Below are 115,343 nucleotides of genomic sequence, written 5' to 3'. Positions count from 1 at the left end.
CCCCTGAAGGAATGTCTTATCGGCGAACCGCATTTTTACAGAAAAGTGGCAATGGTAGTATTGCCAATGATCATACAGAATACATTATCTAACGTGGTGGGTCTGCTTGATAACATTATGGTAGGTCAGGTAGGAACACTGGCTATGTCAGCTGTCGCAATTGTCAATCAGCTGATGTTCGTTTTTATGTTATGTGTCTGGGGCGCGCTTGCGGGTGCCGGGATATTCGGAACACAATTTTTTGGAAAAAGAGATTATGATGGAGTGAGGATCACCATGCGTTTTAAACTGATAGTTGCGCTGGTGATTTCTGTTTCTGCAGTAATTATTTTCAGTATTGCAGGAAAAAGCCTCATTGAACTATATATAGCTGCGGATACACCTGCTAAGGAAGCAGAGGAGACGCTGAGACTTGCTAAGAATTATCTTGATATTATGCTGATTTCGCTGGTTCCCTTTGGATTGACTCAGGTTTATTCCGGAACAATACGAGAATCAGGAAAAACTACGCTGCCTATGGTTGCAAGTATGACCGCGATGGTAATTAACTTTGTATTTAATTTCATCCTTATTTTCGGTCATTTCGGATTTTCCAAGATGGGTGTGGCCGGAGCAGCAATTGCAACTGTTATTTCAAGATTCGTAGAAGTGGGAATAGTAATAATACGAGGCCATTTATGTTCAGATGAATATCCGTTCCTGGTTGGAGTTTATAAGAACTTCCATGTACCGACTAATATGATATGGCCAATAATGTCCAAGAGCTTACCGCTTCTTGCCAATGAGTTTTTATGGAGTCTTGGCCAGGCAGTACTTCTGCAGAGCTACTCCATACGTGGAATAGAAGTAATAGCAGCAATGAATATTGCTAATACCATAGCGCAGATATTCAACGAAGTGTTTATATCTCTTGGTAACTCTACGTCGATAGTTGTAGGACAGGAGCTTGGTGCAGAGCATTTTGTGCAGGCAAGAGTATATGCATGGAGAATGGCTGCACTTAGCATAACAAGCTGCTTTGTGATGGGTGCGCTTCTGTATTCAGTATCGCCTGTTATCCCTCAAATATACAATACAGAGCCTGAAATCAGGAATCTTGCTATGGAATTTATCAGAGTAGTAGCAGTGGTAATGCCGGTAAATGCCTTCGCAAATGTAGCATATTTCACGCTAAGATCCGGCGGAAAGACCCTTGTGACCTTCCTGTTTGACAGCTGCTTTACATGGGCTGTGAGCGTTCCTGTTTCAAGAATACTTGCAGGATATGTGATAATGCCTGTTGTGATGGTTTATTTCTGCGTTTGCTCACTTGAGCTTATAAAGAGTACAATAGGATTTATACTGGTGAAAAAGGGCGTCTGGGTTCGTAATATAGTTAACAGACAATAAAATAATAAAGATTTAATAAAAGGATACCTCACAAAGATTCATTGATGTGGTATCCTTTTTTTATACCGCAACGATAAAGTCTTTTGTTGGCAACCCTTAAATGGAGAGAGCTATGGATTCAGAAAAACCATCATGGATCCTTAATGAAAAGATTTTTTCAGAGGATCACATGTTTACACGTCTAATGGGATATGCGTTAGAGGAGAATCTTTCAGAGACATATCAGGCATTGTATTATGCCAGGGATAAGCATGAAGGACAGGAGAGAAAGAAGAATCCGATCACGCAGGATGATATTCCATACATAACACATCCTTTGATGATGGCGTGTCATGCGCATGCTATGGGAATAAAGGATGATCAGGTTCTGGCTACGATTTTACTGCATGATGTATGCGAGGATTGTGGTGTAAAACCGGAAAAATTGCCGTTTTCAGTGCCGGTAAAGCGTGCAGTGGCATTATTGACCAAGCCGGACGATTTTTCTGATACTGAGGAAGCAAGGAAGCGATATTTTGACGGTATTGCTACCAACAGCACAGCATCGATAGTAAAAGCTCTCGACAGATGCAACAATGTATGTCTGATGTCACTGGCTTTTTCCAAAGAAAAAATCATAGAATATGTTGAGGAGACTCAGGACTATGTATATCCGCTTCTGGAAAAGATGAAATATGATAATCCGGAATACAATGATGCGGTTTTCCTGATCAAATATCAGCTTAGAAGTGCAATAGAGACAATAAAGGCATTTATATTAAAAGAATAACATGTGTTACAAATGAAAACCCACAGACCGTCTGGCCTGTGGGTTTTTTTGGAGGTTTGAAAAATAGAAAGTATATTAGCCCATGATTGCTTCAACGTTGTATTCAGAAACTGAAGGATCGTGAGGTATAACGGTTCCTTCGATTTCCTTACCGTTTACTATGAGCTTTTTAATACCTTTTTCTGTTCCGTTTGTCTTTACAGAGATATTGTATGTTGCGCCTCTGTACTTTCTTGTGAGCTCGAAATCACCGAAATCAGCAGGAACGCAAGGATCTACTGATAAGCCCTTGTGTGTAGGATAGATTCCGAGGATATACTGTGAAATATTAACAAATGTCCAAGCTGCTGTACCTGTGAGCCAGCTGTTCTTACCCTGACCGTGGAACTTAGCATCTCTTCCTGCAACCATCTGTGAATATACATAAGGCTCTGTGCAGTGGATATCACTGATCTCCTCTACATAAGCAGGGCATGTCTTCTGATAGATCTCAAATGCTCTGTTGCCATGTCCGAGAACTGTCTCTGCGATGGAAACCCAAGGGTTATTGTGGCAGAAGATACCAGCATTTTCTTTGTATCCCGGAGGATATGAGCTAACCTCACCAAGCTCGAGGTGATACTCTGTATAAGCGGGCTGAAGGATCATTACACCATACTTTGTATCAAGGCGCTCTTTTACGCTCTTAAGAGCCTTCTCTGCGAGACCTTCCTTAACACCGATACCTGCAAGTACGCAGAAGCCCTGGGGCTCGATGTAGATCTGACCTTCCTTACACTCGTGTGAACCAACCTTGTTGGAGTGTGCATCATAAGCACGAACGAACCATTCGCCGTCCCAACCAGCTGTGCAAACAGCGTCATACATCTTCTTAACTTCAGCACGAGCTCTCTCAGCTTCAGCGTTGTCGCCCTTAAGCTCGCATAACTGAGCGTATTCTTCACCATATTTAACGAACATACCTGCGATAAATACTGACTCAGCAACAGGGCCTTCGCTGGGACCAAAGGTCTGGAAGGATTCACCGGGATGAGCTGAGAAGCAGTTGAGGTTCAGGCAGTCATTCCAGTCTGCACGTCCGATAAGAGGCAGATCATGAGGACCCTTGTGGTTAACGATGTAATCGAAGCTTCTCTTTAAGTGGTTCATAAGAGGTGTAGCAACGGTCATATCGTTATCAAAAGGTACAGACTCATCAAGGATTGACATATCACCTGTTTCTCTAATATATGCGCTGGTACCTGCGATCAGCCACAGCGGATCATCATTAAATCCTGAACCGATGTCTGAGTTACCCTTCTTTGTAAGGGGCTGGTACTGGTGGTATGCGCTACCATCCTGGAACTGAGTAGAAGCGATATCGATGATACGCTCTCTTGCTCTGTCGGGAATGAGATGAACGAAACCAAGAAGATCCTGACAAGAATCTCTAAAGCCCATTCCACGGCCGATTCCGGACTCATAGTAGGAAGCAGAACGTGACATGTTGAAGGTAACCATGCACTGATACTGGTTCCAGATATTAACCATACGGTCAACCTTTTCATTACCTGACTTGATGTGGTAGATGGAAAGGAGGTTATCCCAATAGCTGTTGAGCTCAGCAAGAGCCTTCTCAACATCAGCATCTGACTGATACTTTGCAAGGAGCTCATTAGCAGGCTTCTTATTGATAATTCCGTGTGATTCCCACTTCTGATCTTCAGGATTCTCAACATAGCCGAGAACGAAGTTGAAGGTCTTGGTCTCACCGGGAGCAAGTGTTACATCGATCTGGTGAGCTGCGATGGGTGACCAGCCGCTTGCTACAGAGTTTGTAAGCTTTCCTGCAAATACAGCGTCCGGATGATCAGGACCATTATATAAACCGAGGAATGCATCACGGCTTGTGTCGATGGCATCAACCTTAGTATTTACTGAATATACAGCGTAGTGGTTTCTTCTCTCACGATACTCTGTCTTATGGAAAATAGTAGAATCTACTATCTCAACTTCACCGGTACTTAAGTTACGCTGGAAGTTCTTCATATCGTCATCTGCGTTCCACAGACACCACTCAACATAAGAGAAAAGCTGAATCTTCTTCTCTGAAGAGCCGTTATTTGTAAGCTCTACATGAGATACTTCGCAGGTATCATTCATGGGAACGAAGGAAAGAACAGAAGCCTTAACACTGTTCTTCTCAGATGTAAACTTACTATATCCTAAACCATGACGGCACTCGTAGGAATCAAGCTCAGTCTTAACAGGCTGCCAGCCGGGATTCCAAACTGTCTCGCCATCCTTAATATAGAAGTATTTACCATTGTTATCATAAGGTACGTTGTTATAACGATATCTTGTAAGACGAAGAAGCTTTGCATCCTTATAAAAAGAATAGCCACCACATGTATTAGAAATAAGCGAAAAGAAATCCTTATTGCCAAGGTAGTTAATCCAGGGCAGGGGAGTCTTTGGTGTAGTGATGACATATTCACGATTCTTGTCATCGAAAAATCCGTATTTCATCGATATTCCTCCTAAAAAAATCTTAAACGATTAAGAATTGTTTGCTAAAGTGATTATATAGTGTAAACTCCTACATTTCAAGACATTTTTAAATGTAGCAAGGAAGCTTAAAAACGGGAAAATTTTCGCTGCGTTTAAGGAAATAAGCGGTGTTAACCCAAAATTTATGAAAAATATAAAATTATTTAAGTTTAAATTTGTAAATTAATCACAAAAAGATACAATATGCACAACAAAATCAAAATAATATATTGATTTCATGGAAAATGTGATGTATATTCAAGTTACGAAAACGTTTTAGGAAAATTAAGGGGGACAGATGTCAGCACGTAAAAGAGTTTCATTGAAAGATATTGCAGCCGCGTGCAAGGTATCTGTCGCAACAGTTTCAAAAGCATTAAATGACCAAGCCGACATCGGCCAGGAAACAAAAGATCTTGTTCGCGAAACAGCAGAGGCAATGGGATATTTTCCCAATTTTGCAGCTAAAGCGTTAAAAACTAATCGTACATATAATATAGGACTTTTGTTCATGGATGACTCACAGAGCGGATTGACACATAACTATTTCGCCAGAGTGATCGAAAGCTTCAAAAAGAAGATTGAGGAGAAAGGTTACGACCTTACCTTTATAAGTAATAACAGAAGTTCTCAGGGGTATATGTCATATCTTGCACATGCGAGATACAGAAACTTCGACGGCGTGGCAATAGCCTGCGTTGACTTCTACAAGCCTGAAGTTGAGGAGCTTGTAAGAGGAAACATACCGGTTGTTACCATTGACCATGTGTTCAATGACAGATCCGCTATTATATCGGATAACGTCATGGGCATTAAGGATCTGCTTACATATATCTATGGAATGGGACATAGGAAAATCGCCTATATCCATGGTTCGGATTCAGCAGTTACTCAGAGCCGTATAAAGAGCTTTTACAAAACCGCGATGGACTTTGGCCTGGAGATTCCGGATGAGTATGTACTTGAGGTTGAATATCGCGACACTGTAGGTGCTCAGAGGGCAACAGAGAAACTTTTGGAATTAAGTGACAGACCAACTTGCATATTATATCCCGATGATTTTGCCACCTTTGGAGGCATAAATGCTATTAAACAGAAGGGATTAAGAATACCAGATGATATTTCAATTGCCGGATATGACGGAATTGATATAGCAATGAAGTACAGTCCACAATTTACAACAATTGTTCAGGATACAGATCTTATTGGTAGGAAAGCAGCTGAGAAGCTTATTGATTCCATAGAGAATCCACGAACGACTCTCAGTGAACAGGTTATTGTTCCTGGTCACCTCAATGAGGGCGAAACAGTCAAAAGACTTATTTCATAACGGTTTAAGACAGCAGAAGCTGTTTTAAATATACAACTAATCATTTTCATTATTAAATGAAACGGGAGGTACAATTTCATGAAAAGAAAGTTACTTGGTGTATTACTTTCAACAACAATGGTAGCTGGCGTGATCGCTGGTTGTGGCGGAAACAATGCTGCACCTGCAACAGAAGCACCCGCTGAGGAAGCATCAACAGAAGATGCTGCTGAGGCTCCTGCTGAGACAACAGAGGATGCTGCTGAGACAACAGAAGAGGCAACAGAGGATGCTGCTGAGTCAACAGAAGAGGCAACAGAGGATGCTGCTGAGTCAACTGAGGAAGCTACAGCAGAGGTTGCAGCTGACGAGGGTAAGGTTCTTAACATCTATGCTTGGAACGAAGAGTTCAAGTCAAGACTTACAGACCACTATAAGGGATATGAAGAGGTTGACGCTACTCACGGTAAGATCGGTGATGTTGATGTAGTTTGGAACATCACTCCCAGTGAGAACAATGCTTATCAGAACAACCTTGATGAGACACTTCTTAAGCAGGATAGCGCAGCTGCAGATGACAAGATCGATCTTTTCCTTGTTGAGGCTGACTACGCTCTTAAATATGTAGATACAGATTACACAATGCCTATGGCTGATCTTGGTATCACAGATGCTGACCTTGCTGATCAGTATTCTTACACACAGGCAATTGTTACAGATAGCAACGGTAAGCTTAAGGGCTCATCATGGCAGGCTTGCTCAGCAGGTCTTATCTACAACCGTGATGCTGCTAAGGATGTTCTTGGAACAGACGATCCTGATGAAGTACAGGCTGCTGTAGCAGATTGGGATAAGTATGTAGAGACAGCTAAGGCTGCTGAGGAAAAAGGCTACACAATGTGTTCTGTAAACGACACATATCGTACATATTCAAACAACGTATCCGGTAAGTGGGTACAGGATGGCAAGCTTACTATCGATGATAACCTTATGAACTGGATCAACGATTCTAAGGAACTTGTAGACGCTAAGGCTGAGAACACATATGACCTTTGGGGCGATGACTGGGCAAAGGGTAAGACTCCCGATGGAAAGATCTTCTGCTACTTTGGACCCGCTTGGTTCTTCAACTTCTGCCTTGACGCTGATCAGGACGGCACAATCGCTAACAACGGTGGTTGGGGATACTGTGTAGGACCGCAGTCATACTACTGGGGCGGCACATGGATCTGCGCAGCAACAGGTACAGACAACGCTGGTCTTGTTAAGGATATCATCCTTACAATGACAACTGACAAGGACGTTCTTAAAGAGATCGCACAGAAGGATGCTGACTGTGTAAACAGCAAGTCAGTTCTTGCAGAGCTCGCTTCTGATGATTCAGGTAACCTTGCACTTCTTGGTGGACAGAACCCTTACAAGCAGCTTGCAGAAGGTGCTGAGAAGGTTGATCTTTCAAACCTTTCCGCATACGATCAGGGATGTAACGAAGAGTTCCAGAAGGCTGCAAAGAACTACTTCGAAGGCAATGCTACTCTTGACGAGGCGCTTGATATGTTCAAGAAGGCTGTAGTTGAGAAGTATCCTGAGGTTACAGCTGACTGATTTAATAACTAAAAAATATAGGCTAAAGCCTGTAGGTTAGATTATTAGGGGAATTTAAGCAGGGCGCATGGAATTATCCACTGCGCCCTGTATAATGAAGAATTTTAACTATTTAAAGACTAAACACCCAATTTTTTGGAAAAGATAGAAAGAGGATGCTTATGAAAAAAAAGAGTAAAGTAGTAAGCTACAATAAGTGGGGATACATTTTTCTTATACCTTTTGTTGTTGTTTACCTTGTTTTCCAGATGATACCGCTTGTATCAACAATCTATAATTCATTTTTTGAAAATTACCGTTCAGGTCTTACACAGGTTGGACCTAACTTCGTAGGATTACAGAACTATTTAACAATTATCACAAACGGCGATCTGCCGACTTACACAGTCAATACACTCATTATGTGGGTTATGGGCTTTGTACCTCAGATCATTCTTTCACTTCTTCTTGGTGCATGGTTCACAGATCCTTCACTGAGACTTAAGGCACAGGGATTTTTCAAAACAGTTATTTATATGCCTAACCTTATCATGGCATCAGCATTCTCAATGCTGTTCTTCACACTGTTTGCAAACACTGGCCCGATCAACTCACTTCTTTTACAGCTTGGAGTAATTAAAGAAGCATATCAGTTCATGTCACACGTATGGTCAGTTCGTTCACTTGTAGCATTCATGAACTGTGTTATGTGGTTTGGAAATACGACGATTCTTCTGATGGCAGGAATGATGGGTATCGACCCTTCACTCTTCGAGGCAGCTCAGGTTGACGGAGCTACAGCTACTCAGATTTTCTATAAAATTACATTACCGCTGCTCAAGCCTATTCTTATCTTTGTTATGATTACATCACTTATCGGTGGACTTCAGATGTTCGATGTTCCTCAGATTCTTACAAACGGAACCGGAGATCCGATGCGTTCATCAATGACACTGATTATGTATCTGAATAAGCATCTGTTCAGCAAGAACTATGGTCTTGGTGGCGCGCTTTCAGTATTCATGTTCATCATAACAGGTATACTCAGCCTTATAGTATTTAAGTTTACAGCTTCACCTGAAAAGAAATAAGACTGATACAGATTAACAACATCTGTTATCGTTAGTATAAGAAAGGATTATAATATGTCAGCATCTACAACAGCAGTAATGGCGAATACAAGCTTAATGGCAGGACAGAAGGAAAATGGTGCTTCTGTCCGTGTCAGAAGAATAATTGCATATATCGTGCTGGGCCTTGTAACTTTCCTCTGCCTGTTCTGGTTTTATGTTCTTTTTATCAATGCAACCAGATCTCATCAGGAGCTTAGTGGAGGATTTACAGCGATACCCAGTACTCATCTTATTGAAAACTGGACTAACCTTAAAAATGGTACATTACCTATATTTAATGGTATTTTTAACTCACTTTTGATTGCAGTTGTTACTGCAGTACTTTCAACATATTTCTCAACTATGACAGCTTATGCAATCCATGCATACGACTTCAAGTTTAAGAAATTTATGTTCACCTTCATTCTTATGGTCATGATGATTCCTGCACAGGTTACTGCGCTTGGTTTCCTTCAGTTGATCGGCAAGATGGGACTTGATGATTCATTTATCCCGCTTACAATTCCTGCAATTGCAGCACCTTCTGTATTCTTCTATATGAAGCAGTACATGGATTCAACACTTCCTCTTTCACTTATCGAGGCAGCAAGAATTGATGGATCAGGTGAGTTCAGAACCTTTAACAGCATTGTAGTACCGCTTATGAAACCCGCTATCGCTGTTCAGGCTATCTTCACATTTGTAAGCAGCTGGAATAACTACTTCACACCTGCACTTGTACTTCACACAGATACAAAGAAGACACTTCCTATTCTGATCGCACAGCTTCGTGCAGCAGACTGGTTGAAGTTCGATATGGGACAGGTTTATGTAATGATCGCATTCTCAATCTTCCCTGTAATTGTTGTATATCTTCTCCTTTCAAGATACATCGTTGGTGGTGTTACACTTGGTGGTGTAAAGGGTTGATATAGTATAGGTTATACTTACTCTTTTTAAATAAGCGTTAGTAAGAGAATACCCGCGGCATTCCCCAATGCCGCGGGTTTTTTATTTAAAATAAGATTCCGACCCACTAAATGCGGGCCGGAATTTATATTAGTGTATAAACTCAAAGCTCTTAAGGGAGCAGCTTCCGCTTCCTACGAAGGTGAGATAAAGGGCATTTACGCCTGTTATCGGGGCAAAGCTGCAGGTACCCTCTGTCCAGATGTTCTGAGAATTAACATCAATTTCTCCGAGAACCTCGCCGTCCCACTTAGTCTTAACCTGAACCTTACCGTTGAAATATCCTCTGGTCTTGATCTTAAGACCACTGACAGCCTTCATATCGAAGTATTTATAGCCTGCTGTTGAGTTATTTCCAAGCTGTCTGATATATCCGATCTCACGATCACCATCACCGCCATCCTGAACAACTCTGGGGCCTTCCTTACCTACATATATCTCATGTGCCTCTGTAAACAGGTTACAAGCGATGTATGAAGGATATTCACCTATATCTGTTAAAGGACCGTTATTTAGGCCACAAGAGGTGATTTCAGCCTGTATTATGCTTCCGTCAGGTCTGAATTCAAGCTTCTCTGCACAGCCCTGTCTGCTATACCAGGTGTTATTTGTATGTCTGTGATAGAAGATATACCAGGAATCGCCTATCTGAACCATACTTCCGTGGTTATTTGCGCCGCAGGCCATGGACATTGAAGCATCCTTATAGGAATCAATGTGAAGGTCACAGTTACTTACGATAACTCCGCCATAGGAGAAGGGACCTTCCGGGCTGTCGGAGGTAGCATAGCAGAGCTCGTGCATAACCTCTGAGGAGTAGATAAAGAAGTATCTTCCGTCCTTTTTGCGGATGGAAGGAGCTTCAAAGAAGGCATGTCCTTCATATTCTGTGCCCTTGCTGTAGCAGCTGCCGGGAGCAACAATCACAGGAGCTTTTTCAACTGTGAGCATATCGGGACCAAGCACAGTCAGCATAGTGCCGTGTCTTGAGGTATCGCCCTGTCCGCAGAAACCCGTGAACAGATAAGTCTTATCGCCCTCTGTGAGAACACCGGGATCAAACTGAGGCTCATCACCCTCTTTTTCACCAAGCTTTGTTCCGTCCGGATAGTGAACGTATCCAAGGAACTCGTATCTTCCTGCAGGAGTATCGCATACTGCAACGGAAACGATTGATATTTTATCGAGTACATAATAAAGATAATATCTGCCATCCGGACCTACTGTGACGTCAGGTGCATAGAGGCACATATGACCGTCCTTGTTAAGCGGATCTGCTGTCTTGGGATAAATAACGCCCTCATAATGCCAGTCTCCAAGACTGTTTAAAGGAGCGGACCAGCATACATAGTCGCCAAGGCAGAAGGTTTCGCCGTTGTAAAGGTCGTGTGAACCGTATACATAAACTCTGTCACCGAATACATAGGGCTCTCCGTCCGGAATGTATTCCCAGGAAGGGAGATAGGGGTTAAGAGCCTGCTTTTTACCTGTGATTCCAAGTCTTATGCCGCCTTCCTTCTGAGGAACAGCGCCTCTACCGTCAAATACCATCTCGGCGCGGTTTTTGTCTGTATAGGGTTCCCAAACGGGAAGATCTTCGCCGTCCCAGCCTTTTCCGTTAGGATCGCCTGTTTTAATGAAGTTGGCGAACATATCGCACATCTGCCTTGCAAGCTTGAAATGGCGGCCTTCCATAGGTCTCCAGCACTTACCAAGTGTCTCAAAGAAGAACCAGAGGTCAACTGAATGGAAGGTTCCGGGTGTATCCTCGCCCGGGATATCGGGATCGAATCTATAATAGTAGTGGTTCTGATTTCTGCCGTTCTTTTCAGCGTCAAGAAAAACAGTCTTAACTGAGGATTCAACGCTGCTTTCACCATCAATCTGGAATTCATCGGAAGTATTTCCCGAGATAACAGGAACAGGTGCATTTCGTCCTTCAAGGAATTTGACTGCAGGATCCTCCTTGCAGAATACACCATCCTGGAAGGGGAACATTCTGCGATGATTCTGGGCAAATTCACCATATTTCTCTCTAAGTGTAAATACATCAATGCTTCTTGCTTCTTCAAGAGATTTTACACCGATAAATTCAAAGAATTCCTCGCCAAGCTTCTCAGCCTCAGTTAAATTCAGGGGTCTAAAAATATCTTCTGTCATTTTTGGATTGTGGATCATACCGCTTATAACAACAGCACCCTTGATCTTATCAAAGTTATCATCGCATGCAAGCTGATGCATTGTGCTGCCGCCACCTGCGGACTGTCCTGAAATAGTGATCTGGTCGGGATTTCCGCCAAATGCTGCTATATTTCTGTAAACCCATTCAAGACCGGCCTTCTGGTCAAGGAGACCGAAGTTTCCGGGTGCCTGGGGTGCTTCCTTGGTAATTTCTGGATGAGCTAAGAAGCCCAGGTGATTTAAGCGGTAATTTACGCTTACAACGACGATTCCGCGTCTTGCGAGCTTTTCACCGTCAAATTCCATCTCTGCTGTGTACCCCCACTGGAATCCGCCACCAAAGTACCATACAAGTACGGGAAGCTTCTCGTCGGTTTTCTTTGCAGGTGTCCATACATTGAGGTAGAGGCAGTCCTCATCCATGGGAATCTCAGGATCTACGTGCCATTCCTTGCAGTAAATATCGGTTCCGAGACCGGGAGTATCCTGCACGGAAATAGGTCCAAATTCATAGGCTTCTAACACGCCGTCCCAGTTTTCACAGGGCTGGGGTGCACGCCATCTGTTTTTGCCTACAGGCGGAGCTGCAAAGGGAATACCTTTATATACGGTAATTCTAGGGTCTGAGCCGGGAAGGCCTCTGACCTCGCCGTTCTCTACTTTTGTCTGTCTTAACATACCTTGTATCCTCCATATAGAAAAAGTTTCTTAATATACCTAATCTCTACTCTGATTTTAGCTACATAGGTTTTTGAAGGTCTATGCGAATCTTGCTATTTAGCTTCTAAAGATTGCTATGTACTACGCAATTAATGCAAAAAAATCAGCAATTACTTTGTGGAAAGATGTTCCCTATAACAATAAAATTACATTAAATTGGGATAAACATAGGGCTTTGCGTCATTCGCAAGATTCGGGAGGTAATAATGCAAGTTTTAGAAGTAAGTACAATGGAAGAAATGTTTAAGGGCGTAAAGCTCAGCCCTGCTTATAAAAAGTATTCAGATCACAATCCTGTAATGACACAGAGATATGGTGCAGACCCATATGTTCTTGTATATGATGGCAGGGTTTATCTTTATATGACCGGTGATGATCCGATGTATGACGAGAATGGTGAGCTTAAGGAGAATACCTACGGAAATATCAATAAGATCAACGTAGTATCCTCAGCAGATCTCGTTAACTGGACAGATCACGGAACAATCTACGCTGCATCAGAAACAGGCGCTGCAAAGTGGGGAGCTAATTCATGGGCTCCAGCTGCAGCTTATAAGAATATTGATGGAAAGGACAAGTTTTTCCTCTATTTTGCCAATAATGGTAACGGAATAGCTGTTTTGACAGCTGACAGCCCGGTAGGGCCTTTCACAGATCCTATTAACGGACCTCTTATTTCAAGAGAGACTCCTAACTGCGCTGAGGTTACATGGCTTTTCGATCCGGCAGTTCTTATGGATGATGATGGAAGTGCATATCTGTATGTTGGTGGCGGCGTTCCCTGCCCGGAAAAGGCTTCAAATCCCGGCACAGCCAGAGTTGTAAAGCTTGGAGCGGACATGATAAGCCTTGATGGCGATCCGCAGCCTATAGAGAATGTTGCTTATCTGTTTGAGGATTCAGGCATCAATAAGATGGGCGGAAAGTATTACTATTCATATTGCTCAAACTTCAGCATGACTCCTGAAGCAGAGAAAGAGCGCGGATTTGAGCAGGGCGAAATAATAACGCTTGTTTCAGATTCGCCCATGGGACCTTTTAAGCACTATAAGCCTGTACTTAAGAATCCTGAGTTCTTCTTTGGTCTAGGCGGTAACAATCATCACTGCATGTTTGAGTTCAAGAATCAGTGGTACATTACATACCATTCCAGAATTCTTGAGGAAGCTAAGGGCAAGCTCGGGGGATATAGAAGCACTAATATAGATGTTCTGCAGATAGAGGACAATGCGCCTTCTGTTTCAAAGGGAACAAAAGCAGGCGTAAAGCAGCTATCATACCTGAATCCCTATGAAGAGGTTAAGGCTGTAACAATGTCCAACTGCTCAGGAATTGATACTGTTCAGTATGGCGATACAGCTGAGGAGTGCGGATCCGGAGATATGATCGTGACCGGAATAGAGGATGGAAGCTGGCTTAGCGTTACAGGCGCAGATTTCGGTAACGGCGGAGCCTTCGAGGTCAGCCTCGAATATAAGGGCAGAGGTACCGGAGCAGTGAGAGTCAGCCTTGATTCACCTGAGGGACCGGTTCTTGCATACGTTCCGGTTGAAGATACAGATGGCGAGGTTGAGAATACCTTCGTCTCACTTGAGATGAATCCTGACGGAGTGCATGATCTTTTCTTCACCTTTGTAGGAAAAGATTACGATATGATTTCTTGGAGATTTATAAAATGATTAAAGAAAAAGTTTCTATGGGGACAATTAATCCGATAATTCCATCGGATTATCCGGATCCAGACGTGATCCGTGTGGGGGATGTGTACTATCTTGCTTCAACAACCATGCATTTTTTTCCGGGATGTGAGATCTTAAGGTCTTACGATCTTCTCCATTGGGAGCATGCTGCCTATGTGTATGATAAACTCGATAGCACAGAGGGACAATGTCTTACCGATGGGGTAGGCATTTACGGAAAAGGTATGTGGGCGCCGTGTCTTAGATACCATAACAACTGCTTTTATTTGATGTTTGTGGCTAATGACACACAAAAAACGTATTTATATAAAGCCGATTCAATTACAGGACCTTGGAAAAAACAGTATATTGAGGGCTTTTATCATGATGGCAGCATTCTGTTCGATGAGGACAGGGTATTTGTTGCCTTTGGCAATACCGAGATTAAGCTTGTGGAGCTGGACAGCGACCTGAAGGGTCCTAAGGAGGGCGGACTTCAGAGAACGCTTGTGAAGGACGTGGGCAATAAACGTCTTGGCTATGAGGGTTGCCATTTTTACAAGATAAATGATAAGTACTATCTGTTCCTTATTCATTCTTTGCCGGACAGATGGATGCGAACACAGAACTATTTCGTTGCTTCTTCTTTGGAAGGTGAATTCCATGGCGGCGAGATTTTCTGTGATGATATGGGATATTTCGGACAGGGCGTTGCTCAGGGCGGTATCGTGGATACACCCGACGGGCACTGGTTTACCATGCTCTTCCAGGATAGAGGCGGAGTTGGAAGAACACCATTTTTACTTCCTCTTAGATGGAAGGGAGCTATTCCTTATATAGATGAGAATGGTAAGCTTCCTGCAGAGATTGAAATCTGCAATACGAATCCGGATCATGAGTATATTCCTCTTGCTGGAAGTGATGACTTCAGTGAGGGAGCTAAGATTTCTGATGTGGCTGAGGGCAGAAAAACCGATAATGCCGAGTTTGACAGCTTCGGAATGAGGAGCTTCTGGCAGTTCAATCATCAGCCGGAGGTATCTCTTGTTAAGCAGGACACTAAAAAGAAGAGATTGCTCATTAAAACAGACAGACTTTGCGATAAGTTCGATCAGGTCATAAACACGCTAACCCAGCGTATGACGCTGCCTAGAAGCAGAGCGAGTGTTATTGTAAATGTTGAAGATCTGAAGGTTGGTGATAGAGCAGGCCTTGGGATTTTATTTGAAGAGTACTGTTATCTGGCTATTGAGAAGACTGTTGATGGGAATGACCTTATTCTTATTTCCAATGAAGAGGGAAAAGAGGTTGAGAAATTCAGACAGTCGCTTGGAAATGAGAAGGCATATGCGTTAAGATTTGATGCGAATACATTTGCGCCTGTAGGAAATGCAACAGTATTCTACAGGAAGCTTTCTGAAAAGGAGTTCAATCCGGTTCCGTTTTCAAAGAGTTTAAAATTTACACTGGCTCATTTTGTTGGCTGCCGTTTTGCATTGTTTATGTTTAGTACGAAGGAATCCGGTGGCGAAGCAGCATTTTCTGAATTTAAATATGAAATTTATTAAAGCTTCGTATGCAACTACACAAGTAAGAAATCGAATTAAAATTTTTACCTGAATTTTTAACACCGTTTTAGCAATCGCCGAGACGGTGTTTTTTATTTCCGCAACGATACATTTTACGTTTTAATGACTAAAAAACGTCATAGGAAGAGAAACGCGTGTTATCGAATTGAAAAAGCCCGGAAAACACCAGGTTTTCCGGGCTTGTGATATTTTAAATGATTCTTGTAGCTACTGCATCCTCTTCTGATACAGCTCCATCAGCGGAACCTTCCTTGCCATGTCTGAACAGAGCTCGATATTCACCCGGGGTGCAGCCCTTCTTCGTCTTGAAGGTACGGTTGAAGGTTGAAATACTTGAAAAGCCTGCCTGCAGGGCTACGTCTGTTATTGACAGTTCGTGCTGTGAGAGCAGGATCTCGGAAGCCTTGATACGGCGGCCAATCAAATAATCATAGAAGGTACAGTTCATATATTCCTTGAACAGTCTTGTGAAGTGGAACTTGGAGAAACCACTGAAGTCCGCAACTTCATCAAGTGTAAGATCCTCAGTATAGTGCTCGTCGATGTACTCAAGAACGCCGTTAAGTCTTGTGAAGTAGTCTCTGCGCTTGTTAGGGCTGCTCTCTGTAAATAGATGGATCTGGTTGAGCTGACATCTGGTGAGCAGAGTAAACGCCTGCAGAAGGTTGGCATATATTGAGAACTCGTAGAACTCAGTATTCTGGAAATATTCATTCCAAATCTGTGTAAAGAGGTCGTAAATCTCGCTGTAAACAGGTGCATAGGTCTCAGGAGTGATGTGAATGCAGCTATTTTTAACAAAGAGCATACCTGTATAATCCTTTACCTGTGAAAAGAAGTCTACATTAAAAAGGCAGATAAAACGAGCGCCATTCTCAGGAGCATGCAGGTGATGCATCTTTCTGGGAGATATCATGAGGATCTCTCCGGGAAGCACATGATGAGGCTCGTTATCTATATCAACATCATAATAATTCTCTATAGGAATAATTACTTCCATAGCATCATGCCAATGGGGCAGATAATCGCTGGTCTGCACATTGTACCATATGCGGACAGAAGCATCCTTAGGGAAGATACTGTTCTCCTTCTCTGCAACCATAACTCTGTTACGGAAGTCAGTATTCTGCTGATAAAAATTCAGATTAAGGTTCTCTCTCTTGTTCTTCATGACATCCTCTTAAAATCTCAAAATCTGATAAACAGATATTTGCATTACCTATGCAATAATTGCGAAACGCAATCTTATATTTTCGTACTTTAGCATATATTGCGGGGGATAGTAAATAGAAAACGCCCTATTTTAGCAACTTTGTGAAATGCATACAAGAAATTGCTCAAATTTTCGTACCGCAAAGAGCAATAATTGAGAAGCATTTAGCAATAAAATGGAAGATTAATGTAGGAAATGGTGATTCTCAAATTTTGCGATTATGAATGAATTATGTATCATCTATAAAGTAATTATAAACAAAACTTGATAGCAGAAATACTGCGTTGTACAATATTCACAAATGGAGAGTGGATTTTTTGGAAAGTATATAGCAATAAGCGCGTATGGAAAAGCAAAATGTGATAAGCACAATATGCCGTAAACGTCTATGCTTTAGTAACAGCACAGCTTTAAAGACTTTTAGCAAATTTTGAGAAGTAGAAAGGAATATTTCATGAAGAAATATGATCTTATAAAGCGCCGGAAGATTGGCGCGGCGGTATTGCTGGCAACAGCAGCAATAATCGGCGCAGGATGCGGACAATCTTCAACAGGTGGTACTACTGAAACAAATATAGCGGATGAAAATACCGCAACATCTGAAGAGTCAGATAAAAAAGATGAATCTTTGGAAGAATTTGCTGAAAATGCCTCAAATATGGAAGAAGGCACGACAGAAGATGCAGATAATATAGAAGGCTCTGCAGAAACAGATAATAAAGAAGAAACTGAAGAGGCAGACACTGCCGATACAGAGGAAACTGATACAGAAAGCGAGGAAGACACCATTCCTGCACTAAAAGACAGCGTAGAAAAAACAATGGGTTGCAGATTTGGTTGTGCGATCACCGGACAGGAACCCTGGGACATTGAAAACTGGAATATAGTAACAAAGCATTTCAATTGCGTAACGCTTGGAAATGAATTAAAACCGGATTCACTTTTCGGATACAGCAATGCAAAGTGTCCGGGGACTGAAGAAGTAGAGCTTAACGGCGAGACAATAACAGTTCCGGTTCTGAGTTTTAAGAATCCGGAAAAGATCCTGGATAAAATCCTCAAATGGAATGAGACTCATCCGGATCAGTCATTACAGGTCAGAGGACATGTACTTCTGTGGCATTCACAGACACCTGAGTGGTTCTTCCATGAAGACTACGATAAGGAAAAGCCTTATGTAACTGCTGAGGTGATGGATAAGCGCCAGGAATGGTACATAAAGTCAGTACTTGAGCATTTTGTAGGTGAGGATAGCAAGTACAAGGATCTCTTCTATGGATGGGATGTTGTAAACGAAGCAATATCTGATTCAACAGGAACCTACAGAACAGATACTGAGAGACCTGATGAAGACCTTTCACAGGACACCCACGGAGGCAACTCAAGCTGGTGGCACGTATATCAGGATGAAAGCTTCATTATAAATGCATTTAAATATGCAAATAAATATGCACCTGAAAGCCTTGAGCTTTATTACAACGACTATAACGAGTGTGATACTAAAAAGCGAGGCGGAATCATAAAGCTTCTCGAAGCAGTAAAAGCTGAGGAGGGGGCTCCCGGAAAAGGAACCAGACTTACAGCGATGGGAATGCAGGGACACTACAGTGTAAGCGGTCCTTCAAGCACAGAGTTCGAGAATGCGATCAAGGCCTACGGTGAGGTCGCCCAGAACATACAGATTACAGAGTGGGATTTATCAGCAAGTGATCAGTATGACAGCTCGGATCCTGAATCTGTGGATGCTGAATATGAGAAGATGAGAAAACAGTACAATCTTCTATATTATGCACTTAAGTCAGCACAGAACTCCGGCGCAGCCAAGGTTACCGGAATGACCTTCTGGGGAACGATAGATAAGTATTCATGGCTTCAGTTCCGATCCAATGTGGGCGGCGGTAACAAAACGGGACAGTCACAGTGCCCGCTTCTATTTGACAGTAAATATGAACCCAAACCGTGTTTCTGGGTATTTGCAGAAACAGATGCGGAATAAAAGATTTTGGTGGATAACATGAAAAAGACTTCCAGAACATTATTAATAGTAGTTGGTGTGGTAGCAGCCATCGCAGTGATATGCGTGCTGTTATCCATGAGAGGGATAGAAACCTTCCATGATAAATACGAAGGTACAGATCTTACAAAAGATGTCGAGGGTATGGAGCGAACAGGTACTTATACCAATTACCTGAACGGACATGCTGATACAGACAGACCGAGCGAGTCAATCGACGTAGACGTTTTAGATGTCGAGAGCGAGGGAGAGGTTCACGAAGAGGGCAATCCTGAGGGAGATGTAGAAAAAGCTCTTTACACAGGAACAGGTTCTAAGGTGACTTGGAAAGTCAATGTTCCTAAAGCAGGAATGTATTACCTCTATATGAAGTACTATCTCCCCGAGTCAAGAGGTGTTGCAGCTGAGAGATCAGTTTTCATAAATGGTGAAGCTCCTTTTGAAGATGCAAAGAACATCACATTCACAAGAATCTGGGCAGATGGCGGAGATGTTAAGGTCGACAATCAGGGTAATGAGATAAGACCTACACAGAAAGAGGTATTTGACTGGCAGACAGCTTACTTCAGAGATGACATGGGATTCATCACAGATCCCTACCAGTTCTACTTCGAACAGGGTGAGAACATCCTTACATTTGAAGCTGAGAACGAGCCGATGCTTATCGCAGAGCTTCAGGTAAAGGCAATTGAGAAGGCTAAGACCTATGAAGAGTATTCTGCAGAGGTTGCCGGAAAAGAAGGCTCAGATGCAGCTAAGACTTACATTCAGACAATCCAGGGTGAAAATTCAACATTAAGATCAGAATCTTCACTTTATGCAAAATATGACAGATCTTCACCAACAACTGTTCCTAACAGTGTTACACACACAGTTCTGAACTACGTAGGAGGAGATACCTGGAGAAGTTCAGGGCAGTGGATTGAGTGGGATATGGAAGTTCCCGAAGATGGTCTTTATAACATAATGATCAAGGGACGCCAGAACTACTCACGAGGCGTTGTATCAAGTAGAAAGGTTCTTATCGACGGAGAGGTTCCTTTTGATGAACTTAATGAAGTATCCTTCCCGTTTGAAAACGATTGGAACTGCCTTGAACTTGCAGATGAAAACGGAACACCCTACAACATATATCTGACAAAGGGTACACACACATTAAGACTTGAAGCTACTCTTGGTGGTGTTGGTCATATCCTTCAGGAACTTGAGGATTCAACCTTCAGACTTAATCAGATATACAGAAGAATCCTGGTTTACACAGGTGTTAACCCGGATATCTACAGAGATTATCACATTGATAAAACCTATCCTGAGATCATGGAAGCTATGGATCTTGAATCAAAACGTCTTTACAGGATAGTTGATGAAATGACAGAGTTTACCGGTCAGAAAGCAGATCAGATTGCTTCTGCACAGACAGTAGCTCAGCAGCTTGAGAGATTTGTTGAAAAGCCTCAGAAAATAACAACTGAGTTCGTATCCTTCAAGGATAACATCACAGCTCTTGGTACAGCATCACTTAACATGAGTGATACAAAGCTTGATGTAGACTACCTGGTAGTAAGCGGAACAGGTGTTACACCTAAGAAGGATAAGGCTAACTTCTTTAGTAAAGCCGGACATGAGGTTGCATCTTTCGTTGCATCATTCTTCGTGGACTATAACTCAGTCGGTGACGTATATGATGCAAATGGTTCAGATAAGGTAGTAAAGGTTTGGATCCTTACAGGTCGTGACCAGGGTACAATCCTTAAGTCAATGGTAGATGATTCATTCACACCTGAGACCGGAGTTAAGGTTAACGTAGAAATCGTTGCTCCTGATGCACTTCTTAATGCAGTACTTGCAGGAAGAGGACCGAACGTAGTTCTTTCCGTAGGTGCAGATCAGCCTGTAAACTACGCGCTCCGTGGTGCAGCTGAGGATATTACTCAGTTCGATGGCTGGCAGGATGTAATGGCTCACTATTCAGAGAGTTCATACGAGCAGTACCGTCTCGACGGACACATTTACGGTGTTCCTGAGACACAGACATTCAACGTTATGTTCTATAGAAAGGACGTACTTGAAGAGCTTGGACTTGAGCCTCCTAAGACATGGCAGGAGCTTATAGAGATGATGCCCACAATTCAGGGTCACAACCTCTCAGTTGGTATTCCTACCGCAGCAGGTAACAGTTCAACAGCAACAGCTTCAACATCAATCATGTCGAACGCTCCTGACCTTTCAATGTACTTCTCACTTCTCTATCAGAACGGTGGAGATATGTACAACGAGGCAGGCACCAAGACAACGGTTAATACCGAGGCAGGTGTTAAGGCATTCGATGAGTATGTAAGATACTTTAATGACTATGGTCTTCCTGTAATTTATGACTTCGTCAGCAGATTCAGATCCGGTGAGATGCCGATAGGTGTAGCTCCTTATTCAACCTATAACACACTTATGGTATCAGCGCCTGAGATCAGAGGTCTCTGGGACTTCACACTGATTCCCGGAACAGAGCAGGCAGACGGAACAATAGATTGTTCAGACTTCATCACAGGTAGTGCAACCATGATGATCAGAGAAGAGGATGAAGAGCTTCGCAATAAGTCATGGGAATTCATGAAGTGGTGGGCAGAGCCTGATACACAGGTAAGATTTGGTAGAGAGATCGAGGCACTCCTTGGTTCATCTGCAAGATATGCTACAGCGAACAGAGATGCATTCAGAAATCTCTCCTGGAGCACAAATGATATAGAAGTACTTGATAAGCAGTGGGATCAGACCGTTGGAATCAGAGAGGTTCCTGGCGGATACTTCACCGGACGACACATTGCAAACGCAATTCGAAAGGTTATAAACGACAAAGTTGATTCCCGTGAAGCGATAATTGACTACTCGATCTTCATTGATGAAGAGATCATTAAGAAGAGGAAAGAGTTTGGAATGCCACTGGAATAACAAATGGCATGAGCACAATATCCCGAGAAATTTAGGAGAGAAAGAATGAAAGAGTATCTTCAAAAATATATCACCTTGCGAAAGCACGAAGCAAAGGTGGCATATAAAAAGGCTAAAAATCGAAAAATGTGCTATCTCTTTCTGGCACCCTACGCGATTTTGTTCACAATGTTTTATGTTTTTCCGGTTTTGGCATCCATATACTTTAGTTTTACATATTACAACGTATTGGAAGCACCGCGATTTATTGGACTGCAGAATTACATCAGCCTGATTCTGCAGGACGATATCTTCCTAATCGGTGTGAAGAACACTTTATTGATTGCTGTGATTACCGGACCCCTTGGCTATATAATGTCCTTCCTTTTTGCCTGGCTGATAAATGAATTGCCGAGATGGGTACGAAGTATAGCGGTCATGGTGTTTTACGCACCGTCAATCGCGGGAAACTGTTTCGTAATCTTCGCCGTACTGTTCAGAGGTGATGCTTACGGACATGTAAATGCTCTTTTAATGAAATGGGGAATAATTGATACACCGATCCTCTGGCTCGTAAATCCTCAGTATATGCTTCCTATCTGTATGCTGGTTATCCTCTGGATGAGCTTGGGATCAGGATTCCTTTCATTCGTAGCTGGTCTTCAGGGTGTAGACAGATCCCAGTTCGAAGCCGGTTACATGGATGGCGTAAAGAACCGCTGGCAGGAGCTTTGGTTCATAACACTTCCCAACATGAAGCCTATGCTTATGTTCGGTGCGGTTATGTCAATCACACAGGCATTTAACGTAGCTGATGTAACAATGCAGCTCTGCGGATTCCCCAGTACGGATTACGCAGCAAGAACAATCGTAGCGCATCTTATCGACTACGGTTCACAGAGATATGAAATGGGATATGCATGTGCAATCGCAACTATCCTGTTCCTGATGATGATCTTATGTAATAAAGCAATTCAAAGTCTCTTGAGGAGAGTGGGAACCTGACATGAGTAAAGATAATAACAAGAAGAAAATTGAAAAAGCGGAGAAGGAACAGGTTTACCGTAAGAAACTGATCAAAAAGAGGAAGCCTAACAGATCCATCTGGGGTGACTTTTTCCTCTACTTGTTCCTGATTCTGGTAGCTGTGATCATGGCATTCCCGATCGTATACGCGGTGAGCAGTGCCTTGAAGCCTTTGGATGAACTGTTTAAGTTCCCTCCGACGATTTTCCCTAAACATCCGACACTTGATAACTTCTCGGATCTGTTTGTAACAATGGGTAAATCCTGGGTAACTTTCTCAAGATACCTGTTCAATACAGTATTTATCACATTTGTAGGAACTTTTGGACATCTGATTATTTCCTCCATGGCGGCATTCGTACTTGCTAAGTATGAGTTCCCCGGAAATCAGACATTCTTCAAAATCGTTACTGTAGCAATGATGTTCACCGGATATGTAACAGCTATCCCGAACTATATCATATTAAACAAGCTGGGATGGATCGATACCCACTGGGCAATCATAGTACCTGCTTTCGCAGCACCGATGGGACTCTTCCTTATGAAGCAGTTCATGGAAGGTCTTCCGACATCACTTATTGAAGCTGCTAAGATCGATGGTGCTAATGAGTGGAAGGTATTCGCAGGAATCGTAATGCCGAACGTTAAGCCCGCATGGATGACACTTATCATCTTCTCGGTGCAGAGACTCTGGAACGACAGAGCAGCAACCTTTATCTACTCAGAGGAGAAGAAGACTCTGGTATTTGCCCTTCAGCAGATTCAGAGTGGTGGTATCGCAAGAACAGGTCAGGGTGCAGCCGTACTGGTTGTAGTAATGATCGTTCCGATTATCATCTTTGTATTCTCACAGAGCCAGATCCTCGAGACAATGGCTAGTTCAGGTCTTAAGGATTGATGAAATACATTACCATACCACATTTGGAAAGGTGTTAGTTATGCAGACTATGAAAAAAATCGTAAAGGGAGCAGCTGCAATATTTGCAGGACTGATGGTGATCACTGCCACTCCTTTAACGGCATATGCAGGTGAATATGGATACACCTATAATTACGACTGGTGGGGAGATGTTCAGGAAAGCCCTGATTTCTACGGAGTTTGTAAGGTATTTACCGGTGCAGACCTGGGACTTGATACTAATCTGAATAACCCTGACGGAATCTTCACATACGGAGATCTGATCTACCTTTGTGATAGCGGAAATAACAGAATTCTGGAGCTTAAGAGAGATTCAGCTGAAAAACTTGAGGTTTTAAGAATAATCGATTCCTTCGAGGGAGATACAGAGGTTAAGACATTTTCAAACCCTACAGACGTAGCGGTTTCGAAAGAAGGCGATTTCTATATAGCAGATCAGGGAAATGCCAGAGTATTAAAGCTTGATAAGGATCTGAACTACGTAATGGAGTTTACAAAGCCTGTTGATAATACTCTTGATCCCAGCCTTGTATTCCAGCCTAAAAAGCTCGCAATCGATACTGCAGGCCGTGTGTACTGCATAGCTACAGGAATTAACAAAGGTCTCATCAAGTATGAGGCTGACGGAACATTCTCAGGATTTGTAGGAGCTACCAAGGTTAAATTCGATTGGACAGATTATATCTGGAAGAAGTTCGCTTCTCAGGAACAGAGAGCAAAGATGGAATCCTTCGTTCCTACAGAGTATGAGAACATCTACATGGATTATGAAGGCTTCATATATGCGACAATGGCCCTTAACAAGGATAAGGCTTCCGATACAGATTGTGCAGTAAGAAAGCTTAATCTTCTTGGTAACGACATTCTCGTCAACAACGGAGAATGGGGCGTACTCGGAGATCTTTACTGGGGATCCGGCGGTGGTTATGAAGGACTTTCAATCTTCACTGACGTAACTGTCATGGACAATGACATCTATGTATGTCTCGACAGAAACCGCGGAAGATGCTTCGGATATGACGATCAGGGTCACATAGTATTCTGCTACGGCGGAAACGGTAACATGAACGGTTACTTCAGAAGACCTACAGCAATTGACCACATAGGTCATGACCTCTATGTAGTAGATGCACTTGATAATTCAATCACTGTTTTCGTACCTACAGAGTTCGGACAGTTGGTATACGATGCAATAGAACAGTTTGACCAGGGACAGTACGCTGAGTCAGGTGAGTCCTGGGAAAACGTAATGAAGCAGAATGGTAACTACGATCTTGCTTATATAGGAATCGGAAGATCACTTCTTCGCCAGAAGCAGTATAAAGAGGCAATGGAGTACTTTGAGCTCAAGTATGACAGAGAGAACTACTCAAAGGCATATAAGCAGTATCGAAAGATATGGGTTGAAGATCATATTGTTTTGATTGTAGTGGTTATTCTGGCACTGTTCCTTATTCCTTTGGGAATCGGAAGAGTCAAGAAGATAAAACATGAGATTGACACTGCAGATATTTTCATGAATGTACAGGACGGAGAAAAATAATGGCAGCTATCGCAAAAGATAAATATGATCGATATATTGACTCGCTGAAGTTCGCTTTATACTGTATCACCCATCCGCTTGACGGATTTTGGGATCTGACACATGAAAAAAGAGGAACCTACGCAGCAGCTAACACTATTCTTTTAGCAACAATACTTATAAGAATACTCAAGCTTAGATACACGAGCTTCATTTTCCTGGTAGTTTACTGGGAAGACTTGAATATATTCCTATATGTAGCAAGTATACTGTTTCCGCTGGCCCTCTGGGTTGTAGGAAACTGGGGTCTTACCACTCTATTCGATGGTAAGGGGCGACTAGGACAGGTTTATATGGCAACGTGCTATGCGCTTACGCCGTATCCGCTGATCCAGTTCCCGCTGATGTTATTCAGTAACTTCGTTACCGTAGATGAAGCTGAGTTTTACGCCATGGTAAGTGCGATATCACTTGTGTGGGCAGCACTCCTGGTTATAGCAGCAATGGGACAGATTCATGAGTACTCAGCTGGAAAGAACCTTTTATTCACGGTTGCAACACTTTTTGCAATGCTTGTTATGATCTTCATACTGATGATCTTCTTCAGTATGATATCTCAGGGAGTTTCATACTTTATCTCTCTGGGTAAGGAATTTTTGTTCCGACTATAGGAATTACGGATGGGAGCAGACATGAAAGATATGAAGAAAGAGAAAATATGGCAGTTTTTAAAAGGCTTAATAGCACCTGTTATCATATGCGTTTTAATACTGATTGCCGTACTTTTCATAATAAATCATAAAAATGCCAGTGATACACAGGAAGCTGTCGTACCGTATTCTTATGAAGGCGGAGAGGACACAGTAGTCCTTGAGAACGACAAGTTAAAGCTTGAGATGGATCCGGTTACAACACAGTTTACATTAACTGTTAAAGAGACCGGAAAGGTGTGGAAGTCAAATCCTGACAACGCAGCAAATGATGCGGTTGCACTTCCTGAGGAGAAAGCAAATCTTCAGTCACCTCTGATCATGTCATATTCAGTGGTTACAGGACTTGAAACAACATATAACACCTTTGCATACAGTACTTCAAATCAGATTTACAACATTACACAGGATGGTGATTCCATCAGAGTAGATTACTCACTCGGTGATGTAATCAAGGAATATGTAATACCACCTGTAATTACAAAGGATGCCCTTGATGGCTGGCTTGATAAGATGGATAAGGAAGCAGTTAACTTTATCCAGCAGTACTACAAAAAGTACGATATCAACAAGCTTGGTAAAAAGGATGAGGCCAACAAGGATGAGCTCCTTGCAAACTATCCTCTTCTTGCAGACAACGTAATCTATGTTCTTCGTGATAAGACAAAGGAAAACGTTAGAAAGAAGATGGAAAAGGCATTTGAAGAAGCCGGATATACATACGATGATTTCCAGGCTGATAAAGCAAATGACCTTTCAGTAAAGGATTCAGACAAGCCGGTATTCAACGTAAGCGTTATTTACAAGCTTGAAGGAAATGATCTTGTTGTTGAGGTTCCCATGAAGGACCTTCAGTATAAATCAGATTCACCGATCTATACACTTACTCCTCTCCCTTATTTCGGAGCAGGCGGACAGGATGAAGAAGGTTACATGCTCGTACCCGAAGGCGGCGGAGCAACAATCAACTTCAACAACGGCAAAGTATCACAGAGCAGCTACTATACAAATGTATATGGATGGGATATGTGTCTTAGCAGAGATGCGGTAGTACATAACACCAGAGCATATTACGGAGTATTCGGTGTAGCTGAGGGAAATGATTCCTTCATCTGTGTTCTTGAAGATGGTAGCCCTTATGCTTCCATTCAGGCAGACATAAGTGGTAAAAACAACAGTTACAACTATGTAAATGCAGTCTACAGCATTTGCCAGAGAGAAAAGTATGATGTAGGTGATATCGCAAACAGTGAAGTATACGAGTATGTTCCTTCACTTCCGGATGAGACACTTACAAGAAGATACACATTCATCAACTCAGGTAGCTATGTAGACATGGCAAAAGAGTATGGCACATATTTACAGGATAAATACGGCGATTCTCTGTCAATGAATTCAGACACAAGCGCTCCCGTAGCAATTGAAATTGTCGGAGCTATTGATAAGGTAAAGCAGATTCTTGGCTTACCTGTAAAGAGACCTTTAAAGCTTACAAGCTACAACGAAGCAAGCAACATTGTTAAGGAGCTTAGCGATAGCGGCGTAGAGAATATGTCAGTTAAGCTCACCGGTTGGTGTAACGGCGGTGTTGATCAGAAGTTACTTAAATCCGCTAAGACAATCGGAGCACTTGGAAGCAAGAAGGATCTTAAGAACCTTGTAAAAACCGGAGAGGAGACAGGTTCAAAGGTTTACCTCGATGGAATAACACAGTATGCGAATGATTCTAATCTGCTTGACGGATTCTTCTCCTACAGAGATGCCGCTAAGTTTATCAGTAAGGAACAGGCAAAGCTCTATGAGTACAGCCACATAACCTATGCACAGAGAGAAAATTCAGATCATCTGTATTACCTCTTACATACAAAGCTGGCAATGAGCATCGCTGATAAGTTCGCTGGTACAGCAGCTTCCTATGGAGCAGGCGTTTCTTACCAGGATATCGGTAAAGATCTTTCATCAGATTTTTACAGAAAGAACATCCAGAGCAGACAGAGTGTTAAGGGCCTTCAGGAAGAAGAGCTTAAGAAGGTTCAGAGCGAAGGCACTCCGATAATGATCAACATGGGTAATGACTATGCAGTTCCTTATGCAAGCATGGTTACAGGAATGGATTTAAGAGGAAGTGAGTATACAATCCTTGATCAGTGTGTTCCTTTCTACCAGATAGCTGTTCACGGCAGAGTTAATTACACAGGTGATTCAATCAACATCGGTGGAAATCAGGAAAACGAAGTTCTCTACAGTGCTGAATACGGCGCAGGATTGTACTTCACATTCATGAATGAGTCTTCCTTCGCAACACAGAAGACACTTTACACAGATTATTACGGAGCAACCTACTCAGCATGGAAGGATAAGATGGTTGATATCTACACCAGATACAACAAAGAGCTCGGCCACACCTTCAATCAGGAAATGGTTGACCACGAGAATATCACAGAAGATTTATCCCGCACACAGTATGCGGATGGAACAAATGTCTATGTAAATTACGGTTACAGTGATGCACAGACACCCGACGGAAAGACAGTTCCTGCCAGAGATTATCTGGTTGTCAGATGAGAGGAAATGGTTTTATGGAAAAGCAGAAGCAAAAGAAGAAAATTGTAGGACTGCAAAAGAGAAAAGCGAAGGCCGGATATGTATTCATATCACCTTTTATCATCGGCTTTCTGGTATTTATGATAAAGCCCCTTTGGCAGTCACTTCATATGAGTTTTTGCAGCGTTGAGCTTGGAGCCGGAGACTTTAAGGAGACATGGGTTGGAATTACCAATTTCGTATATGCCTTCAGAGTAGATCCCGAGTTTACAAGACTGCTGGTAGAAGAACTCTCCAGAATGATTGTATATTCACTGGCAATCATCGTATTTAGTTTCTTTGTAGCTCTGGTTCTCAACCAGAAGTTCAAGGGACGTGCACTGGTAAGAGCAATATTCTTCCTTCCGGTTATCCTTTCATCAGGTGTAATCGTAGGACTTGAGTCAAACAATCAGCTTATGGCATCCCTTGCACAGACAATTGAGCAGACAACACAGGGAGTCAGCGTTACAGCAGCTCTTGAGAGCATCCTCCGTACAGCCGGAGTCGGTGTAAGAGCCTATGAAAAGGTATTCGAGGTTATTGATAACATCTATGATGTAGCAATAGCATCAGGTATCCAGATCATCATCTTTCTTTCAGGTCTTCAGAGCATATCATCTAGTATGTACGAAGCAGCTGATATCGAGGGATGTACAAAGTGGGAGAGCCTTTGGAAGATCACTTTCCCCATGATCAGTTCACTGTTCCTTGTTAACTGGCTTTACACAGTAGTTGATTTCTGTATGCGTTCTGATAACGGCGTTATCGAGAAGATTCAGAAGGTTATGGTTGAGCAGATGCAGTACGGTAATGCTTCAGCAATGTCCTGGATTTATTTCTTAGTCGTACTTGCATTTGTTGGAATCACATCTCTTGTTATCTCGAAGGGAGTTTATTACTATGACTGATATGGCATTAGCACAGAAAATGAGTGCCAAGAAAAACAAAAAGAATACAAACGTCCACGCAGACAGAGATTTTTGGGAAAGAAACAGACTTTCAGGTGGATATCTCTTACAAAAGCGTATAATGGATATTGGCGTGAGCATCGTAAGATTCATTCTTCTCTTTGGAATGTGCTTCATGATTCTCCAGCCCATCTTAAACAAAATATCCGTCAGCTTCATGACAGAGCAGGATTTGTACAATCCTATCGTTATAGCAATACCGGAGCACTTCACAACTGCGAACTACAAGCTTGCTGCTGAGCTCATGAGCTACAGCCAGGCACTTGTTAATTCAATAATTGTAGCTCTTACAATAGCTATACTGCAGATTACAGTCTGCACACTTGTTGGATATGGATTTGCAAGATTTGATTTCCCGCTGAAAAAGTTCTGGTTTGCAGCAGTAATCCTTGTAATTCTGATTCCGCCGCAGACAATCGCAAGTTCACTTCATCTGCACTTCAGATTCTTTGATATCTTAGGTCTGGTGAAGCTTACAACAGGCAGCACATTGAACCTCAGAGGTTCAGCAATTCCTTATTACCTTATGAGTGCCGGTTGTATGGGACTTAAGAACGGACTGTACATCTTCATCATCAGACAGTTCTTCAGAGGACTTCCTGTTGACCTTGAAGAAGCAGCATACGTTGATGGATGCGGAATGCTTAAGACCTTCGTAAGTATCATGCTTCCTCAGGCTAAGCCGCCGATCACATCATGCTTCCTGTTCGCTTTCGTATGGCAGTGGACAGACGGATTCTACTCAAGATTGTTCCTTGGAAATACAAAGCTTGTAAGTACAAGCCTTTCAAGAATTATTGATAGTCTTGGTGCTTATATCCAGCGTATCAACGGTGTTAAGACAACTGTTTCAGTTGCTTATTCAAACTGTATCCTTGCAACAGGTACACTTATGATCATCATGCCTTTGATCATCCTGTATCTCTTCGCACAGAGAGCATTTGTTGAGAGTATTGCTAATACAGGTATTAAGATGTAAAAAATCTTCTTGCGCTAATAGGGAGGCGAAGAAGTAAATAAATATTTTTTTCTTATCAGGGAATGCCCATTTGCCCTGGTTGCACCCGGGAATGCGCCGGGGCAGATGGCTTCTATATAACAAAAAACAGAGATGAAAAATCTCAATCAAAGGAGGACAAAAATGAAAAGGGCATTAACCAAAAAAGTTACAGCTGCTATCACACTTGCAGCAATGACTATGAGTGCTGTTGGTTGTGGCGCTACTACAAATGGTACAGACGCTTCAACAGCAACATCCACAGAGACAACTGAAGAAACAACTACTACAGAAGAGACAACTGATGCTGCTGAGACAACAGAGGAGTCAGCTGACGCTGATGCTGAGTCTGCTGATGCAGAAGAAGCTGGGGATGAGGAAGCAGATGCTTCCGAGAGCAGTGATCTCTATGAAGTAAAGACAGATGCAGATGGTAACCCTATCGATCTCGGCGGTATGGAAATCATTATCCGTGACTGGTGGTCAGGCGATCCGACAGAACCCGCTAACGATTATGAGGAAGCTCTTCAGGAGTATAGAGATTGGGCTCAGGAGACATACAACTTCACAATCAAGCAGCAGGCTATTTCTGACTGGGGTTCAACACCTGCAGATTTCGTAGACTACGCTACAACAGGCGGCGACGAGAACTACATCTGGATTCTCCGTGCTGATCCGGCTATCACATCAGCTATGGCAAATGGTCTTATGTATGATCTTTCATCACTTGACTGCCTTGACTTCAGCAAAGAAAAGTTCCAGAGAAACCTTCTCCACGAGCAGTTCTCTAAGGACGGCAAGGTTTACGCTATGTACGCTGGCTATTCAGAGCCCAGAACAGGTGTATATTTCAATAAGAGACTTCTTACAGAAGCTGGTATCGATCCTGAGTCAATCTATGACATGCAGGCAGATGGTACATGGACATGGGATGCATTCGCTGATCTCCTTTCCAAGGTACAGAGAGATACAGATAACGACGGTGTTATCGATGTTTACGGTATGACACTTAACGAAGGTAACATGACAACACAGGCAATCTTCTCTAACGGCGGAGACCTTGTTGGTAAGGATGCAAGCGGCAAGTACACATATGACCTTGAGAATCCTGAGACAGTTGAAGCTCTTGAGTGGACTGTAGATATGTTTACAAAGTATGATGCAGAAGTTGCTAACCCTGAGGGTGCTGAGTGGGATTACTACAAAGAGCAGTTCCTTAATGGTCAGGCTGCATTCATGCCTGAGGATGAGTACGCAGGATGCCCTGGTAACTTCCTTGAGGATATGAGCGATGAAGTTGGTTTCGTAATGTTCCCGAAGGGACCTAAGGGTAAGGATTACATCAACGTTTGGTCAAACAACCCGGTTGCTATTCCTGCTTGCTACGATGCAGACAAGGCTTGGAAGCTTGCATTCGCTTGGGATCTTTGGACAAACCAGCCTGAAGGCTACGAGGATTACAACGGAAACATCTCAACTGCACGTAACGGTATCTTCGATTCAAGATCTGTAGATGAGACAATCACAATGATGACTCAGCCTGAGCACGGCACAGTTGCTTACCACGGCATGATTCCTAACATGGATGTTGGAGCAGACTTCATCTGGAACATCACACCTGGTTGTGTTGTATCTGAGCAGATCGAAGCTATCGCTGATACATGGAAGTCATACGTTGACGAAGCAAATAAATAATTTCTGCTTAACTCGATAAGTAGAGAATCTGAGGGGCGGCTTTTAACAGGTCGCCCCTTATTATTTCTAGAGGTAAAAAATATGGACAAGGTAAAATTTCATCTTCCCGGATTGCGCTACAACTATCCGCTTAATATGTTTTGGATCAGTCTTATGGAGCAGCATCCTGAATATTTTAGAGAAGGAGTGGAGATAGCATCATTTTTCGGAGCTTTCCCACTGGCATTGTGGAACGGAGGACGCTTCTTGGGAAATGACCAGTGCGATGCAGCATTTGTTAAAAATGTCGTAAAAAGCATAAATTCCAAGGGAATTCCGATTAGATATACATTCACAAACCCCCTTCTTACAGAGGAAGACTTAGACGATCCCTTCTGTAATTTCTGTATGGAGGTTGCAGACAATGGAATGAATGAAGTTCTTGTCTTTTCAGAGGTTTTAGAGAAATATCTTAGGGAAAAATACCCTTCATATCACTTTAACAGTACAACCTGCAAAGAGATTCGCGATGTTGAATCACTTAATGAAGAAATGAAAAAGGACTACAAGTATGTAGTTCTCGATTACAACCTTAATAACAAATGGGATCTTTTAGAGAAGATCGAGCACAAGGAAAAGCTTGAGGTGCTCATAAATGCCTGCTGCGTACCGGATTGCAAGCGCAGAGGAGACCACTATAGAAATATAGCAATAAATCAGAGAACAACCCTTGAGAACAGAAAGCTTCCCAAGGATAAACAGAAGTCCATTAAGCCCTGGACCTGTGAATACGGCGATAAAAACTGCATTTACACAATTCAGGAGTACTCCACATTTGTTTCCCCCGAGATGATCTGGGAGAAATATGTGCCAATGGGTATAAATAATTTCAAGATCGAAGGAAGAACAGGCAACCTGTTTTCACTTATAGAGACCTATAGTTTTTATATGCTTAAGCCTGAAAAGGTGGGAGAAGCAAGATTACTGCTTCTTAGAAACCTTGAAAGCTCAGGAATCATTACTGTAAATAAGCCAAGACCGGGCAGATGGCCGTAATCAGAACGGACGGTAAATAGCAGATTAATTATCGAAAAAGAGTTTATATAATGGCTCTGGGAAAGAGGAGAGTATGAGTACCGAAGAGAGAAAGGGGCCTGTAGCCCCCAAAGACCCGACAAAGAAAAGACCGTTTTTTTACATAATGCAGGATAAGCAGATCTTTGCAGCTCCGCAGCCTGACGGAAGGGGAATCCAGTACATATATGAGGATATGGGCAGACTTCAGGATTCCGCAAAGCTTCAGGGCAATGTGACAGATGAAAAGATCCTTCAGATGCTCGGAACAGCAGAGGGCTTCAGAAAGCTCGTTCACAGCATCGGTGTATACGTTACTGAGGAAACAAGAAAAGAGACTGTAACCTTCGTTTTACAGATGTACGGCGATAATCAGGGCGATCCTGCAACTATAGTAAGCAAGAGCTTTGTGGCAGACGGATCAGAGCAGATAATAGACCTTACAGAGGTTGACTGGTGCGAGAACGACAAGGTTCCCGGACAGATCAGATTTGAATATGACAGATCAGGCATTCAGTCCATGGTTGATGTGTGCCTCTACTTAAATGACGGCTTCGAAGCTCCCGAGCAGATCACAGACAGCGCTGTGGACTTCGAGTCAGACGCATACAAGGAGATGATTCACAGATCTCTTATGCAGAAGGGCAACCTCGAGAGACTTCACAAGGTTACTGAGAAGGCTAAAAACGGTGAGGACGTAACTCTTTCCTTCATCGGAGGTTCAATAACACAGGGTGCAGGAGCTATTCCGATTCACAAGAAGTGCTATGCACGCATTTACGCTGATGCTTTTGAAGAGAAGTACGGCAATGGCGGCAAGGTTAATCTCATAAAGGCCGGCGTAGGTGGAACACCTTCAGAGCTTGGAATGATCCGCTTTGAGAGAGATGTACTTCGCGACGGCAAGGAGAAGCCCGACCTTATCGTTATCGAGTTTGCGGTAAATGACGAGGGTGATGAGACACAGGGCGTATGCTACGAGAGTCTTGTAAGAAAATGTCTTGCACTTCCCTGGAAGCCGGCAGTAGTTCTGCTGTTTGCAGTATTTTCATACGACTGGAACCTTCAGGACAGACTTGGTCCTGTCGGAGTAAAATACGACATTCCAATGGTAAGCGTACTTGATGCAGTAACTCCTCAGTTTGGTCTTATGCCTGGCGAGGGCAGAGTGATATCCAAGAAGCAGTTTTTCTATGATATTTATCATCCCAGCAACTATGGACACATGGTTATGCGCGACTGCCTGATGGAGATGACTGCTGAAGCAGATAAGTGCACAGAGTTCGAGGCTGAGGGAGACCTCCTCGGAAGAGAGCCTGCAATCGGAGCAGATTTCGAGAAGGTATATCTCGTAGACCGCAAGGATATCAGCAGCGCAGAGGTATCAGAGGGTGCTTTTGCAGGAACAGACAAGGTACTTCAGATGGTTGAGATGGACAGCGAGGTTGTGCCTGTAGCTGAGTTCCCCAACAACTGGTACTACGACGGAAGCTCAGATGATCCGGAGCCCTTCCGCATGAAAATCAGCTGTCAGAAGCTGCTCATTATCAATAAAGACTCAGGAGAGCCTGATTTTGGAACAGCAGAGGTGTTCGTTGATGGCAGAAAGGTACTGGATGTTGATCCTCACGTTAATGGCTGGACACACTGCAATCCTTTAATCGCCTTAAACGGCGCAGAGGTTGGACTTCACGAGGTAGAGGTTCGCATGGCTAAGGGCGATGAGAGAAAGAAGTTCACTATTCTGGGATTCGGAGTAGTTTAATAAAAGCGACATAATACACATCAATACATCATGATGACATGATGTATTGAGCAGTGCAGGGTAATAAACTGGAGAATACAGATGAATAAAACCACATGGAGCCAGCTCTGGCTCGACTATGGAAAAAAGAAGGGTCACGTAAGCTGTGACAAGGAGAGCATTGCAGTTGTTTTAGACGGCTTCTCAGCAGAGAATCGAGTTATAAAGAGCCTTAAGAGCGAGCTTGAAAAGGCTTTTGATGGTCTTTTTGATAAGAAAATCACCTTTGCAGATGATGCAAAGAGCACTGATGAGAATGCCTACATAATAACCATTGCGAAAAACGATTCTATGGCTGCTGAGAGCTACAAAATTGTAGCGGACAGCAAAACCATCAAGGTAGAGTCTTCAGACGAAAATGGAGCCTTATATGGCGTTTTCCACGTGATCCGTGAACTCATGCGCGGAACAGCCATTGATGCTATCAAGGCTGAGTGCAAACCGTCTAATCCCCTTAGAATGATGAACCACTGGGATAACATGGACGGAAGCATCGAGCGTGGATATTCCGGAGAGTCATTTTTCTATGAGAACAACGACATCGTAATCAACGACAGAACCAGAGACTATGTGCGTTTCATGGCAAGCGTCGCAGTAAACGGTATCGTTATCAACAACGTTAATGTTAAGGATGCGGCTTCATACCTCATCACAGACAGATTTTTTGACAAGGTAAGAGAGCTCACAGAAATCTTTGCTGATTACGGTATTAAGTTATATCTTTCACTTAATTTCGCATCACCTATCGAGCTTGGTAATCTCCCTGTCTGCGATCCTCTTGATAAGGACGTAATCAAGTGGTGGGATGACAAGTTCGCAGAAGTATATAAAAAGCTGCCCCTTCTTGGAGGCTTCCTTGTGAAGGCAGATTCCGAGGGAAGACCCGGACCCTTCACCTATGGAAGAAATCAGGCAGACGGTGCAAATATGCTTGGAAAAGCTATCGCACCCTATGGTGGAATCATTATCTGGAGATGCTTTGTTTACAACTGCACTCAGGATTGGAGAGACCGCAAAACAGACCGTGCAAGAGCAGGATATGACTACTTCAAGGAGCTGGATGGCAAGTTCCTTGATAACGTCATTTTGCAGATAAAGAACGGACCCATGGATTTCCAGATAAGAGAGCCCATTTCTCCTCTTATCGGTGGTCTCACCAAGACCAACCAGATGCTGGAGGTTCAGATAGCGCAGGAGTACACAGGACATCAGATCGATCTGTGCTACCTCATGCCTATGTTCAAGGAGGTTCTGAACTTTAAAACCTACTGCCAAAAGGATAACGACACAGTCGCAGATATTGTCAGTGGTAGATCCTTTGGCAACAAGCTTGCCGGAATGGCTGCAGTAATTAATACAGGAGATAACGCCAACTGGACAGGCAATTACCTTGCTGCAGCTAATCTCTATGGATTTGGAAGACTTGCCTATGATACAGAGCTTTCTTCAGAGGAGATTGCCAAGGAATGGGCTGAGATGTCCTTCAACCTTGAAGGCGAGGAGACGAACAAGCTTGTTTCCATGCTCATGAATTCCAGAGAGATCTATGAAAAGTACACAAGCCCTCTGGGAATCGGCTGGATGGTAACACCTCACGAGCACTACGGACCGAGCATTGACGGTTATGAGTACTCAAGATGGGGTACCTATCACAGAGCTGACCACCTTGGAATCGGTGTGGACAGAACTGACAAGGGCACCGGCTATGCACAGCAGTATTATCCGGAAAATGCTGAGAACTACAACGATCACGATAAATGTCCTGAAGAGCTTTTGCTGTTTTTCCATCACATAGCCTACGACAGAAAGCTTAAGGACGGAAGAACTCTTATTCAGTACATATATGACAGCCATTTCGAGGGAGAGGCTGAGGCAGAGAAGCTTTTCGAGACATGGAAAGGACTTGAAGCTCATGTTGAGCCCGAGGTTTTTGCATCTGTCTGTCACAGATTTGAAATGCAGATAGCAAACGCCAAGGAATGGAGAGATCAGGTAAACTCCTATTTCTACAGAAAGAGCGGAATACCTGATGAAAAGGGAAGAGAAATTTACTAATTATGGGGTAAAAAACAAGTAATCTTGTAGAAAGGTGTGTTATGAACAGACAACAGGCTAGAGAAAAGGCTAGGGAACTCGTTAGCAAGATGACTGTGGAGGAAAAGGCTTCACAGCTCAAATTCGATGCTCCCGCAATAGACAGATTAGGAATACCTGCATATAACTGGTGGAACGAGGCCCTTCACGGTGTTGCCCGTGCAGGCACTGCAACAATGTTCCCGCAGGCTATAGGACTTGCTGCTGCATTTGATGAGGAGCTCATGGAGTGCATCGGTGAGATCATCGCAATAGAGGGTCGCGCTAAGTACAACGAGCAGTCAAAGCGCGGAGACAGAGACATTTATAAGGGCCTTACATTCTGGGCTCCTAACGTAAATATATTCCGTGATCCCAGATGGGGAAGAGGTCATGAGACCTACGGTGAGGATCCGTTCCTTACAAGCAGACTTGCAGTTCCCTTCGTAAAGGGAATGCAGGGCGATGGCGAGTACTTAAAGGCAGCTGCCTGCGCTAAGCATTTTGCTGTACATTCAGGTCCCGAGGGTGAGCGTCATCACTTCAACGCTATTGCTTCCAAGAAGGATCTGGAGGAGACTTACCTTCCTGCATTCGAAGCCTGCGTAAAGGAGGCTGATGTCGAGGCAGTGATGGGTGCCTATAACAGAACAAATGACAAACCCTGCTGTGCAAACGAGGAGCTCATGAACGGATATCTCCGTAAAAAATGGGGCTTTGAGGGCCATTATGTATCAGACTGCTGGGCTGTCCGTGATTTCCATGAAAATCACCATGTTACAGGTGCACCTGAGGAGTCAGTAAAGCTTGCTCTTGAGACAGGCTGTGACCTTAACTGCGGATGTACCTACCAGAAGGTTATGAACGCTTATAGAGCAGGAATGCTTGATGAGAGCGTGATAACAGCTTCCTGTGAGCGTCTTTTCACTACAAGATACTTACTTGGAATGTTCGACGAGACAGAATACGATAAGATTCCCTACACAGTAGTTGAGTGCAAGGAGCACCTTGACGTTGCTCACAGAGCAGCTGCTGAGAGTATGGTTCTTCTTAAGAATAACGGTCTTTTACCTCTTAACAAGGATAAGATCGGAACAATCGGTGTGATCGGACCTAACGCTAATTCCAGATCAGCACTTGTTGGTAACTACCACGGAACATCCTCAAGATATGTAACTGTTCTCGAGGGAATTCAGGACTATGTGGGCGATGATATGCGCGTAATGTATTCAGAGGGTTGCGATCTCTGGAAGGAGAACGTGAGCGGTCTTGCTGATCCCAACAAGCCTGACAGACTTTCAGAAGCTCTTACGGTTGCTGATTACTCAGACGTAGTAGTTGTAGTTGTAGGACTTGATGAGACACTTGAGGGCGAAGAGGGCGATACAGGTAACCAGTTTGCATCAGGAGATAAGATCGACCTTAACCTTCCTCTGTCACAGAGACAGCTCCTTAAGGCTGTTCTTGACTGCGGAAAGCCCACAGTTGTTGTGAACATGTCAGGAAGTGCTATTAACCTTGCAGCAGCACAGGATAAGGCAGGCGCTGTTCTTCAGACCTGGTATCCCGGAGCAAGAGGCGGCGAAGAGGTAGCAAAGGTGCTCTTTGGTGAGCTTTCACCTTCAGGAAAACTGCCTGTAACCTTTTACAAGTCATCTGCAGACCTTCCGGATTTCAAGGATTACTCCATGAAAAACCGCACCTACAGATACTTCATGGGCGAGGTTCTCTATCCCTTCGGATATGGTCTTACATACGGCGATTGCAGCGTAAAGAGCATGGCTGTAGAGAACGTTGATAACGGAGATGTTAAGAGCGAGTTCACTAAGCCCAACGGAAGTGAATTTAACGGAGTTAACGTTAAAGTTACCGTTGCTAATAGTGGCAGCGTAGCAACAGATGATGTTGTTCAGCTTTATGTAAAGGATACAGAATATCAGGATGCAATCCCGAATCCCTGCCTCTGCGGATTTAAGAGAGTACACTTAGGGGCCGGTGAGGAGAAGGAGATAACAGTAACTGTTAATGCAAGAGCCTTCACATCAGTTGATGAAGACGGAAACAGAAAGATCTTTTCAAAGGCATTCCGTCTCTACGCAGGTGTATCCCAGCCGGATAGCCGTTCTGAGGAGCTTACGGGACACAAATGTGTTGCTGAGGATGTGAATATCTAAAATAAATTATCGGAAATATCATGAAGGTGCCATTTTTGCCATGAAAATGGTACCTTTTTTATCTGAAGAAGGGTATATTGGATAGGATGAAATTATAGTTAGAAAGGGAGTTCGTTATGAAAAAGAAAGCAATGGCATTATTACTGGCAGCTACACTTGTAGCATCAGTAGGTTGTGGAGGAGCAGGCGCAAATAACGCAGCCGACACAGCAAATAATGCAGAAACTACAGAGACAGCAACAGGGGCAGAGTCTTCTGAAGAGGCATCTACAGAGGAAGAAGCTGCTGAGGATAGTGCAGAAGAAGCTTCTACTGAAGAAGTGAAAGAAGAAGCTGCCGAAGAATCTTCAGAGGCTGAGGAAACAGAAGAGAAGTCCGAGGATACCGAAGAGGCTGGCACAGAGGAGACAACAGAGTCAGAGGACAGCGAGGAGGAGGACGTGACACAGACACCGGCATGGGAGATTGTAAGCCAGATGAAAATTGGCTGGAATCTTGGAAATACACTTGATGCACATGAACCCAGTATAAAAATTACAGATGCTCCGTCTAAACAGGAGACCTGCTGGGGAAATCCTGAGACAACCCAGGAAATGATCGATGCAGTTCTGGATCTTGGTTTTAATACCATAAGAATCCCGATCACCTGGAAGGCACACATCGACGAGAACAACCAGATAGATTCAGCATGGATGGATCGCGTTCAGGAGGTTGTGGACTATGCTTACGGAAGAGGAGCATACGTCATCATAAACGTACATCACGAGGACTGGAACTATCCTTATTACGACAATCAGGACGCAGCTTCAGAGCGTCTGGCAGCAATATGGACACAGGTATCAGAGAGATTTAAGGACTATGATACACACCTTGTTTTCGAGCTTCAGAATGAGCCCAGAAAGGTCGGAACAGACCTTGAGTGGAACGGTGGCGATAAGGAAGGCAGAGACGTAGTAAATGCCGTAAATATGGCCGGATACGAGGCAATAAGAGCATCTGAGGGCTATAACAAGGAGCGCCTTATCATGTTCCCCGGATATGCAGCAAGTAACCAGACCAACTGCCTTATGGCTATAAAGCTTCCGGAGAATGACGACTGCGTAGCGGTTTCAGTTCACTCCTACACACCTTATTCATTTGCGCTTGAGATGCCCGGTCGCAGCACCTATGACAACGACCATGGCGATCTGGACAGACTTTTAAAGGATATAAACAGAATCTTCCACTTCAAGAATGTTCCTGTTATCATCGGCGAGTTCGGTGCCATGAACAAGGATAACGAGGCAGAGAGAGTAGAGTGGGTAAGCTACTACTTAAGGAAGGCAAGAGAGATGAACGTTCCCTGCATCTGGTGGGATAACGGAATCTTCGAGGGCAGCGGTGAAAAGTTCGGAATTATCGACAGAAGAACACTTGAAACACCTTATCCTGATCTCATTAAGGCCATTCAGGAGTACAGATAAAAAACAGTGTATAAAGAGAATAGTAAAAATATAAAGCGTATCTCAGCAATCTATTAAAAAAGCATTAAATAGGTATTTCCTCGTTAGCAATATGATAGAATACATGTATTCACATAATATCGTGTTTCTAATGAGGGGGAAGCTAAGATGCGTGAAATAAAAAGATTTTTATCAGTTGCAGTTTTTGCATTTCTGTTGTTAACGGTTTTACGAATGCCTGCTAAAGCAGACGGATTTGATGCGAATTTCTACGCGCAGAAGTATCCGGATGTAGTAGCTGTCTTTGGTAACGACCCTGCAGCATTATACAATCATTACGTTACATACGGAGCCAAAGAGGGCAGATCCCAGAATCAGGCTGAGGATACCGCAAAATACCAGGCTATGCTGTCAGGCGAATCAGCACCTCAGGCAGCGGCAGCTCCTGCGGCTGTTGCCGGATTACCGTACAACACCTACATTGATGTGGATATCGATGCTCAGACCATGACCTATTATGAAAATGGACAGGTAGCATTGCAGTCACCTATAGTATCCGGTAATCCCAATCGTGGAAACGGAACACCCAGAGGAACCTACACCATCCAGTCCCATATTGCAGGAAAGCGCCTTATCGGACCTACCTGGAATGTATGGGTTGACAGATGGATGCAGTTTACTCCTAATCCCTGCCACATCGGTCTTCATGATGCAACCTGGAGAAGCTCATTTGGTGGCGAGATTTATAAGTCAAACGGCTCACATGGCTGCGTAAATCTTCCGCATGACATAGCTGTAGCTCTTTTTGACAGAGTAAATGTTGGAACACCGGTAGTTGTTCGCTGATAACGGATTAAAATTTTAAAAGTCGCGGGCAAAGTGTAGAAATACATTTTGCCTGCTTTTTATATGTTTTACAGAGGAAAGTAGTAGGCGAAAGGCCTTCTTTTTATGTATAATAGAAAGAGCTGATTTGAATACAGTTGACTAAATAAGAGAAAAAGAGTATAAAATGTTTTATGCAAATGAGTTGTGCAAAATAGAAATTATACTCACATGGAAGAAATATGTTTGATCAGAATACAATAGAACTATTATTAAGCTCTTTTCCCAAGATACTGGAGTATGGAATAAGAGTTACCCTGCCACTCGCAGCCATTGCATTTGTTTTATCCACTGTTTTGTCAGTGTTTGTAGCGATGGTGCAGTACGCGAATCTCCCTGTTTTAAGGCAGATTTGCAGATTTTATATATGGATAATCCGCGGTACGCCGCTTTTGGTACAGCTTATGGTGGCATTTTACGGGCTTCCGCTTTTAGGGATACATTCCAATCCCTTCCTGATGGCAATAATCGTATTTACCATAAATGAGGGCGCATACAGCGCTGAGACCATGAGAGCAGCTATGGAGGCTGTTCCTGCAGGACAGCTTGAGGCCGGTTACTGCGTGGGAATGAACTACATGCAGATCATGTGGCATATCATATTGCCCCAGGCCTTCAGAACCGCGTTCCCGTCGCTGTTTAACGCACTTATAAGCATGGTTAAGGATACATCTCTTGCATCCAGCATCACGGTGGTTGAGATGTTTACCAGAACCAAACAGATTGCCGGACAATCATATAATTACCTCCCGCTGTACCTTGAGGTTGCAGTAGTTTACCTGCTTTTCTGTACGGTTTTGACCTATATGCAGAAAAAGGGCGAGCTGGTGCTCGGAAGCTACGGCGTGAGAAAGTAACAGAGGTTTATTATGGCATTACTTGAGATAAAGAATATACATAAAGCTTTTTCCGGCAATATGGTGCTTAAGGGGATAAATCTGCAGGTGGACAGAGGCGATGTGGTGTCAATTCTTGGTCCTTCGGGATCAGGTAAGACGACGCTTCTTAGATGCATCAATTTCCTTGAAAAGCCCGATGACGGAGAGATGTTTTTTAAGGGAAAAAGCCACAACCTTACAGGGATAAACGGCGCAGAGATATCTGCCATAAGAAAAAGAACAGGCTTTGTTTTCCAGAATTATAATCTGTTTGCAAATAAGACAGTTCTTCAGAACGTGACACTGGGACTTACTTCAGCAAGACACATCCCTAAGCATGACGCTGAAAAGAAGGCTATGAGCGTTCTTGAGAAGGTTGGAATGAAGGACAAGGCATCTTCATATCCCAGTCAGCTTTCAGGCGGACAGCAGCAGAGAGTAGCTATAGCAAGGGCTCTCGCGACAGATCCTGACATCATATATTTTGACGAACCCACTTCAGCGTTGGATCCCCAGCTTACTGCGGAGGTTCTGGACGTAATGAGAGAGCTGGCATCCGAGGGAATGACAATGATAGTTGTCACCCATGAGATAGGCTTTGCCAAAGAAGTATCTTCAAAGGTTGTTTTCATGGCAGACGGAGTTATCGTGGAGGAGGGAACTCCCCAGGAGATCTTCGTAAATCCTAAGCAGGCAAGAACCCGGGAGTTTTTGCGACTCACCGATTTCTGATAAATGTAACTATAGATGTTTTACAGGAGGATGATATTTGATGAAAAGAAGACTTATTGCAACTATGATGCTTGTCGCAACAACAGCAATGGCCATAGCTGGCTGTGGCGCTAAGAGTAGCTCCAATGACCACCTTGCAAGAATAAAGAGTGCAGGAAAGATAACAATTGCTACAGAAGGCGTATGGGCGCCCTTTACCTATCACGACGAGACTACAGATGAGCTTGTGGGCTTCGATGTAGAGGTTGCTGCTGCAATCGCTGAAAAGCTTGGAGTTGAGGCTGATTTCCAGGAGGTTGCCTTTGATGGCGGACTTACCGGAGTTACAACCGGCGCTTTCGATATGATGGCTAACGGCGTAGATGTTACTGAGGAGCGTGGAAACACCTATGATTTCACAGATCCTTACGCTTACGATCACGCAGTAGTTGTTACACTTGCTTCTAACGATACCATCAGCTCATTTGAGGACTTAAAGGGCCTTACAACAGCTAATTCAGCAGGTTCAACCTATGAGGCTATGGGAGTTCAGTATGGTGCTACAGTATCAAACGTAGACACTATCGGTGAGACAATGACCCTTGTGCAGAATGGCACAGTTGATGCAACTATCAATGCTAACACATCAGCTCAGGATTACTTCAAGACAACAGGAGCAACAGACCTTAAGGTTGCTGCAGTTGACGCAGAGGTAACAAAGTACGCTATTCCTCTTAAGAAGGGCGAGGACAACGACTCCCTCAGAGAGGCTATAAATAAGGCTATCAAGGAGCTCAGAGAAGAGGGTAAGCTCACAGAGATATCTAACAAGTATTTCGGTGCTGATATTACTGCAGAATGATGAAAAAAGAAAAAGCATGGCGGTATGATAACTGCCATGCTTTTTATATGGAATGTTATTCTAGCTCACTATTTGTTTTCTGTCTTCGGAAAGCTTTCTAACCTGCTTGGGTGTTATACCTTTTAGCTTTTTATAACACCTTATAAAATAACTACTGTCAGTAAATCCTACTTCCTGCGCGATGAAGGCTATATCGTAGTTGGAGAAGTGTAGCATATTCTCGGCGATGTTGATCCTGGTGGAGGTAATATACTCCTTGCAGGACATGCCGAATCTCTTCTGGAAATTTCTGGAAAAAGTAGCATGTGAGACATTGCACATAGCTGCCAGCTTTTCCACGGTAAGAGGCTCGAAGTAGTGAGAATCAATATATTCGGAGATCATATCAAAATGAAGCTCATAAGAAGGGTGGACGCCTTTTCCGGAAGGTGTCAGCCCTTCTTTTTTCCATATTCGGACAAAATATCCCAGTATTTTCAGAAGGTCTGAGGAGATCATCAGGGAGTAGGCATAATCCCTGGACTGATTTTCCTTAATGATACTCTCAAACAAGGAGCGCATCTTCCACTGCGACAGGTCCTTGGGCGAAATAAGGAGGCTTGCTCCGGTATTATCGAGGCCGTGAAGAATAGTCCTGATGTCGGTCTCATCCAGCTTGCTGGTGGGAAGGTTGGCAGGATCGAATTTTATGACGTCGTATTTAGTTTTAGTGCAACCGTTGGCAAAATCTATGCCATGCACGCTCTTTGGCGGGAAAAGCACCACAGAACCGGTTTCAGCGGTGAGAACCCTGCCATTAATGGCCACATCAACTTCTCCTTCAAGGATGTAGAGGAGCTCCACATAGTAGTGCCAGTGGGTGGGAACAGGGAGTTCAGCGAACTTTGTATCCACTACAAATGCTTCGTAGGGAGATGTGATCGGATCTATATATTCGTATAAGCTATTATTCATAAATGCTCCGTTTTTAATATAAATATCTGCCTATAAAGTATAGGAAAATAGAGATAATTTTGCAATATGAGAGATTTGTCCTATTTTTATAGAGCTTATTTATATTATTTGAACAGGGAGTCCTTATAATAAAATACGTGGCCACGTCCATTAGTACTTTTCCTGAGGAGGAAGAAATAAATGAAGACAGTTTTATTAAATGACAACTGGAAACTTACTGTTCTTGGAAAAAACGTGTATGACATACCCGAAGAGGCTATAGATACTGTTGTTCCTTCCACAGTTTATTCGACACTTTTAGAGAAGGGCCTTATGCCTGACCCTTTCTATAGAGATAATGAGCTAGATGCGCTTAAGCTCATGGAAAATGATTTTAAGTATGAGACTACATTTACTGTAGATAAAGAGCAGAGAGATGCTGACAGAGTCATCGTCAGATTTGAAGGAATCGATACTTTGGCAGATGTATATATTAACGATCAGAAGCTTGGCTCTACAGATAATATGAACCGTGTATGGGAATTTGACATTACACATGTTATCGATGGAGATGCCGAAAATACTGAATATACACTAAAGGTGGTTTTACATTCTCCTACAAAGTTCATCGCAGAAGAGGATGAGAAATGCCCCGTAGGAGCATCAAGTGACGCTATGCCGGGATTCCCTCACATTCGTAAGGCAGCCTGCATGTTCGGATGGGATTGGGGCCCGAGACTCCCTGATGCCGGAATTTTTCGCGAGGTTAAGCTGATAAGTGTAAACAGTGCAAGACTTACAGATGTATATCTCGAGCAGGAGCATAAGGTTAAGGAAAAGACCATTCGCGGCAACGTGGTTGAATCCGTAGAGGTTTCTGCAGATGCAGAGATAGAGTGGATGCCCGGAATTACTGAAGGCAACGTAAATATCAGACTTAGCGTGGTATCTCCTGACGGCCAGACAGAGGTTACAAGCGAGAGTATCTGCATCGATCCGGTTACAGGCTCTGCGCCTTCATCCAATCTAACAGGACTTAAATGCCTTGTGAGATCCAATCATTTAAAAACACATGTTACCATTGGAAACCCGCAGCTGTGGTGGCCTAACGGCTATGGCGATCAGCCTCTTTACAAGGTAAAGGTTGAGCTTATCTCCAAGGAGGATGAGTCTGTTCTCGATGTTTGGGAGAAGAAGATCGGTCTTCGCACAGCAACCGTCAACACAGATCCCATGCCGGGAGAAGAGTTTGATGAGCACATGAAGGATCAGGTTCCTGACCTTGATGATGGCAACAATATGGTTATTTCAGACGGCGGCCGCAAGGTTTTCGTAACTGATAAAGAGGCTAAAAGGGTTGAGGGCAGAAATTTTGCCTTCGAAGTTAACGGACTTCAGTTCTTCGCAATGGGTGCTGATTACATCCCTGAGGATAACCTTATCACAAGACAGAACAGAGAGCGTACGGATATGCTTCTTTCATCCGCTAAGGAAGCTAACCACAACTGCATCCGTATCTGGGGCGGTGGCTACTATCTGGACGATTTCTTCTATGATGTTTGTGATGAGAAGGGACTTCTTATCTGGCATGACCTTATGTTCTCATGTGCATCATACGAGCTTTCAGATGCCTTTGAGGAGAATATTTCTGTCGAGATAAGACAGAATATCAGAAGACTGCGCTCACATCCGTCAATCGGACTCTGGTGCGGTAATAATGAGCTGGAGACTCAGTATGAGGCGCTTGTTTGGCAGAAGAGCAAAAAGCAGACCTACGACTATATCCATCTCTATGAATACATTATTCCCAAGCTTGTGAAGGAAGAGGATCCCAAGGCATTTTACTGGCCTTCATCACCTTCATCAGGCGGTAATTATGAGAACAGTAACGCTGAAAACGTGGGAGATGTTCACTACTGGGGAGTTTGGCACGGCAATGAACCTTTTACAGCATACAGAAAGCACCATTATCGCTTCCTGTCAGAGTTCGGATTCCAGTCATTCCCTGCACTTCAGACAGTTAAGAGATTCGCAGAGGAGGGTGACTTCAACGTATATTCCCGCGTCATGGAGATGCACCAGAGGAATACAGCTGCAAACGGTAAGATAATGAACTACATGTCACAGACATACCTCTATCCGAAGAGCTTTGATGAGCTTTTATACTGCTCACAGCTTCTTCAGGCAGATGCTATCCGCTACGGAGTTGAGCACTTCAGAAGATTCCGCGGAACCTGCATGGGTACTGTGGTTTGGCAGCTTAATGACATCTGGCCTGTTGCATCCTGGGCAAGCCTTGATTACTACGGCAACTGGAAGGCGCTTCATTATGCTGAAAAGAAGATGTTTGCACCTGTCCTGTTGTCCTGCGAGGAGCATGGCGAAATAGACCAGAAGCCCTATGTTAATACGCTTCCTCAGCCCGTAGATGTCAGCGCTAATCTTCACGTAGCGAATGAGACAGCAGAGCCTGTAAGCGGAGTTGTAAGATGGTCCCTTAGAAATCCTGATTCTTCCATTGTGAAGGAAGGCAGCTTCGACTTTACTGCACCTGCCTTTGGTGGCACATGGCTTCCTCACCTTGATTTCAACGATCAGGACAGACTTAAGGTTCATCTGTACTATGAGCTTGTGATAGGCGGAGAGGTAGTATCCTCAGGTTCTACGCTGTTCTGCGCACCCAAGCACTACCAATTCATGGATCCCGGACCGAAGTGGAACGGAGACAGGTGTCAGCGAAGCTGACGGATGAGGGGAATTGGGAAAGCAATAGAAAGGATTATTACAATACATGGCAATACTTAAGTTACAGGCCCCTACTAAGGATTATCTTTGGGGCGGAACCCGTCTGGTAGAGGAATATGGTAAAAAATCTGCCGGCGAGGTAACTGCCGAAAGCTGGGAATTATCTTGCTTTCCCGGCAGTGAATCAATCATTGAAAGTGGTGAATTTGTAGGAAAAACTCTTACAGAATATATAGAGGCAAAGGGAAAGTCCGTACTTGGCACAAACTGCGAAAAGTTCCAGGATTTTCCGGTGCTTATCAAGTTTATTGATGCGAGAAAGGACTTATCTCTTCAGGTACATCCTTCCGATGAATATGCGAGAGAGCACGAGAACCAGTTTGGTAAAACCGAGATGTGGTACATCATCGATGCTGAAAAGGATGCATTTTTGTACTACGGCTTTAACAGAGAGGTTTCCAAGGAAGAGTTCGAGAAGCGCATAGAGGATCAGACCCTCACAGAGGTGCTTAATGCTTGTCCTGTACAGAAGGGCGATGTGATTTTCATTGAATCCGGCACTCTTCACGCTATAGGTGCAGGTATTCTCCTTGCTGAGATACAGCAGAATTCCAACGTCACCTACAGAGTATATGACTACGGAAGACGTGATAAGGACGGCAATCTCAGAGAGCTTCATGTTGAGAAGGCGCTTGATGTTACAACTCTGGCACCGGTTAAGAGACCTGCAAGTCCTACTCCTCACATTGGAGTGAGCAAGTACTTCACAGTTGATAAGATCAGCCTTTCAGGACATATTACAAACAAGCTCACCGGAAGTGTTGATCAGACATCTTTCCTCCACGTACTTATTCTCGATGGAGTAGGAGAGCTCAAGAACGGCTGCGGTGGAATGCACTTCAAGAAGGGCGACAGCTTCTTCCTTCCCGCAGGTAGCGGAAATTATGAGATTTGCGGAACGTGTGAAGCAATTCTGACATACGAGAGCTAATGAAAAGGCAGTAGATCGGTTGGTCTACTGCCTTGTTTAAAAACATCTGTTATCTCATAATGCTCATGGCGCTGCCATATAAATCACCGCATTGTTCCTGAATTTGGGAGTACAGATTTCTGTACTCATCATTGTCAGCGCAGATAAGATAGTCGTAGGATTCCATTTCCTTAATAAGCTTTTTGGCATTGTAATAATCGTTAACAGGATCTTTCGTCCTTAAGGATAAGGTTTTTAGCGAATCCTTCAATAAATCATAATAATCTCTGTCTGCTTCTAATGCTCTGCACTTATCCTTTACGGCACAATAATCAGCTTTTATATCTGCTGCAGTAAGATTAAATTCATTGTTTAAGCGGAAAAATCTCTTATATTTCCTGTATAAAACTCCCCAGGATAATTCCGGTCTTCCAAAATCATCCCATTTACCAAGCATTTTACCATCTGTACATTCAGTTATATGGCGAAGTATCGCATCATTGGTATCCAAATAAAAAACCGATGTCCGTGAAACCCAGTAATGATAATTGTTGTCATGCTCTGCCATGATAATGACATTTTCGCTATTATCAAGGATGTAATACATGGCCCTGTTCGATGGATCAGGATCATAATTGGGAATTTCATTGGGAAAATCTTTTGCAAGATTATAATCTGTAATATTCATGGCGCTCCTTTGTGATAGACAGGATAAATCGCTGTCGTAGTATATACTGATTGTAGCTCAATATAGACTATTATCAAAGCCTGTATTCTGGCGCCTATTGATATCGAATTATTTTTTTGTTTCCTTATGGATACTCCTCAAGACCCAATTTTCATGCACAATATAAAAAAATTAACGAAAAACGTTAAAAAATAGTTGACACACATTAACTACGTGTGATATATAATATTTAACGACAAACGTTAACACTTTTACAAGAAATATAAAACAAATTACAAGCGAGGGAAAAGACTTATGAGTATGGTATTAGTAAACGAAGCGATCAGTTCTGTAATGCAAACATTATTATTCACACTTATTCCTTTCATCGTATGGCTGATAACAGCCAGGAAGAAGGAGTCATTTTTCAGCTGGATAGGCCTTAAGGGAGTTGGCGAAGATAAAAAGCAGTGCCTTAAATATACTTTAATAGCTTTTGCAATCTGTGAGGTTGCAGGATTCATTGTAAATAATATGTTCATGAAAGAGTGGAATATATCACAGTATGCAGGAATGGGCGCTGAGGGAATCCCGTGCATAATATTATTCTCATATGTACATACAGCTTTTTCTGAGGAGATTTTATTCAGAGGATTTATCCAGAAGAGACTGCAGAGTAAATTCGGTTTTAGGATAGCAGTTGTTATCCAGGCTATAATCTTTGGATTGGCTCACTTATTACCTGCTCTTGGGCAGATAAATTTCGCGCAGGGAATGGTACTTATGTTTTATCCTATGATACCCGCAGTTTCAATTGCTTTTGTTGATGAGAAGAAGGCAAATGGTTCCATCCTTCCTGGATGGTTGATCCATGGAACATTGAACATTATTGTACATGCTTCACAGTTATAACAATAGATTCAGTAACAACGTATAGATCATATGAAAAGAGAGGTAAGGGAAAATGAAAGATTCAAAGCTTAGAAAAGTAACAGCATTTTTAGCAAAGGTTATTGAAGTAGTTGGGTGGTTTGGCGCTGCACTTATGATCATTACCACAGTAATTCTGATGGTAGGCAAGAAACAGATAATGGAAGCTTATCAGAGTGGCACTTTAAAAGCAGGTAGCATAACATTAATCGGAACAATGAATAATTCACCTGAGTGGGCGATGGATGTCGTAGGCCGCGGTGGTGCTGCGTTTATATTCATTCCGCTTGCTATTTTATGTGTGCTGACTGCACTTATTTTCAGAAATGTGTACATGATTTTTAAGGCATCAAATGTGGCATCACCTTTCTCAATGGAGAATGTTAAGAGAATCAGAAATATCGGTATCTACGCAATTGCATTACCTATAGTAAAGGTTGTAGCAGGACTGATCTCCTTCATAGCGATGAAAAACGGCGATTATGCGCTCTCAGTTGAGCTTTCAGAAGTGGTATTTGGCCTTGTAGCACTTTGCCTGTCACAGTACTTTGCTTACGGTGCTGAGCTTCAGAGCGATGTTGATGGATTGCTGTAAGGAGGTGCCCTATGGGAAAAATCATGCTTGAACTGGATGTAATGATGGCGAGAAGACACATGTCTCTTAATGATCTTTCAGATAAGGTAGGCATCGCCAACGTAAATATGTCGAAGATAAAAAATAATAAGGTAAATGCCATTAGATTCTCAACCCTGGCAGGAATATGTGAAGCCCTTGAGTGCGATCCGGGAGACATCTTAAAATACGATCCGGACGGAGAGAACGACGAAACTGAATAATAGTAAAAGGCCTGCTGCACTAATGATGTCGTGCAGCAGGCTTTTTTGTTGCACAAGACCGGCAAGCGAATGGATGCTTGCATACAAATTCATTTGCCGGTTGTAAGAACATGGAGCACGAAGTGCGGAATGTTCGTGTGCGAAATCGAGTAGGAGTCAGCCTACTCGATCTGGAGTATGAAGGTATGAACGATTTTTAATAGTTATTTAATGGAATAGTACATTTATATGGTATATCGTTAATTAATAAGAGAACCGGGGGTAAACATTATGAGTGATAAAAAGAAGGTAAGAATAGAATTAATCGATATAGCAAAGGCTATTACCATCATACTGGTAATACTCGGGCATACTACGGGCAATCTGGAAACGCCAATGTATAGGCGCCTGTTGTACGCTTTTCATATGCCGCTATTCTTCTTTCTTGCCGGTATGTCCATTAAAGCGAAAGAACTTAAGTCATTCAGGGAATGGATGAGTTTTATTGAGAAGAATCTTCTTGCTCTCATTGTTCCCTACCTGATTTTTGCGTTTATCTATGCACCCTTCAGTTTCGAAAACGTACCAAAGTTCCTGTACGGCTCCTGGCAGATGCTGGGCAAGACCGGCACCCTGACATCATTGTGGTATCTGACATGCTTCTTTGTGGCCAGAATCTACTGTCAGGCACTTATGAATCTTCTTAGTATTGCAAAGTGTAAGAACATGAATTTATGGCTTGGGATTCTAGCAATTCCGATGTTTGCCATTGGTTTTATGCTCCCGAAGATCGAGATTGGGTATCCGTGGTGTTTGAATGTCAGCTTTGTAGCAACAGGCTTTATCCTGCTGGGCATTGCACTCCGTCAGCAGATACTTATTCTGGCACAGTCAACAGGATGGATACTGTTTATTATCACCGTGGTTTCAGGAGTAATGCTTGCGTTCGGAACCATCTTACGAGGTGATGCCCTGGAGCTGAGCCTTATGTGTGGCGGCGATTACGGCAATGTCTTTTGGTTTATGTATAATTCTATTTCAGGTACAGTTCTGATATTGGGCATATCCATGCTGATCTTCCGCGTTTCGCGTGAAGGTGCCAGACCGTTCAGCACAGCAGCCATTACATATGTCGGACAGCATACGCTGGGCATATTCCTTCTTCATAAAAACATACAGCTTGATCTGATTATTCCATGGATTCGAACCTGGCTGGAAGGACCGCAGCTGCTGGTGGCTTGTATCGCAACGTGCATTTCCTTCGCAGCTGCCCTGCTTCTTTGCGCAATCATAGAAAAGTTTGTGCCACAGCTACTGGGACAGTTCCCGATTTATCCGCAAAAGGAAGCATGAATGTTATGTTGGTAGAAAACAAGTGAGAATTATGTAAAGCTTCTTAAGATGATTGTTAAGAAAATAGGTAATGAAGAACAGTAACAACAAAAGCTTGCTGTACGTATGATTACGTACAGCAAGCTTTTTTCCAAAATGTGAAAATAAAGTACAAAAAATAGCCAAAAAAGTGATATATTTATTCAGTGCGGATTGATAATATTAAACCGTAAACAAACAACATTATTATTAAAGAGGGAAGGTGAAAACCATGTTGACAAACACAACACTCGCAATTCTTATCGCAGCCATTATTATTCTGGCAATCATCATCATGGCCGCTGGCTATGTGAAGGCTCCGCCGGATAAGGCTTATATTATATCCGGTATGAGAAAAGTTCCACGTATCCTCATTGGTAGAGCAGGAGTTAAGATCCCGTTCCTTGAGAGAGTCGACAGACTTTATCTTGGACAGATGACAGTTGATATTAAAACAGAGCAGTCAGTTCCTACCAATGACTTCATCAACGTAAATGTTGACGCTGTTGCTAAGGTAAGAATCGGCACAACACCTGAAGCTATTCAGCTTGCTGCCAAGAACTTCCTTAACAAGTCTCCCGAGCAGATCACACTTGATCTTCAGGATTCTTTACAGGGTAACATGCGTGAGATCATCGGTACACTTGCTCTTAAGACCATCAACACTGACAGAGACAGCTTCTCAGATCAGGTTATGGAGAAGGCATCTAAGGACATGAACAAGCTCGGTATCGAGATCCTGTCCTGTAACATCCAAAACGTAACTGATGAAAATGGCCTTATTAGTGACCTTGGTATGGATAATACCGCTAAGATCAAGAAGGATGCCGCTATCGCAAAGGCTCAGGCTGACAGAGACGTGGCAATTGCTAAGGCTGAGGCTGACAAGGCAGCTAACGATGCAAGAGTACTTGCACAGACAGAGATTGCTGAGAAGAACAACGCTCTTGCAATCAAGCAGGCAGAACTCAAGAGAGAAGCTGATACTGCAAGCGCTGTAGCAGACGCAGCTTATGAGATTCAGACACAGGAACAGCAGAAATCAATCCAGACAGCAACCGTTAATGCTCAGATCGCTAAGGCTGAGCGTGAAGCAGAACTGAAGCAGAAGGAAGTTCTCGTAAAACAGCAGGAACTTGCTGCTGAGATTGAGAAGAGAGCAGATGCTGAGAAGTATCAGGCTGAGAAGAAGGCTGAGGCTGAGCTCCTTCAGAGACAGAAAAAGGCTGAGGCTGCACAGTTCGAGCAGGAGCGTGAGGCTGATGCTCAGAAGGCAAAGGCTGAGGCTCAGAAGTTCGCAGCAGAGCAGGAAGCTGCAGGTATCAAGGCTAAATATGATGCTGAGGCTGCCGGTATCGCTGCAAAAGGTAAGGCAGAAGCTGAGGCTATCAAGGCAAAGGGTATTGCGGAAGCTGAAGCAATGGAGAAGAAGGCAGAAGCCTACAAGAAGTACAACGGCGCTGCTATGGCTGAGATGATGATCAAGATCATGCCTCAGATGGCTGCTGAGATCGCTAAGCCTCTTTCACAGATCGACAAGATCAACATTTATGGAACAGGCGATGGATCAAATGGTGCAAGCCAGATTTCAGGAAACATGCCTATCGTTATGAAACAGGTATTTGATACCATGTCAGAGGCTACAGGCGTTGATTTCACAGAGATCATGAGAGCCGGTACATATGATGCCAAGGTTAATAAGAACATTAACCTTAGCGGTGACAATGTAAATGTCACAGTTGATAAATCTGAGAAATAATCAGTAAATAAGTAGTACAAGGGCCGCCCTATTGAGAAATCAGTAGGGCGGTTTTTTCATATATTAATATACGATAAAAAAGTAGTTTCTTTATCCCTTTAATGTGGTAAAATGATAAAGTCTATTCATTTTATATTTTTAAAGGGAGGAAAAATGAGTACAGCGCATATCGGTATAATCATTTCAATTCTGGTATATCTGGCTATGATGCTTCTTGTAGGCTTTGTAAGCTCTAAGGATACCAACGATGTAAGCGATTTTTATCTTGGGGGAAGAAAACTTGGTCCGTTTGTTACTGCCATGAGTGCAGAGGCATCGGATATGAGTTCATATCTTCTGATGGGACTTCCGGGACTTGCATATTTTTCAGGTGTTGCAGATGCCGGATGGACTGCAATAGGTCTTATTGTAGGAACCTATCTTAACTGGCTCTTCACAGCCAGAAGACTTCGTAATTATACGGAGAGGCTCGATGCCATCACTATTCCGGATTATTTCAAAAAGAGATTCCGTGATAACAGTAATGTAATTCTTTGTATTGGAGCATTATTCATTCTGATATTCTTTGTGCCCTATACAGCTTCAGGATTCTCAGCATGCGGCAAGCTGTTTTCATCGCTTTTCGGAGTTAAGTATCAGTTGGCAATGATCGCTTCTGCAGTAATAATCATCGGTTATACAACAACAGGTGGTTTCCTTGCTGCTTCCAAAACTGACTTTATCCAGTCAATCGTAATGACAATGGCACTGTTTTTCGTTGTGGGATATGGAATCGTATCTGCAGGCGGAATGTCAGCTGTAATTGAAAACACCAGGAATTTGCCTGGATTCCTTGATTTCAACGCTACTCACAGTAACGTGACAGGAGAGGGACTTCCTTATGGCATTTTCAATAAGGTGACGATGTTCTGCTGGGGACTTGGCTACTTCGGAATGCCCCATATTCTTCTTAGATTTATGGCAGCAAGAAAAGCGTCTGAGATTAAGCTTTCAAGAAGAATAGCATCTGTATGGGTTGTATTCTCACTTGCTATTGCAGTTTTCCTTGGTGTTGTAGGTAGAGCTATGACAGAGGCAGATGCGCTTGCTTCACTGATTGATCCTGCAGACCTCACAAGCTCATCTATGGCAGAGACATTGATAGTAGTAATTGCTGAGCAGATAAGCAGGCATAATTTTGTATTTGCACTTATTGCAGGACTTGTTATTGCAGGAATTCTGGCATCAACAATGTCCACAGCGGATTCACAGCTTATCGCAGCTTCCTCTGCAGTTTCTGAGAATATCATTCAGGAAACCTTCAAGATCAAGCTGACAGAGAGATATGCGATGTTTACAGCAAGACTTACACTTATCATTGTTGCCGTATTTGGTATCATTATCGCATGGAATCCCAACAGTTCGGTATTCGGCATTGTATCCTTTGCCTGGGCCGGATTTGGTGCGGTTTTCGGACCTGCAATGATAATGTCACTGTATTGGAAGCGTACTAATAAGTTCGGAGCCATCGCAGGAATGATATCCGGCGGCCTTATGGTATTCTTATGGAAATATACTGTAAGACCTATGGGCGGTGTCTGGGATCTGTACGAACTTGCGCCTGCGTTCCTGGTTGCAATAATAATGATCGTTATTGTAAGCCTTCTTACAAAGGAACCTGAACAGGAAATTGTTGATGAATTCGAACATGTATCCAAGATGTCATAAATAAAGATAAGCGTAGCAGTTTGATGGTGCTGCTACGCTTTTTTTATTACACAAATGTCTAAGTTGAAAAAACTTATCACCAGAGTTTGTCAGAACCTGTTGAAAAGAAAATACTGATATGATAACCTTTGGACAGTTAGCAATAGCTAACATAGTTGCAACAACAAAGGAGGAAAAATCAGTATGAGTAAAGTAGCAGTTGTATATTGGAGCGGTACAGGAAATACAGCAACCATGGCAAACGCAGTTGCTGATGGAGCAAAGGGAGCAGGTGCTGAGGTTACAGTTCTTAACCCGTCAGAGTTCAGTGCAGACAAGGTTTCAGGCTTTGACAGCATTGCCTTTGGATGTCCTGCAATGGGAGCTGAGGTTTTGGAGGAAACAGAGTTTGATCCCATGTTTTCAGCAGTAGAGGGCTCACTTGCAGGAAAGAAGATTGGATTGTTTGGTTCATTCGGATGGGGAGATGGCCAGTGGATGAGAGACTGGGAGGATCGCTGTAAGGGTGACGGAGCAGTTCTTGCCACAGACAGTGTAATGGCCAATAATGCTCCGGATGATTCAGCTCTTGAGGAATGCAGATCACTGGGAATGGCACTTGCATAAAGCTATAGACAGTATTAGAGGAAAAATATAATAACATGAATAATGTGTAGCGAGCTGGTCATGGTGACCAGCTCGTTTCGGCATATATACGAAAATGTTGGTAAAGACCCTATAGGAAGGGAGAACTTGACTACGCCGTACGGCTTATTATAGAATGAAATGAGAAAAATAGAGCCGAACGGCGTATTTTTGTATTTGAATGTTTATATTTGTTCGTACGGCTTATTTTGGGCGGAGGCGTATATGATAATAAACAATGCGGCTGATTTTGGTAAAGCATTGAAAAATCGTAGAAAAGAACTTGGCTATACCCAGCGATATATTTCTGAATTTACCGGATTCAGTATCAGTTTTATTTCGGATTTGGAAAATGGCAAGAGCACGGCTGAACTGGGAAAAGCTATCTATCTTGCCAATATGCTGGGACTTGATATTGCTGCTAATGCGAGGGGAAATAAATGAGACATTATAATGTATATCTTGAAATAGACGGGAGTCAGGTAAAAGTAGGAGTAATAGAAGGTAATTCTTCTGAAGATGCCAGCTTTTCATATTCAAAAGAATATGTAGCGAGGACAGATTCAAGGGCTATTTCTGTATCATTACCAATACAGGAGGAACCTTTTTCTCCTGAACGTACCAAAATCTTTTTTGACGGACTTCTGCCGGAAGGATTTATGAGAAAGAGCATAGCTACTAATATGCACTTTGATGAGAATGATTATCTGTCGATTCTTTATAACCTTGGGAAGGAATGCCTTGGCGCAATAAGAATAGATGAGTCTGATGAGGAGCAGGAATCCGGGTATGAAGCTATAACTTCTATGCAAGTAGAGGAGCTGGCAGCTGAAGGAACAACCAAATCCACGGAGATAGTAATAAAAACTCACTTATCGCTGACAGGGGCTTCAGGAAAAGTTGGACTATATTATGATGAAAAAGAGGGAAGATGGTATCTGCCCTGCGGACTTGCACCAAGTACACATATAGTTAAGCAAAGTCATATTAGGCTTGATGGGATAGTTACAAACGAGCAATTGTCTATGTTAACAGCTCATAAATGCGGAATAGATATTCCGGAGAGCTTTATTATTAATGTCGGCCAGGGTACTGATTCACAGGTTCTTTTTGCTACAAAAAGATATGACAGGATTATTGATGAAACATCACAGTTGATTGGAAATTTGAAGCGTCCTTTCAGGGGGCATCAGGAAGATTTTGCTCAGGCCATGGGAGTGGCAGCCTTTGAAAAATATGAAACAGACGGTCAGAACTACGCTGAGAAAATGTTTGAAATAATCAGAAATTATGCAAGAAGGCCATTGGAAGATCAATTGCGTCTTTGGGATAGAATAGTGTTTAACTTTGTGCTTGGCAATACGGATGCACATATTAAAAACTATTCGCTTCTGTATGACCCACATATGGAAGGAATATCACTTGCTCCGGCGTACGATATGATAAGCACGGTGATTTATGAGAGTGCGACGAAAAATATGTCTTTTAACATCGGTGGAATAAGAAATCTAGATAGCGTTGATGAAGATAGCTTTAAGTCACTTGCTGCAAAAGTTGGAATTGGTGAGAAAATCGCTATGAGTAATTATCATAAGGTTCTCGACCGATTTGAAAATGCGGTGAAGGAATCCGCTGAAGAATTGAAGGAGATGGGCTTTGTCAATGCAGGAGACATTGCAGAAAGAATTCTTCTGGCACGAAAAAAAGCACTGTAAGTTATCACAGAATTACACCTGTATTTCTCGTATATTATCAAAACTAATGTCTGTTGTGACAACAGTAAGATACCGGGCGTCTTTCTTTATATTGGAGATCAGCCCGGTCTTCTTTATGTAAGCATCATAATCGTAATAGGTTATGGTGACCATGTCACCAACCTTTAGAAGAGATAGCTGATAGTCGAGGAAGTCCAAGGCTTCTTCAGACAAAATGATCTTTTCTACTTCTATACGTTCCTTTTCCCTTAATGCGGACTCAAAGCCCTTAAGTGCTGCAAAGGGCATGAACTGGCTTGCTCTGTCTGCTCTTGGCATATATTCCTCCTATATTATTGAACCTGCTTTATGGCCGCCGATTTGTGCGTTTCGTTCTATTGCATTTCCTGCATCAAGAAGATCCATGCCCTTAAGAATGGCGTTTTTACCATAGCGGGCTTTAATCTCATTTACTGACTGTGTGATCTTGCGGTCTTTTTCCATTATCTCCGGGTCAACAAAAAAGCTGTACTGCTCAAAACATTCATCAAGAACAGAATTGGCGCTAATACCGACCCTGCGGATAGGGACATTTCGCAAGGTGCTCCTTAAATAAAGCTTCGTATAGGCATCCATAAGAATCCTGTAGGAGTTGGTCGTGACCTGGAGATTCGTACTTGCGCCCGTGGATGGGAAGGTTTCTGCACTGTAACCCACATAAAGTGAGAGATTGCTGCTAACAACATGGGCTGCGACCATATCAAGGGACAACTCATCTGCCATTTCCTTCACGATGATAAGTGCTTCATCAAAATTGTAATCACGCATCAGTACCTGTCCGCAGGAGAGGGATTTTGAGCGTGAGCGGTAGTTCTTGATTTCCTGCATGGTGCAGGGCTCCCGTCCCCAGGCGTGGTCAATCAGGTATTCGGCAAGGACGCCGAAATTTTTATATAGCAGTTTTTCAGGAAAAATCGCAATATCTCCCTGGGTATACATGCCAAGGGAGTTGAGCCTTCTCTGGGTGCCGGGACCAATTCGCCAAAAATCTGTCAGGGGTTTGTGTGTCCACAGTTTTTGCTTAAAAGATTCCTCATCAAGCTCAGCTATAAAGTCGGGAGAGTGTTTAGCCAGGATATCAAGGGCTACCTTCGCCAGATAAAGGTTAGTGCCAATGCCGCAGGTAGCCCGCAGTCCCAGTTTATCTCTTATGTCGCCCATGATCCTAAGTGCAAGGTCGTGGGCTGATAAGGAGTACATACCAAGATAGTTCGTTACATCGAGAAAAGACTCATCAATTGAATAAACATGAATATCTTCCTTAGCGACGTAGCTTAGGTATATACCGTAAATATCGGCAGATATGTCTACATAGCGCTTCATTCTGGGCGGAGCGACTATGTAATCAAGGTGCTTGGGTATCTCATATATTCTGCAGCGGTTCTTGATTCCAAGGGCTTTCATAGCGGGTGTTATTGCAAGGCATATAGTGCCTTTGCTGCGTTCCTTGTCAGCAACAGCGAGAAGGGCTGTCATGGGGTCTAGTCCTCTGTCCACGCATTCCACACTGGCATAGAAGCTCTTTAGATCGATTATCATAAACTGGTTAATCATAAGGCAGCTCCTAGAGTAATGATTAGAACTGACGTTCCGAACATACATTTGGGTAGAGATTATAATACACCAGGAGAACATATGTTTCAATAGAACATATTATTAAATTTTTGTGAGAGCATATATGAGGAGTATTGATTTTTAATCTGAAAAGGTGTAATATACAATTATGAATTGCGCACAATCAAATAGAGATAAATATATAACCAAGGAGGAATCACCAATGATCTATGATTACAAGGTAACTACCGGAACCGGAGAAGAGCTTAGCCTTTCAGATTACAAGGGAAAAGTGATTCTTGTTGTTAATACTGCTACTGGATGTGGTTTCACACCTCAGTACAAGCCCATCGAAGATTTATATCAGAGCTATCATGACAAGGGATTGGAGATACTTGATATTCCCTGCAACCAGTTTGGCGGACAGGCACCCGGAACAGATGAAGAGATCCATGAGTTCTGCACTTTGCACTACAATACTACATTCCCTCAGATGAAGAAGGCTGACGTTAACGGAGAGAATGAGCTTCCGCTTTATACATATCTTAAGTCTCAGAAGGGATTTGAAGGCTTCCAGGATCATCAGTACAGAGAGGTTCTTGAAAAGATGTTTGCAGAAGCAGATCCTGAATGGGATAAAAAGCCTGACATCAAGTGGAACTTTACAAAGTTTGTGATCGACAGAGAAGGAAATATTGTTGCAAGATTCGAGCCTACAGCTGATGTGGCTGACGTTGAGGCTTGCATCAAGGCATTGCTTTAATTGATGCAGAGAATGGAGGAATACAATGGCTACACTCGTAACATTTTTTAGTGCAGGAGGCAAAACTGCCAATGTTGCAAAGGAGTTTGCAAGTAGAATAGGTGCTGATGTTTTTGAAATTGTTCCTCAGGAACCATACACATCAGCTGACATTAAGTGGACAAATCCGGTTGCAAGATGCAACAGGGAGCAGATAGCAGGGAAAGAAGTACCGGTAAACGGGAAAATAGAGGATTTCGATAAATATGACACCGTATATATCGGATTCCCTATATGGTATGGTCAGGCTCCAAGAGTCATTCATACATTTGGTAAAGGCTATGACTGGTCTGGCAAGGCAGTACATGCTTTTGCTACATCAGGAGGAAGTGGTATAGGAAAAACTGCTGAGAAGCTTAAGCCTTCATTAGCAGGAGTTGCTTCTTTGGATGCAAAGCTCGTTCATAGTGCAGACGAATTGTAAATTGTAATAGTTAGTGGGGGTTGTCGCTTAGTGACAGCCCCTTTTTATACACTTTTATCTTACCATATCCTTTAATGAATCTGAGGGACTAATATAAGCTTCTTACAGCTTTTGCAGAAGTCTATTTTGTAATCTAGGCAATCAGAGCCCTTTTTCTGTATAATTAGAAAATGAGATTAAATAACAATGAGGATTAAGAGAGATGTACTATATAATAGATAGCATTTTGAGAAAATGCTCCAAGGAAGAATGTCATAACGGTAAGAAGCAGTATGTGGCGGTGTTATCACCAGAGGAGTGGATAGCTGAAAAAGACACTTTCGAAATGGGTATTGATATTGAGCCGGACATGATGGATATCTATACGACAAATGCCGATGTGAACTATGATTCTGTTACCGGAACCTTTGCTATTCCGGATAGATATAATATGGCAGGAGATTACCACAAATGGTATCCATACAGGCTGGAATTATCTGCAGTCGTACATATTCAGCATAGAAGCCAGCGGGAATCCTGCAACGATAGGAGCTTATCATGGTACATTGAATCGCGCTAATGGCTTTTTCCATGAGAGTTACGGGTATGAAGGCTCGATCACTGCAACGATAATGGCGACAGCGTCAATCCTCTGGCTGGTTTGCAGGCTGAATAAAAATGGTTGGAAATATAAAAACTAAACGGAAAGGGTCAAAATGGAATTTAAAAAGATTGCATTAATCGGAGCAGGAGCGGTCGGAAGCTATATATTGTGGGGACTTTCACATAAGGACGAGTTAGATCTTTCTGTTGTCGCATCGGGAAAGCGAAAAGAAAGAATTGAGACAGAAGGCTTATGTATTAACGACAAGCTTTATAAGCCTGTGGTGAAGACACCGCAGGAAGCTTTCGGAGCAGATCTTGTTATTGTGGCAGTAAAATATAATGCCCTGCCAGTGGCTGTCCTGGATATAAAGGAAATCGTAGATGAGCATACCATAGTAATAAGTCTTATGAACGGTGTTGATAGCGAAGATGTGATAGCTTCTGAAATTGGTGAGGAACATATAGTTCCGGCACTTATAAAAGTTGCTTCAGAAAGAAAGCAGAACAGGATATATTTTGATCCGGAATCCACGATTGGAGTGGTCTATGGAGAAAAAGATGGAAAGAGCTCGGAAAGAACACTAGCGCTAGAGCAGCTTTTTGAAGGAACCGGGCTCCATTACAGAGAGACAGATGTTATATTATCGGAAATATGGAGCAAGTTCAGATTAAATGTGGGGAATAACCTCCCGCAGGCAATGCTGAGTGTGGGCGTAGGTGCGTATGGCGATAGTGAACACATCGCTGCGATCAGAGAAGGCCTTGTAAAAGAGCTTGATGAGATTGCAAAAGCAAAGGGGATAGACATATCTCTGGCAGATCCATCATCGACCAGAGGAAGCAAAGTCTTTAAGCGTGCAAGATACTCAACTCTTCAGGATCTTGATGCGAAAAGGCATACAGAGATTGATATGTTTTCCGGTGCGTTAATTCGAATGGGCAAGCAATATGGCATCTCTACACCGTATAATGAATTCACATTTCATATGATAAAGGCTTTAGAAGAAAAGAATGACGGAAAATTTGATTACAGTTGATATGTAATTTCAAACTAAAACTATAAGCTCTGGATTCTTACAATGAATCCAGGGCTTTTTTTGCGAATATAGGGATATTAGGTACATTGTTGTTGAAGGTCCGTATTATTACCACATAAAAAAGACAAAAATGGAATAATATAAAGATTAATGAGGGAATCCGGATTCTTGTCACGTAGAACCCGGATTTTTTGTGTTTGAAGAAAAGATTTTATTCTTATGAGGGAGTCAAGAGAGCTGTTTCTCTCTTAATGATTTAAGGATACAGGCAAAATCGTAAAAGAAAGTGACTGGTCTGTGTAAAATCTGTGAATCATTTTGATGACAGCGATTATCTGAATATCTAAAAAGTCTATTAAATATGAGCATTGGTTCATCTTCTTGAAAATAGGAGATGTAAAATATAGTTGGTGTTTAATACACGATTGAAAATGAGGAGCGATATGAAGGGACAAGATAATGGGAAGTATTACCAGGTATCTACTTTACAGGCTCTGGCATTAGGATTTTCGAAGTCTGTTATTACAGTAGAAGAACTACTACAGCATGGAGATATGGGGCTTGGAACATTTGAAGATGTGGATGGCGAAATGATTGTCTTGGACGGAAGGTGTTACCGGGCTAAGAATAATGGAGATGTGGTTTTTGCAGAGGATGATCGGGGTGTTCCATTTGCTTCTGTATGTTGTTTTCATGCGCAGAGAATTGAGACTCTTGGGGAAATGAGCTCAATAGAACAGCTCAAATCATGGTTGACCCTTAAGATAGAAGAAGATTTTGGGCTTAATTCCATGTATGCCGTTCGGATTGATGGTGAGTTTTCCATGGTGGACGCAAGGTCGGAATCAGGGACAAAGGCACATCATGTGACACTTAAGGATGCTCTGAGCGTTACGCAGAAAGCTTTTAGGTTTGAGAATATCAAGGGTTCGCTTGTGTGCGTGTACTATCCTGACTATATGGATGGAATAAATGCTGCAGGATGGCATTTGCATTTCCTTTCAGACGATAAAAAACATGGCGGACATGTATTTGATATCGCCCTAAAACAAGGAAATGCGTCTATATGCAGGATTACAAGCGTAGAGGTTCGAATACCGGACACACCTGCATTTGATACCTATGCACTTAAGGGCGTATCAAAGGATGAGATAAAAAGTGTGGAACAGGGGACTTCCAGAACACAAGAATGAATCTGGGCGAGGCTCCAATTTCATTTTTTTAAGTAGATAGTGTAATACATAGCACCAACACAGACAGCGCCACCAATTATATTCCCGATTGTTACCGGAATAAGATTTGTTACAAAGAATCCAAACAGACTAAGTCCATCCGCAGGAAGTCCGTAAACAGCTGATGTCAGCATTCCTGCAGGAATGAAGTACATGTTGGCGATGCAGTGCTCAAAGCCGCAAATGATGAATAGCATTACAGGAAGCCACAGAGCAAGGACTTTTCCGGCAATTTCGTCAGCTGAGAAAGAACACCATACAGCCAGACAAACAAGTACGTTACAGAGAATACCTCTAAGCAGACCGTCACTGAAAGATATATTTGCCTTGGTAACAGCAGTTGAAATAACTGACTCTGCAAGAGCATTATTGGCAAATGAGTAAATATGGGAAGTGGAAGCTATAAGTGCGATAAGGAATCCGCCGACCATATTTCCAAAATAGACAAGCACCCAGTTCTTAAGCATTCCAGAAAGCTTAGCTTTTCCGGATAGAACAGGAATAAAGATGAGGCAATTTCCTGTAAAGAGCTCAGCGCCTCCAACAAGAACCATAAAAAGACCTATTGGGAAAACAACACTGCTGATCATGCGTGCACTAGATGGGTCAGTTGCCGTGCAGCTTGCTATCTGACTTCCGAGACCGCCAAGAGCTATATAGGCGCCTGCAAGGATTCCCAAAAGGAACGTCTTGAGAGCAGGGAGTTCTGTCTTACCCTTTCCTACAGATTCGTATGTTGCTGCTATTTCAGCGGGTGATTTCATGTTATTGACCTTCTTTCATACTAGAGAATAATTGCCACAATAATAGAATACAGTAAAATAAGTAGTTCTTGTGGCAGCAAATGCGATTTTATTAAAAAAATTTATTATTTGCAAGGGATTCCCCATTTTGATATAGCCATTTTTTAAAATTAGTACCTATTCCAAGCCAATGGAAGCAATTAAGTTTATACACTTTTAACAAAAGAAATAAACGTAAAAGTGGTAAAATTATAATACCGATGAAATGTATAAGGAGAATAATTTATGGCTGTCGTATTTACACTATTGTCGATGCTGATGACCTGTGCCTGCGATCTTTTTGAAAAGAAATCCGTATCCTCCAAGACAGAAGAAGTAATAAAGACCTTGGTCTGGTATGGAATCTTTAATGCACTTTTGCTGGTTGCAGTGCTATTATTCGGTCTGGATGAAACCTCGCTGCTTCCGCATCAGCTTATTCTCAAAAAACCTATTATAATAATTTCTCCGATACTGAATTACGTTTGTTTGTTTTTTGCCCTGGTAGCTTACAAGTATGTGGGAGTTTCCGTCAGAAATTCTTTCGTAAATATCGATGGTATTTTTTTTGTTATCCTTTTGGTGATGTATCACCTGATAACCGGAAACGCCGATTTTGCTACCAGATTGTTCAAGCCATTAACGATCATCGGTCTTATACTTGTTTTCAGCGCAGGCATGATCTATCCCCACTTAAAAGGACCTGTGGAAGAAGGCAGGAATAAGGATTCGGAATCAGAAGAAAAGTCAAGGGGAATACTTATTTTAGGCATCATTATAGCTGTCATTGCAGCGTTTTTTGATGGTTCCGAATCTATGGTAACAAGTGTTCTTATTGGAGATGAAATAGTAGATTCCCTTGATTATATCGCTGTAGCTTCCCTGTTACAGGTTATCTTTACTTTCTTTTTATGGATATATCTTTGGATTAAAAACAAAAAGCCGCATAATCCTTTCCGGAAATCGGAAAAAAACCGTTTCCTCGGAGAGTTTTGCTTACTTGCAAGCGATCTTTTCTACGTTTTCGCGTTGTCGAGAGATGCCCTTTTAGGAATTATTTTATGGAATGCATTTCCGGTCCTTGATATTGTGGGAGCACGTATCTTTATGAAGGAAAAGCTGAGCTGCATACAGTATCTGGTTTTGGGAATGCTGATTGTAGGAGCTGTGTTTGTCGGGTTGTCTTAAGAGGAAAATAATATGGAGAAGCGTCTAAGACATATTGGTAAACGTATCATACAGACCGTGGTCATAGCAGCATTGGCAGTTCTGGTAGATTATCTTGCCGTAGTATGGTCAAATGATGAGTCTATCTGGCTGGGTGAAGCCGTGGAAGTTGTCGGATCAATAATGTGTAGCCCGGCAGTGGGAGGCTTCGCAACAGTTATTTGCGTCCTGGTAACAGATTTTATAGAATACCATAGCTTTGAATATAGCTTTATGTGTATTTTTGAAGGAGCATCTATGGCTCTGATCGGTGTAATTTACCGTGCTCTGGTAAAGGACGAGGATAATTTCGGAATTCGCGAGATTGTAATTTTTAATTTCGTCCAGGTACTGGTAAACACTATTGTCTTATACCTTGCAACACCACCTACTGTTATAATGGTTTTCGGATTTATCATCGGGGACTGGTCAAAGGAACTTCTTGTGGAAGAGATGGGGATACTGGGAGATAATACTTTTTCTGCCATCATTTCCATAGCACTTATCGGAACGTTTCTGCTGGCAATATGCATTTCCTTCAGGAAGAAACTTAAGGAATATGGGAATGCTTCCGATGTAGTAAAGTCCGTCTTTAAATCTACCTTTATCAATAAAGAATATAGAACACGTGCCTTTGAATATACATTTGGTATATTTTTTGCGATTGCACTTACCATGACGGACGGAGTGGTTTCTGGACACGTTTTGGGAGAAAAAGCGCTGGCCGCAACTTCAATCATGGTTCCCCTTATATCCTTAAGCACCTTCATTTCCAATATCATCACCTCCGGATGTTCCAACCTCTGTGCTATAGCCAAGGGAGATGGTGATTATGAAAGAGGAAGGAAGCTCTTTTCTCTCGGTCTTATGACAACGATTTTTCTGGGAGTTATTCAGATTCCTGTCTACTTTTTCACTGAGAATCTGTATTTTGCATACTTTACATCTTCGCCGGAGATTGAAGCTTTTGCCAGAGAGTATTATCACTTTTATATTTTTGTTCCTCCATTAATGGGCCTGGCCACATTTTTTGACGAGATAGCTGCATCTGACGGGGATGATGGGCTTTCCTATGCCGGATATCTTGTCTCCTTTGCCGTTAATGTGGGAATGTCTATTGCTTTATCAAATATAATTGGGATGTCCGGTCTTTCGATTGCTACTGTGTTAAGCTACGTGGCTTATATCATTGTGGTTTCGGTTCATTTCTTTAAGAAAAGCAATACCTACAAGTTCTGTTTCCACTTTTCATTCCGCGATCTTTTTGTATTTGCAGAGCGTTCACTTAAAAGTAATGTCAAAGGACTTTGTATGGCCTTGGCATCAGCATCATTTACCAAAGCAATCTTATTATTCTGGGGAAGCAGCTACCTCATTGTAAATACAGTGCTTTGTGCCATGTTGGAGATATACGAAATAATCAATGGTCCTTCTGAGGCGGCAGAGTATCTTTTTGCCACATATGCGGGTGAAAAAAATAGTGATGGTCTGAAGACACTTTTTAAAGAAGCGCTGACGGTCACCCTGATAGGTGGCATGGTACTTTCTCTTTTCTTACTGGTGGCACCAAATACAGTGCTTCTACTCTATGGAGTGGAGGAATCTCCGCTTAGAGCTGAACTTATCAAATGTATCCGATTCTCTGCCGTGGGAGTTATCGCTGCGGCTGTTGGAGGCTTCTTAAGCGATTACTACGGAAATATCGGAAATCCGATGTGGTCTTGTTTAATGATGGTTTTCCGAACAGCCTTATTTCCGATTTTGTTTTGTGTCACCTTTAGTCTTGATGGCGGAATCATTTTCATGGGCAAAGGAATGTTGCTTTCCCAGGTTGTTGCTGTAGCTATTTTCTATGGATTTGTTTTTATTGTTAAGGGCGGTGACAGCATACCTTATTTACTGGATGATCCGGATTTTGAAAAGGTAAAAATGAATTCCTTTGATTATACCCCTGCGGAATATGAACGGATATTGGGCTGGATCAACGATAACCTTAAAGAGCAGGGAATAGAAGAAACAAAGATAGCGGAAGTTAAGGAATTAGCCAGTTCATTGTTTAAGATAACAGAGGAAAAGAGCGGTAAAAAGAAAGTGCTTGGTGAATGTGTACTCAGGTTCCTGGGAGATCCGGAGGTCATAATCAAGGACAACGGGGAGCTGTTTAAGCCTGATATTACTGATGATCGTCATATATATAATGTGCTTATGTCATGTAACAGCAATAAAATCTGTGTATAGTTTTTCATTGCTTCTCGATTGACTTTATATGCTAAAAATGCTTTAATGATTTAAACTGATAAAGAGGAAAAGGATCGAGACAATGAGTGAAGAGAAAAAAATCCCGTATAAAATTTATTTAAGCGAAGACGAGATTCCCAAGCAGTGGTATAACGTAAGAGCTGATATGAAGAATAAACCGGCTCCGCTGCTTAATCCCGCAACCTTAGAGCCCATGGGCTTTGAGGATCTGAGACCTGTTTTTTGTGACGAGCTCATTAAACAGGAACTCGATGATACAACTCCATATATTGATATTCCGCAGGAGGTTCAGGATTTTTACAGAATGTACAGACCTGCACCGCTGGTAAGAGCATATTGTCTTGAAAAGGCTCTTGGAACACCTGCAAAGATCTATTACAAGTTTGAAGGTAACAATACAAGCGGAAGCCATAAGCTCAATTCCGCTATTGTTCAGGCATATTATGCAAAGAAGCAGGGCCTTAAGGGTGTTACAACCGAGACCGGAGCAGGTCAGTGGGGAACAGCTCTTTCTATGGCATCTGCATATCTTGGAATCGACTGCAAGGTCTATATGGTTAAGGTTTCTTACGAGCAGAAGCCCTTCAGACGTGAGGTTATGCGCACATACGGCGCAAGCGTAACTCCTTCTCCTTCCATGGAAACCGAGATAGGAAAAAAGATAAATGCAGAGCATCCCGGAACAACAGGTTCACTCGGATGCGCAATTTCAGAGGCTGTTGAGGTAGCTACAAAGACAGAGGGCTACAGATATGTTCTTGGAAGCGTGCTTAACCAGGTTCTTCTCCATCAGACTGTTATCGGTCTTGAGGCAAAGGCAGCGCTTGATAAGTATGGAGTAACACCTGATATCATTATCGGCTGCGCAGGTGGTGGATCAAACCTTGGCGGACTTATTTCTCCTTTCATGGGGGAGAAGCTCCGCGGTGAAAAGGATTACAGGATCATAGCTGTAGAGCCTGCAAGCTGTCCCAGCTTCACAAGAGGAAGGTTTGCATACGACTTCTGCGATACCGGAATGGTTTGTCCTCTTGCAAAGATGTACACTCTCGGCAGCAACTTCATTCCTTCAGCTAACCATGCCGGAGGACTTAGATATCACGGCATGAGCCCGATTCTGTCACAGCTTTATCATGATGGATACATGGAGGCAGTTACAGCAGAGCAGACTGCAGTATTCGATGCTGCTCAGAAATTCGCAAGAGTAGAGGGTATCCTTCCTGCACCTGAGAGCTCACATGCTATCAAGGTCGCTATGGATGAGGCTCTTAAATGTAAGGAGACAGGAGAGGAGAAGACAATTCTCTTTGGCCTTACAGGAACCGGATACTTCGATATGGTTGCATATCAGAAGTTCAATGATGGCGACATGACTGATTTCATCCCTACAGATGAGGAGCTTGAAAAGAGCTTCGCTACACTTCCGAAGGTTGAATAAAAAGAGTCTTAGTAAAAAATGAGAGAATTTTATAAAAATGTCTCATTATGATAGAATACGGAGGAATTTCTAAATTGAATTCCTCCGTTTTTTTGATAATATATAGATAAAAGTTGTGCACAATATAAAAGTACACAACAACGGAATGATATTTAATGCTGAGAAGCATAGAAAAGAGGGCAATGGCATGGAGACGATTTTAGGATTACTGATCCCTTTTGCTGGAACTGCACTTGGTTCAGCTGGCGTTTTCTTTATGAAAAAGGAACTTAGTGGCAAGGTTCAGCGCGCACTCACCGGATTTGCCAGTGGGGTAATGGTGGCAGCGTCGATATGGAGTCTTATTGTTCCTGCGCTGGATCAGTCGGAGCATATGGGAAAGCTTTCATTTCTTCCTGCGGTAATAGGATTCTGGCTGGGTATTTTGTTCCTTTTGTTTCTTGATAGTGTAATCCCTCACCTTCACATGAATGCGGAAAAGGCAGAGGGACCAAAATCAAAGCTAAAAAAGACAACAATGATGGTTTTGGCAGTAACTCTTCATAATATTCCTGAAGGAATGGCAGTTGGAGCAGTATTTGCCGGACTCCGCTCAGGATCTGATGCAGTTACGGCTGGTGGAGCACTTGCACTGTCACTTGGTATTGCCATTCAGAATTTCCCCGAAGGAGCTATCATTTCAATGCCCCTTCACGCGCGGGGAGAGAGTAAGTTCAAAGCTTTTATGGGAGGCGCGTTGTCAGGCGCTGTTGAGCCTCTTGGAGCGCTTCTTACAATTCTTGCAGCGGGATTGGTTGTTCCGGTATTGCCATATCTGCTTTCATTTGCAGCAGGAGCTATGATGTACGTGGTTGTAGAGGAGCTTATTCCTGAAATGTCAGAGGGAGAGCACTCAAATATCGGAGTATTGATGTTTGCTGTAGGATTTACACTAATGATGGCTCTTGATGTGGCTTTAGGATGAGTATGTTAAAAAGGTGGAGACATTGTCTTCATCTTTTTTTGCATTCGGAAGACGTGTAGCTAAACGCGGAGTCAACGTTGACGGAAGATATATAATCCACTAACCCCGTCCCCCAGGACCATATTGACAGTTCTTTACACTAATGATAGTTTGTTAGCATGAGCTAACTTGGTATCAAAAAGGAGGAACTGGCAATGTTTAAAAAGGTCGCCCCATATATGGGGGAGTACAAAAAGTATACTGCTCTCGCGGCAATTATGATGTGCATAGGTATTGTAGCAAATATCTTGCCGTATTTTTTTCTTTATCAGATTATTTCACCTCTGACACGAGGGGAGAGCATCAGTTTTTCATATATCATGCTACGGGTTCTCTATGTAGCAATATGTGAAGTTATCTATTCATTTTCTTACGTACAGGGTCTTTCATTTTCGCACGTTAGTGCCTATAACACTTTGAAAAATATCAGAATTTCACTCCAGGGCAAGCTTGAAAAACAGCCTCTTGGAAATATTCAGGAGCTGGGAACAGGGCGAATCAAGAAGGTATTCACGGATGATATAGATCAGATTGAGCTGCTTCTTGCTCATGCTATACCCGAAGGTATCGCCAATATAGTTATTCCATTGATCATTATCATTCTCATGTTCATTATGGATTGGAGACTGGGGCTTTTGTCGCTGGTACCTCTCGTTGTGGGAATGTTCGCCATGGGTGTGATGATGTCGATTGGCATGAAGGACATGAATAATTACTATGAATCCGCTGCCAGAATGAACAATACAATTATCGAGTACGTCAACGGTATGGAGGTTGTTAAGGTATTCAATAAGGATGGGGATTCATACAAGCGCTTCGGCGATGTGGTCAGAAGCTATCGCGATTTCACACTTGCCTGGTACAAGGTTTGCTGGCCATGGATGGCAATATATTCCAGCGTTCTTCCATGTCTTGTTCTTCTTATCCTTCCTGTTGGTTCGATGATGGTGCTTGGGGGCACGGTAACTCTTGATAAGCTGGTTTTGGTCTGCTGTATGTCATTTGCAGTTGGGCCGTCAGTTTTAAAGGCGCTTAATTTCGCAGGAAAATTCCCTCAGCTTTCATACAAGATAACAGAGCTTGAAAATCTCATGTCACATCCTCCGCTCAAAGAGGGAAATGAAGCTTTTAAGGGCACTACTCATGATGTTGTTTTTAAGGAGGTTCACTTTGGATATGATGACAAGGAGGTTTTGCACGGTGTTGACCTCACTCTTAAGCAGGGCACTACTACAGCGCTTGTAGGTGAATCCGGAAGTGGAAAATCCACACTGGCAAAGCTACTGGTTCATTATTATGACTTAAACTCCGGAAAAATAACGATTGGCGGGCAGGATATCACTGACATGACGTTGAAAGACTTAAATGAACAGGTCGCATTTGTATCTCAGGAGCAGTTTTTATTTAACACCTCTTTATATGAAAATATCCGCATCGGAAGACCTGAGGCCACAAGAGAAGAAGTGCTGGATGCCGCAAGGAGAGCGCAGTGTAACGAGTTCCTTGAAAGATTCCCTGATGGCATCGAAACTCAGGCCGGAGATGGCGGCAAGCAGCTTTCAGGCGGTGAGAGACAGAGAATCTCCCTTGCAAGAGCTATCCTTAAAAATGCTCCGATCATAGTTCTCGACGAGGCCACAGCCTTCATGGATCCTGAGAACGAAGAAAAAATGAACGCTGCTCTTGATGAGATCGTTAAGAATAAGACCGTGTTAGTCATTGCTCACAAGCTTTCAACCATAAAGAATGCAGATAAGATCTGCGTTATGAAGGATGGACAATGCATAGCTGCGGACAATCATGAGAAGCTTGTCAGCACCTGTCCTGAATACAAAAAGCTCTGGAACGCATCGGTCAGCGCAAGCACCTGGAGAATAAAGGAGGCGGCATGTTAAAAATATTAAATAGAATTATTGGAATTACAGGAAAATACAAAACAAGGATACGTGCCTCGTATATTACATCCTTTTTCAAGGGAATCATGATGAAGGCACCGCTTATCATCTGCTTTGTTGCCATAAGCCTGTTTATGGAAGATAAGATGGATACGACAAAATGCCTGTATCTGGGTATTGCTATGGTTCTTAGTGTGGTGCTGGAGGCAATCCTTGAGCATCTTACAAATGTACTTCAGTCAGCGGTAGGATATATGGTTTTTTCTGACCTTAGGCTTAAGCTTGGAGATCACCTTCGTAAACTCCCCATGGGATATTTTACGGAAGGAAACATTGGGAAGATCAGCTCTGTTCTTGCTACTGACATGGTTTTCATTGAAGAAAACTGCATGGGTGTTTTGTCAGAGCTTGTTTCATTCATTATTTCTCAGGGGTTAATGGTAGCCATGATGTTTGTCATGGATATAAGAATGGGACTTTTGGCGGTTCTTGTCGTTATAGCTTTTATTATCATAGGAAATCTGATGCTCAGAATGTCTCTTAAGCATTCTGTGATCAAGCAGGAAGCCAGCGAATCTCTGACTGAAGAGGTGCTTGATTTTGCTGAAGGTATAGCCATTATAAAGTCCTACAACATGCTCGGGGACAAATCACAGAGACTAACCAATGAATTTGAAAAGAGCTGCAGGGAAAGCATTGATTTTGAGATGGCTTATGGCCCCTGGAGCAGGGCGTTATACCTTGCTTTTGGTATAGGGACAGCGGCTATGCTGGCTATGGCAGCCTTTTTATACAATGCAGGGGAAATATCGAATTCCTATATGTTCGGCATGGCACTTTTCCTGTTTGATATGTTTGTGTCCATTAAAAGCTATTATGGCCAGATGGCGAGACTTACGGTAACAGATGCAAGCCTTGACCGGATAGAAGAGGTATTTAAGGCAAAAGAGCTGGCAGATGTTGGTAAAAGAGCTCTCGATGGAGCAATGGAAGAAACTGAGATTGAATATGACAACGTAAGCTTTGGATATACCGAAAAAGATGTACTGAGGAACGTATCCTTTAAGGTAAATCCCGGAGAAATGACAGCTCTTGTAGGTCCTTCCGGTGGTGGAAAATCCACTATTGCTTCGCTTCTTGCAAGATTCTGGGATATTAAGGATGGAAGAATTCTCGTCGACGGACAGGATGTGAGAGAGGTTTCCCTTGGGTCCCTCATGGATCGCATAAGCATGGTATTCCAGAGAGTATATCTTTTTCAGGACACTATTTACAATAACATAGCCATAGGACGTCCTGACGCCACCAGAGAAGAAGTGGAAGAGGCTGCTAAAAAGGCCAGATGCTACGACTTTATTATGGAGCTCCCTGAGGGCTTTGATACTGTGATCGGAGAAGGCGGGGCATCACTTTCCGGCGGAGAAAAGCAGAGGATATCTATAGCGAGATGTATTCTGAAGGATGCTCCTATAGTAATCCTGGATGAAGCCACAGCAAGCGTAGATGCTGATAACGAGAGGGCAATTCAGGAAGCTATCTCCGAGCTTTGCCGCAATAAGACGCTTCTGGTCATCGCTCACAGGCTCAAAACAATCCGTGATGCGGATCGCATACTTGTTATAAATGATGGCGAAATCGCGGAAAGTGGAAATCATGCGGAGCTTATGGAGATGGATGGAATGTATGCACATATGGTAGCGCTTCAGAGTTAACTGATAATATTTATCAACAATGAAATACAAACATTTAAGAGATAAAAAAACATGATATTATGCTGTTAGCAATAACTAACATCTTTTAAAAAGTTTTGGAGGAGGAATATGAAAAACAAAAAGCTTGAAGCTAAGGACTTTATTACAATAGGAATCTTTACGGCCCTGTTATTTGTGACAGAAATGGTGGTAGGAATGCTGGGATATCTGCATCCATATGTTGTTGCAGCCTACGTCATTCTGATTCCGTTAACAACGTCGATTCCAATGATGCTCTTTTACACGAAAATTGAGAAATTTGGAATGCTCACGATAATGGCAGCTCTTCTTGCTATCATCATGTTCGTGACCGGAATGGGCTATCTTGGAGCGCCGCTTATCCTTATTGCAGGTGTTGTGGCAGACCTGGTAGCAAAGAGCGGAGATTACAAGGATTTTAAGAAAATTGCAATAAGCTATGGAATTTTCTCTCTTTGGATCTGTGCAAACTATTTTCCTGTAGTTGTGTCTGCGACATCCTATAGGCAGTCATTGCTTGAGGGCGGTTTTTCTGCCGAATATGCAGATTACCTTTTCAAGGCTATAAATACAAAGACTATTGCGGTTCTTGTGATTGTCTGTGTTATTTCAGGATTCCTCGGAGCATTTGTGGGAAAAGCCGTTGTCAGAAAGCACTTCGAGAAAGCCGGTATTGCATAAATGGAATTAAGGTTAGATCCGCGGACAAAGCTATACATGATATTTATAGTGTCAGCCATTGTAATGATGAGTGCGACGACGCCTTTTTTGTGGGCAGTCAGGATATCGATAACCCTGATACCCATTGTACTTTTAATCATTGAAAAGCATTATGCGTCAGCACTACGTTTTCTTGTGATGTATACAGTTGCGATAATTCTTACTTTTTATTATCTTTCAGCAAATTCCACCGGTTTTATCGCAGCATTTCTTGTGGGATATTGCGGGTTTGTAGCTCAGTTCATGCCTTCTGTTATAACAGCCTGGTATGTGGTAAGAACCACCAGTATAGATGAGTTCATAGCCTGCATGCAAAGGATGCACATCCCCGATGGCATAACGATCGCCTTGGCCGTAGTCATGAGATTTTTCCCAACTATTAAGGAAGAATACGGGTCAATACGTGATGCAATGAAAATGCGCGGAATAATGCTTGGTGGTGGAAATGCAGTAAAGATGGTGGAATACAGGATGATACCGCTCTTGTTTTCCTGCGTGAATATTGGAGATGAGCTGTCAGCGGCAGCTATCACAAGAGGACTTGGTGGAAGGGTAAAGAGAACCAGTGTTGCGAAGCTTAAGTTTGGAGAACCAGATTATGTGTTGATCGCTGTATTTACGGCAACTGCTGTAATTTTCATAGGTTCTAAGTATTTTAAATTATGAAAAATGTTGTTGAGATTAAAAATGTGAGTTTTCACTACAAGGGTGCTGACTATGAGTCACTTAAGGACGTTTCTGTTTCCATAAAGAAGGGAGAAACTGTCCTTTTGTGCGGTTCGTCGGGATCAGGTAAAACCTCAGTCATTCGACTTATCAACGGTCTTATTCCTCATTATTACCAGGGGGAGATATCGGGGGAGGTGAGTGTTGCCGGAAGGAATTTAAGGGAAACTGAGCTATATGAGCTTGCTGGCAGTGTCGGAACGGTCTTTCAGAATCCCAGAAGTCAGTTTTTCTCAGTAGATACAGATGGAGAGATCGTATTTGGGCCTGAAAACATTGGGCTTGATCCAAAGGAAATATTGCAAAGGAAGGATTCTGTAGTAGAAGAGATGGGCATAGGAAAGCTTCTTGGTAAGAGCCTTTTTTCACTATCCGGAGGCGAAAAGCAGCAGATTGCCTGCGCTTCCGTGGCAGCACTTTTACCGGGAATAATTCTTTTGGATGAACCGTCGTCTAACCTTGACCGTGATGCCATTGAAAAGCTAAGAAATATAATCCTTCAGTGGAAAGATGAAGGAAAGACCATCATTATCTCTGAGCATAGATTGTGGTATCTAAGGGAGCTTTTTGACAGAGTCATCTATATGGATGGCGGTAAAATCAGGAAGCAGTGGAGTAGAGAAGATTTTCTTCAGCTTAGTGCAAAGGAAATTGAGGACTTGAAGCTCAGACCCTTGGAAGCTTCGGCGTATTTTTCAGTGCTGTTCAATGAAAAAAATAAGAATGATGAAGCCAATCTGGATAATTATGAAGGTGCCATTTGTCTGAAGGATTTCTATTTTTCCTACAACCATAGGCCTTATATCTTCAGAAAAAAGCAGTTTACGGAAGCTGACGGAGATAGTCTGGAGCTAATGATTCCCATGCTCAGCCTTCCCAAAGGGAAGGTTATAGGTGTTGTCGGGAAAAATGGAACCGGAAAATCGACGTTTCTTAGATGTGTATGCGGTCTTGAGAAGGATTGCAGGGGCACAATAGAAATAGATGGGCAGGTTTACAAGGGCAATTCTCGAATTGGTCTTAGCTACTTGGTGATGCAGGATGTTAATCATCAGCTTTTCACAGATAGTGTGGAGGCGGAGGTTCTGCTATCCATGAAGGATAAGGATGAGAAACGCTGCCGGGAAATTCTGGAAGAGCTTGGACTTTTCTCTTACAAGGATGTCCATCCTATGGCTTTGTCCGGCGGCCAGAAGCAACGGGTTGCTATTGCATCTGCTATTGCAGCGGGGGCGCAGTTATTTCTCTTTGATGAACCCACATCCGGACTTGATTATGACCACATGATGAAGGTCGGAAGACTTCTTAAAGAGCTTGCTGATTCAGGGAAAACCGTGCTGGTATCCACTCATGATCCTGAGCTTATTGAGAAGTGCTGCGACCTTGAGCTCTATATTGAGCATGGCAGAGTATTGCCATTTGGAGAGATAGAGGAGAGAAAAGCAAAGCGAGGAGAAAAGGTAACGATATGCGTGAATACTTGAATAAGCTTACAGGTTTTGGAAAAGAGTACTGGAAGTTCTGGATAGCAAGTGCCGTATCCATGGCAGCAAGTAATATATTACAGTTTGTGTTGTCTCTATATGTCCTTGATATCACCGGATCAGCAACAATCTTCGCTCTGATGTTATCCATTGTGTTTGTCCCCAGATTAATCCTCACACCCTTTGCCGGGGTGCTGTCCGATAAGGTGGATAGGAGTGGCCTTATGGGCAGAGTCCTTATGGCCGAGAGTGTTGTACTTTTTGTATACAGTATGATGTCATTTTTTATTCCGATAAAAGTGGCCCTGGTCTTTATTCTGGTACTGTTACTGGAGATGGGAGAGGTTTTTTACAATGCCTGTGAAGGAGCGATTATTCCTCTGCTTGTTGATGAAGACAAGTTAAAGGATGCTATCGCAGTTTCAAAATCTGACGACGGCATTGTATTTGTTATAAGCCCAATAATCGCTGCATTTATTTTTACAAACATAAATCTGACAGCAGCATTCGTGTTTGTTACTATCCTTGATTTTGCGGCAGGAATTTTGCAATTTTCTATAAAAACCAGGCAGCAAAAGAATGAATCAGATGATGAAAAAATCCATTTTATCAGGAATTTTAAGGAAGGTGTGCGTGTAATACTGGAGAATAATAAACTGCGAAATCTTGCGATGACTATACCGGTAATAAATGCATTCTTCGGTGCAACTTTTTCAGTAAGTATTCTGTATCTGATAAGGGAAGTTTACAACATGAATGCTTACTACTATGGCATGTATAATTCTGTAACGGCCATAACTACTGTTATAGTTCCGCTCGTTGTGCTCCCTGTAGTAAGCAAGGCTGAGCCGGGAAAAATATTCTCAATATCAACAAAACTGATTGCTACAGAGATTGCCATAATTGGACTGGTTGTGCTTCTGAGCCTTAGAAGTGTAGTGCCAATAATGGCAGCACTTCTGATGATCATAGCACTTGATTGTATGACGATAGCTGAGGCAATCCCTATGCAGATAGCGATGAGTGTTCTTATCCAGACCAATGTAAAAAAGGAACTGCTGGGAAGAGTTACAACTACAGTGGGAATGTTATCTATGATATCTGTAGCAATAGGTGAGATGCTGTTCGGAGTGCTTAACGATACGTTCATAGTGTACGTATCCATATTTGTTGGAGCAATCGGAGTTGGAATAGGTTCAATAATGTACTCAATTGTTGACAAATATCATATATATGCGAAACGGGAGGAAAAAGGATGGATATTACAACGATAATAATGGCACTGATATTTGCAAGGTCACTTATTCTTTTGGTTGGCATGATGAAAAACAAGCTTCTTCATGGAGGAGGCTGTTGTGGCGGTCATGAGGCACCCCAGCGAAAGGTGAAGGTGGCGGATAAGAATATCAGGCATTATAACTATCATTATGAGGTTGCTATTGAGGGCATGGTTTGCGGTAACTGCGCCACAAGGGTCGAGAATGCCCTAAATAAAAATGATGGAATTTATGCCAAAGTCGATCTGGGAAACAAAAAGGCTGTAATACATGCAAAACAGGAGATTAGTAAAGCTGATGTGGCCAGGTATTTGAAGGAATTACCTTATACGATGATGGATTTTAGATAGTGACGAATAATATGATAAATCTTATCATTTGATAATTAAATGATTTATTGAAACGTAAACAACGATATGATAAGCTTCTCTATGTTAGCAATAGCTAACTTGAGTAAATCATTAAATCGCCCCGGGCAGATTACGGGCTGCTCCGGGGCATACCTCTTATGGGGACATTTATTAAAATGCCAGATGGCGGAAAGGTGAAGTAATGAATTATCTTGAAATTGTAAAAGTAATTGGAAGAGAAATCCTGGATTCAAGAGGTAATCCCACAGTTGAAGCAGAGGTTTATCTTGCTGATGGAACCGTAGCGAGAGGAACGGCACCTTCTGGAGCATCAACCGGTGAGTTTGAAGCACTTGAACTTAGAGATGGTGATAAGTCCAGATACCTTGGAAAGGGTGTTTCAAAAGCGGTCGAGAATATAAACGGACCTATTGCAGATGCTATCGTTGGAATGGATGCCTCTGATATATATGCCATTGATGCGGCTATGATAAAGGCTGATGGCACAAAGGATAAATCAAAGCTTGGAGCAAATGCTATCCTTGCTGTGTCTATTGCAGCAGCACGTGCAGCTTCTGTTTCACTTGATATTCCACTTTACAGATTCCTTGGTGGTATCCAGGCAACAGACCTGCCGGTTCCTATGATGAACATCCTTAATGGCGGTGCTCATGCAACAAACACAGTAGACACGCAGGAGTTTATGATCATGCCTGTGGGTGCTCCTTCCTTCAAGGAAGCTCTTAGATGGTGTGCTGAAGTTTTCCATGCACTTGCTAAAATTCTCAAGAGCAAGGGACTTGCAACATCTGTCGGTGATGAGGGCGGCTTTGCTCCTAATCTTGCTAGTGACGAGGAGACAATCGAGACCATTCTTGCGGCAGTTAAGGATGCAGGCTACGAGCCCGGTAAGGACTTCATGATCGCAATGGATGCTGCATCATCAGAGTGGAAGAGTGAAAAAGGAAAGGGCTTCTATAAGCAGCCTAAGTCAGGAAAAGAGTTCACATCTGATGAGCTTATCGCTCACTGGGAGTCTCTTGTAGATAAGTATCCTATCATTTCCATCGAGGATGGTCTTGATGAAGAGGATTGGGATGGCTGGAAGAGAATGACTGAGAAAATCGGTCACAAGGTTCAGCTTGTAGGCGATGATCTTTTCGTAACAAATACCGAGCGTCTTGCAAAGGGAATTGAAAACGGCGCAGCTAATTCGATTCTTATAAAGCTCAACCAGATCGGCTCTGTTTCTGAGACACTTGAAGCTATAAAGCTGGCTAACAAGAATGGTTATACAGCAATTTCATCTCACAGATCAGGTGAAACAGCAGATACGACAATCGCTGATCTTGCTGTGGCACTTAACACAAGACAGATCAAGACAGGAGCACCTTCACGTTCAGAGCGTGTTGCCAAGTATAATCAGCTGCTTCGTATAGAGGAAGAGCTTGGAGATGCAGCAGTATATCCCGGTATGAAAGCGTTTAATGTAAAGAAATGACCCTAAGGGACGGGGTTAGTGGTCCAAAAAATGGTCCACTAACCCCGTCCCCCAGGTCCATTTATTGAAAATTAAGAAGATTTTGTGAACTTCATTCTGTTTTAGGTTCATTTTAGTTTTCTAATCCATAATCTCCACTAAAGCAAAGCATTGCAGATGCGATTTTCAAAGGGAATATTAAGGAGATTTAAAATGAAAAGAAATGAACTTAGAAAAGTATTATCAATAGCAGCAATCACAGTGATGTGTGTAACCTTTACCGCATGTGGTACAAATACAGGGACAGTAAGCGGAGAATCTACGATTATTACTGAAGATGCTGCGCCTGAGGACAGCACAGTTCCTGCAGATGCGACAAGTGGAGAGGTACCTGCTGATAAAACTGAAGGTGAAATGCCGGAAGGTGAGACACCTCCGGAAAAACCTGACGGACAGGCCCCAAATGGAGAGGCTCCTGACGGGCAGGGACCTGGTGGAGCGCCTGACGGCGAAGCGCCCGGCAATCCTCCTGAGGGAGGCGGCGGATTTGGCGGTGGAAGCAGTAGCGCAGATATAGAGTATAAAGCCGCTGATGAGATAGTAGCTGCCGATTCGCAGGATGGAAAAACCTATGACAGCAGTGTTGCAGATGAGAGCGCACTTATGATAAGCACTTCAGAAGAGGTATCTATCTCAGATGCTACGGTTACAAAGACAGGCGACTCAGATGGTGGAGACAGCTGCAATTTTTATGGCCTTAATGCTGCAGTTCTTGTGAAAGATGGCTCTACAACTACTATTACTGATAGCACTATTACTTCCGATGCTGACGGAGCAAACGGGGTTTTTTCCTATGGTGGTAACGGTGGAAAAAACGGAGCAGATGGTGATGGAACAAAGGTAATCATCGCTGATACAACTATTACCACCACAGGCGATGGGTCTGGCGGTATCATGACAACAGGTGGTGGTATCACAGAGGCATCAAATCTTACCATTGAGACTAGCGGAAGATCTTCAGCTGCCATAAGGACTGACCGTGGTGGCGGTACAGTTACAGTCGACGGTGGCAGCTATACAACAAATGGCCTTGGATCACCTGCGATTTATTCAACCGCAGATATTACAGTTTCTAATGCAACACTCACTTCAAATTTGTCAGAAGGTGTATGTATTGAAGGAATTAATTCCATTACATTAAATGACTGCGACATGACGGCAAACAATACAGATACCAACAGTAACGCCACCTTTTATGACACTATCATGATCTATCAGTCTATGTCCGGAGATGCGGACAGTGGAACTTCCACATTTACAATGAATGGTGGAACGCTTACAAGCAAAAATGGTCATGTTTTTCATGTGACAAACACACAGGCTGTGATCAATCTCGATAATGTAAAGATTGTTAATGAGGATTCAGCGAACGTTCTTCTTTCAGTTTGTGCTGACGGATGGAAGGGAGACAGTAACGTTGCTACAGTAAATGCAAGCAATCAGACACTTGATGGAACAATTCTCGTAGGAAGTGATTCTGAGCTTACTTTAAACCTTACTGATGGTTCAGATTTCACCGGTGCGATTGATGGTAATATTACAAATGCCAAGGGTGAGAGCGTTTCTAAAGAAGTAGGAGCAGTTTCAGTATCTATAGATAAAAGCAGTACATGGACACTTACTGCAGACACATATATCACATCTTTTGATGGGGATATGTCCAATGTAAACACAAATGGATACACACTTTATGTAAATGGCGAAGCTATGAACTAAACAGAAATGACCCAGGGGGACGGGGTTAGTGGATTATTTTTTGGACCACTAACCCCGTCCCCTAGGTTCATTGAGAATCTTTTTCATTAAACTCAAAACATCATTTAATATAAGAAAAATGTGCTATCATTCAGTTAGCACACGCTAACATTGTGAGAGGAGAAAGTTATGAGTTTAAGTGAAGTAAGGGAAAACAGAGATGCCATAATAATGGCTATTGATGGCGACACAAGATTCATGAGCCGTATAACATCGATAGGACTGACACCAGGCTGCAGGGTAAGTGTCATCAAAAACGACAGGAACAGGCCATTGCTTGTGTATTCAAGAGATACCATGATCGCACTTAACCGTAAGGAGTGCATTGGTATTACAGTTGAGGAGGTGACAGCATGAGTGCAGCAGCGACTATAGCCCTTCTCGGACAGCCCAATTCGGGCAAGTCAACTTTGTTTAATGCTCTTACAGGCCTTCGCCAGCATGTTGGCAACTGGCCGGGTAAGACCGTTGAGAAAAAAGAAGGCTCTTTTACCTATGGCGGAAAAGAGTATAACGTGGCAGATTTACCGGGATCATACAGCTTATCAGCAAACTCCGATGAAGAGGTCATCACGAGAGACTTCATCACGTCAGGAAAAGCAGATGTGGTCTGTATCCTTGCAGACAGTTCACAGCTTCAGAGAAGTCTTTTCATGCTGGCCGATTATGCCGGAATAAATGCACCATGCTTTCTGTTGCTCAATATGGCGGATGTCGCTGCAGATCAGGGGAAAAAGATTGATGCAGCAGCTATAGAGGAGAAGCTTGGAATTCCGGTAATACCCTTTTCGGCAACAGATGTGAAGTCCTACGATGAGTTTTACAAGACTCTGGAAAAGGCTATCAGGAAGGATTCAAGACTTGATGTTTCGGGGCTTAAAGAGCAGTACGAGAGCATTAAGGGATATCAGGAAATCTGTAACCTGATTCCGGAAGGTATTATTCCGGGATATTCTTCAATGTGGCTTGCTTCAAAGGTTTTGGAGAACGACAGAGTAGTAGTGGGAAAACTGGGTAATGCACTCGACGCAGAAACGTTCGACAGAATAAAGGAAATAAGAAAATCGTCTCAGGGGGCTGTGGCAGTCGGAGGCTGCAAGTTTGCCTGGATTGATGACGTGATCGATGGAACCATCCAGTCTAAATCAGTAAAAGTTACCCTTGGTAAGCTTGACCGCATTTATACAAGTAAGGTTTGGGGAAAGCCTGCTGTTGTTCTTACGGTCCTGTTGGGCCTTATAGCATCTTTTATTCCGGCTATTCCGCCTATGATCATTGGCGAGCTTGTTCTAATGCTTAAAGAGCCTGTCACTGCAGGATTATCAGCTATTGGATGTCCTGAATTCATAATCCTTATCGCTACTGATGTAATAATCCAGTCATTTTCATATATTTTCAAAATGTTGGGATTTGTTTTTGGAGTAACCCTGGTATTTGGTCTTCTTGAGGAGGTTGGCATCATGGCCCGCATCTCCTATGTATTTGACAATACAATGGGAAAACTGGGACTTCAGGGCAAATCAGTTATGCCTTTCCTTGTAAGCTTTGGCTGCACTATGGGTGGTGCGGCAGGAGCAAGAGTCATCGATAACTGGGGACAGAAGGTTCTTACGATTGCTCTCGCATGGGCAGTTCCCTGCGGTGCAGCCTGGGCCACTATCCCTATGCTTTCATCTATTTTCTTTGGCCCCGGAGCTGTGCTTGTGGTCGCAGTAATTCTCCTTACCATGCTTTTACACATGTATATTACGGCAAAAATATTTGGCGCCAGGCTTGTTCAGAAGGAAGATCGCTATGGAATGATCATGGAGCTTCCTCCGTACCACAAGCCGAAGTGGGGAGCTCTTTTCAGATATGTATTCGGAAGAACAAAAGAGACATTTATCAGAGTTACGAAAGTAGTACTACTTGTCTGTGGTGTATTCTGGCTTCTTAGCTATTCACCCTCAGGAACTGGTGGAATCCTTTACACAATCGGTGTAGCAATAGAGCCTGTTACAAAATTCTTTGGTATGCCCTGGCAATTATTCCTCTCATACTTGGCATCGGCTGTAGGAAAAGAGGGGGCTATTGGTGTTATCAGCGCTCTTTACACCGGTGGCTCATACAGTGCTGCATTTACCAATGCTATGAGTGGTGCCGGATCTACAGCAAATGGTGTAACCCTAAGCTCAATTCTTCTTGCAAACGTATCAAAGCCCGAGGCGCTCGCATTTATCTTTGCAATGACCTTCAACATGCCCTGTGTTGTTGCGCTTGCTGCTACATATCAGGAGACACACTCTGCGAAATGGACAGGAAGAATCGTGCTTTATTACACAGCAGTATCTCTTTTACTCGCATTTGTTGCATATCATGTGGGAATGCTTATTTGGTGATGAAAAATGGAACAATTATTGGAATTACTTAAGGATGGTCATGCCAGAACCACAAAACTTCTGGCATTGGAACTACATACCAGTGTAGAGGATGTCACCAGGCAGATGGAATATCTCGAGAAAATGGGAATCATAAAAAAGGTGGTCTTTTCCTCTAAAGGTTGTTCGGGATGCAGTGGCTGTTCCTCAGGAAAAAACGAAGGGGAACACACCTGCAAAGGTTGTCTCCCACAGGATGGTTTCCAGAATATGGGCCAAATGTGGGAAGTTGTGAAATGACCCAGGGGGACGGGGTTAGTGGTCCATTTTTTGGCCCTATAACCCCGTCCCTGTGGTCCAAAATTGGGGAGAAAGGGGAAAAAATGAATAAAAATAAAAGTGTCATACCACAACTATTCGATTACGCAGGTAATCACAAGTATTTTACTATCAGTTCATGGATTCTTGCCGCTATAAGCGCCCTGGTGGCGCTGGTGCCGTTTTATTACATCTGGCGCATCATCAGGGAGGTGGTAGCGGTAAGTCCTGATTTTTCAAAGGCGACTCATATAGTGTCTTACGGATGGAGTGCTGTAGGAATGAGCCTTCTTGCAATGTTTCTCTATATTTCAGCTCTGCTATGCTCTCATCTGGCAGCCTTCAGAGTTCAGACAAATATGAGAAAAGCCATGATGGAGCATGTTATGAAGCTTCCTATGGGTTACATTGAATCCGAAGGAAGCGGCAAGATCAGAAAAATTGTGGCTGAATCCAGCGCAGCAACGGAGACGTTTTTGGCGCACAGCCTTCCGGATAAGGCAGTAAGTTATGCTACACCGGTTGGTCTTATCGCAATGCTTCTTATCTTTGACTGGAGAATTGGCCTTATTTGCCTTGTTCCTGCGATTTTAGCCTTACTTATGATGGGAGGAATGATGGGGGAAAAGATGCAGAATGACATGAAGGAGTATCAGAATGCTCTTGATGAGATGTCTGCAGAAGCTGTTGAGTATGTCAGGGGAATTCCCGTGGTAAAGACCTTTGGTCAGTCAGTTTTCTCTTTTAAAAGATTCAAGGAAGCAATAGATAAATACGAAAAGTGGACTATCACCTACACTATTGGCATGAGAATGCCCATGATAGGCTTTACTACTGCAGCAAATGCTGTGTTTGCTGCCCTTGTGGCCTGCAGCTTTATCTTTGCAAGAAACGGGGTTACAGATACATTCCTTTACAACATTCTCTTTTACATTATCATCACACCGATTCTCACGGTTACTCTGATGAAGGTTGCCTATGCCGGTGAGAGCCAGATGATTGTAAGGGATGCTCTTAACAGAATGTACGCACTTCTTGATGTGGAGCCTCTTAAGGAAGCTTCAAATCCACAAAATCCTAAGGACAGCAGCATAAAAATTGAAAATATCGTATTTACCTATGATGAGAAGAAGACTAATGCCATCGACGGCATAAGTCTTGATATTAAGCCCGGTGAACATGTTGCATTTGTGGGGCCATCCGGCGGCGGTAAGACTACGCTTGCATCTCTTGTTGCAAGATTCTGGGATGTAAAGCAGGGCAGCATTAAAATCGGCGGCGTTGATGTAAGGGATATCGCCTCAGCGGATCTTATGAAAAATGTTTCCTATGTTTTCCAGGACAGCAAGCTCCTCAAGATGTCTATCCTTGATAATGTCAGGATGGGAAAGCCTGATGCTACGGAGGCAGAAGTAGTAAAGGCCCTTAAGGACGCCATGTGCTGGGATATTATTGAAAAGCTGCCGCATGGTATTAACACCATGATCGGTAGTAAGGGAACCTATGTCTCGGGCGGCGAAGCTCAGCGAATTTCTATTGCGAGAGCCTTCCTTAAAAATGCACCTATCCTTATTCTGGACGAGGCTACAGCCTTTGCTGATCCTGATAATGAGAACATGGTTCAGAAGGCCTTCGCAAATCTTGCCAAGGACAAGACAGTCATCATGATAGCCCATCGTCTGTCGACGGTTGTGGATGCAGATAAGATATGCGTTCTTTCCGACGGAAAAATCGTAGAGAGCGGTAAGCATGATGCTCTGCTTGCGAAGGGCGGTATCTATGATCACATGTGGAATGAGTATAAGAAGTCCGTTAACTGGAAAATGGGGAGGGAGCAGGATAATGATAAAAAAGTTACAGCATAAATACGCGCTCTCTGAGCAGGGAGCAAAGGATATGGTAAAGGCTTTTGGAGCCTGTACCTTAGCAAATCTGGCACAGATGATGCCTGTTGGAATTCTTTTTATGATGACGGGAGACCTGTTTAACAGGGAGATTCCAGGCGATCATGTGAAAATATACATAATAGGTTCTGTGATCAGCCTGATACTGATAGCATTTACCGAATATCTGCAGTATAATGCCACATTCTTTTCAACCTACGTTGAAAGCGGCGTAAGAAGGCGTTCTTTGGCGGAAAAGCTAAGAAAAATACCGCTGTCATTTTTTGGAAAAAAGGACCTGGCGGATCTTACAAACACTATAATGGCAGACTGTGCAATGCTTGAGACATCTTCTTCTCACTGGCTTCCGGAGCTGGTGGGTGCCTTTATTTCAACTACTATTGTAGTGATCAGCCTGTTCTTTTTCGATGCCAGGATGGCAATAGCCGCAGTGTGGGTGCTTCCTGTAGCCTTCATTATTGTTTTTTCATCAAGACATGTGATGCATAAAGTGAACCGCAAGGGAAGCAAATACAAGGTTGCCTGCCTTGACGGTATTCAGGAAGCGCTGGAAACAGTGCGGGATTTAAAGGCTTATAACGCTCAGGATACATATATGGTGGGACTTAATAAGAAGATTAAGGCCGTCGAGTCCCACACCATTTTCACGGAGTTCATAAATGCAGCATTTGTAAGCAGCTCCCAGATGATCCTGAAGCTTGGAATAGGCACAGTGGCTATCGTTGGTTCATCGCTTCTTATGAAAAACGAGATAAATGTGTTTACTTTCTTTATGTACCTTCTGGTGGTTTCAAGAATGTATGAGCCGCTGCAGATATCTCTGATGAATTTTTCAGCTCTGATCTCAACCGACACCCAGTGCGAGAGAATGGATGAGATTCTGTCTCACTATGAGCAGACCGGAAGTGAAGAGCTTACAAATAAGAACTATGATATCGAGTTTAAGAATGTGCGGTTTTCTTATGAGGATGGGGAAACAGTATTAAAGGATGTGAGCTTTGTGGCTAAGCAGGGCGAGGTTACAGCCCTTATCGGACCCTCCGGCGGTGGAAAGACAACGGTTTCAAGGCTTGCAGCGAGATTCTGGGATATTGAGAAGGGCCTTATCACCGTTGGTGGCATGGATATTTCCAAGATTGACCCTGAAAAGCTCCTTTCCATGTATTCAATAGTTTTCCAGGATGTGACGCTTTTTAATAACACGGTTCTTGAAAATATCCGAATCGGTAAAAAGGAAGCTACGGATGAAGAGGTAAAAGCGGCAGCTAAGCTCGCTCACTGCGATGAATTCATAGAAAAGCTCCCTGAGGGCTACAATACCCTTATAGGCGAGAATGGTTCCGAGCTTTCAGGCGGAGAGCGCCAGAGAATCTCCATAGCCAGAGCCTTCCTTAAGGATGCGCCTATAATTCTGATGGATGAAGCCACAGCATCTCTTGACGTGGATAACGAGTCGCTGATCCAGGAGGCAATAAGCGACCTTATTAAGGACAAGACAGTTCTTATAATCGCTCATCGTATGCGTACCGTAGACGGAGCTGACAAGATAGTTGTCCTTAAGAATGGAAAAGTGGCTGAATCGGATTCTCCCGCAAAGCTGAAGGAAGCTGACGGATTATACAGCCACATGCTTGCAGTTCAGATGAAAACTGAAAACTGGAAGCTGGCCTGATATACCTACAGGAACAAAGATTACAGGTTACGATATCCACGGCAGCTGGGCTGATGATTTTGCAAAGTTTATTCCGGAAAACGTGGATAAGCTCCCTGAGAACGTAGAGGTTAAGCTTGAATTTGCGGATCTTGAGACGGAGCAGACCTGGGATGAGATAGATGCTACCGGGGAATATGATATTGTTGTTGCACACTACATTGACTATGAGATGAAGGATTACTACGAAGGCCAGGAGAAGACCATCGCCAGATACGAGGACAAGCTCCTTGCATATTTCCAGGAGAAGATAGAGAAAAACGGCGAATTTACCGTAGAAACAAGAAGTCAATTTTGGCATTGCTACAAGAAGTAACTGGAGATTATAATGTTGCCTACAAGATAAAAAAGCAGAAAACTTTAATAAAAGCAGGAGGATGATATGGAAGAGTTTTATATTGACAGCGATGGTACACGCCTTCATGCGAAGCTTGATCGTGTAGGCACTAAAAAGTGCCCGCTTTGCATTCTGATCCACGGTTTTACCGGACATATGGAAGAGGACCACATCATTGCAGCCAAGGATGCGATAAATGCTGAGGGAGTATCGGTTCTCAGAGTTGAGATGTATGGTCATGGCGGAAGTGATGGTGAATTTAAGAATCACACTCTCTATAAATGGGTTACCAATGCCCTTTCAGTTGTGAAATATGCAAAACAGCTGGATTTCGTGACAGATCTCTATATCTGCGGACATTCTCAGGGCGGACTTCTTACAATGCTGATCGGCGGTATGTGTGCTGATGACTTCAAGGCAATAATTCCGCTTTCACCCGCATGGATGATTCCTGAGGCAGCAAGAGAAGGCACTATTCTTGGGGCTGATTTTGATCCGAAGCACATTCCGGAGAAGGTTGGCGCTGATGAATGGGAGATCTCAGGCGATTATATCAGAGTTGCCCAGACCATTCATGTTGAGGACGAGATTGCAAGATTTGATGGACCTGTCCTGATCATCCATGGTGATGATGATGAGGCAGTTCCCTACGAATATGGTGTAAAGGCTTCAAAGCTGTATAAAAACGCAAAGCTTGTGACCATCCATGGAGATGATCACTGCTATACAAGACATCTTGATGAAATGTCCAAGGCATTAAGAGAGGGCTTTAGAGACCTTCTTGCCTGACTTTGCGATGCTCCATGCGAATCAGGAATGGGAATGCTTTTTCATAAGTATATGGATTCCCAGGAGCGATAACAGAGATAATATGAAAAATGAACCAAGTACCGCGATGGCACTTCGCATTCCGTACAGATCAGACATATAGCCTGTGAGCGCGGTAAATACTACGCCTCCGATACCGGTTGCGGTGGTTATCACACCTGTTGAGGTAGCGGTTCTTTTTCCGGAAAAATTGAGCATTATAGTTAAAACGCAGGGATAAATAGCTCCGCTCGCCATGCCTAATGGGATACAAACCAGCATGGCTGCGGTGCTATTTTGCATGGAGGAGAAAAGAACAGTAAATGCCGGAATCGCGAGCAGTGATACCAGCAATATTTGTTTGGAATGCTTTGAAAAGTGTCCAACCAGCATTCTGGAAGGAATCATTACCGCCCAGAACAGAGACAGTGCAAATTTCCCGTTTTCGGACTTTAAAGTATCAGTAAACATAGTATCTACAAAGAAAGTGAATCCATTTTCAAATCCCACGTAAATACACATAATAACGCACAGGCACAGAATGGCTGTGATCACGAATTTTCCTGATGAAACAGAGTCAATGTCGTCCATAGGAAGCTCTTCGCGGCATTCGCTGCCTGATTTGACGATCCCGATAAGGGCTACGGCGGAACCAATTGATAAAAGCGCGAATAATATACGCCAGCTAAGGCCCATCCTGAGATAGAAATTGACAACCAGAGGCGCAACCAGCGCTCCTGCTGCATACATGGAGGTCATAAAGCCTATTTTATTTTTATTCGTTACAGGGTATGCGTCAGCGAGAGCTGCAATTGAAATAAACTGAAGCGCACTGGTGGTTAGCCCCAGGAAGAATATACCGCCAATAAAATAAGTGTTTCTAACGGTGGTCAGAACAAATAAAGCTGCTACGAGCTGAATAGCCAGGAGAATAATGATGCATTTTGCCTTGTTATTATGATCTGCCCAGCTTCCAAGAACAAGGGGAGCAAGCATAGTAGCAAATAGCTCAACGGATGCAAAAAGACCCATAGAGGTCAAAGACAGATCGTAGGTCTCACCTATATTCCACAGGCTTGCCTGATATCCGCCGGCTTCGAATCCGTTTATGAAGACAACAAGAAACAGGATTATCCAAAGAAAATCCCTTTTTTTCAAATCAGCCATATGAAATTACCCCCTCGTCATAGTTACATTATATCGTAAAAAATAGCGTAAAAAAACACAAAAAAATAGGACTATTTTATTATAATGAAGCTATAATAATAGTTAGTAGTAGAAGGGTTTTTGTTTGGGGGAAAAACATGGAACTATACTACAATATGATCGTAAATATTGGTCTTCTTGTGCTTATTGCCAATATTCTGGTCAGAATTCCTGTTGTTACGCAGATCATCTGCGAGGAAAATAAGCACATTTTCATGGCTAAGATTGTGCTGGGAGGAATATTTGGGGGATTCTGTATTTTCTCAACCTGCACAGGAGCACAGGTTCAGGGTGCTATTCCTAACACCCGTGTTTTGGGCGCCCTGGCGGGAGGTCTGCTTTGCGGACCGACAGTCGGGATTCTGGCGGGTCTGATTGGCGCAATCCACCGTATTTTTTTTGATATTCATGGTGTTACGACCTTTGCATGCGCACTTTCCACACTTATGGAGGGCGTGATCGGTGCGTTCATATATCAGTTCTTTCATAAGAGGAATATAGATTTTGAGTGGTATTTCCTTGTTGCAATAACGGCTGTTGCAGAGTGCCTGCACATGGCCAATCTTCTGGTGTTTGTAAGGCCCTTTAGCCTTGCTGTGTCTATCGTTCAGATAATTGCTCTTCCAATGATCATTTTTAATTCCATAGGAATGGTTCTGTTTTTCTCGGTATTTGATGATATATATACCAGGCAGAATCTTATTGCTGCAGATAAAATGCGTCTGGCGCTGAGTATCGCCGATGCCTGCGTGGTCAATATCAGAAAAAGCCGCATAACAGACGGTGATTACAGGGAGATGGAGAAGACTATCAGCGGTTTTTCAAGGTGCAGGGATGTTTTCTTTCTTCCTCTTAGCCGCAAAGATGAGCTGTTTAGCAGCGATTATGAGTTTACGGAGAGCTTTGTAAACAGCATGGAAAGGCGCTGCACCACTGAGCTTATATATAAGAAGGAAAAGGGAGTCCTCGGCTTTAAGCAGTCGCTGGTTGCATCTGGCTCCAAGGTTACCATGGGGAATGAGACCTGGGGATATCTGGTGCTGGTTTTCGACAGAAGATATTCATCGCCTGAAGCTGTGGAGTGTCTGGTTTCAGCTCTGGCCAAGTTCTTTTCCACCAACTATGAGGCCTATCAGGTTGAATATCAGAAGAAGATGAGGGAGAGAGCTGAATTCAGGGTTCTTCAGTCACAGATAAATCCGCACTTTTTGTTTAACAGTCTAAATACCATATCCTGCTTTTGCAGGGAAAAGCCCGATTATGCGAGGGAGCTGCTTCTGGCTCTTAGCGTTTACTTCAGGCATAACCTGAACTCCAGTGATGATTATATGATCGATATAGCAGCGGAATTTGAGCAGGTAGATGCCTACCTGATGCTTGAAAAGGCCAGATTCGAGGATAAACTCCAGATTGTGAAGGATATCGAAGCAGATATTCACAGGCAGGTTCCAACCCTTATTCTGCAGCCTATTGTGGAGAATGCGATAAAGCACGGAGCCATGAGAAGAGAGGTTGGCGAGGTTAAAATCAAAGCCGGTATGGAAGGGGAGGATCTTTTAATAAAAATATCCGATAACGGCTATGGAATCCCGGATCAGGTGCTCCGGGCGTTCAATGATAAGACAACGAAGGGGAGATATGGTCTTCTTAATGTAGATGGAAGGCTGCGTAGTATTTATGGGGAAAAGTATGGGCTTGTGATTGATTCCTCAGGGGAAGGAACCACCGTCACAATGCGCATACCGCCAAAAGCTTTGTTGGAGGGATAAGAGGGAATGAAGAGGATTTTGATAGCGGATGATGAGAGACCTGCCAGAAGTGAGCTGCGATTTTTGCTGGAAAAGATCTTAAAAGACCTTAACCAGCCGGATGCTGAGGTGATGGAAGCCGGCAGTGGTGCTGCGGTTTTGGATCTGATAGATAAATATACATTTGATGTGTGCTTTTTCGATATAGAGATGGGAGACATCAAGGGTACAAAGCTGGCAGAGACAATGAGGCAAAAGAATCTGGATACAGCCATAATTTTTGTGACTGCTTATGAAAACTATGCGCTTAATGCCTTTGATGTTGACGCTGTGGATTATGTGATGAAGCCTTTTGATGAGAACAGAATCAGGAAATCCATCGAAAAGCTTATGAAGAGAAGGGCATCCACAAGGCCGATGCCGGGACCCTTTGCGCTTCCTGCTGGAGATCACATGGAGGTAGTTGTGGCGGATAGCATAAGCTATATTGAGGCCATTCACAAGGGCTCCAAGGTACACTGCCATAAGAATATCTATTACAGCAATGAGCCTCTTATTGAGTGGGAAAAGAAGCTTAAGCCCGCGGGAGACCAGTTTTGCAGAATACATAAGAGCTTTATAGTGAATTTTGACGCCTGTGAGGCCCTTGTTCCTGACTATAACAATGGTTATGCCTGCAAGCTCAAGGAATGCGATAATGCTGTCATTCCCATTAGCAGAAATATGATTCATGACGTCAAAGCGCATTTTTGTGTCTGAAAAATAGAATGTATTGCATTTCAGTACCAATTTTTAGCATTTGAATCCCGAATTATTGTTACCGAATTTTCGTGAGCCTATACTTCAATATAGGGAAGGATTTCACTTTCACTACATTGATAGGAGGGGATTCATATGATCAGCTTTTTGGTATGTTTGAGTGTATTAGTGGCAGGATATTTCATCTACGGTGGCATCATCGAGAAAGTATATGGGCCGGATGACAGAAAAACTCCGGCAGTAAGGATCAATGATGGTGTAGACTTTGTGGTAATGCCCAGATGGAAGCTCTTTTTGATACAGCTTCTTAATATTGCAGGACTTGGCCCGATCTATGGCGCTTTGGCAGGAGCTCAGTGGGGCACCTCGGTCTTTCTCTGGATCACCCTCGGAACTATCCTTGCAGGTGGTGTTCACGATTTTTCAGTAGGATTTATGAGCATGCGTCATGATGGCGCCAGCGTATCTGAGCTTACAGGCATGTATCTTGGAAACGTTATGAAAACTATCATGAGAGTTTTCAGCGTAGTGCTTCTTGTAATGGTTGGTACTGTTTTCGCAGTAGGTCCTGCAGGACTTATTTCTCTTCTGATTGGTAATCAGGGCGGCTCAGGACTTTTAACAAATACAACCTTCTGGCTTGCTCTGATCCTTGCATATTACTTCATAGCAACCTTTGTTCCGATCGATAAGATTATTGGTAAGCTTTATCCTGTATTCGGTGTCTGCCTTATAGTTATGGCAGTAGGCGTTGGAATCGGTATTTTCACACATGGATATACAATTCCTGAGATTGAGCTTTCAAACCTTCATCCCAGCAATACACCTATATGGCCTATGATGTTCGTATCAGTTGCCTGTGGTGCTATTTCAGGATTCCATGCAACACAGTCACCTCTTATGGCTCGCTGCTGCAAGACAGAGAAGGAAAGCCATATGGTATTCTACGGAGCAATGGTATGTGAAGGAATAATCGCTCTTATATGGGCTGCAGCAGGTAGCGCAGTTTATGCTAAGACAGGCGGACTTACAACAGCTCTTACAGATATGCTTGCAAACGGACAGGCAGCATGCGTATATGATATCTGCACAAAGACAATGGGTGGCTTCGGTATCGTTCTTGCAATGCTCGGCGTTATTGCATGTCCTATAACTTCCGGTGATACAGCCTTCAGATCAGCAAGACTGGTTGTTGCTGACTGGTTCAAGGTAGATCAGAAGCCTTATATGAAGAGACTTGAACTCTGCGTACCGCTTCTTCTTGCCGGCGCATTCATCAGTCAGTTAAACTACGGCGTAGTTTGGAGATACTTTAGCTGGTCAAATCAGACTCTTGCTATGATAGCTCTTTGGACCGCTTCAATGTATCTGTTTGTAAATGGCCGCAACTATTGGTTTACAGCTATCCCGGCAACCTTTATGTCAGCTGTTTCGGTAACATATTTCTTCTGTGCACCTGAGTGCCTGCATCTGTCGGTATCAATTGCTTATCCGATAGGAATAATTGCAGCAGCTGCATTCCTTGGACTGTTCATCTTCCAGACCAGAAGAACAGCACCTCAGACAAAGGAAGAGGAGCACAAGAAAACAGCGTAATTGGCATAGAGCTGTTATAATAAGAATGATGAAAAACGGAAGGGCTGCATCGAAGGATGCGGCTCTTCTTTTTTATTGAATAGGAAATTCCTATTCAATAAAAAAGCACTCCGTGGGATGCACACTCGCGCGAATGGAAGATGTTGCATTCTGCAACCGCGCTTGGTGCGAGAGTTTTGCAAGCAAAACTCTATTTTAATAGCAAGTGTAATTTTTAAATTTTTTTGCTGTATTTTGTTGACTCTACACTTGGTTCAGGGTGTATTTTCCTCTCATAACAGGAGGAAAACAGTATGATACTTAACAAAAGAAAACAGAGGGAACAGATAAAAAAACAGTACGGGAATAATCCTATAAACGATCCATATCATCATATGAGAAGGGACAGGAGAAAACTCATAGCCAAATACCATGAGGATAAGGGCGGGAGTGATGTTGATGAGATCACCTGGGATGATCTTGAGATGGATGAAGTATTTTACAGGATTAATCACACGAGGTCATACATTGGCGAGCAGGTACTATATCATAAGCTTCATTGTTTAAATGAAGATAATGCAGATGGCTTTTGCGACGCTGTGGATTACTACGATAAAAACGACGAAGCCAGAACTGATGCGGAATTTGAGCTGCTTAGGATAGGAAAAAGAAACACTAGTTATTATATGCCGCAGCTTATTAGGATTTTGTCAGAGTTTGAGCTGCCTTTCGCATGGTGCTACAGAATACTCCAGGCTGCGCTTGTAATAGCGGTAATATTAAGCGTGGCTTTAAGAAGTGCGGAATGCGCCGTGTTACTGCTTGGTATCGCGTGCACTAATCTTTTTCTATATATGAGAACCAAATCTAAGGCTGAGTACATGATGGACTGTCTATATGGTATATGCAGTCTTATAGATGTTTCAGAGGAGCTGCTGAAAAAGGGATGTGTTCCGGAGCATTTAGTATATGAAGGCATCAGTGAAGATCTAAAAAGGTTCCATCGATTAAAGAAGCTTGCAGGCGGTCTGGTGACCAAGAAAAATTATGCTGTTACAGATCCCCAGGGGATGCTTGCTGATTATCTGATGGGTATCACGCTGTACGATCTGGTATCTTTTCATAAGATAACGCAGATAGTTAAGGGGAATGAAAAGGCTGTAATGAAGCTCTACAAGTTTGTGGGAGAAGTGGATATGTCCATTTCTGTGGCTTCCTTTAGAAAAAGTCTTCCGGATTACTGTATTCCAGAGTTTTCTAAGGATAACAGGATAAATGTTTGCGATATTTATCATCCTTTGATCGAGAATGCTGTTCTTAATTCAGTTAATCTCGGGAATTCGGCCATGATCATGGGAGCCAATGCGTCGGGAAAGAGTACCTTCATGAAGGCTCTTGCGGTCAATGCGATTCTGGCACAGTCAATATATACGTGCTGCGCTAAAAGGCTGGAAATACCGCGAAGCGTCGTGATGACTTCAATGGCTGTCAGGGACGATGTTCTCACCGGGGAGAGCTATTATGTGCGAGAGGTCAGGTATCTTAAGAGAATGCTGGATGAATCAAAGAAGGGCGGCAGGGTCCTCTATTTCATCGATGAGATCCTGAAGGGAACTAATTACAGGGAGAGACTTGCGGCCTCCAAGGCGGTTCTGTCATATCTTAGCGGCAAAAATGGCATGGTTATTGTATCCACACATGACGGAGAGCTTGCAAAATATCTTAAGCACGAGTATTCGGGTTATCATTTTGAGAGCAGGCTTACGGATGATGGTATTAAGTTTGATTACAGGATAAAATCCGGTTTTGGGGAAGGATCCAATGCCATAGATCTTCTTTTGTGTTATGATTTTCCGAGAGAAGTAGTGGAGGATGCCAAAAAACTGGTAAAAAGCAACATAGCGTGAGGATAAAAGGGTATGAAAATAAGTGAAGCGGCTGTTGCTGCAGGTCTCGATGTCAGCAGCGTCAGATTTTATGAGAGAAAAGGGCTTATAAATCCCGATAGGGGCGAAGATAGTAATTATAGGGACTATACGTCCGAAGATATAGAACGTCTTAAAAAGATAGTACTTTTTAGGAAGATAGATATGTCCATAGAGGATATCAAAAAGGTTCTTCTGGAGAATCAAGACATCACAGAGGTACTGGAGAGTCAGATGGAAAAGCTTCAGCAGGATAAGCTTCAGATAGATAGTTCTATTCAGCTTTGCCAGAAAATGATGGATGAGGGCTACACTGATTCCGATACTGAAAGGTACATTTCGTATGTCTATGAGGCCGAAAGTCAGGGGCAGAAGTTTCCTGATATTATGCCTGTGCTAGACCAGATAAGTCAAAACTCCGGCATGGAAAAAGTGATAGGATATCCGATTTTCCTTAAGTTAATGGCAAATACGTTTAGTAGGAGGTTGCTGTCAGTTGGGATTTTTCTTGTGATGGTGATTTTTCCGCTGACTGAGCTGGTCATCAGTATATTTAAGTTTCTGTCGGGTAATGGCAGACTGATAGTGATAGTTCTCTGGTGTGTATATTCATTTTTGCTGATCTCTATTTTCGGCAAGATGTTGGGAATAACGTCAAAAGCTTGATATATTAGCGTTTGTGTCGTATTATGGATAAGGCTTGAAGGGGGAATACTAGAAAAAGGAGACATTTTGGGATGAAAAAAGTTTTAACAAACGCTTGCCGCATGCTTATGGCATCAGCGGTAGCAATCGTCATGCTTACAGGCATGAAATCAGCTGCTCACGCAGCAAACGATACGGTCGTTATCGATTTTTCCAAGCAGAAGACACAGAGTTATATGAGGGGACAGCAGATTACCTCTCCGGATTGGGATCACATTGAGGATTTCAATCTCAACGAAGAGGAGAAGAATGTAGTATTTCTGTCAACAATGGTTCAGCTGTATGATCTTTTCCCTGTTGATTATACCTGTCAGAACTGCAATAACAACAAGGGTCGCATCATTGTAAATAAGGATGCCAAGCAGTTTATCGACTTCGAAACAAGCTGCAAGGGCATAAAGTGTGACGCAGGCGATTCCAAGGGTACTTTCGAGATGACAGTTACAAGTAAGTTCCTTGAGGGCAAGTCAAAGAGCTGGATTGATGCTCAGATGCCGTTTTTCGCTGCTAAGAAGCTTTATGGTGTAGAAGCTAAGGATTCCAAGGGTGCTAACTACTTTAAGCTTAAGATTGTTTTCAATAACCCTGAATCTCAGCACGTAAAGCAGGATGAAAACGGTAAGGTTCAGACAGAAAATAATGACCAGAACAAGGATCAGAAGCAAGAAAATAAGCAGAATGTGGAAGCTGACTTCGTGATCGACGGCTATGCTTACAAGATTACAGGCAATAAGGAGGTTACCTTCACTGGTCTTACAGATGCATCCATCAAGAAGGTAGTTATTCCTGATACAGTAAATTACAAGGGTAACGTTTATAAGGTTACAGCCATCGCAGATAAGGCACTTTACCACAACAAGAAGGTAAAGAAGGTTTATATCGGTGAGAACGTAACAAAAATCGGCGATTCAGCCTTTGCAAAGTGCAAGAAGCTTAAGAAGGTTAAGATTTATACAACATCTCTTGAGAAGATTGGAAAGAAGGCTTTTTATAAGAATTCCAAGACACTGACTGTAAAGGTTCCCAAGGCTCAGATTAAGGCTTACAAGAAGCTCCTTAAGAAGGCCGGTATGAAATCAGTTGATGTTGAGAAGAAGTAATCAGCTACATTTTTAAATGTCATGGTTGTGAATATATGGCACTATTCGGGAAAAAAGTACCGGATAGTGCTTTTTTGTTGCACAAGACCGGCAAGCGAATGGATGCTTGCATACAAATTCATTTGCCGGTTGTAAGAACATGGAGCACGAAGTGCGGAATGTTCGTGTGCGAAATCGAGTAGGAGTCAGCCTACTCGATATGCAAATAAGCAGGTTTTATTTCGTCCAATTTAATAAGTTGCTCGAATATACTTGAAAAAATGGTTAGCTAGTGCTAACATAGTCTCGGAGTTAAATTTTGATAATATTTCTCAAAAATGCGAGGTATGAAATGCAGCTTGAATTACAGAACATTAAAAAATCATACGGGGAGGGAGGAAGCAGGATTGAAGTCCTGAAGGATATAAGTCTTGGCATAGAGAAGGGTGAATTTGTTGTACTTCTTGGGCCGTCCGGTTCAGGTAAATCCACGCTTCTAAACATAATAGGTGGAATTGACAACGCTGATTCCGGAAAGATCATAATCCGTGAGAAAAGCATGTCAGATATGGATGAAAAGGCGCTTACAGCCTACAGAAGGGAGCATCTGGGTTACATTTTTCAGATGTATAACCTGATTCCAAATCTCACTGTACGGGAAAATATCGAGGTGGGTGCTTATTTATCAAAGAATCCGCTTAACATTGATGAGATTATAGAGGTTCTGGGCCTTAAAGAGCACCAGAACAAGCTGCCCAGCCAGTTATCGGGCGGACAGCAGCAAAGATGCGCTATCGGAAGAGCAATCGTAAAAAATCCGGATATCCTTCTGTGTGACGAGCCTACAGGTGCACTGGACTACAACACTTCCAAGGAAATACTTGCACTTATAGAAGAGGTCAACCAGAAGTACGGAAACACCGTTATTATGGTCACTCATAATGACGCAATAAAGAATATGGCCGATTTTGTGGTCAAGCTAAGAGATGGCGTGATCAGGAAAAGCTATAGAAATGAAGAAAAACAAAAGGCTGCAGAGCTTGACTGGTAAAGGGGCTGGATATGAAAAATCCGTTAAAGAAAAGGCTCCACAGGGAGCTCGTTGGGGATATAAGTAAATATATAGTAATCTTCATACTGCTTGTGCTTTCAATAGGCTTTGTCTCAGGCTTTTTAGTTGCCGGAGAGAGCATGATAAAGGCGTATGATGAGAGCTTTGAAAAATATTCGATAGAAGATGGTAATTTCAGGACAGAAGACAAGCTGACTGAATCACAAAAAAATCGCATAGAAAACAAGGGCGTAACAATATACGAGAACTTCTATGTGGAAAAGGGCTTTGATAACAATACAAAGCTTAGGATTTACGCAAACAGAGAGGAAATAGACAGGGTCTGTGTTATGGAAGGAAGACTCCCTGAGGAGCTTCTGGAGATAGGCATAGACAGAATGTATGCAGATAACAATGGCCTCAGGATAGGAGATACGCTGATATCTGATGGCAAAAGCTATACAATTGTGGGACTTGTGGCATTATCTGACTACAGCGCACTTTTTTACAGCAACAACGATATGATGTTTGATTCATCAGCCTTCGGAGTTGCAGTGGTTTCAAAGAGCCAGTTTGAGGAGTATGGAGACTCAGAGCTTCACTACAACTACTCCTGGCTTTATGATAATAAGCCCGCAGATGATATAGAGGAAAAAGAGATTTCCGATGAGCTGATGGAATATATTGCGGATAAGGCATCCCTTGAGAACTTTATTCCAGGCTATTTGAATCAATCCATCACCTTCACAGGAGAGGACCTTGGAAAAGATAAGGCAATGATGCAGGTGCTTTTATACATCATTATCGCCATTGTGGCCTTTGTCTTTGGAATAACAATAAATAACACGATCCATAAGGAGGCTTGTGTAATCGGTACCCTCCGTGCTTCCGGATACACCATACATGAGCTGATAAGGCACTATATGGCAATGCCTCTTATAGTAACGATCATAGCGGCAATTATCGGCAATATCCTTGGATATACGGTTTTCAAGAATACCTGCGTGGCCATGTACTATGGAAGCTACTCCCTGCCAACCTATGTGACGGTGTGGAGCGCAGATGCTTTTTTGAAAACTACCATAATCCCCATGCTCATAATGCTGGTGATAACGTATTTCATTTTGAGGAAAAAGCTCTCGCTCAGTCCTCTTAAGCTGATAAAGCGTGATCTGTCGGGAAAAAGGCAGAAAACAGCGATTCCTTTGAACAAGGGAATCAGATTTTTCGATCGTTTCAGGATCAGGATACTGATTCAGAACAAAAGCAGCTACATTATCCTTTTTGTAGGACTTTTATTTGCAAATATGCTGCTGTTCTTTGGAATGATGTTGCCGCCTCTTCTCGTTCATTATCAGGGAATCGTGACAGACACAATGCTTGCAAAGCACACCTACCTGCTTCAGATTCCGGCAGGCACCATAGATTCGGACAATGAGCTGTCCGCAGCATTTTCTTATACATTTTTGAAGAGCAAGATTAACACCAATAACACAACTGCTGAGAAATTCACGGCAGTCAGCCTGAAGACCATAGGAGAGCATGGTGCCAGAATCGAGGATGTGACCTTATATGGCATCAGGGATAACAGCAGGTTCATCAATGCGGATTTTGATGATAAAACAGTGCTTGTTTCCTCAGCCTATGCGGATAAATATGGTCTGAAAAAGGGAGATGTGGTGACATTAAAGGAGCCCTATGAAGACAAATATTACGGCTTTAAGGTCACCGGAACCTATGATTATGACGGTGGAATAGCAATTTTCATGAGTAAAAAGCACCTGAATGAGATCATGGGATTTGATGAGGAGTTTTTCTCCGGATTTTTCTCGGATACGGAGATAACTGATATAGATGAAAAGTACATAGGAACCGTTGTGGATGAGGAATCACTTACGAGAGTATCAAGGCAGCTCAAGATCTCTATGGGAAGCATGATGTATATGGTGGATGGATTCTCTGTAATTCTCTTCATTGTACTCATATATCTGCTGTCGAAGCTGATTATCGAGAGGAATGTGCAGTCCATATCCATGGCCAAGATACTGGGATATTCCAGGATGGAAATAGCAAAGCTTTACATAGTTCCGACAGCGATTGTGGTTGTAGCATCTCTCCTTATTTCATACCCGATATTGGCCAATGTGATGGTGGCAATTTTCAGGGCTATGCTGAAGCAGATGATGAGCGGATGGATGGTCATTTGGCTTGATCCGTCGGTTTACGTGAAGATGTTTTTGATGGGAGTAATAACATATGTAATCGTTGCAGTGCTGGAATATCGCAAGATTGGGCGTATACCCATGAGTGAGGCATTAAAAAATGTAGAATAAGAGGAATGGATATGAGCAATGATCAGATTATTGAAGCTTTAAAGGACAAGGGGTTACGAATTACAAAACAGAGACAGCTTGTGGCAAATGTGATAGCAGAAAACGATGGGGCGTCCTGCAAGGACATCTGCTGCATAGTAAGAAGCAAGGATAAATCTATAGGAACAGCAACCGTATATCGCATGATAAAGGCTCTTGAGGACATAGGGGTTGTTGAGAGAATAGATATGATCAAGCTTCAACAGGACTAAAAAATTCAGAAAGAATCCGCTTCGCGGCTGCGAAGCGGATTTAATAGCATACGCGCCTTAGGCGCGAGCGACTCTTTGTTCTTGAATTTACAACAGGTCAGATAAATATCCATCTGCCAAAATGGCAAGGTTTCTTGTGGCGCGGGACATCGCAGTATACAGGCAGTGTTTTCCGAGCTCATCATCAGGATAGGATTCACTATCCGCATCAGCCAGAATTACATTATCAAACTCAAGGCCCTTGGCAAGAGCAAGCTCTAAGAGGAATGCTCCACTCTTAGGAAGAGCGTCGTGCCCTGAAATTATCTGCGGGGCGCTGTCCCCAAGTAAAGAGGCTGTTTTCTCCAGGGTAAGAGGATTTCTGCATATTATGGCAGTAAGACCATCCTTTTCCTCGAATTCCTTTATCATGCCCTTTAATTCCTTCAGATAATCCTTCTCGGACTTGCATTCTTTTGTGATAACCTTTTCACCGGGGCGCTTTACGGAGGATACCATCATCTTCTTTTCCTTGGGCAAAATGGATGCGAACATGTCAGTTATTTCCGGTGAACTACGATAGCTGGTCATGAGCGGAAGAGTGGCAAATCTCTTTTTATCAGCCTTAGCCATTTCCTCGATCTGGGCGAAGGTTATGGTGCCTTCACGTATAGCCTGGAATTCATCGCCCAGAAGCATGAACTTGGCATTGGGGAAAAACCTGGTAAATATCATCATCTGCGCCATGGTGTAATCCTGCACCTCATCTACCATAACGTAGCGCATGTTGCGGTCACATATTCCTGTTAGCTCCATCTTGGTGTAGAGCCATTCAGCAGGAGTGATGCGCTTTTTGCCAAGAATTCTCTGCGCAACATGAAGGGGATTTACGAAGCCCGCATGTCTGATATAGCGGAGAGCCCCTCCAAAGTCGTTCTCAAGGCGGTTATCCTCAGCAGAATCGGATTTTGCAGTACTTCCGGAGGCGTTTTCCTCGTCGCGGTCCATGTTGTGGAGCACATTTTTAGCTCTTTGCTCAAGCTCATCAGATACCGTCTGAATAAGGCGTATACCCATGGGGAATTTCCTGAATCTGTTAACAAGGGAAAGGACCTCTTTTCTTGAGATTACAAGGTTGCCCTTCTGCTTGATATCATTGAAATCGCCTATTTCAGGAGTAAGTGTCGGCAAAATATCATGGATTTTCTGCAGGCTTTCTGCTTCAGTGTAGTCATATTCATTATCTGTAAAGGGCACATTGACCATCTCAAGGAACTCTCCCCAGGTCAGTGTCAAAGGGTTGGTCTCACCCATATCAGGCAGAACGTTATCGATATACTCACGGAAAACGGGATTCAGGGTCATAAGACATACCTGATCCGGACGCAGGGTATTTCTTTTCTGATAGAAAAGATAAGCAATGCGCTGCAGTAAGACTGAGGTCTTTCCACTTCCGGCTATACCGTTTACAAGAAGAACCGGTACGTCAGGATAACGGATGACGATATTCTGCTCCTTCTGGATAGTGGCAGTAATTGCCTGCATTTTGTCAGAGTGTGTCTGGGACAGAGACTGCAAAAGCAGCGGATCCTCAATGGCAATCTGCGTATCAAAGTAGGAGATCAGCTTGTTTTTCTGCAGGTCGAACTGACGACGGAGCTGCAGATCCACAGGAATTTCCCTGTCTTCAACGGTGTAGTGGGTGTGACCGGTCTCCTGATTGTAGTAAACCTCTGCGATAGGAGATCTCCAGTCAACAACCATCTGATCGTAGCCGTTTTCAGAGATGGCAGCGCGGCCGATATAATAGCTCTCGGGCTCCTCGGAAGGGTCAAACTGAAGCTGAATCTTGGCAAAATAGGGTGCTTCCAAGAGCTTATTTACGCTGTTTAAGCGATTGCCAAGGGAGCTGCTCTCGACATTGTAGGTATCGATGTAGCGGTTCCACACCTCGATCTCAGCCAGTGTTTCCATGGTGGTCTCAATATCCGCGTAATCAAAACGGATATTGTCCCTGATGTCGTTTTTGTCATCAAGGGCCTTTTCATCCAGGGCTGTGATCTGGTCTTCAAGCTTATTTTTCATCTCCAGGAGCTTGTCATAGGTCTTTGTCAAATGTTCCTGTTCTTTATCAAATATCTCTTTTTCCATATATTTTTCCTTTAAAAAAGTGGTTAGCAAGGTTTTATATCTCTATGTATCATTTAAGTATAACATGCTATTACAATCATCTCCAAATTTGGAGCAAACCGTCAAATATGTTATGATTTAATGGAAATAGAGGGGAGACTATTTTACGGAGGTTATTGGGTATGAAAAATAGGAATGTGGCAGTATGCTTGCGTATGGCTGCAGGCTTGTTTAGTGTACTTCTTTTCGCCCAGAGCGTTGGCTGTGCTTCTGGAAATGCCACTCAGCAGGAGGCTGCGCAGATCCAGGAAACAACAGAGGCTCAGGAAACGGAGGAGACCCAGAGTGCAGAATCTGTTGAAGAGGATGTGCATCAGGAGACAAATGAAGAAGCAGCGCAGGCTGGAGATAAGGAATACGTCTATGATTTCGATGCCCTGGTAAATGACGATTGGAAAAACAGCGTCATGGATGAGGTAAATGAGAAAAAATACGACAATTTTTCACCTGTTGCAAAAGAAAATCTGGTTATCAAGGACCGTATTAAGGATATCTTCCAAAATACTGATATTTCCTCACTTTCTGAGGAGAAGCGATTAGAGAATTTCTGCAAATAAATATAAGAGTAGATAAAGACAGCCAGGGAACACATTTCCCTGGCTGATTTATATTACTTTGAAGTTACTTTTGCGGTAACGCCTGCTTTTTTAAGAAGCTTTTTATAAGATTTCTTGCAGGATTTCGGTACCTTTACCTTGAGCTTGGATGAGTTTTTACCAAAGGCCTTTTTTCCGATTTTTGTAAGGTTCTCGGAGTTAATGGTGATCTTTTTAAGCTTTTTGCACTTGTAAAATGCCTTGTCACCAATTGTTGTAACGTTAGCACCTACTGTAACGGACTTAAGGCTTTTGTTTGATTTAAAGGCATTTTCTGCAATGTCGGTTACCTTCAGCTCTCTGTTTCCGTCAACTACGATGGTATCGGGAATAGTTACATCCTTTGTCTGGTTATCAACACTTACAAAGGCTACATTTCCCTTTGTATCAAGGACTTTGTACTGGCAGTTTGTACCCTTGATGATATTACCGGGCTGATATGATGCTTTTACTGTTGTCTGAGAGTCCTTTTTATCTGCTACAGCAGGAACCTCAGAAGGCTCTGTAGCCTCAGGCTGATCAGCTTTGTCTGATTTTTCATCAGTATCAGGAACCTGTTCGGGTTCAGGAGCTTTTGTGTTGCTTGGAACGTCCTTAAAATCTGAATCAGAACTGCCGGTAAACTTAAGAACTATTGTATATACAGAATTTCCAAGCTTTGCTGAACCTTCGAAGTCACGCTCAATTCTTTTCATGTCATTTGTGGCCATTTTATCCGCATAGGCATCAGAGTAGAAGTAGCGCTCCTTATAGCAACGCTTGAACAATGCTTTAGACACCTCGAGCTTTTTTATACCTGAGCAGTTTTTGGCAGGAATATAAGTTAAAATAGCGTGATTTTGGGGATTTGTTTTACTATATATAGCCTGATATGGATTTTTAGAGAAGGTCCAAAGGCCGGTGGATTCGTTCTGTTTCATATTTACATCATATAGAAGTACGTTGTAGACGCCTCTGCAGGCTCTAGATGAATCAGGGGTTTTGTCGGTATACGGCGCATATCTGTCGAAGCTATAGGTCTTACCGTTTGAAAAGTCCAGTGAATATTGCTTACTGGCAGCCTTGGAATGAATGGATGAACATCCGAATAAGATAATCATGCAAACTACAGACGCGACAACTAGTAACAGCTTTTCCTTGATGATCTTCATAATATTATCCTCTTTAGTCTGAATCGATTTTTGTCCCACAAAAAACGATTATACATAAAGTAATATACGAATACAAGAAAAAGTCTGAAATTAAAAATAATTAATAAAATATTCAGAAATTTACTGAAATCAAAACATATTCTGATTTGGTACCGGTTTTAAAGAATATTTCCCAGTCAGCAATTCCGGAGGTTACGATAAAATCTGTGTTATTTATTCTCTTATAACCGTAGGTGCTATCGTTAAATCCAAGCCAGACTCCCAGATAGGTAATAGGAAGCAGCTGACCGCCATGGGTATGTCCGGAGAGCACAAGATCAGCAGGGGAAGCAGCTTCGTTATCATAATCCGTGGGTTCATGGTCCAACACAACTATATATTTTGTGGTATCGACGTCTGATAGAAGGTCCGAGATATCTGCTCTGTCAGAGGCTACATGGGCATCCTTTCGTCCCACAATGCACAAATCCCCAATATATTCATAGGAATCTTCCATAATATGTATGTTATTTGCGGATAATTCCGCTACCAGCTCTTCCTTTGTAACGCCAAGGTTCCCCCAGTTAGTTACGTCGTGGTTGCCATAGGCGTACCATACGCCATATTTTGCCTTAACATTTCCAAGTGCTTTACAGGCTACTGCCAGATCCTCCTTTTTAGTGGAAGCGTCAACGAAATCACCGGAGATCACCAGAAGGTCCGGGTTTTTACTGTCAATTTCTTCTATATGTTTGGCAAAGCCTTCGCCATCAAAGGTTGTACTCAGATGAGAATCTGCGATAAGTGCAATTTTAACAGGTGCGATATCTTTATCCGTACTCAGAGAATAATCGGTCTCCCATACGTGAACACACAGATAATAAGCGGTTCCAAGATAAATAACAGATGTGATTATTGCAAGCCATCCCTGATAATAAAAACGGAAATTCTTTGTTTTTCCGAGTGAGATAATCTTAAAGATAAGACCGGATAGAAGGAAAAATATCAGAACATGAAGAAGAACAGTAAGCGCATTTATAAATGACAGCGTTACTGTGATAATTATAAAGCCGCAGGCTATTGTGCATAATACCAGAAGGTTACGGAGCCACTTTTTCTCAATACGCTGAAATAGCCCAAAGCGGCCTATGGCAGATATAAGATAAATTACACCTGCTATGCATAGAATTATTGCCAATGCGAAAGAAATTAACCAAATCATAGAGATACCACTGAGCACTTGCCCTCGAAAATACTGTTGATGTAGTCCTTATTAAGGCCCTCACCTATTATAATGACCACGTTTCTGCTACTTACAATGTCGCTTAGGATGACGCCTTTTTCTGTGGCGTTTATCTGAACCTGACTGTTTTCGCCGGTTTTGACAAAGCCCTTTATTCTTATAATATGTCCTGCCGTTTCATCTGCAAAAAGATCTGTAGCCAGCTTCTTAAGCTCATCCTCGTTCATTTCCACATCAAAATAGAAGAGAGGAGTAAACTGCTTATCCTCGATAGGAGTCTTAACATATGATGCATGCCTGTAGCCGGAGTTTTTTAGACCTTCAAAATCCTCATCCGTATATTCTGTAAGATTTTTTGCGACAAAGTCTTTTTCTATATCAAAGGCCTTCCCGCCAAATTCTGCCATTATTTTATTGGCTTCATTCATAACATCGACCGGATTTATGGAATCGGATAACTTGGTGACAATGAGCTTTCCGGCGCTTGCAATCTCTGACATGAAAACATAACGCTCGATACCTTCAAGACCAAAAACAGCTTCAGCGTCCACCAGTGAAATCACACTTCCAATCTCATACCAGCGATCAAGCGGCTCATCATAGAGCACATCAAAGAACTCATCCACGTCGTAGATTCCGGAGGGCTCTATCAGAACTCGGTCATAGCCGCTCATTCCCATGGAGATAAGCTTTGTCTTAAAGCGTCTTCTATGGGCTTCCTTGCCGTCACCGCCCACGATCATCTCCAGATTGCAGTTATCGCCCAAAAGCTCCTGAAGCATGACCATGTCGATATTTACTGCGCCGTAATCATTCTCGATAATGCAGATTCGCTCACCCTTGGAAACCAGGTATTTAGCGTATTCACGTATAAACGTTGTTTTACCGGATCCTAAGAAACCCGTTATCAAATCTATTTTAACCATATAACCTCTAAAATCCTTCTAATTGATTAGTTTATTTTACCATACATGAATAAGTATGCTATGCTTAACGAAGCGTTTTGAGAAATTTTATGAATATTGAAATATATGAAATGTAAGAGAGGATATGGACATGAATATTAGTGAGATCATTGAGGTTGCAAAGGAAGCCGGAGAAATAATGCTTTCAGCAGTACGTCCGAAGATAATGGAAAAATCCGGACATGCCAATTTCTGCACTGAGACGGATGAAAAAATACAGAAGTTTTTGATTGAAAAACTACAGAAGGTGCTGTCTGAGGCTGCATTTTTAGGAGAAGAGGACGGACAGGACGTTTTTACTGAAAAGATGCGAAGCGGATACTGCTTCGTACTTGATCCGATAGACGGAACCTCCAATTTCATCTATGAGTACAGACCTTCAGTTATTTCTATAGGTCTGCTCAAGGATGGTAAGCCTCACATGGCCGTAATCTACAATCCCTATGACGATATGATGTTCTCTGCAACAGCGGGACAGGGAGCTTATATGAACGGTGAAAAGATAATGTCTTCAGATTCGCCGCTTTCAGATTCTCTTGCGGTTTTTGGAACAGCGCCATATTACACGGAGCTTAGAGATAAGACCTTTGACATTGCTAAAAAGCTTCTTCCAAGATGCGTTGATCTTCGCAGATCAGGAACAGCTGCATGGGATATGTGCTGTGTGGCACTTGGAAGATGCGGACTTTACTTTGAACTCAGAGTGCAGCTTTGGGATTATGCTGCTGCAGCTCTCATAGCAGAGGAGGCAGGCTGCAAGCTGACAGATATAGAGGGCAATCCCTTATCATACAGCGGCCCGACCTCTGCGCTTTGCGTGTCACGAGGTGTTGACGTAAATGCGTTAAAAGATATTCTGTAAATTCACATATAGACTCTCAGGATAATGCCCAAAAGTGCCAGGTGTAACGGATAGTACCAATAAAAGAATTTACCAAGCCAGCGTAATTTGCCGCGCTGTCCATTGTAGAGATACAGAAGCGGGACAGCCAGCCAGCATGCCATATGCAGCATACCGTAGGTCTTATTGTTGAAAATAAAGAAAGCAACTGCGTACATTGAGGTTATGGACATGAGCCACAGCATCTGTCTGTGGAAATTACCACGGCTTCTTCCCATCATAAGGATAGCCATGGGCGCAGCGCAGCTCCAGTCTGCTGTTATGGTAACCACGCAGGCTACTATTGTGATCAGCACCTTAAGAGGGACATTGATCCGCTCGGTATCCCATACCTTCAACAGGATAAGTCCCCACATAAGCGGCCACGCGATGCTCGTGGTATTAAATAACGTATTTTCAAAAGGATTGAAGTTGGCCGGATTATAAAAGCCAAACAGAAAAGCGAAATGGCTCACCACGGCAAGGATAGCCATGCGGCCAAGGTATTTTCCGAAGTCATGAGTATAATGATAGCCCTCTGCTACAAAGAAGAGCATGATAGGAGCAGTTAAGCGTCCTATAGTGTGTAAAAATAAAAGCAAAGGCTGTTCAGCCTCAGCATAGTCAACTACTCCGATCCATGCAGAGTGGTCTATGGTCATGGCTATGATAGCTATGACCTTAAGGGCATTACCTGTAAGCCCAAATTTTGTCTTGATTGATGATGTTTCTGGCATTGATGAACCTCCCACAACTATTTTTACTGCATAAATGCAGTTCTCCCCATCATATTTATTATAACACGGTTTAGAGGTCGTGCGTTTCCCGGTTAATATTTCTTTAATAATCATATCGGTAGCAATAGATTATTCCTAAGAGTATAATTGTATTCAGGATTATTATCGATTAATATTGGCAAACACAATTGGAGAAAACATCTGCTAAAAAGGTTTTTTCTTTTATGTAGGGGATAAAACATTATGATGGAATGGCTAGAGTTTTCCGATATTGTTGGAATATCAATTGTTATATATGTTGTTGTTCTGGCATTAAATAATATTCATCTTAAACATAGTGCAAAAAAGGGAATTATCGTTTCCGGAATTGCTCTTGCTGTGCTGTATACTTTTGATATGCTCTGGTATGTTATTTACTACAAGTGTCCCCAGTCTGAAAAAACAGACTATATCCTGAATTTAGTGACATGTATTGTTTATCTTATGATACCACTTGCACTTAGTACATTTTTTGCAATCTATGCGCATAGCATAAGGAAAATACGACACTATGTGGGCGTTACAACTATAATCTTGCTTGCGGTCATGGATATCATCAATATTTTTTATCCCATACTGTTTTATCATGAAAACTCAAACATGTATTTCAAGCCATTGAGCCTCATAATGCATATTCTATGCTTTGTGGCCTTCCTTATTTTGCTTGCAGATATGATTTTGGCAAAGTCCTTTGATTATGAGGATACTTTTCTCGCAACGTTTGTCGGTGTGACCATGTTTATTGGACTCCTTGGCTCCTGGATTAATTATGATCTAAAGACCCTTTGGCTGGGGCTTGGTATTTCTTATCTGCTGATGTATCTTGCAGTTTCAGAGATCTATAATAAAAAGGATTTTCTGTCAGGACTGCCAAACAGAAATGCGTATGAGAAAACCATCGCACATATGAAGAATAATTATGCCACGATTGTGATGATAGATATGAATGATCTTAAGCGCTACAACGATACGATGGGCCATGCAGCAGGTGACAGGTATATCTTTGCGACATCCAAAACCCTTGCAGATGCCTATGCTGAAAGCGGTAAGCTCTTCAGAATCGGAGGCGATGAGTTTTGCCTTATTTCTTCAAATACAAAAGAGGAATTAAGCAGGATAGCAGAGGCTCTGCTAAAGAACGGAAAGTGTAACCCTAAATACGGCGATTTCCCCATCAACTTTGCCTATGGAATAGGTGTAAGGGAAGAAGGGGATACAGCTAGTTATGTGCTGAAAAAGGCCGATGAAGCAATGTATGAAAATAAAAGGAAAAAGGAAAGAGTATGAAATTAGGAAAGATAACTGACTACAAGTATGAAGGAAATAAGCTTACCCTTGATTATGAAAAGGGCAAGGCAAACATTTATTTTATTACCGATGAAATCGTAAGATTTGAGATTCCCTATGCAACAGACAGCTATGAGTCAATTGCGGTAGAGGGAGACAAGTCGCTTCCCTGCGAGTTTAAAGTGGAGAAGACAGCAGATGAGCTGAGCATTTCCGGAAAAAAAGTGAATATAAAGGTAATGAAGGACTTTGCGATTGAAGTAACAGATAAAAAGGGTAAAGTCCTTATGACTGACTATACAGGCGACAGAACAATCCGTGAGACAATAAGTGTAAAGTCCATGCAGCAGCTTGAGGCTGAGGGGCATGAGGCCTTTGGATCTATCCATGGAGATTACAAGGTACAGAATCTAAAGGCTATCGACAAGGATGATCTCTTCTATGGTCTTGGTGATAAAACAGGCTATCTCAATAAGAGAGAGTACTATTTTGAAAACTGGAACTCCGATATTCCGCTGGCTCACACAGAGGCTGTTCCTGCCTTATATAAATCCATACCCTTCTTTATATGTAAGAAGAAGGACGGAGTTTATGGCCTTTTTTATGACAATACTTACCACGGATATTTTGATTTTGGACAGGAAAACAGTAGTTATTTTGTATATGGAGCAGACGACGGAAACCTGAACTATTACTACATTCACGGCGAGTCTATGGCTGAAATTATCAAAGGGTATACCTACCTTACAGGCAGAACGCCCATGCCACAGCTTTGGACACTGGGATATCAGCAGTGCCGCTGGGGATATGAATCTGCAAAGGACATCAGAGATGTTGCATACACTATGAGAGAAAACAGGATTCCCTGCGAATCTGTGCAGTATGATATCGATTATATGGACAATTTTAAGGTCTTCACATGGGATGAGAACTTCTATGAAAAGAAAGGAAAGCTCATGGAAGAGCTTTCTAAAGTGGGCTTTAAGCCTGTAGTTATTATCGATCCCGGCACCAAAAAGGAAGATGGCTATTTTATGTATGACGAAGGTGTCGAGAACGACTATTTTGCTAAAGCAGCGGACGGATCCTTATATATCAATAAGGTATGGCCCGGAGATTCCGCTTTTCCTGATTTTGGAAGGGAAGACGTAAGAAAATGGTGGGCCAAGAGTCATAAGAACCTCACGGATATGGGGGTAATGGGCGTTTGGAATGACATGAACGAGCCTGCAAGCTTTGAGGGACCGCTTCCCGGTGATGTTGTATTCCATATTGGAGATAGGACCACTGATCACAGGGAGGTTCACAATGTTTATGCTCATTTCATGGATATGGCAACCTTTAGCGGCATGAAGGAGCTGACGGGCAAAAGACCTCTTGTAATTACAAGAGCCTGCTATGCGGGTACCCAGAAATACGCTGCTGTATGGACCGGCGACAACCAGAGCCTCTGGGCACATCTGCAGATGCTTATACCACAGCTGTGCAGCCTTGGGATGAGTGGCTTTGCCCTTCTCGGTACGGATATCGGCGGCTTTGGCGGAACCTGTAATTCTGAGCTGCTTTGCAGATGGATTCAGGCGGCTGTTTTCTCACCCTTCTTCAGAAACCATGCTGCCAAGGGTACAAGAAATCAGGAGCCTTGGAAATTCAATAAGGAAACAACTAATATATATAGAAAGTATGTTGAGCTTCGTTACAAGTTCTTACCATATATTTATGATCTTTTCCATGAATGTCAGGAGACAGGACTGCCAATAATGCGTCCTCTTGTTCTGCATTATGAGGATGACGAGAACACCTATAATCTCAATGATGAGTTCCTTGTGGGCGAAAACATCCTTGTTTCACCTGTAGTTATGCAGGGAGCAACCAAGAAAATGGTATATCTTCCCAAGGGAACCTGGTATGACTACTGGACAGGCGAGAAATTGCAGGGAGAGACATACTTCATTAAGGATGCACCTCTCGGAGTATGTCCTATCTACATCAAGGAGGGCAGCATTATTCCTACCTATGAAAGTGTTCAGTATGTCGGCGAAAAGCCATACGATAAGCTTATCCTCCTCACTACACCCGGTGCAGGAAGGTATGTACACTATCAGGATAATGGCGAAGACTATAAATATGAAAACGGTGAATATAACCTCTATGAGTTTACAAAGTCTGAAAATGGCGAACTTTCAACGAATATGCTCCATGAGGGCTATGCGAAATATAATTCAATAGAAGTATCCGAACTGAAATAAAGGAGCCTGATTTTGAACTATACTTTTAATTTTCTGAGCTCCTTCATGAAATAATTACCCACGCAATAAGTAATTATTCATGAAAATTGTCCTTTGGATTTATAAGTTTTGTCGGATTCATGAAAGATATAATATCTTGAGATATTGTTAATGACATCCTCATGCTCGCGTGATATAAATGTTCTCACAGAAAACGACGAGCCAAAGAACGGAGGGCGAGATGGCGGATACAAATGATATGACTATGCTTTCTCAGGAAGAGATAGATAAACTCATTAAGAAGATGGAAGAGGAAAAGAACTCCTAAATTAGATGACGGCACTCAGGTGTCGTCATTTTTTTACAAAAATTTAAGGATTTGCTATCATCACTAATATGAAAAACGAGAAAACATCTATCTGGGCGTGGTTCCCCATTACCTTTTTAACTGCACTATTCTGCTGTGTTCTGTGGGGCAGCGCAACGCCGGCTATTAAAATTGCATACGAAATCTTCCATATAAGTTCAGATGATACGGCTTCAAGGATTATGCTCGCAGGGGCACGCTTTTTCCTTGCAGGGATAATGACGGTTGGCTTTGGATCAATCCTCGCAAAAAAGCTACTTTTACCTAAGCGCAATTCATTAAGAAGTATTGCTGTACTATCCCTGTTTCAGACAATAGGACAGTATTTCTTCTTCTTTATGGCACTTGCGCATATAACAGGTGTCCGCGGATCCATCATAAATGCATCCGGGAACTTCTTCGCCATACTGCTTGCGGCTTATCTGTTCCATTTTGAAAGGTTTACATTAAGAAAGTTCATTGGCTGCGTCACCGGATTTGCGGGAATTTTCCTGATACTTGGAGGCATAAAAGCCATAAGCGGAGCAGAGGCGGTTACTCTTTCAGGAGAGGGAGCTATGCTTCTTGCTGCGATTTTCTACGCCCTTTCATCCTGCTGTATCAAGATATACTCACGAAAAGAGAATCCTGTTGTTCTCAGCGGCTATCAGTTCATGCTGGGAGGAGCTGTTCTTTTCATCATAGGATTTTTCATGGGTGGACACCTTGTATTTGGAAGCTTTTCATGTGTACTTAACCTTATATACATGGGATTTATCTCTGCAGGAGCATACACACTGTGGGGGATACTGCTAAAACACAACCCTGTGAGCAGGGTTTCGATCCTTGGATTTATGAACCCTGTCATGGGCGTGATGCTCTCAGCATTATTCCTTAATGAGAATCAGGAAGCATTCTCATATACAGGCGTTATTGCGCTTGTACTTGTTGTAATAGGAATCATCGTCGTTAATTCTGAAAAGCCAGATTGACTTCTTTTATAAGAAGAATTTTGGGTGTAAAGCATTAAATTTAAAAATTTTTGGAGAAAAATTCAAAGATTTATATTTTTTATTGTATTGGCTGAAAGCCGCATAAACAGTGAGTTTTTGGAGACTTGTCCCGGCTGAAAAACGGCATTTTTGACCCCGAAATCTTGTAATTAATAAATTCTTAATAAATTTATGTGTTGACTTTGGTATTTCAACATGATAATCTAACTGAGCTGCGAGCGACGAGCTACAGCAAAGCACATTGACAATGAAATAGTAATGCAACCCTGAAAATTCCAAAAA

General features: G+C 42.7%; 93 protein-coding genes (1 of these 93 running past the window's edge). 78 read left to right on the top strand and 15 right to left on the bottom strand.

Annotated elements, in window-relative coordinates; all coding sequences use genetic code 11:
* A protein-coding gene (locus G601_RS0102395; RefSeq protein ID WP_051205494.1) for an MATE family efflux transporter crosses the window boundary here: on the top strand, positions 1-1,389 show its 3' portion. The gene continues 48 nt to the left of window position 1, outside the view; the window shows 1,389 of its 1,437 coding nt (coding positions 49-1,437); its start codon lies off the left edge, out of view; the stop codon is at positions 1,387-1,389.
* Between the two features lie 112 nt (positions 1,390-1,501).
* On the top strand, positions 1,502-2,158 hold the full coding sequence (locus G601_RS0102390; RefSeq protein ID WP_026664368.1) for a bifunctional (p)ppGpp synthetase/guanosine-3',5'-bis(diphosphate) 3'-pyrophosphohydrolase: 657 nt from the start codon (positions 1,502-1,504) through the stop codon (positions 2,156-2,158).
* Between the two features lie 75 nt (positions 2,159-2,233).
* Here G601_RS0102390 and G601_RS0102385 read toward each other — a convergent pair whose 3' ends face one another.
* The gene (locus G601_RS0102385) at positions 2,234-4,666 is read right to left on the bottom strand and encodes a GH36-type glycosyl hydrolase domain-containing protein (RefSeq protein ID WP_026664367.1); all 2,433 of its coding nucleotides are present in this window, start codon (positions 4,664-4,666) and stop codon (positions 2,234-2,236) included.
* A gap of 319 nt (positions 4,667-4,985) precedes the next feature.
* Between G601_RS0102385 and G601_RS0102380 the strand changes: the two genes are divergently transcribed.
* The 4 genes from G601_RS0102380 (at position 4,986) to G601_RS0102365 (ending at position 9,622) form a co-directional block, all read left to right on the top strand.
* The gene (locus tag G601_RS0102380) at positions 4,986-6,017 is read left to right on the top strand and encodes a LacI family DNA-binding transcriptional regulator (protein ID WP_035786597.1); all 1,032 of its coding nucleotides are present in this window, start codon (positions 4,986-4,988) and stop codon (positions 6,015-6,017) included.
* Positions 6,018-6,095: 78 nt separating this feature from the next.
* Complete coding sequence (locus tag G601_RS0102375) at positions 6,096-7,601, top strand: ABC transporter substrate-binding protein (protein ID WP_026664366.1); 1,506 nt, start codon at positions 6,096-6,098, stop codon at positions 7,599-7,601.
* A 161-nt stretch (positions 7,602-7,762) separates the two neighbouring features.
* On the top strand, positions 7,763-8,671 hold the full coding sequence (locus tag G601_RS0102370) for a carbohydrate ABC transporter permease (RefSeq protein WP_026492528.1): 909 nt from the start codon (positions 7,763-7,765) through the stop codon (positions 8,669-8,671).
* A gap of 96 nt (positions 8,672-8,767) precedes the next feature.
* Positions 8,768-9,622, top strand: coding sequence for a carbohydrate ABC transporter permease (locus G601_RS0102365; protein ID WP_026492527.1), 855 nt, complete (start codon positions 8,768-8,770; stop codon positions 9,620-9,622).
* Positions 9,623-9,751: 129 nt separating this feature from the next.
* On the opposite strand, the gene G601_RS27160 is transcribed toward G601_RS0102365, so the two are convergent.
* Positions 9,752-12,520, bottom strand: coding sequence for a carboxylesterase family protein (locus G601_RS27160; RefSeq protein ID WP_330368788.1), 2,769 nt, complete (start codon positions 12,518-12,520; stop codon positions 9,752-9,754).
* Positions 12,521-12,768: 248 nt separating this feature from the next.
* Between G601_RS27160 and G601_RS0102355 the strand changes: the two genes are divergently transcribed.
* A complete protein-coding gene (locus G601_RS0102355) occupies positions 12,769-14,241 on the top strand; it encodes a glycoside hydrolase family 43 protein (RefSeq protein WP_081673346.1) in 1,473 nt (490 codons plus the stop codon).
* Positions 14,238-15,809 (top strand): glycoside hydrolase family 43 protein, encoded by a 1,572-nt coding sequence (locus G601_RS0102350; protein ID WP_051201009.1) that lies wholly within the window; start codon positions 14,238-14,240, stop codon positions 15,807-15,809. The genes G601_RS0102355 and G601_RS0102350 overlap by 4 nt, the downstream gene beginning before the upstream one ends.
* Positions 15,810-16,020: 211 nt before the next feature.
* Here G601_RS0102350 and G601_RS21565 read toward each other — a convergent pair whose 3' ends face one another.
* A complete protein-coding gene (locus G601_RS21565; protein WP_081673345.1) occupies positions 16,021-17,001 on the bottom strand; it encodes a helix-turn-helix transcriptional regulator in 981 nt (326 codons plus the stop codon).
* A gap of 496 nt (positions 17,002-17,497) precedes the next feature.
* On the opposite strand from G601_RS21565, the gene G601_RS24605 reads away from it, so the two are divergent.
* The 19 genes from G601_RS24605 (at position 17,498) to G601_RS0102250 (ending at position 44,287) form a co-directional block, all read left to right on the top strand.
* Positions 17,498-19,039, top strand: coding sequence for an endo-1,4-beta-xylanase (locus G601_RS24605; RefSeq protein WP_026664364.1), 1,542 nt, complete (start codon positions 17,498-17,500; stop codon positions 19,037-19,039).
* An 18-nt stretch (positions 19,040-19,057) separates the two neighbouring features.
* Positions 19,058-22,003, top strand: a complete 2,946-nt coding sequence (locus tag G601_RS0102335) for an extracellular solute-binding protein (protein ID WP_026664363.1) — start codon at positions 19,058-19,060, stop codon at positions 22,001-22,003.
* 45 nt (positions 22,004-22,048) lie between these two features.
* Positions 22,049-22,987 (top strand): carbohydrate ABC transporter permease, encoded by a 939-nt coding sequence (locus tag G601_RS0102330; protein WP_026492521.1) that lies wholly within the window; start codon positions 22,049-22,051, stop codon positions 22,985-22,987.
* 1 nt (position 22,988) lies between these two features.
* Entirely contained in the window at positions 22,989-23,906 is a 918-nt protein-coding gene (locus G601_RS0102325) for a carbohydrate ABC transporter permease (RefSeq protein ID WP_081673344.1), read from the top strand.
* A 49-nt stretch (positions 23,907-23,955) separates the two neighbouring features.
* Positions 23,956-25,470, top strand: coding sequence for a hypothetical protein (locus tag G601_RS0102320; protein ID WP_196812574.1), 1,515 nt, complete (start codon positions 23,956-23,958; stop codon positions 25,468-25,470).
* Complete coding sequence (locus G601_RS0102315; RefSeq protein ID WP_026664362.1) at positions 25,470-26,120, top strand: YIP1 family protein; 651 nt, start codon at positions 25,470-25,472, stop codon at positions 26,118-26,120. The genes G601_RS0102320 and G601_RS0102315 overlap by 1 nt, the downstream gene beginning before the upstream one ends.
* A gap of 21 nt (positions 26,121-26,141) precedes the next feature.
* Entirely contained in the window at positions 26,142-28,724 is a 2,583-nt protein-coding gene (locus G601_RS0102310; RefSeq protein ID WP_155834435.1) for a DUF5696 domain-containing protein, read from the top strand.
* Between the two features lie 14 nt (positions 28,725-28,738).
* Positions 28,739-29,653, top strand: coding sequence for a carbohydrate ABC transporter permease (locus G601_RS0102305; RefSeq protein ID WP_035790219.1), 915 nt, complete (start codon positions 28,739-28,741; stop codon positions 29,651-29,653).
* The gene (locus G601_RS0102300) at positions 29,646-30,692 is read left to right on the top strand and encodes a carbohydrate ABC transporter permease (RefSeq protein WP_242834364.1); all 1,047 of its coding nucleotides are present in this window, start codon (positions 29,646-29,648) and stop codon (positions 30,690-30,692) included. Before G601_RS0102305 ends, G601_RS0102300 begins: the two co-directional genes overlap by 8 nt.
* A gap of 162 nt (positions 30,693-30,854) precedes the next feature.
* Complete coding sequence (locus tag G601_RS0102295) at positions 30,855-32,405, top strand: ABC transporter substrate-binding protein (protein WP_026664359.1); 1,551 nt, start codon at positions 30,855-30,857, stop codon at positions 32,403-32,405.
* Positions 32,406-32,486: 81 nt separating this feature from the next.
* Positions 32,487-33,440, top strand: coding sequence for a hypothetical protein (locus tag G601_RS0102290; protein WP_026664358.1), 954 nt, complete (start codon positions 32,487-32,489; stop codon positions 33,438-33,440).
* Positions 33,441-33,513: 73 nt separating this feature from the next.
* Positions 33,514-35,223 (top strand): SGNH/GDSL hydrolase family protein, encoded by a 1,710-nt coding sequence (locus G601_RS0102285; RefSeq protein ID WP_026664357.1) that lies wholly within the window; start codon positions 33,514-33,516, stop codon positions 35,221-35,223.
* Between the two features lie 81 nt (positions 35,224-35,304).
* Entirely contained in the window at positions 35,305-37,317 is a 2,013-nt protein-coding gene (locus G601_RS0102280; protein WP_026664356.1) for an alpha-glucuronidase family glycosyl hydrolase, read from the top strand.
* A 41-nt stretch (positions 37,318-37,358) separates the two neighbouring features.
* Entirely contained in the window at positions 37,359-39,509 is a 2,151-nt protein-coding gene (locus tag G601_RS0102275) for a glycoside hydrolase family 3 C-terminal domain-containing protein (RefSeq protein ID WP_026664355.1), read from the top strand.
* A gap of 116 nt (positions 39,510-39,625) precedes the next feature.
* Positions 39,626-40,972, top strand: a complete 1,347-nt coding sequence (locus G601_RS21555) for a glycoside hydrolase family 5 protein (RefSeq protein ID WP_035790217.1) — start codon at positions 39,626-39,628, stop codon at positions 40,970-40,972.
* A gap of 147 nt (positions 40,973-41,119) precedes the next feature.
* Entirely contained in the window at positions 41,120-41,797 is a 678-nt protein-coding gene (locus G601_RS0102265) for a L,D-transpeptidase (protein WP_026664354.1), read from the top strand.
* A gap of 221 nt (positions 41,798-42,018) precedes the next feature.
* The gene (locus tag G601_RS0102260; RefSeq protein WP_026492508.1) at positions 42,019-42,693 is read left to right on the top strand and encodes an amino acid ABC transporter permease; all 675 of its coding nucleotides are present in this window, start codon (positions 42,019-42,021) and stop codon (positions 42,691-42,693) included.
* Between the two features lie 12 nt (positions 42,694-42,705).
* A complete protein-coding gene (locus tag G601_RS0102255) occupies positions 42,706-43,446 on the top strand; it encodes an amino acid ABC transporter ATP-binding protein (RefSeq protein WP_026664353.1) in 741 nt (246 codons plus the stop codon).
* 40 nt (positions 43,447-43,486) lie between these two features.
* Positions 43,487-44,287, top strand: coding sequence for a transporter substrate-binding domain-containing protein (locus G601_RS0102250; protein WP_026492506.1), 801 nt, complete (start codon positions 43,487-43,489; stop codon positions 44,285-44,287).
* Positions 44,288-44,347: 60 nt separating this feature from the next.
* On the opposite strand, the gene G601_RS0102245 is transcribed toward G601_RS0102250, so the two are convergent.
* Positions 44,348-45,241 carry an AraC family transcriptional regulator gene (locus G601_RS0102245; RefSeq protein WP_026664352.1) on the bottom strand — a complete coding sequence of 298 codons (894 nt, stop codon included), beginning with the start codon at positions 45,239-45,241 and terminating at the stop codon, positions 44,348-44,350.
* A gap of 180 nt (positions 45,242-45,421) precedes the next feature.
* Between G601_RS0102245 and G601_RS21550 the strand changes: the two genes are divergently transcribed.
* Positions 45,422-47,965 (top strand): beta-mannosidase, encoded by a 2,544-nt coding sequence (locus G601_RS21550; RefSeq protein ID WP_051205492.1) that lies wholly within the window; start codon positions 45,422-45,424, stop codon positions 47,963-47,965.
* A 46-nt stretch (positions 47,966-48,011) separates the two neighbouring features.
* Positions 48,012-48,956: a type I phosphomannose isomerase catalytic subunit gene (locus G601_RS0102235; RefSeq protein ID WP_026492503.1), complete on the top strand. Its 945-nt coding sequence runs from the start codon at positions 48,012-48,014 to the stop codon at positions 48,954-48,956.
* Positions 48,957-49,005: 49 nt separating this feature from the next.
* Here G601_RS0102235 and G601_RS0102230 read toward each other — a convergent pair whose 3' ends face one another.
* The gene (locus G601_RS0102230; RefSeq protein ID WP_026664351.1) at positions 49,006-49,623 is read right to left on the bottom strand and encodes a hypothetical protein; all 618 of its coding nucleotides are present in this window, start codon (positions 49,621-49,623) and stop codon (positions 49,006-49,008) included.
* Between the two features lie 294 nt (positions 49,624-49,917).
* Here G601_RS0102230 and G601_RS0102225 point away from each other — a divergent pair, with 294 nt between their 5' ends.
* The 9 genes from G601_RS0102225 to G601_RS0102185 all read left to right on the top strand — a co-directional run bounded on the left by G601_RS0102225 (position 49,918) and on the right by G601_RS0102185 (position 58,524).
* On the top strand, positions 49,918-50,514 hold the full coding sequence (locus tag G601_RS0102225) for a CPBP family intramembrane glutamic endopeptidase (protein WP_026492501.1): 597 nt from the start codon (positions 49,918-49,920) through the stop codon (positions 50,512-50,514).
* Positions 50,515-50,566: 52 nt separating this feature from the next.
* Positions 50,567-51,127, top strand: coding sequence for a DUF2975 domain-containing protein (locus G601_RS0102220; RefSeq protein WP_026664350.1), 561 nt, complete (start codon positions 50,567-50,569; stop codon positions 51,125-51,127).
* A gap of 11 nt (positions 51,128-51,138) precedes the next feature.
* Positions 51,139-51,369 carry a helix-turn-helix domain-containing protein gene (locus G601_RS0102215; RefSeq protein WP_026492499.1) on the top strand — a complete coding sequence of 77 codons (231 nt, stop codon included), beginning with the start codon at positions 51,139-51,141 and terminating at the stop codon, positions 51,367-51,369.
* A 270-nt stretch (positions 51,370-51,639) separates the two neighbouring features.
* A complete protein-coding gene (locus tag G601_RS0102210; RefSeq protein WP_026664349.1) occupies positions 51,640-52,701 on the top strand; it encodes an acyltransferase family protein in 1,062 nt (353 codons plus the stop codon).
* A gap of 250 nt (positions 52,702-52,951) precedes the next feature.
* Positions 52,952-54,478, top strand: coding sequence for a flotillin family protein (locus G601_RS21545; protein ID WP_155829529.1), 1,527 nt, complete (start codon positions 52,952-52,954; stop codon positions 54,476-54,478).
* A 153-nt stretch (positions 54,479-54,631) separates the two neighbouring features.
* Complete coding sequence (locus G601_RS0102200; protein WP_026492497.1) at positions 54,632-56,185, top strand: sodium/proline symporter; 1,554 nt, start codon at positions 54,632-54,634, stop codon at positions 56,183-56,185.
* 183 nt (positions 56,186-56,368) lie between these two features.
* Positions 56,369-56,791 (top strand): flavodoxin, encoded by a 423-nt coding sequence (locus tag G601_RS0102195; protein ID WP_026664348.1) that lies wholly within the window; start codon positions 56,369-56,371, stop codon positions 56,789-56,791.
* Between the two features lie 243 nt (positions 56,792-57,034).
* Positions 57,035-57,253, top strand: coding sequence for a helix-turn-helix domain-containing protein (locus G601_RS0102190; RefSeq protein WP_026492713.1), 219 nt, complete (start codon positions 57,035-57,037; stop codon positions 57,251-57,253).
* Complete coding sequence (locus G601_RS0102185) at positions 57,250-58,524, top strand: HipA domain-containing protein (protein WP_026664347.1); 1,275 nt, start codon at positions 57,250-57,252, stop codon at positions 58,522-58,524. The genes G601_RS0102190 and G601_RS0102185 overlap by 4 nt, the downstream gene beginning before the upstream one ends.
* A gap of 12 nt (positions 58,525-58,536) precedes the next feature.
* Here G601_RS0102185 and G601_RS0102180 read toward each other — a convergent pair whose 3' ends face one another.
* Positions 58,537-58,842 (bottom strand): YolD-like family protein, encoded by a 306-nt coding sequence (locus G601_RS0102180; RefSeq protein ID WP_026664346.1) that lies wholly within the window; start codon positions 58,840-58,842, stop codon positions 58,537-58,539.
* A 9-nt stretch (positions 58,843-58,851) separates the two neighbouring features.
* Entirely contained in the window at positions 58,852-60,117 is a 1,266-nt protein-coding gene (locus G601_RS0102175; RefSeq protein WP_026664345.1) for a Y-family DNA polymerase, read from the bottom strand.
* Between the two features lie 223 nt (positions 60,118-60,340).
* On the opposite strand from G601_RS0102175, the gene G601_RS0102170 reads away from it, so the two are divergent.
* The 5 genes from G601_RS0102170 (at position 60,341) to budA (ending at position 64,158) form a co-directional block, all read left to right on the top strand.
* Positions 60,341-60,880, top strand: coding sequence for a glutathione peroxidase (locus G601_RS0102170; RefSeq protein WP_026664344.1), 540 nt, complete (start codon positions 60,341-60,343; stop codon positions 60,878-60,880).
* 25 nt (positions 60,881-60,905) lie between these two features.
* Positions 60,906-61,343 (top strand): flavodoxin, encoded by a 438-nt coding sequence (locus tag G601_RS0102165; protein ID WP_026492718.1) that lies wholly within the window; start codon positions 60,906-60,908, stop codon positions 61,341-61,343.
* A gap of 202 nt (positions 61,344-61,545) precedes the next feature.
* Complete coding sequence (locus G601_RS21540; protein ID WP_051205490.1) at positions 61,546-61,902, top strand: hypothetical protein; 357 nt, start codon at positions 61,546-61,548, stop codon at positions 61,900-61,902.
* Between the two features lie 136 nt (positions 61,903-62,038).
* Positions 62,039-62,965, top strand: a complete 927-nt coding sequence (locus G601_RS0102155; RefSeq protein ID WP_026664343.1) for a ketopantoate reductase family protein — start codon at positions 62,039-62,041, stop codon at positions 62,963-62,965.
* 443 nt (positions 62,966-63,408) lie between these two features.
* On the top strand, positions 63,409-64,158 hold the full coding sequence (gene budA, locus G601_RS0102150) for an acetolactate decarboxylase (protein ID WP_026492721.1): 750 nt from the start codon (positions 63,409-63,411) through the stop codon (positions 64,156-64,158).
* A gap of 20 nt (positions 64,159-64,178) precedes the next feature.
* On the opposite strand, the gene G601_RS0102145 is transcribed toward budA, so the two are convergent.
* Positions 64,179-64,961, bottom strand: coding sequence for a formate/nitrite transporter family protein (locus G601_RS0102145; RefSeq protein WP_026664342.1), 783 nt, complete (start codon positions 64,959-64,961; stop codon positions 64,179-64,181).
* A 264-nt stretch (positions 64,962-65,225) separates the two neighbouring features.
* Between G601_RS0102145 and G601_RS0102140 the strand changes: the two genes are divergently transcribed.
* The 20 genes from G601_RS0102140 to G601_RS0102045 all read left to right on the top strand — a co-directional run bounded on the left by G601_RS0102140 (position 65,226) and on the right by G601_RS0102045 (position 89,778).
* Positions 65,226-66,167, top strand: a complete 942-nt coding sequence (locus tag G601_RS0102140) for a hypothetical protein (RefSeq protein WP_155829559.1) — start codon at positions 65,226-65,228, stop codon at positions 66,165-66,167.
* Positions 66,168-66,179: 12 nt separating this feature from the next.
* Complete coding sequence (locus G601_RS0102135; RefSeq protein WP_026664341.1) at positions 66,180-68,423, top strand: MATE family efflux transporter; 2,244 nt, start codon at positions 66,180-66,182, stop codon at positions 68,421-68,423.
* 82 nt (positions 68,424-68,505) lie between these two features.
* Positions 68,506-69,882, top strand: coding sequence for a TrpB-like pyridoxal phosphate-dependent enzyme (locus G601_RS0102130; RefSeq protein WP_026664340.1), 1,377 nt, complete (start codon positions 68,506-68,508; stop codon positions 69,880-69,882).
* Positions 69,883-70,069: 187 nt separating this feature from the next.
* The gene (locus G601_RS0102125) at positions 70,070-70,846 is read left to right on the top strand and encodes a ZIP family metal transporter (protein WP_026492726.1); all 777 of its coding nucleotides are present in this window, start codon (positions 70,070-70,072) and stop codon (positions 70,844-70,846) included.
* 194 nt (positions 70,847-71,040) lie between these two features.
* Entirely contained in the window at positions 71,041-72,780 is a 1,740-nt protein-coding gene (locus tag G601_RS0102120) for an ABC transporter ATP-binding protein (RefSeq protein WP_026664339.1), read from the top strand.
* On the top strand, positions 72,774-74,492 hold the full coding sequence (locus G601_RS0102115; RefSeq protein WP_026664338.1) for an ABC transporter ATP-binding protein: 1,719 nt from the start codon (positions 72,774-72,776) through the stop codon (positions 74,490-74,492). Before G601_RS0102120 ends, G601_RS0102115 begins: the two co-directional genes overlap by 7 nt.
* A 108-nt stretch (positions 74,493-74,600) precedes the next feature.
* On the top strand, positions 74,601-75,191 hold the full coding sequence (locus G601_RS0102110) for an MptD family putative ECF transporter S component (RefSeq protein WP_026664337.1): 591 nt from the start codon (positions 74,601-74,603) through the stop codon (positions 75,189-75,191).
* Complete coding sequence (locus tag G601_RS0102105) at positions 75,192-75,896, top strand: energy-coupling factor transporter transmembrane component T (protein WP_026664336.1); 705 nt, start codon at positions 75,192-75,194, stop codon at positions 75,894-75,896. It abuts the gene before it with no gap.
* The gene (locus G601_RS21535; protein ID WP_051205488.1) at positions 75,893-77,440 is read left to right on the top strand and encodes an ABC transporter ATP-binding protein; all 1,548 of its coding nucleotides are present in this window, start codon (positions 75,893-75,895) and stop codon (positions 77,438-77,440) included. Before G601_RS0102105 ends, G601_RS21535 begins: the two co-directional genes overlap by 4 nt.
* Positions 77,425-78,714, top strand: a complete 1,290-nt coding sequence (locus G601_RS0102095; protein WP_026664335.1) for an MFS transporter — start codon at positions 77,425-77,427, stop codon at positions 78,712-78,714. The genes G601_RS21535 and G601_RS0102095 overlap by 16 nt, the downstream gene beginning before the upstream one ends.
* Entirely contained in the window at positions 78,696-79,067 is a 372-nt protein-coding gene (locus G601_RS21530) for a heavy-metal-associated domain-containing protein (protein WP_051205486.1), read from the top strand. Before G601_RS0102095 ends, G601_RS21530 begins: the two co-directional genes overlap by 19 nt.
* Before the next feature lie 202 nt (positions 79,068-79,269).
* Positions 79,270-80,568 carry a phosphopyruvate hydratase gene (gene eno / locus G601_RS0102085; RefSeq protein ID WP_026664334.1) on the top strand — a complete coding sequence of 433 codons (1,299 nt, stop codon included), beginning with the start codon at positions 79,270-79,272 and terminating at the stop codon, positions 80,566-80,568.
* A gap of 192 nt (positions 80,569-80,760) precedes the next feature.
* A complete protein-coding gene (locus G601_RS0102080; RefSeq protein WP_026664333.1) occupies positions 80,761-82,323 on the top strand; it encodes a hypothetical protein in 1,563 nt (520 codons plus the stop codon).
* A 168-nt stretch (positions 82,324-82,491) separates the two neighbouring features.
* A complete protein-coding gene (locus G601_RS0102075; RefSeq protein ID WP_026492730.1) occupies positions 82,492-82,719 on the top strand; it encodes a FeoA family protein in 228 nt (75 codons plus the stop codon).
* Positions 82,716-84,740: a ferrous iron transport protein B gene (gene feoB, locus G601_RS0102070; RefSeq protein ID WP_026664332.1), complete on the top strand. Its 2,025-nt coding sequence runs from the start codon at positions 82,716-82,718 to the stop codon at positions 84,738-84,740. Before G601_RS0102075 ends, feoB begins: the two co-directional genes overlap by 4 nt.
* 6 nt (positions 84,741-84,746) lie before the next feature.
* Positions 84,747-85,019: an Lrp/AsnC family transcriptional regulator gene (locus tag G601_RS21525; RefSeq protein WP_035786773.1), complete on the top strand. Its 273-nt coding sequence runs from the start codon at positions 84,747-84,749 to the stop codon at positions 85,017-85,019.
* A gap of 83 nt (positions 85,020-85,102) precedes the next feature.
* The gene (locus tag G601_RS0102060; RefSeq protein ID WP_035790214.1) at positions 85,103-86,902 is read left to right on the top strand and encodes an ABC transporter ATP-binding protein; all 1,800 of its coding nucleotides are present in this window, start codon (positions 85,103-85,105) and stop codon (positions 86,900-86,902) included.
* The gene (locus tag G601_RS0102055) at positions 86,880-88,613 is read left to right on the top strand and encodes an ABC transporter ATP-binding protein (protein ID WP_026492733.1); all 1,734 of its coding nucleotides are present in this window, start codon (positions 86,880-86,882) and stop codon (positions 88,611-88,613) included. Before G601_RS0102060 ends, G601_RS0102055 begins: the two co-directional genes overlap by 23 nt.
* 82 nt (positions 88,614-88,695) lie before the next feature.
* Positions 88,696-88,968, top strand: coding sequence for a hypothetical protein (locus G601_RS0102050; RefSeq protein WP_026664330.1), 273 nt, complete (start codon positions 88,696-88,698; stop codon positions 88,966-88,968).
* Positions 88,969-89,034: 66 nt separating this feature from the next.
* Positions 89,035-89,778 (top strand): alpha/beta hydrolase family protein, encoded by a 744-nt coding sequence (locus tag G601_RS0102045; RefSeq protein WP_026664329.1) that lies wholly within the window; start codon positions 89,035-89,037, stop codon positions 89,776-89,778.
* Between the two features lie 21 nt (positions 89,779-89,799).
* On the opposite strand, the gene G601_RS0102040 is transcribed toward G601_RS0102045, so the two are convergent.
* Complete coding sequence (locus tag G601_RS0102040; protein ID WP_026664328.1) at positions 89,800-90,963, bottom strand: MFS transporter; 1,164 nt, start codon at positions 90,961-90,963, stop codon at positions 89,800-89,802.
* A gap of 137 nt (positions 90,964-91,100) precedes the next feature.
* Between G601_RS0102040 and G601_RS0102035 the strand changes: the two genes are divergently transcribed.
* The 9 genes from G601_RS0102035 to G601_RS0101995 all read left to right on the top strand — a co-directional run bounded on the left by G601_RS0102035 (position 91,101) and on the right by G601_RS0101995 (position 102,428).
* Positions 91,101-92,771 (top strand): LytS/YhcK type 5TM receptor domain-containing protein, encoded by a 1,671-nt coding sequence (locus tag G601_RS0102035; protein ID WP_026664327.1) that lies wholly within the window; start codon positions 91,101-91,103, stop codon positions 92,769-92,771.
* Positions 92,772-92,777: 6 nt separating this feature from the next.
* Entirely contained in the window at positions 92,778-93,509 is a 732-nt protein-coding gene (locus G601_RS0102030) for a LytR/AlgR family response regulator transcription factor (protein WP_026664326.1), read from the top strand.
* A 135-nt stretch (positions 93,510-93,644) separates the two neighbouring features.
* A complete protein-coding gene (locus tag G601_RS0102025; RefSeq protein ID WP_026664325.1) occupies positions 93,645-95,105 on the top strand; it encodes a carbon starvation CstA family protein in 1,461 nt (486 codons plus the stop codon).
* 293 nt (positions 95,106-95,398) lie between these two features.
* Positions 95,399-96,991, top strand: a complete 1,593-nt coding sequence (locus tag G601_RS0102020) for a MutS-related protein (RefSeq protein ID WP_026664324.1) — start codon at positions 95,399-95,401, stop codon at positions 96,989-96,991.
* Between the two features lie 12 nt (positions 96,992-97,003).
* Positions 97,004-97,675, top strand: a complete 672-nt coding sequence (locus G601_RS0102015) for a MerR family transcriptional regulator (RefSeq protein WP_026664323.1) — start codon at positions 97,004-97,006, stop codon at positions 97,673-97,675.
* A gap of 71 nt (positions 97,676-97,746) precedes the next feature.
* Complete coding sequence (locus G601_RS21520) at positions 97,747-98,814, top strand: leucine-rich repeat protein (protein WP_035790212.1); 1,068 nt, start codon at positions 97,747-97,749, stop codon at positions 98,812-98,814.
* A 331-nt stretch (positions 98,815-99,145) separates the two neighbouring features.
* Positions 99,146-99,844, top strand: coding sequence for an ABC transporter ATP-binding protein (locus tag G601_RS0102005; RefSeq protein WP_026492741.1), 699 nt, complete (start codon positions 99,146-99,148; stop codon positions 99,842-99,844).
* 11 nt (positions 99,845-99,855) lie between these two features.
* Positions 99,856-102,177 (top strand): ABC transporter permease, encoded by a 2,322-nt coding sequence (locus tag G601_RS0102000; RefSeq protein WP_026664322.1) that lies wholly within the window; start codon positions 99,856-99,858, stop codon positions 102,175-102,177.
* Between the two features lie 11 nt (positions 102,178-102,188).
* Entirely contained in the window at positions 102,189-102,428 is a 240-nt protein-coding gene (locus tag G601_RS0101995; RefSeq protein ID WP_026492743.1) for a Fur family transcriptional regulator, read from the top strand.
* 87 nt (positions 102,429-102,515) lie between these two features.
* On the opposite strand, the gene G601_RS0101990 is transcribed toward G601_RS0101995, so the two are convergent.
* Positions 102,516-104,558 carry a HelD family protein gene (locus G601_RS0101990; RefSeq protein ID WP_026664321.1) on the bottom strand — a complete coding sequence of 681 codons (2,043 nt, stop codon included), beginning with the start codon at positions 104,556-104,558 and terminating at the stop codon, positions 102,516-102,518.
* Positions 104,559-104,719: 161 nt separating this feature from the next.
* Here G601_RS0101990 and G601_RS0101985 point away from each other — a divergent pair, with 161 nt between their 5' ends.
* Positions 104,720-105,154, top strand: coding sequence for a hypothetical protein (locus G601_RS0101985; RefSeq protein ID WP_026664320.1), 435 nt, complete (start codon positions 104,720-104,722; stop codon positions 105,152-105,154).
* Positions 105,155-105,207: 53 nt separating this feature from the next.
* On the opposite strand, the gene G601_RS0101980 is transcribed toward G601_RS0101985, so the two are convergent.
* From G601_RS0101980 to G601_RS0101970, 3 genes are all read right to left on the bottom strand, one after another.
* Positions 105,208-106,344, bottom strand: a complete 1,137-nt coding sequence (locus G601_RS0101980; RefSeq protein WP_026664319.1) for a leucine-rich repeat domain-containing protein — start codon at positions 106,342-106,344, stop codon at positions 105,208-105,210.
* A 112-nt stretch (positions 106,345-106,456) separates the two neighbouring features.
* Positions 106,457-107,545 carry a metallophosphoesterase gene (locus G601_RS0101975; RefSeq protein ID WP_026664318.1) on the bottom strand — a complete coding sequence of 363 codons (1,089 nt, stop codon included), beginning with the start codon at positions 107,543-107,545 and terminating at the stop codon, positions 106,457-106,459.
* Positions 107,542-108,492, bottom strand: a complete 951-nt coding sequence (locus G601_RS0101970) for a GTP-binding protein (RefSeq protein WP_026664317.1) — start codon at positions 108,490-108,492, stop codon at positions 107,542-107,544. The genes G601_RS0101975 and G601_RS0101970 overlap by 4 nt, the downstream gene beginning before the upstream one ends.
* A 130-nt stretch (positions 108,493-108,622) precedes the next feature.
* Between G601_RS0101970 and G601_RS0101965 the strand changes: the two genes are divergently transcribed.
* On the top strand, positions 108,623-109,393 hold the full coding sequence (locus tag G601_RS0101965) for an inositol monophosphatase family protein (RefSeq protein ID WP_026664316.1): 771 nt from the start codon (positions 108,623-108,625) through the stop codon (positions 109,391-109,393).
* Between the two features lie 2 nt (positions 109,394-109,395).
* Here the strand turns inward: G601_RS0101965 and G601_RS0101960 are convergent, their stop codons facing one another.
* Entirely contained in the window at positions 109,396-110,148 is a 753-nt protein-coding gene (locus G601_RS0101960) for a TraX family protein (protein WP_026664315.1), read from the bottom strand.
* A gap of 243 nt (positions 110,149-110,391) precedes the next feature.
* Between G601_RS0101960 and G601_RS0101955 the strand changes: the two genes are divergently transcribed.
* The 4 genes from G601_RS0101955 to G601_RS0101940 all read left to right on the top strand — a co-directional run bounded on the left by G601_RS0101955 (position 110,392) and on the right by G601_RS0101940 (position 115,040).
* Positions 110,392-111,474, top strand: coding sequence for a GGDEF domain-containing protein (locus G601_RS0101955; protein ID WP_026664314.1), 1,083 nt, complete (start codon positions 110,392-110,394; stop codon positions 111,472-111,474).
* The gene (locus tag G601_RS0101950) at positions 111,471-113,723 is read left to right on the top strand and encodes a glycoside hydrolase family 31 protein (RefSeq protein WP_026664313.1); all 2,253 of its coding nucleotides are present in this window, start codon (positions 111,471-111,473) and stop codon (positions 113,721-113,723) included. Before G601_RS0101955 ends, G601_RS0101950 begins: the two co-directional genes overlap by 4 nt.
* A 178-nt stretch (positions 113,724-113,901) precedes the next feature.
* Complete coding sequence (locus G601_RS27075) at positions 113,902-114,030, top strand: hypothetical protein (RefSeq protein WP_255346148.1); 129 nt, start codon at positions 113,902-113,904, stop codon at positions 114,028-114,030.
* 68 nt (positions 114,031-114,098) lie between these two features.
* A complete protein-coding gene (locus G601_RS0101940) occupies positions 114,099-115,040 on the top strand; it encodes a DMT family transporter (RefSeq protein ID WP_051205484.1) in 942 nt (313 codons plus the stop codon).
* Between the two features lie 6 nt (positions 115,041-115,046).
* On the opposite strand, the gene G601_RS26595 is transcribed toward G601_RS0101940, so the two are convergent.
* Positions 115,047-115,343 (bottom strand): hypothetical protein (locus G601_RS26595; protein ID WP_035790208.1); only part of this gene is annotated, 297 nt, incomplete at its 5' end.

Origin of the sequence: Butyrivibrio sp. FC2001 (assembly GCF_000424125.1) — a bacterium.
Lineage (GTDB): Bacteria > Bacillota > Clostridia > Lachnospirales > Lachnospiraceae > Butyrivibrio.
Note: the sequence above shows the minus strand (reverse complement) of the source record. Positions and strands in the feature narration are given on the sequence as shown.

Excerpts from the sequence above, each read along its gene's own strand:
- G601_RS0102390 (WP_026664368.1), top strand. The coding sequence starts at position 1,502 with ATGGATTCAGAAAAACCATCATGGATCCTTAATGAAAAGATTTTTTCA.
- G601_RS0102385 (WP_026664367.1), bottom strand. The coding sequence starts at position 4,666 with ATGAAATACGGATTTTTCGATGACAAGAATCGTGAATATGTCATCACT.
- G601_RS0102380 (WP_035786597.1), top strand. The coding sequence starts at position 4,986 with ATGTCAGCACGTAAAAGAGTTTCATTGAAAGATATTGCAGCCGCGTGC.
- G601_RS0102375 (WP_026664366.1), top strand. The coding sequence starts at position 6,096 with ATGAAAAGAAAGTTACTTGGTGTATTACTTTCAACAACAATGGTAGCT.
- G601_RS0102370 (WP_026492528.1), top strand. The coding sequence starts at position 7,763 with ATGAAAAAAAAGAGTAAAGTAGTAAGCTACAATAAGTGGGGATACATT.
- G601_RS0102365 (WP_026492527.1), top strand. The coding sequence starts at position 8,768 with ATGGCAGGACAGAAGGAAAATGGTGCTTCTGTCCGTGTCAGAAGAATA.
- G601_RS27160 (WP_330368788.1), bottom strand. The coding sequence starts at position 12,520 with ATGTTAAGACAGACAAAAGTAGAGAACGGCGAGGTCAGAGGCCTTCCC.
- G601_RS0102355 (WP_081673346.1), top strand. The coding sequence starts at position 12,769 with ATGCAAGTTTTAGAAGTAAGTACAATGGAAGAAATGTTTAAGGGCGTA.
- G601_RS0102350 (WP_051201009.1), top strand. The coding sequence starts at position 14,238 with ATGATTAAAGAAAAAGTTTCTATGGGGACAATTAATCCGATAATTCCA.
- G601_RS21565 (WP_081673345.1), bottom strand. The coding sequence starts at position 17,001 with ATGAAGAACAAGAGAGAGAACCTTAATCTGAATTTTTATCAGCAGAAT.
- G601_RS24605 (WP_026664364.1), top strand. The coding sequence starts at position 17,498 with ATGAAGAAATATGATCTTATAAAGCGCCGGAAGATTGGCGCGGCGGTA.
- G601_RS0102335 (WP_026664363.1), top strand. The coding sequence starts at position 19,058 with ATGAAAAAGACTTCCAGAACATTATTAATAGTAGTTGGTGTGGTAGCA.
- G601_RS0102330 (WP_026492521.1), top strand. The coding sequence starts at position 22,049 with ATGAAAGAGTATCTTCAAAAATATATCACCTTGCGAAAGCACGAAGCA.
- G601_RS0102325 (WP_081673344.1), top strand. The coding sequence starts at position 22,989 with ATGAGTAAAGATAATAACAAGAAGAAAATTGAAAAAGCGGAGAAGGAA.
- G601_RS0102320 (WP_196812574.1), top strand. The coding sequence starts at position 23,956 with ATGAAAAAAATCGTAAAGGGAGCAGCTGCAATATTTGCAGGACTGATG.
- G601_RS0102315 (WP_026664362.1), top strand. The coding sequence starts at position 25,470 with ATGGCAGCTATCGCAAAAGATAAATATGATCGATATATTGACTCGCTG.
- G601_RS0102310 (WP_155834435.1), top strand. The coding sequence starts at position 26,142 with ATGAAAGATATGAAGAAAGAGAAAATATGGCAGTTTTTAAAAGGCTTA.
- G601_RS0102305 (WP_035790219.1), top strand. The coding sequence starts at position 28,739 with ATGGAAAAGCAGAAGCAAAAGAAGAAAATTGTAGGACTGCAAAAGAGA.
- G601_RS0102300 (WP_242834364.1), top strand. The coding sequence starts at position 29,646 with ATGACTGATATGGCATTAGCACAGAAAATGAGTGCCAAGAAAAACAAA.
- G601_RS0102295 (WP_026664359.1), top strand. The coding sequence starts at position 30,855 with ATGAAAAGGGCATTAACCAAAAAAGTTACAGCTGCTATCACACTTGCA.
- G601_RS0102290 (WP_026664358.1), top strand. The coding sequence starts at position 32,487 with ATGGACAAGGTAAAATTTCATCTTCCCGGATTGCGCTACAACTATCCG.
- G601_RS0102285 (WP_026664357.1), top strand. The coding sequence starts at position 33,514 with ATGAGTACCGAAGAGAGAAAGGGGCCTGTAGCCCCCAAAGACCCGACA.
- G601_RS0102280 (WP_026664356.1), top strand. The coding sequence starts at position 35,305 with ATGAATAAAACCACATGGAGCCAGCTCTGGCTCGACTATGGAAAAAAG.
- G601_RS0102275 (WP_026664355.1), top strand. The coding sequence starts at position 37,359 with ATGAACAGACAACAGGCTAGAGAAAAGGCTAGGGAACTCGTTAGCAAG.
- G601_RS21555 (WP_035790217.1), top strand. The coding sequence starts at position 39,626 with ATGAAAAAGAAAGCAATGGCATTATTACTGGCAGCTACACTTGTAGCA.
- G601_RS0102265 (WP_026664354.1), top strand. The coding sequence starts at position 41,120 with ATGCGTGAAATAAAAAGATTTTTATCAGTTGCAGTTTTTGCATTTCTG.
- G601_RS0102260 (WP_026492508.1), top strand. The coding sequence starts at position 42,019 with ATGTTTGATCAGAATACAATAGAACTATTATTAAGCTCTTTTCCCAAG.
- G601_RS0102255 (WP_026664353.1), top strand. The coding sequence starts at position 42,706 with ATGGCATTACTTGAGATAAAGAATATACATAAAGCTTTTTCCGGCAAT.
- G601_RS0102250 (WP_026492506.1), top strand. The coding sequence starts at position 43,487 with ATGAAAAGAAGACTTATTGCAACTATGATGCTTGTCGCAACAACAGCA.
- G601_RS0102245 (WP_026664352.1), bottom strand. The coding sequence starts at position 45,241 with ATGAATAATAGCTTATACGAATATATAGATCCGATCACATCTCCCTAC.
- G601_RS21550 (WP_051205492.1), top strand. The coding sequence starts at position 45,422 with ATGAAGACAGTTTTATTAAATGACAACTGGAAACTTACTGTTCTTGGA.
- G601_RS0102235 (WP_026492503.1), top strand. The coding sequence starts at position 48,012 with ATGGCAATACTTAAGTTACAGGCCCCTACTAAGGATTATCTTTGGGGC.
- G601_RS0102230 (WP_026664351.1), bottom strand. The coding sequence starts at position 49,623 with ATGAATATTACAGATTATAATCTTGCAAAAGATTTTCCCAATGAAATT.
- G601_RS0102225 (WP_026492501.1), top strand. The coding sequence starts at position 49,918 with ATGAGTATGGTATTAGTAAACGAAGCGATCAGTTCTGTAATGCAAACA.
- G601_RS0102220 (WP_026664350.1), top strand. The coding sequence starts at position 50,567 with ATGAAAGATTCAAAGCTTAGAAAAGTAACAGCATTTTTAGCAAAGGTT.
- G601_RS0102215 (WP_026492499.1), top strand. The coding sequence starts at position 51,139 with ATGGGAAAAATCATGCTTGAACTGGATGTAATGATGGCGAGAAGACAC.
- G601_RS0102210 (WP_026664349.1), top strand. The coding sequence starts at position 51,640 with ATGAGTGATAAAAAGAAGGTAAGAATAGAATTAATCGATATAGCAAAG.
- G601_RS21545 (WP_155829529.1), top strand. The coding sequence starts at position 52,952 with ATGTTGACAAACACAACACTCGCAATTCTTATCGCAGCCATTATTATT.
- G601_RS0102200 (WP_026492497.1), top strand. The coding sequence starts at position 54,632 with ATGAGTACAGCGCATATCGGTATAATCATTTCAATTCTGGTATATCTG.
- G601_RS0102195 (WP_026664348.1), top strand. The coding sequence starts at position 56,369 with ATGAGTAAAGTAGCAGTTGTATATTGGAGCGGTACAGGAAATACAGCA.
- G601_RS0102190 (WP_026492713.1), top strand. The coding sequence starts at position 57,035 with ATGATAATAAACAATGCGGCTGATTTTGGTAAAGCATTGAAAAATCGT.
- G601_RS0102185 (WP_026664347.1), top strand. The coding sequence starts at position 57,250 with ATGAGACATTATAATGTATATCTTGAAATAGACGGGAGTCAGGTAAAA.
- G601_RS0102180 (WP_026664346.1), bottom strand. The coding sequence starts at position 58,842 with ATGCCAAGAGCAGACAGAGCAAGCCAGTTCATGCCCTTTGCAGCACTT.
- G601_RS0102175 (WP_026664345.1), bottom strand. The coding sequence starts at position 60,117 with ATGATTAACCAGTTTATGATAATCGATCTAAAGAGCTTCTATGCCAGT.
- G601_RS0102170 (WP_026664344.1), top strand. The coding sequence starts at position 60,341 with ATGATCTATGATTACAAGGTAACTACCGGAACCGGAGAAGAGCTTAGC.
- G601_RS0102165 (WP_026492718.1), top strand. The coding sequence starts at position 60,906 with ATGGCTACACTCGTAACATTTTTTAGTGCAGGAGGCAAAACTGCCAAT.
- G601_RS21540 (WP_051205490.1), top strand. The coding sequence starts at position 61,546 with ATGTACTATATAATAGATAGCATTTTGAGAAAATGCTCCAAGGAAGAA.
- G601_RS0102155 (WP_026664343.1), top strand. The coding sequence starts at position 62,039 with ATGGAATTTAAAAAGATTGCATTAATCGGAGCAGGAGCGGTCGGAAGC.
- budA (WP_026492721.1), top strand. The coding sequence starts at position 63,409 with ATGAAGGGACAAGATAATGGGAAGTATTACCAGGTATCTACTTTACAG.
- G601_RS0102145 (WP_026664342.1), bottom strand. The coding sequence starts at position 64,961 with ATGAAATCACCCGCTGAAATAGCAGCAACATACGAATCTGTAGGAAAG.
- G601_RS0102140 (WP_155829559.1), top strand. The coding sequence starts at position 65,226 with ATGGCTGTCGTATTTACACTATTGTCGATGCTGATGACCTGTGCCTGC.
- G601_RS0102135 (WP_026664341.1), top strand. The coding sequence starts at position 66,180 with ATGGAGAAGCGTCTAAGACATATTGGTAAACGTATCATACAGACCGTG.
- G601_RS0102130 (WP_026664340.1), top strand. The coding sequence starts at position 68,506 with ATGAGTGAAGAGAAAAAAATCCCGTATAAAATTTATTTAAGCGAAGAC.
- G601_RS0102125 (WP_026492726.1), top strand. The coding sequence starts at position 70,070 with ATGGAGACGATTTTAGGATTACTGATCCCTTTTGCTGGAACTGCACTT.
- G601_RS0102120 (WP_026664339.1), top strand. The coding sequence starts at position 71,041 with ATGTTTAAAAAGGTCGCCCCATATATGGGGGAGTACAAAAAGTATACT.
- G601_RS0102115 (WP_026664338.1), top strand. The coding sequence starts at position 72,774 with ATGTTAAAAATATTAAATAGAATTATTGGAATTACAGGAAAATACAAA.
- G601_RS0102110 (WP_026664337.1), top strand. The coding sequence starts at position 74,601 with ATGAAAAACAAAAAGCTTGAAGCTAAGGACTTTATTACAATAGGAATC.
- G601_RS0102105 (WP_026664336.1), top strand. The coding sequence starts at position 75,192 with ATGGAATTAAGGTTAGATCCGCGGACAAAGCTATACATGATATTTATA.
- G601_RS21535 (WP_051205488.1), top strand. The coding sequence starts at position 75,893 with ATGAAAAATGTTGTTGAGATTAAAAATGTGAGTTTTCACTACAAGGGT.
- G601_RS0102095 (WP_026664335.1), top strand. The coding sequence starts at position 77,425 with ATGCGTGAATACTTGAATAAGCTTACAGGTTTTGGAAAAGAGTACTGG.
- G601_RS21530 (WP_051205486.1), top strand. The coding sequence starts at position 78,696 with ATGGATATTACAACGATAATAATGGCACTGATATTTGCAAGGTCACTT.
- eno (WP_026664334.1), top strand. The coding sequence starts at position 79,270 with ATGAATTATCTTGAAATTGTAAAAGTAATTGGAAGAGAAATCCTGGAT.
- G601_RS0102080 (WP_026664333.1), top strand. The coding sequence starts at position 80,761 with ATGAAAAGAAATGAACTTAGAAAAGTATTATCAATAGCAGCAATCACA.
- G601_RS0102075 (WP_026492730.1), top strand. The coding sequence starts at position 82,492 with ATGAGTTTAAGTGAAGTAAGGGAAAACAGAGATGCCATAATAATGGCT.
- feoB (WP_026664332.1), top strand. The coding sequence starts at position 82,716 with ATGAGTGCAGCAGCGACTATAGCCCTTCTCGGACAGCCCAATTCGGGC.
- G601_RS21525 (WP_035786773.1), top strand. The coding sequence starts at position 84,747 with ATGGAACAATTATTGGAATTACTTAAGGATGGTCATGCCAGAACCACA.
- G601_RS0102060 (WP_035790214.1), top strand. The coding sequence starts at position 85,103 with ATGAATAAAAATAAAAGTGTCATACCACAACTATTCGATTACGCAGGT.
- G601_RS0102055 (WP_026492733.1), top strand. The coding sequence starts at position 86,880 with ATGATAAAAAAGTTACAGCATAAATACGCGCTCTCTGAGCAGGGAGCA.
- G601_RS0102045 (WP_026664329.1), top strand. The coding sequence starts at position 89,035 with ATGGAAGAGTTTTATATTGACAGCGATGGTACACGCCTTCATGCGAAG.
- G601_RS0102040 (WP_026664328.1), bottom strand. The coding sequence starts at position 90,963 with ATGGCTGATTTGAAAAAAAGGGATTTTCTTTGGATAATCCTGTTTCTT.
- G601_RS0102035 (WP_026664327.1), top strand. The coding sequence starts at position 91,101 with ATGGAACTATACTACAATATGATCGTAAATATTGGTCTTCTTGTGCTT.
- G601_RS0102030 (WP_026664326.1), top strand. The coding sequence starts at position 92,778 with ATGAAGAGGATTTTGATAGCGGATGATGAGAGACCTGCCAGAAGTGAG.
- G601_RS0102025 (WP_026664325.1), top strand. The coding sequence starts at position 93,645 with ATGATCAGCTTTTTGGTATGTTTGAGTGTATTAGTGGCAGGATATTTC.
- G601_RS0102020 (WP_026664324.1), top strand. The coding sequence starts at position 95,399 with ATGATACTTAACAAAAGAAAACAGAGGGAACAGATAAAAAAACAGTAC.
- G601_RS0102015 (WP_026664323.1), top strand. The coding sequence starts at position 97,004 with ATGAAAATAAGTGAAGCGGCTGTTGCTGCAGGTCTCGATGTCAGCAGC.
- G601_RS21520 (WP_035790212.1), top strand. The coding sequence starts at position 97,747 with ATGAAAAAAGTTTTAACAAACGCTTGCCGCATGCTTATGGCATCAGCG.
- G601_RS0102005 (WP_026492741.1), top strand. The coding sequence starts at position 99,146 with ATGCAGCTTGAATTACAGAACATTAAAAAATCATACGGGGAGGGAGGA.
- G601_RS0102000 (WP_026664322.1), top strand. The coding sequence starts at position 99,856 with ATGAAAAATCCGTTAAAGAAAAGGCTCCACAGGGAGCTCGTTGGGGAT.
- G601_RS0101995 (WP_026492743.1), top strand. The coding sequence starts at position 102,189 with ATGAGCAATGATCAGATTATTGAAGCTTTAAAGGACAAGGGGTTACGA.
- G601_RS0101990 (WP_026664321.1), bottom strand. The coding sequence starts at position 104,558 with ATGGAAAAAGAGATATTTGATAAAGAACAGGAACATTTGACAAAGACC.
- G601_RS0101985 (WP_026664320.1), top strand. The coding sequence starts at position 104,720 with ATGAAAAATAGGAATGTGGCAGTATGCTTGCGTATGGCTGCAGGCTTG.
- G601_RS0101980 (WP_026664319.1), bottom strand. The coding sequence starts at position 106,344 with ATGAAGATCATCAAGGAAAAGCTGTTACTAGTTGTCGCGTCTGTAGTT.
- G601_RS0101975 (WP_026664318.1), bottom strand. The coding sequence starts at position 107,545 with ATGATTTGGTTAATTTCTTTCGCATTGGCAATAATTCTATGCATAGCA.
- G601_RS0101970 (WP_026664317.1), bottom strand. The coding sequence starts at position 108,492 with ATGGTTAAAATAGATTTGATAACGGGTTTCTTAGGATCCGGTAAAACA.
- G601_RS0101965 (WP_026664316.1), top strand. The coding sequence starts at position 108,623 with ATGAATATTAGTGAGATCATTGAGGTTGCAAAGGAAGCCGGAGAAATA.
- G601_RS0101960 (WP_026664315.1), bottom strand. The coding sequence starts at position 110,148 with ATGCCAGAAACATCATCAATCAAGACAAAATTTGGGCTTACAGGTAAT.
- G601_RS0101955 (WP_026664314.1), top strand. The coding sequence starts at position 110,392 with ATGATGGAATGGCTAGAGTTTTCCGATATTGTTGGAATATCAATTGTT.
- G601_RS0101950 (WP_026664313.1), top strand. The coding sequence starts at position 111,471 with ATGAAATTAGGAAAGATAACTGACTACAAGTATGAAGGAAATAAGCTT.
- G601_RS27075 (WP_255346148.1), top strand. The coding sequence starts at position 113,902 with ATGTTCTCACAGAAAACGACGAGCCAAAGAACGGAGGGCGAGATGGCG.
- G601_RS0101940 (WP_051205484.1), top strand. The coding sequence starts at position 114,099 with ATGAAAAACGAGAAAACATCTATCTGGGCGTGGTTCCCCATTACCTTT.